Here is a 114,101-nt window from a genome sequence, read left to right as displayed (position 1 = left end):
GTCGTCGCCTCCTCCATGAGCGTCTATGGCGAGGGCCTCTACAAGGATGGCGAGGGGCGGCGCTTCGGCTTCGTGCGGCGCAAGGCGGAGCGGATCAAGGCCGGCGCCTGGGACCCACAGGGGCCCGAAGGCCAGCCCGTCACTCCCGTCGCCACCGACGAGGAAAAGCCGGTCGACCTCGCCTCGATCTATGCGCTCACCAAATATACCCAGGAAAAACAGGTGCTGATCTTCGGCGAGGCCTATGGCGTCGAAGCCGTGGCGTTGCGGCTGTTCAACGTCTTCGGCGCCGGCCAGGCGCTTTCCAATCCCTATACGGGCGTGCTCGCCAATTTCGCCTCGCGGCTTGCCAATGGCCAGCCGCCGATGATCTTCGAGGATGGCCGGCAGCGGCGCGACTTCGTCCATGTCCGCGATGTCGCCCGCGCCTTCCGCCTGGCGCTCGAACAGCCGCAGGCGCCCGGCCATGTCATCAATATCGGCAGCGGCCAGGCCTATACGATCGCCGAGGTCGCGATGCTGCTCGCCGAGGCGATGGGTGTGCCGGAGATCGCGCCCGATATCATGAACAAGGCCCGCTCCGGCGACATCCGCAACTGCTTCGCCGATATTTCCAAGGCGCATGACCTGCTCGGCTTCGAGCCGGAATTCAGGCTCGAAAACTCGCTCGGCCCCTTCGCAGAATGGGTGCGTCAGTCAGGCGCGATCGACCGCGGCCCGGAGATGAAGCGGCAGCTGGAAGAGCGGGGTCTGGTATCATGACGGCAGGCGGAGGCGTGGAGAGCCCGAAGCGCTTCGGCTTTGCCGAATGGTTTCGGCCGGGCGAATATGACCGCACCGAGGAGATCCTGCCGGCGATCCTGAAGAGTGGCGCCAGCTATCTGCGCACCCATCTCTCCTGGGCTGAATACTTGGCGCCGGGCGGCGAAGAATGGTTTGACTGGCTGATCCCGAAGGTCGGAAGTCAGATCGATCTTCTCCCCTGCATCCACTACACGCCCCCCTCGCTCTCGCGTACCGGGCGCTCTTCAGGCGCGCCGGTCGATCTCAAATCCTATGCCGATTTCGTCGACCATGTGCTGACGCGCTATGGCCGGCATTTCACCCATGTCGAGCTCTGGAACGAGCCCAACAATCTGCTCGACTGGGACTGGCGGGAGGATGGCGATTTCGCGCTGTTCTGCGAGATGGTCGGCGGCGCCGGCTATTGGGCGCAGCAGCGTGGCTTCAAGCCCGTGCTCGGCGGCCCCTGCCCCTTCGATCCCTTCTGGCTGAACCTGATGGGCGAACGCGGCGTGCTGAACGTCGTCGATGCCGTCGGCTTCCACGGCTTTCCCGGAACATGGGACAGCGAGGAAGGCACCTGGGGTGGCTGGGACATGCATATGGGCGAGATGCGCCGCATCCTCGACCGTTACAATCCCAAGGCCGAAATCTGGATCACCGAGACCGGCTACTCCACCTGGCGCAATGACGAAATGGAGCAGGCGCGCCGCTTCATGCGCGCGCTCTCGGTCCCCGCCGACCGCATGTACTGGTATTCCTGGCGAGACGTCCCGCCGAACGTGCCGGTGCAGGAGGGCCTCTGGTTCGATCCGCGCCATTATCACCTCGGCGCCGTCACCCATGACAACCAGCCAAAATTGCTCGCCCGCCTGTTGACCGAAGGCGGCACGGCGCGCCTCGCCGAGGTCGCCGATCTCGCCACGCCGCATGTGGCCAGCCATGCGCGCCCGGTGGTGATCACCGGCGGCAGCGGCTTCATCGGCTCCAACCTTGCCGACAGCCTGCTGAAGGATGGCGAGGATGTGGTGATCCTCGACAATCTCGCCCGCTCCGGCGTCGATCAGAACCTTGCCTGGCTGCGCGAGCGGCATGGCGACCGGGTTCACCCGATGCTCGCCGACGTGCGCGACCTGCGCGGCATCGAGGCGGCCTTCGCCGATGCCAAGGCGGTCTTTCATCTCGCCGCCCAGACAGCGGTGACGACCAGCCTCGTCCATCCGCTCGATGATTTCGAGGCCAACGCCCGCGGCACGATCAATGTGCTCGAGGCTGTCCGCAAGGCCGGCCGCAAGGCGCCGGTCATCTTCGCCAGCACCAACAAGGTCTATGGCGCGCTCGACGACGTCACCATGGTGCCGCTCGACGACCGCTACATGCCGGCCGATGAAGCGATCCGCAGCCATGGCATCGGCGAGGACCGGCCGCTCGATTTCTGCACGCCCTATGGCTGCTCGAAGGGCGTCGCCGACCAGTATGTGCTCGACTATGCCAAGTCCTTCGACCTGCCGACGGCGGTGCTGCGGATGAGCTGCATCTATGGCCCGCGCCAGTTCGGCACGGAAGACCAGGGTTGGGTGGCGCATTTCCTCATTCGCGCGCTCTCCGGCGCCCCGGTTTCGGTCTATGGCGATGGCAGGCAGGTGCGCGACATCCTCCATGTCGATGATGCCGTGGCCGCCTATCGCGGCCTGCTCGGCGCCATCGACCGGCTGAAGGGCTCCGCCTTCAACTTGGGCGGCGGCCCACGCAATGCGGTGAGCGTCATCGGGGTGCTGCGCGAGATCGAGGCTCTGACCGGCCGGCCGATCGAGATCGAGTTCGGCGATTGGCGGGCCGGCGACCAGTTCTTCTTCGTCGCCGATACGCGAAAGCTGGAACACGCAATCGACTGGCGGGCGCGCGTGCGCTGGCGGGCGGGCCTTCAGCATCTGGCGGAGTGGCTGGCCGAACACCGCTTTTCCGGCCGAGGCCCTAGCGCCGAGAAGCGCCGGGTGACCGCATGAGCGGGCGGCGCGTGCTGATGACGGTCGATGCGGTGGGCGGGGTCTGGCGCTATGCGATGGATCTGGCCGCGGGCCTCGCCGGTTCGGGCATGCAGATCGTCTTCGCCGGCTTCGGCCCGCGCCCGGGTGAAGCCGAACGACGGGAGGCCGAGGCGCTTGGTCCGCTCCACTGGTTCGATGCGCCGCTCGACTGGATGGCGACGTCAGAGGACGAGCTTGCCGCCGTTCCGGGCTTGATCGACAGTCTTGCCCGCCGTGCAGGCGTTGATCTCCTGCATCTCAACCTTCCCTCCCAGGCGGCGGGGCTGAGCACTGACCGGCCGGTCGTCGTCGTGTCCCATTCCTGCGTCGTTACGTGGTTTGGCGCGGTACGCGGCACGCCGGTCCCGGCCGACTGGGAATGGCAGCGCGGGCTGACAGCGGACGGGCTGGCGCGGGCCGATGCGGTAGTGGCGCCGACCCACAGCCATGCCGCCATGGTGGAGGCCGCCTATGGCATGCAAGTCCCCGTGACGGTGATCGAGAATGCCAGCCGACTCAATGCCGAAACGCCGGAGAAAGAACCCTTCTTCTTCGCCGCCGGCCGCTGGTGGGATGCGGGCAAGAATGGCGCGGTGCTCGACGCCGCATCGCCGTCCATGCCCTGGCCGCTGGTTCTGGCGGGCCCCTCCCTCGGTCCGAATGGCGAGCGCCTGGCCTTCACCCACGCCGATCATCGCGGCGCGCTCTCCCATGCCGAGACCATGGGCCTGATGCGCCGCGCGGCCGTCGTCATTTCACCCTCGCTCTACGAGCCCTTCGGCCTCGCGGCACTCGAAGCCGCCCGGCTCGGCGCCGCGCTGATCCTGTCCGATATCCCCACCTATCGCAAACTCTGGGACGACGCGGCGCTCTTTGCCGATCCGCGCGACCCCGCCGCGTTCGCGGCGCAGGCGAACCGGCTGGCCGGCGATCCCGCGCTCCGGCACACCATGGCGGAGGCCGCGGCGCATCGCGCCCGCCGCTTCACGCCCGCTGCCCAGACCAAGGCCGTTCTCGGCCTCTACGACCGGCTGTCTGCAGAGAGCCGCCCGGCGCGTGCCGCCCTTCCCGATGCAGCGGAGTGACCATGAAGTTCCTGTTCTACACCCATTCGCTGGTCTCCGACTGGAACCACGGCAATGCGCATTTCCTGCGCGGCGTGCTGCGCGACCTGGAGCGGCGCGGCCACGAGACGCTGGCGCTGGAGCCGCAGGGCGCCTGGAGCCGGGAGAACCTGGTTGCCGACCAGGGCCTGGTGACGATCGACCGTTTCCACGACACGTTCCCGATGCTCAGCTCGGTGGTCTACGGACCGGACTTCGACCATGAGGCAGCCCTCGATGGTGCGGATGTGGTCGTCGTGCATGAATGGACCGATCCGGCGCTCGTCGCCCGGCTCGGCCGCGCGCGCCAGGCCGGCGGCCGCTTCACCCTTCTCTTCCACGACACCCATCACCGCGCGGTTTCTTCCGAGAGCGACATTTCCGGCCTCGATCTCAGCGGTTATGACGGCGTGCTCGCCTTCGGCGAAACGCTGCGCCAGCGCTATCTGGCCGCCGGCTGGGGCCAGACGGTCTTTACCTGGCATGAGGCCGCCGACGACGCGCTGTTCCGCCCGATGCCCGAGGTGGAAAGAACCGGCGATCTGATCTGGATCGGCAATTGGGGCGATGACGAGCGCTCGGCCGAAATCCTCGACTTCCTCGTTCGGCCAGTCGCGGCGTTGCGGCTGGATGCCACGGTCCGGGGCGTGCGCTATCCCGATCATGCTCTGTGGGCGCTGGCGGAGGCGGGCATCGCCTATCATGGCTGGATTGCCAATGCCGACGCGCCCAAGGCTTTCGCCGCGCATCGGGTGACGATGCATATTCCGCGCCGTCCCTATGTCGAAAGCCTGCCCGGCATTCCGACGATCCGCGTCTTCGAGGCGCTCGCCTGCGGCATTCCGCTGATCAGCGCACCGTGGAGCGACAGCGAAGGGCTCTTCCGGCCGGGCGAAGATTTCTTGGTCGCCCGAAACGGCGAGGAGATGACGGCGCGGCTGCGCGATGTGCTGAACGACAAGGCTCTCGCCACGTCCCTCACGCGCGCCGGCCTCGCGACCATCCAGGCCCGCCACACCTGCCGCCACCGGGTGGACGAGCTCTTTTCGATCCTCGCCCAGCACGGCACGCTTTCCGTGCGCCAGGCTCTGGCCGAAGCGACCGCTAATCCCCGCGCGCTGACGAGAGGCCGCCGAATGAAGATCGCCTTTTACGGATCGAGCCTCGTCTCCGCCTATTGGAACGGCGCCGCCACCTATTATCGCGGCCTGCTGCGGGCGCTTGCCGCCCGTGGCTATGACATCACCTTCTACGAGCCGGACGTCTATGACCGGCAGAAGAACCGGGACATCGACCCTCCGGACTGGTGCCGCGTCGTGGTCTATGAGGGGACGATCGAGGCACTGAAACGCGTGGCGGCGGAGGCGGCCAAAGCCGATATCGTCGTCAAGGCAAGCGGCGTCGGCTTCGAGGATGATCTCCTGCTGCAATCGGTTCTCGATGCCGCCCCACCGCAGGCGTTGAAGATTTTCTGGGATGTCGATGCGCCGGCGACGCTCGCCGAACTCAGGGCCGCGCCCGACCATCCGCTGCGCAAGGCGCTCGGCACGCTGGACCTCGTGCTGACCTATGGCGGCGGCGATCCGGTGATCAAAGCCTACCGGGCGCTTGGCGCGCGCGACTGCATTCCGGTCTATAATGCGCTCGACCCGCAGACCCACCATCCCGTGCCGGCCGATCCGCGTTTTGCCGCCGACCTCGGCTTTCTCGGCAATCGCCTGCCGGATCGTGAGGCCCGGGTGGAAAGCTTCTTCCTGGCGCCGGCCGCGCGCCTGCCGGAGAGCCGCTTCCTGCTCGGCGGGTCCGGCTGGCAGGACAAGGCGATGAGCACCAATGTCCGCCTGCTCGGCCATGTCTCCACTCGCGAGCACAATGCCTTCAACGTTAGCCCCAAGGCAGTGCTCAACATCTCGCGCGAGAGCATGGCGGAAACCGGTTTTTCGCCGGCCACCCGCGTCTTCGAGGCGGCCGGCGCCGGTGCCTGCCTGATCACCGACTACTGGGAGGGGATAGACCTCTTCCTGAAGCCCGGCAGCGAGGTGCTGGTGGCACGCGATGGACGCGACGTGGCGGAGATCATGGCGACGCTCGAGCCTGACAATGCCCGGCGCATCGGCGAGGCAGCTCTGTCCCATGTCCTTGCCGAACACACCTATGATCACCGGGCGGAGGCGGTGGACCGGCTGTTCCGCGCCCATGCGACCGGCCTGGAGGCCGCCGAATGACCCGCCCGCTCGATATCGTCGTCCTTGGCCTGTCGCTCTCCTCCTCCTGGGGCAACGGCCATGCCACCACCTTCCGCGCGCTGCTGCGCGGGCTCGCCGCCGAAGGCCATTCGGTGCTCTTCCTCGAGCGCGACGTGCCCTGGTATGCCGCGCACCGCGATCTCGCCGATCCGGATTTCTGCACGCTCGACTTCTATGACGACGTTCCGACGCTGATCGGCCGCTACCGCGAGCGGTTGGCACGCGCCGATGCGGTCATCATCGGCTCCTATGTGCCGGAGGGCATCGCCGTCATCGAGGCGGTAGCAGCGCTTCGGCCGAAACGACTTGCCTTCTACGACATTGATACGCCGGTGACGCTGGCGCGGCTGGAGCGTGGCGAGGAGGAGTATCTCGCCCGCCGACAGATCCCGCTGTTCGACGCCTATTTCTCCTTTTCCGGCGGCGCGGTGCTGACCCGGCTCGAGCGCGACTTCCACGCCCGCAAGGCCCTGGCGCTTTACTGCGCCGTCGATCCCGACCGCTACGGCCCGACCGGCGAAGCGCCGATCTATGATCTCGGCTATCTCGGCACCTACAGCCCCGACCGGCAGCCGACGTTGGAACGGCTGCTGATCGAGCCGGCGCGGCGCCTGCCGCAACTCCGCTTCGTGGTCGCCGGGCCCCAATATCCGGCCGAGATCGATTGGCCCGCCAATGTCGAGCGGATCGAGCATCTGCCGCCCGCGGACCATGCCCGCTTCTATGGCCGCCAGCGCTTCACGCTCAATGTCACCCGCGCCGACATGATCGCCGCCGGCTGGTCGCCGAGCGTGCGGCTGTTCGAGGCGGCCGCCTGCGGCACGCCGATCATCAGCGACCGCTGGCAGGGTCTCGATGCGCTGCTGCCGGACGGCGAAGCGCTCTTGATCGCCGACGACACCGACGCCGTCGTGGCAGCGCTGACCGGCCTGGAGGAGAGCCGGCGACAGGCGATCGCGCAGGCCGCACGGGCGCGTGTGCTGGCCGACCATACCGGACAAGCGCGGGCGCGCGGCCTCGTGGCCGATCTTCGTGCCCTTGCGCCGCGCACGGCGGCGCCGCGCCAGGACCCGATCCCGGCCTGACGGCCAAACAGAGCTTCAGTGAGGAGTGACACAATGGTGCAGAGACCGTCGAACAATGAGGGAGCGAGGAGAAAAGGCGCCAGACGCACCGTGCTGGTGGCCGGAGGGGCGGGCTTCGTTGGCTCTCATCTCTGCGATGCGCTTCTGGGAGCAGGCGACCGCGTCCTCTGCCTCGACAGCTTTCTCACCGGGTCATCGCGTAACATCCAGCCGCTGATGAACCATCCGCAATTCCGGCTGATCGAGGCGGATATCTGCGCGCTTCCCGGTCTCGGCGAGCCGGTCGATCAGATCTACAATCTTGCCTGCGCCGCCTCGCCGCCGCAGTACCAGGCCGATCCCATCCACACGATGATGACCTGCGTGACCGGGACCGGCAATCTTCTAAGCCTGGCGGAGCGCGAAGGCGCATCCTTCCTGCAGGCCTCCACCAGCGAGGTTTATGGCGATCCGGCCGAGCATCCGCAGCGGGAGGACTATCGCGGCAATGTCAGCTGCACCGGTCCCCGCGCCTGCTATGACGAGGGCAAGCGCGCGGCCGAGGCGCTCTGCTTCGACCTCTTGCGCGCCGGCCGTGTCGATGTGCGCGTCGCCCGCATCTTCAACACCTATGGGCCGCGCATGCAGCCGAATGACGGGCGCATTGTCTCGAACCTGATCGTCCAGGCGCTCTCCGGCCAGGCGATGACCATCTATGGCAGCGGCGAGCAGACACGCTCCTTCTGCTTCGTCAGCGACCTGGTCGCCGGGCTGATGGCACTGATGAACGCCGATCCCAATCCCGGCCAGCCGGTCAACCTCGGCAATCCCGGCGAGTTCACCATCAACGAGCTGGCCGCCATGGTGGTGGCGCTGGTGCCCTCTGCGGGCGATCTCGTCTATCGCCCCCTGCCGGCCGACGACCCGCAGCGCCGCCGCCCGGATATCGCCCGCGCGGAAGCCCTGCTCGGCTGGACGCCGCGGGTGCCGCTTGCCGAAGGGCTGGCGGCGACGGTGGACTGGTTCCGCGCCGCGCTGGACGTCGAGGCGCCCCGGCCGATCGCCACTCCCCGTCCGCGGCTGCGCCATCAGGCCGCCGCCGCGCTCGGCGCCTGAGCACGGGCGCGCGATCGCTTCGGCGGGGTCTCCTGCAAGCGGATGCAACTCAGGACGAGGGTGCCATCCCGCAACGGGTAGCGCTCTCTTCTTTTTTGGAGCGGGACGTTCGGCGGGCAAAGCAATCAGTGGCGCGAGGTGTTTCTGCCCTGCTGCGTCAGCGTCGTCAGGATCGCCGTCATGTCCTCCTCCGCGCCATTGAGCAGGAAAGGCTTTGGCCCGTCCGGCGCCGTCTTGCCGATGACGGCGAAGAGAAAGGGCACCTGCGCGAGATCGAGGCGTTCGGAGAGATCATAGATCTGCTCGATCTCCTCGGCGACGTCGAGGACAACGCCGGCAGCGAGCCGGGCCTCCTCGATGCGGACCTTATCGGCAGGGATCGGGCCGACGAGCGTGATGTTCCGCTCGGCCCAGGCCTGACGGGCGGCATCGGATAGGATGCTCTTTGCGCCGACGACGATGATCTTCAAATCTGGCACTGCGTCTTCCTTCGGAGTGCCGTCGCGTTCAGCCCCCTCGCGGCCGCCGCCATCAAGGTCGGGCCGTCGTCTGCCGCTTGGAACGGCGGCCGCGCTGCCGCAGTTCGTCAGTCCGGCCTTCGGTCGAACCCTTCGCCGGCGCGTTTAATCCGCCAGCCTTCATAAAGCAATGCGTCAGAAGCAGACCCAGCGCGTTTCGCGCACGCCCCTGTCTCGTCTCTTATCCGCCTAACATCGCGCTTCGGTTCCGGTTCCCGGACAAGGACTGCTCTTCCGGCGCGTCTGCAGCGTCCCCTCGATCCCGGCCTGGGCAAGGCATTTCATCCCGCCCAGACAAGGGGCAACAAGCCGAAGCCGAACATGGATCCACGCGCGGTATGAAAATGAATTTCATCATCGCAGGAATTTCAGCATTGCCTGTTGACGAGAATGAAAAGTTGGACCAGTCTCAAGAAAATAAATTACGAAAAACGGGAACGTCAGCAATCATGAAAGTTGGGATCATCGGGCTCGGTTTCCGGCTCGGCTATCTGGGCTATGTCTTCAAGACCATCGACCCGTCCTTCGACATCGTCGGCTATGTGGACCCCGAACCGGCCGGCCTTCCGGGCCTTACCGAGCAGGGTATATCGGCAGGCACAGCTTACGCAACGCCGGAAGCCATGATCGCCGCCGAAAAGCTCGATCTCTTGATGATCGGCTCGCCCAACCACTTCCATCTCGACCATATCCGCATCGGCCTCGAGGCCGGGCTGAAGGTGTTCTGCGAAAAACCCGTGGTGACGACGATCGCCGACAGCATCGCGCTTGCCCAGCTGATGGCCCGCTTTGGCCAGGAGCGGCTGATGGTCGGTCTCGTGCTGCGCTATTCGCCGCTCTACAAGGACCTGGTCGCCGAAAAGGCCAAGGGAACGCTCGGCAACGTCGTCTCGATCGAGGCCTCCGAGCATATCTACCCCTATCACGGCGCCTTCTTCATGCGCGACTGGCGGCGCTACGAGAAGTTCTCCGGCAGCTTCATGCTGGAGAAGTGCTGCCACGATCTCGATCTCTACAACGGCATCGTCGGCGCGCGGCCCGAGCGGGTCTCGAGCTTCGGTGGTCGGCGTACCTTCATTCCCGCCAATGATCCGCGGCTCGACGGCGTCAACGACATGACCATGTTCCACTCCAAGCCATCCGGCTGGATGGGCAGCGACAAGGTCTTCGACAGCGATGCCGACATCATCGATTATCAGGTCGCCATCGTCGAATATGCCAACGGCGTCGGCATGACCTTCCACACCAATCTCAACGTGCCCGACCAGTTCCGCCGCTTCGCCATCATCGGCACGCGCGGCACGGCCGAGGGCGATTTCGTCCGCGGCTATATGGACGTGACCGAGGTGCTCTCCGGCGAGAAGGTGGTGGAGGCGCGCTATGCCGCCACCGAGCTCTCCCAGCATTACGGCGCCGACGAGCAGATGGCCGCCGATATCATGGCGCATGTGCGCGACGGCATCCATTTGCCCGTCTCGACGCTCAATGCGCTGGAAGCCGGCATCCTGGCGCTTGCCATGGACGAGGCGCGGATCAAGAAGACCATCGTTGACCTGCGCCCCGTCTGGGACCGTTTCGACGAGGCGCTCCTGGCCAAGGCGGCCTGACGCCATGGGCGGGATGAGCGTTCAACGCAGCGCCGTTCTCTTCGCCTGGATCCTGCTGACGCCCGCGCTTCTCTATGTCGCGGTCATCGTCGCCTATCCGCTGGTCGACACCTTTATCCTGTCCTTCACCGACGCCTCGCTGAAGCGGACGACGAACTGGGTCGGCTGGGCGAACTATTCGAAGATCTTCAACGCTACCTTCGCCGAAGTCATCATCCGCACCTTCGTGTGGACCTTCTTCTCCGTGTCGATCAAGATGATCATCGGCACCTTCGGCGCCTCGATGCTGAATGCCGCAGTCCCAGGCCGCGCGCTCTTCCGCGTGCTGACCATGCCGCCCTGGATCGTGCCGATGGCGATCGGCATCTTCATGTGGGGCTGGATGTATAATGGCCAGTTCGGCATGATCTCCGGCATGCTGCAGCGCGTCGGCCTGGCGGATAGCCCGGTCGCCTTCCTGGCGCAGGGCTCGACCGCCTTCTGGGCCACCATCGTCACCGATGTCTGGATCGGCGTGCCGATGGTGACGCTCTATATGCTCGCCGCCATGCAGGCGATCCCGCAGGATCTCTACGAGGCCGCCTGGGTGGATGGCGCCGGCCGCTTCTATCGCTTCCGCCGCATCACCCTGCCGCTGATCGTGCCCTCGATGATCACCATGTCGATGCTGTCGCTGATCGCGACCTTCAATTCCTTCGACATCATCTGGATTCTTACCCGCGGCGGGCCGTCGGGCGAGACGACGACGATGATCATCGACACCTACAAGACGGCCATCGGCTCCAACAAATATGGCGAGGGCGCCGCCCGCGCGGTCTTCATCTGCATTTTCCTGTCGATCTTCTGCGTCTGCTACTTCCGCATCATCAGCCGCCTGTCTGCCGGAGTCGAAAAGCGATGAAAGAGCCGCCGCTCCTGATCAACCGCTATGCCTGGTACGAGCTCGTCGGCATCTATCTCGGCATCGCCGTCTTCCTGACCTTCGTGCTCGCCCCCTTTGTCGAAGGCTTCCTCGTCTCGCTGAAGCCGCTCAGCCAGCTCTTTTCCTCTCCCTACCGCTTCATCCCCGAGAACGGCTCCTTCGAAGCCTACCGCACCATGTGGGTGAGCGTTCCTGGCTTTGCCCGCTATATCTTCAATTCCTTCTTCATCTCGACCATCGTCACCGCCGTGGTCCTCGTGCTCGTCGTGCCGGCGGCCTATGCCTTTGCGCGGTTCGAGTTCAAGGGCGCCGGTCCGCTGCTGGGCGCCTTCCTCGCGGTCAACATGTTCTCCGGCGCCGTGCTGCTCATCCCCCTCTTCCGGCTGATGCGCACCATGGGCGTGCTCAACACCTATTTCGCCATGATCGTCCCCGGGGTGGCCTTCCTCATCCCCTCGGCCATCTGGCTCCTGCGCACTTATATGATGCGCATCCCCCGCGAGCTGGACGAGGCGGCCTTCGTCGACGGTGCCAGCCATTTCTATACGCTGCGCCGCGTCATCCTGCCGATCGCCATGCCCGGCATCACGGTGGTCGCCATCACCACCTTCATCGGCTCCTATGCGCAGCAGTTCATCTTTGCGCTCACCTTCAATTCCAAGTCCGAATATGCGCCGCTGCCCGTCGGGTTGTTTGCCTATTTCGGTCGCCAGGAAGTCGTCTGGAACGAGCTCATGGCCGCAAGCTTCGTCGGCATCGCGCCGGCCATGATCGTGATCTTCTTCCTGCAACGCTATCTCGTCAGCGGGCTCACCGCCGGCGCGGTGAAACAATAAGAATGCAACCCCAGAGGACGGGAGTTAGAGATGACCATCGCTTACAAAACCGGAGTTTTCGCCCTTGCCCTGCTCGGCTCGACCGTGCTCGGCGGGATGGCTGCCCAGGCCGCTGACCAGGAGATCAGCTGGATCTATTGCGGCGACAAGATCGACCCGATCCATGAAAAATACATCAAGGAATGGGAAGGCAAGAATGCCGGCTGGAAGGTCACGCCGGAAGTGGTCGGCTGGGAGCAGTGCCAGGACAAGGCCACCACGCTCGCTGCCGCCGGCACCCCGGTCGGCATGGCCTATGTCGGTTCGCGCACGCTGAAGGAATTCGCCGAGAACGACCTGATCGTCCCCGTTCCGATGACGGATGAGGAAAAGAAGAGCTACTACCCGAACATCGTTGACACGGTGACCTTCGACGACACGCAGTGGGGCGTGCCGATCGCATTCTCGACCAAGGCGCTCTACTGGAACAAGGACCTGTTCAAGCAGGCCGGTCTCGACCCGGAAACCCCGCCGAAGACCTGGGCGGAAGAGATCGCCTTCGCCAAGCAGATCAAGGAAAAGACCGGCACTCCCGGCTATGGCCTGCCCGCCAAGACCTTCGACAACACCATGCACCAGTTCATGCACTGGGTGTATACCAACAACGGCAAGGTGATCGACGGCGACAAGATCGTCATGGACAGCCCGGAAGTGCTGGCAGCGCTGCAGGCCTACAAGGACATCACCCCCTATTCGGTCGAAGGCGCCACGGCCTACGAACAGAACGAAATCCGCGCCATCTTCCTCGACGGCAAGGTCGGCATGATCCAGGCCGGCTCGGGCGCCGCCGCGCGGCTCAAGGAAACCAAGATCAACTGGGGCGTCGCAGCCCTGCCGCTCGGCCCCTCGGCCAAGGGCGAAGGCACGCTGCTCATCACCGACAGCCTGGCGATCTTCAAGGGCACGGGTGTGGAAGACAAGGCGATCGAATTCGCCAAATACATCACCTCGCCCGAGCCGCAGGGCGAATATGAGCTGCAGGGCGGCGCAGGCCTTACCCCTCTTCGCCCCTCGCCCAAGGTCGATGAATTCGTGAAGGCCGATCCGTCCTGGAAGCCCTTCATCGACGGCATCGCCTTCGGTGGTCCGGAGCCGCTCTTCAAGGACTACAAGGGCTTCCAGAACGTCATGATCGAGATGGTCCAGTCGGTCGTCACCGGCAAGGCCGAGCCGGAGGCCGCGCTGAAGACGGCGGCCGGCGAACTCGAACAGTACAAGTAAGATCGTCGGGCAGCCGCAGACAATGCGGCTGCCCCTCCTCCCCTTGGTAACGAATGCGGCCGCCCGCGCGGAGACGGAATTGGGACAGCTCTCTCTCAAACAGGTTCGGAAGTCCTATGGCGACTTCGAAGTGCTCAAGGGCGTCGAGCTCTCGGTCGGCAATGGCGAATTCGTCGTCTTCGTCGGTCCGTCGGGCTGCGGCAAGTCCACACTTCTGCGCATGATCGCCGGGCTTGATTCCACCACCGGCGGCGACATCGTCATCGACGGCCTCCGGGTCAACGACCTGCCGCCGGTCAAGCGCGGCATTGCCATGGTCTTCCAGTCCTACGCGCTCTACCCCCATATGAGCGTCTTCGAGAACATCGCCTTTCCGCTACGCGTGGAAAAGATGGAGGAGGAGAAGCTCAAGGCCAAGGTGGAGCACGCCGCCCGTATCCTGCATCTGGAGAGCCGCCTGCAGCAGAAGCCGGGCATGCTCTCCGGCGGCCAGCGCCAGCGCGTCGCGATCGGCCGCGCCATCGTGCGCGAGCCGAAGATCTTCCTCTTCGACGAGCCGCTCTCGAACCTCGACGCCGCGCTGCGCGCCGATATGCGCATCGAGCTCGCCAAGCTGCACCGGCAGCTGAAAGCCACGATGATCTATGTGACGCATGATCAGGTCGAGGCCATGACCATGGCCGATCGCATCGTCGTGCTCAATGCCGGCACGATCGCGCAGGTCGGTCCGCCGCTCGAGCTCTATCACAAACCCGCCAATCTCTTCGTCGCCGGCTTCATCGGCAATCCGAAGATGAACTTCCTGCCGGTCACCTGCGAAGGGGTGAGCGAGGTCGGCGTCACCGTGTCCTACAAGGGCCGGTCGATCACCGTTCCCGTCGACCCCGAAGGCGCCGAACCCGGCGCCACGCTGACGCTCGGCATCCGGCCCGAACATATCCAGACCGGGTCCGGCGATCTCGACCTGACGCTGGTGCCGACCGTCATCGAACGGCTCGGCGCCCAGACCGTTGCCTATGCCTCGATCGAGGGCAAGGGCGAGGATTTCTGCGCCATGCTGCCTGGCGTCTCGCCGGTGCGGATCGAGCAGTCACTGCCGATCGGCATCCATGCCGCCGATTGCCATCTGTTCACGGCCAGTGGGGCAGCCCTCGAGCGCCGCGTGGCGCTGACCGAGATCGACATGAACCTCCTGAGCCCGACCGCAGCCTGAGCCGCGAGGGCGCCCTCAGGCCGCCACATCCTCGGCCAGCCGATAGCCGACGCCGGTCTCGGTGAGGATGTAGCGCGGCTGATCGGGCGATTTCTCGATTTTCTGGCGCAGCTGGCGCACATAGACACGCAGATATTGCACGTCGCTCAGCTCGTTCCAGACATGTTCGAGGATGTAGCGATGCGTCAGCACCTTGCCGGCATGCTGCACCAGGATCTGCAGGATTTCATATTCCTTAGGCGAGAGCTTCACCTCCCGCCCCTCGACCTTGACGATCCTCTTGACGAGATCGACCGAGAGATCGCCGGTCTGGAAGAGCGGGCGCGTGCCCTGCGCCTGCAGCCGGTGGCGCAGCGCCACCCGCAGGCGCGCCAGAAGCTCGTTCATGCCGAAGGGCTTGGTCACATAGTCATCGGCCCCGAGCTCCAGAGCGCGCACGATCCCCGCCTCGTCCGTGCGGCTGGAGAGGATGACGATCGGCACGTCCAGCCCCTCGGCCCGCCAGCGTTCGAGAAGCGTGTGGCCGGGCAGGTCCGGCAGGCCGAGGTCGAGGATGATCAGGTCGGGCCTGTCGGCCTTGACCATCTCCTGCGCCAGCTTCGCGTTCATCGCCTCGCTGACGGCATAATCCTGCGTGGCAAGGCCGACGCGGAGCAGCTTGCGGATCGGCGGCTCGTCCTCGACGATCAGGACATGAATGGCGCTGGTGCTCATGGCGCATCTCCAAGCGGCGGCAGAGCCGCGGAAAGCGGCATGCGGATGGTGAAGACTGCGCCCCGGCCGCCCGGTCGGTTCGCAGCCTGGATCGTGCCGCCCATGGCTTCGATGAAGCCGCGGCAGATGGCAAGACCGAGGCCGGTGCCGGCCTGCACCGTATCGGCCTTGCGCACGCGGTAGAAGCTGTCGAAGATCTTTTCGAGATCCTCGGACGGGATGCCCGGCCCCTGATCGGCGACCGAAAGCAGCACCGCCTGCCCCTCGCTCCGGGCGCGGATCTCGATCTCGCTTCCGACCGGGGCATATTTGGCGGCGTTGTCGATCAGGTTGAACAGCACCTGCTCGAACAGCACCGGATCGAGCCGCACCATCGGCAGGCTCTCCGGCATGTCGAGGCTCAGGCGATGGCCGCTCGTGATGCGTCCCGCCCGTTTCAGCGCCGTGCCGACCAGGTCGCCGAGGTAATGCAGCGCGTAGTTCGGTTCCATCGCCCCGGCCCCGATGCGCGTCATGTCGAGCAGGTTGGCGATGAAGCGGGAGAGCCGCTCGGATTCGTCGACGATGGTGGTCAGCAGCTCGGCGCGGGCTTCCTCGGGGATTTCGCCGCCGAGATCGCGCAGCGTGCCCGCCGAACCCATAATGGCGGCAAGCGGCGTCTTCAGGTCATGCGAGATGGAGGTGAGCAGCGCCGTGCGAAGTCGGTCGGTCTCCGCAGCAAGCCGTGCCCGATCGACGTCCGAGACCAGCTCCACCCGCTCGATCGCAAGCGCCGCCTGGTCGGCCAGTGCATCGAACAGCCGCTGCTGGTCCGGGGTCAACAGCGGTCCCTGCCGGTCATTGTCGAGGCCGATGACGCCGACGGCACCGCGCGCCGTGCGCAGCGGCAGATAGAGCCGCTTGGCGCCGGGCAGCGTATCGGCGGCGCGGCCGGCGGGGCGATTGTGCTCCCAGGCCCATTTTGCCGCGGCAATATCGGCATCGACCAGCGTATCATCCGGCGGATAGCCGGCCTTGACGGCGATCGTGCCGTCCTCCGGCAGGAGGATGACGACGCGCAACTTGAGCATGGAGGCGATCTGGAAGGCGGTTGCCCAGAGCACATCGTCGAGCGTGCCGGTGCCGGCGAGCTTCTTGGAGAAGGAATAGAGATCCTTGGTGGTGCGCGCCCGCTGACGGGCCGCCACGGCCTGACGCTGGACGGCGGCCGTCAGGTTGGAGGCGATCAGCGCAACGCCCAGAAACGAGACCAGCGCCACGACGCTCTCCGGATCGCGGACGGTGAAGGTGAAGCGCGGCTCGAGGAAGAAGAAGTTGAAGGACAAAGCGCCGGTGAAGGAGGAGAACAGCGCCGGCCCCAGCCCGCCGCGCACCGCCGAGACGAGCACGGCCATCAGGAAGACCAGCGCCAGGTTCTGCACGTCGAGCGCCCGGTCGAGGATCGACCCGGCACCGATCGCCAGCGCCACCCAGGCGATCGTTTCCGCATAGGGCCTCAGGCGGCGCGGCTCGGCGGCAGCGGCCACCTTGACGCCGCGCTGCGGCGGCTCGCCTTCCCGACCCTCGCCGGAAACGACATGGACGGCGATATTGCCGGCCTCGCGCACGAGATCGGCGGTGACCGACCCCTGCCAAAGCTGGCGCCAGCGCGGCCTGCCCGTCCGCCCGACCACGAGATGGGTAACATTGTTTTCCGCGGCATAGGCGAGGATGTCCCGCGCCGGGTGGAGGCCGGGCAAAACCGCCGTCTCGGCCCCCAGCTGCTCGGCCAGCCGCATGGTTGCCGCGAGCCGGTCCTTCTCCTCCTCCGAAACCGCTGAGGAGCGCGGCGTTTCCAGATGCAGCACGGTCCAGGGCGCGCGCAGCCGGTCGGCCTGGCGGCGGGCATAGCGCACGAGCCCCGCGCCGTTGCGCCCATGGTCGAGGCAGACCAGCACCCGCTCCCCCGCCGCCCAGGGGCCGGAAATGGCATGGGCCTGCATGTGGTGAAGCAGCTGCTCGTCCACCCGCTGCGCCGTGCGGCGCAGCGCCAGTTCGCGCAGGGCGGTGAGATTGCCGGGCGAGAAATAGTTCTCCACCGCCCGGCGCGCCGTCGCCTCGCGATAGACCTTGCCGGCATTCAGCCGCTGGATCAGATCGGCCGGGGTGATGTCGATGATCTCGACCTCGTCCGCCTCGTCGATCACACGATCGGGCACGGTCTCGCGCACCTGGATGCGGGTGATCTGTGCGACGATGTCGTTGAGGCTCTCGACATGCTGGATATTGAGCGTCGAATAGACGTCGATGCCGCGGGCAAGCAGCTCTTCCACATCCATGTAGCGCTTGGGATGCCGGCTGCCGGTGGCATTGGTATGGGCGAGCTCGTCGACCAGCACCAGCGCCGGATGCCGGGCGAGAATGGCATCGAGATCCATCTCGCCGAGCACCTGGCCGCGATAGTCGATCTGCCGGCGGGGAACGATCTCGAAACCCTCGATGAGGGCCTCCGTCTCGGCCCGCCCATGGGTTTCGACCACGCCGATGACCACGTCAACGCCCTCGGCGCGGCGCGCGCGCCCGGACATCAGCATCTCATAGGTTTTGCCTACGCCCGGCGCTGCGCCGAGAAAGATCTTCAGCCGGCCGCGCTCCTCCCGCCGCGCCGCGGCAAGCAGCGCGTCCGGCGAAGGTCGAGCGAGGCTGTCGCGAAGGTCTTCAGCCATGGGAGCGTGCCATCGGATCCGGATCGGGCCGCAGGAGCCTGCGGCCTCGCCTATTTAGGAGCTTTGTGCATCGAGTGCCATGTTGAGCCGGAGAACATTCACCACCGGCTCGCCGAGCACGCCGAGCTCGCGCGGCTCCACATGCGCATCGACCAGACCACGCACCGCGGCCTCGTCGAGATTGCGCGCCTTGGCGATGCGCGGCACCTGCAGATAGGCGGCCTCAGGGGAGACATGCGGATCGAGCCCGCTGCCAGATGCGGTAACAAGATCGACCGGAATGGTGGCGGCGGTCGGATCGGCCGCTTTTTCCGCGGCGAGATCGGTCTTCACCCGCTCGATCAGCTTGCTGCTGGTCGGCCCCAGGTTCGAGCCAGAGGAGGCCGAGGCATCATAGCCGGTGCCGGCCGCGGAGGGGCGGCCGTGGAAATAGCGGTCGCTCGTAAACGCCTGGCCGATGAGGCTCGAGCCGATCACCCTGCCGTCCTTCTCGATCAGGCTGCCATTCGCCTGATGCGGGAAGAGGGCCTGGGCGGCGCCTGTCATGGCGGCGGGGTAGAGAAGGCCGGTCAGGACGGTCATGGCGACGATCATGACGAAAGCGGGACGAAGCTGCTTGAGCATGGATGTCTTCCTTTAAGCGAGGCCGAGGGCGGTGATGACGATGTCAATCGCCTTGATGCCGATGAAGGGCACGACGATGCCGCCGAGGCCGTAAATCATGAGATTGCGCGAGAGCAGCGCACCGGCGCCGACCGCGCGATACTTGACACCCTTGAGCGAGAGGGGGATCAGCGCGACGATGATCAGCGCATTGAAGATGATGGCCGAGAGGATCGCGCTCTGCGGCGTCGCCAAGCCCATGATGTTGAGCACGGCGAGCTGCGGATAGAAGGTCAGGAACATGGCCGGGATGATCGCGAAATATTTGGCGATGTCGTTGGCGATCGAGAAGGTGGTGAGCGCGCCGCGGGTCATCAACAGCTGCTTGCCGATTTCGACGATCTCGATGAGCTTGGTCGGGTCGCTGTCGAGATCCACCATGTTGCCGGCCTCGCGGGCCGCCACGGTGCCGGTGTTCATCGCCACGCCGACATCGGCCTGGGCAAGCGCCGGCGCATCATTGGTGCCGTCGCCGCACATGGCGACCAGCTTGCCCTTGGCCTGTTCCTCGCGGATCAGCGCCAGCTTGTTCTCCGGCGTCGCCTGGGCGAGGAAGTCGTCGACGCCGGCTTCCGCGGCGATGGCTGCAGCCGTCATCGGGTTGTCGCCTGTGATCATCACGGTGCGGATGCCCATGCGGCGCAGCTCGGCGAAGCGCTCGCGGATGCCGCCCTTGACGATATCCTTGAGCTGGACGATGCCAAGCAGCCGCCCGTCGCGCGCCACGGCAAGCGGCGTGCCGCCGGTTTTGGCGATCTCATCGGCGATCGCCTGCAGCTCGCGTGCCGTTTCCGTCTGCGTCTCGGCTGCCACGGCGGCGTTGCCGGCAACCGGCAGGCTGCCGCCGCCGATATAGGCAAGAACCGCCTCGACCGCACCCTTGCGGATCTCGGTGCCTTCCAGATCGACGCCGCTCATGCGGGTCTGGGCCGTGAAGGGCACGAAACTGGCGTTGAGCCCGGCCATGTCGCGACCGCGCAGCGCATATTTTTCCTTGGCCAGCACGACGATCGAGCGGCCTTCCGGCGTTTCGTCGGCGAGCGAGGCAAGCTGGGCGGCATCGGCGAGATCCTGCTCGGAGACGCCGCGCACCGGCCGGAAGGCGGTCGCCTGGCGGTTGCCGAGCGTGATGGTCCCGGTCTTGTCGAGCAGCAGCGTATCGACGTCGCCCGCCGCTTCGACAGCGCGGCCGGACATGGCGAGCACGTTGAAGCGGACGAGACGGTCCATGCCGGCAATGCCGATCGCCGAGAGCAGCGCGCCGATGGTGGTCGGGATCAGCGTCACGAAGAGCGCGACGAGGATGATGATCGGGATCGAGCCGCCGGCATAAGCGGCAAAGCTCGGAATGGTAGCGGTGGCCAGCACGAAGATCAGCGTCATGCCGGCCAACAGGATGTTGAGCGCGATCTCGTTCGGCGTCTTCTGGCGCTCCGCACCTTCGACCAGCGAGATCATGCGGTCGATGAAGGTGGATCCGGCCGCAGCGGTGATACGCACGCGGATCCAGTCGGAGAGCACCTGCGTGCCGCCGGTGACAGCCGAACGATCACCGCCCGATTCCCGGATGACCGGCGCGGATTCTCCGGTGATCGCCGCTTCGTTGACCGAGGCGACACCCTCGATCACCTCGCCATCGGAGGGGATGATGTCGCCTGCCTCGACGAGGACGACATCGCCCACCTTGAGGCTGGTGCCCGGCACCTGCCGATAGGCGCTGCGGTCGTCGCCGGAGAGCAGCTTGGCGCTCGTTTCCGTGCGGGCCTTGCGCAGCGAGTCCGCCTGCGCCTTGCCACGCCCTTCCGCCACCGCTTCGGCGAAATTGGCGAAGAGCACGGTGAACCAGAGCCAAAGATTGATCTGGAAGGAGAAGCCGAGATCGGCACCGCCCGTCGCCAAATCGCGCAGAAAGAGGACCGTGGTCAGCACCGAGACGGTGGCGACGACGAACATTACGGGATTTTTCGAAAGCGTGCGCGGGTCGAGCTTGCGAAAGGCGGCGGACAGCGCCGGCAGAAGAATGCGGCGGTCGAGGATCTTGGTGGTTTTTGCTTGGCTCATGAGAGGTTCCAGCCTGTGAGCGGCGACCGGTAGCGGTCAGCCATTGAAGATGTCTGCGAGGCCCACGAGGGCGGAGACGCCAAGCAGCGCGGCCAGCAGCAGGGTGGAGGCCCGCCACCAGGGCGGCGGGCTGTCCGGTGATCTCTGCAGCCGGCGCTGGGGCCGGCGGGGAAAGAGAGACATCATGATGATGCGCGCCCCCTAGAAGCTCTGTCCGGCGATCATCGCCAGATGTTCCGCCACGGGGCCGAGCGCCAGCGAGGGCAGGAAGGTCAGGCCGCCGACGATGACGATGGTGCCGACGAGCAGGCCGACGAAGAGGGGGCCATCGGTCGGGAAGGTGCCGGCCGAGGCGGGCACGGTCTTCTTGGCGACCAGCGAGCCGGCGATGGCGAGCGCTGGAATGATGACGAGGAAGCGCCCCATCAACATGGCGATACCGAGCGTGACATTGTACCAGGGCGTATTGGCCGAGAGCCCGCCGAAGGCCGAGCCGTTATTGGCGGCTGCGGAGGTATAGGCATAGAGGATCTCCGAGAAGCCATGCGGACCCGCCGTGCCGATGGAGGCGACCGCCGAAGGCAGCACAGCCGCCACCGCCGTGAAGAGCAGCATGGCGAGCGGCAGGCAGAGAATGGCGAGCACGGCCATCTTCATCTCCTTCGCCTCGATCTTCTTGCCGAGATATTCCGGCGTGCGGCCGACCATCAGGCCCGCCACGAAAATGGCGATGACGATGAAGAGCACGATGCCGTAGAACCCCGCCCCGACACCGCCGACGATAACCTCGCCGAGCTGCATGTTGATGAGCGGGATCAGGCCGCCCAGCGCGGTGAAGGACCCATGCATCGCATTGACCGCGCCGCAGGAGGCGGCCGTGGTGATGACCGAGAACAGGGCGGAAAGCGCGATGCCGAAGCGCACCTCCTTGCCCTCCATATTGCCGCCAGTCAGGCCGAGGCCGTTGATCAGCGGATTGCCCGCCGCTTCCGCCCAATAGACGACGCCGACGCCGATGAGGAAGAGCACGCCCATGGCGGAGAGGATCGCCCAGCCCTGCCGCTCATTGCCGACCATGCGGCCGAAGACATGCGTGAAGGCAGCACCGATCGAAAAGATCGACAGCATCTGCAGCATGTTGGAGATCGCATCCGGATTTTCGAACGGATGGGCGGAATTGGCGTTGAAGAAGCCGCCGCCATTGGTGCCGAGCATCTTGATCGCGAGCTGGGAGGCGACGGGCCCGATGGCGATCGTCTGCTGCGCCCCTTCGAGCGTCGTGGCGGCGACCGCCGGCCCGAAGGTCTGCGGCACGCCGAGCGCCACATAGACAAGCGTCAGCAGGATGCAGAGCGGCAGCAGGATGTAGAGGGTCGCCCGGGTCATATCGACCCAGAAATTGCCGATCGCCTTCATCGACGCCCGCGAGAAGGCGCGGATGAGCGCGATGGCGATCGCCATGCCGGTGGCGGCGGAGACGAAGTTCTGCACCGCGAGACCCGCCATCTGCGAGAGGTAGGACATGGTGCTCTCGCCGCCATAGCTCTGCCAATTGGTATTGGTGACGAAGCTGACGGCGGTGTTGAAGGCAAGCTCGGGCCCGACGGCCGGCAGGCCTGCCGGGTTGAGCGGCAGCACATCCTGCAGGCGGAGCAGGGCGTAGAGCAGCAGCACGCCCATGAGGTTGAAGAGGAGCAGCGAGACGGCGTAGGCCGTCCAGTGCTGCTCCTCCCGCTCATGCGTACCGGACAGCGCATAGAGGCCGCGCTCGATCGGCGAAAGAAGCGGCGAGAGCAGCGTGCGCTCGCCGGAAAAGACCCGCGTCATATAGGCGCCGAGCGGTTTGACGAGCAGCAAGAGCAGCCCGCAGAAAAGAAGGATCTGAAGCCATCCAGAGACGGTCATGGGAGCATACTTTCAGGCAGCCCGGACCCGCGCGTCAGAAGCGTTCGGGACGGAGAAGGGCGTAGGTGAGATAGACGGCGAGGAAGAGGGTGACGCCGCCGCTGAGCAGGTAATCGAACAGCATGGCAGCGCCTCACAGCCCGTCGCAGGCGCGGGTATAGGCGAGGCACAGGCCAAAAAAGCCGATGGCCACGGCAAGCAGAACGAGATCGAACATCGGTCCGGACTCCAGTGGGGATCACGACAGCGGACGGTGCAGCGCTCGAGGCGCGACACCGGTCTGTCATTGCAAGCAGAGGCCATGATCAGCCTCCGCCCTTTCATATGCGGCCGGAGCGCATAGGGATTCGAGACGGGGCGGGAGGCGAAGATATAGGAATCTTATAGGAATTTTGGAAAGCGGCGCGCGGCGAACATGTCATCGAGATCCTTGATCAACGATGCTGACGAGGATCGATCGAAGCCTATTCGATCGATTCGCTTTTGAACGTCTCCACCAGACGATGCCGCCAGACCATAAGACTCCCGGTCAACAACCAGAAGACAATGGCAAGCCAAAAGCATGTGGGCCGAGCATAGGTGAAGAAGTACGCCGCCTCTTTCGGTAGATCCGGCGTGAGGAGCGAATCCTTGTCGATATCGAGCCAGAAGGCGAAAAAGCCGGATCCGAGCGAACCGGTCGCTGTCGCCGTCAGGTTGGCCAGACCGATCTGTTGCAGTTCGCTTTCAGTGACGACGAAGCACTTGAAGCGTCGTCGGGAATAGATCGGCTCCAAGGTCGCGCCGGGCACGCCCTCTTGGCGCGCAACACCGGCGCTGAGATCGGCCGCACTGGTCTCCTTGAGCTTGTCGAGAAGCCCGTCGGACATGGATCTCGTTGGCCGCAGTCAGATAGCCGTCGATCTTCTCCGCGAAATGCGCCTTGATATCGTCGTCGTCGAGCGCGACGCAGCGCGCACCCTCGCGAAAGACCTTGCTCCAGGGGGAACCTGCCTCATGCGTTTTCTCTCGCAACTGCCAGCCTGTGAAGCGCTTGTAGGCGGCCCATACGCGGTCGAGAACGAGGCGCGTTATCTCGTCATCCTCCCGGATCTGCGGCGCATACGTTTCGAGCGTCTCCAGATCGAGATCATAAGCGCGGCGATTGATCCCGCTCGAGCCGAACTCCTTGAACTCGTGGTAGATCGACGGAATGACAGGTCCATGCTGCCATGCCTCGATTGGCTCATCAAAAAGCTTGTCGCCGACAAGAGCGAGGTTCCATCCATAGGCGATATAGACGAGCTTGATCAGCTTGAGCGGAGACACGCGGACGCCTTCACGCTCAGCACGCTCTAGGAAATAGTTGGCGATGTGCTGTGGCGTGTAGGCCATGTCCCATCAGCCCTCTGGCCGTCTCCCATTGCATTGATCGAAACTGACATCATCGACCACTAAAATAGGAGAGTTTCGTCCATCGGGGAAGGGTAATTCTCTGAGATTTCGTGTTACGTCTCGACCGTGCCTGACCTGAAGCCAGAGCCATTCGGCTCTAGGTCAATTCATAACGCGCCAAGATCTCCGCGATCTTCCTGTCCTGCTCGGCGTCGGGCAGAAGGGCGGGTTGGCGGCTGGCGCCGACGGAGGGGTCCGTGAGGTAGAGGGCGCGCTTGACGAGCGCCGGGGGAAAGCCAAGGCCGTAGAGATCGGTGCGGAAGCGGGTGAAGATCGCCTGCTGGCGCTCGGCCTCCGCCAGGTCGCCGGCATTATAGGCGTCGAGGATGCCGGCGAGAACCTGCGGCATGGCATTGCCGAGGCCGGAAATGCAGCCGGCAGCCCCGTTCTGCAGCGACCAGAGCACCAAATGGTCCGGGCCGGAATAGACCTCGAAGCCGGGCACCCGGGCGGAGATCGCCAGATAGGCCTCCAGCGTTTCCTTGGCGCCGCCGGAATCCTTGATCCCCGCAATATTGCCATGCGCGGAGAGGCGCTCGGCGGTCTCGGGTTCGATATGGTTCTGGGTGCGGGCCGGGATGTCGTAGAGATAGACCGGCGTCGAGACGGCATCGGCCACGGTCGAGAAATGCCGGACCAGGCCTTCCTGCGTGCAGGCAATGAAGAAGGGCGTGATGACGGCGATGGCGGTGACGCCGATCCGGTCGAATTCACGGGCGAGCTTCAAGGTCTCGAAGGTGGCGGGCATGCCGGCATTGACGATGACATCGACGCGGCCGCCGACCTCGTCCACCACTTCCTCGGTCAACCTCACCTTTTCATCATAGGTCAGCGCCGAGAAATCGCCATTGGTGCCGGCGCACATGATGTTGTTGCCGGCCTCCACCTGTCGGCGCACCTGCGCGCGCGTCGCGGCGAAATTGATCGTCTCGTCCTCGTTGAAGCAGGTGACGAGCGCCACGAAGGCCTTCTTGGACATCATAACTCCTGTTGGTTTTGGCCGGCCTGGTGCGGGCTCAGGCGCGCCGGGCGGCGCGGTGCGCGGCCTGGACATCCGGATCGGGATTGAGGCCGGCGGCGAGCAAGGCGCGGGTATAGGCCTCACGCGGTGCGTCGAACACCTCCCGCACTGTGCCGAGCTCCACCACCCTGCCGTTCTGCATGACCATCACATGGTCGGCGAAGTCGCGCACCACCGGCAGGTCGTGAGCGATGAAGATAAAGGCGATGCCCATATCCTTGCGCAGCCGGTCGAGGAGCGCGATCACCTGCGCCTGGACCGAGACATCCAGCGCCGAGACCGCCTCGTCGCAGATGATCAGCTGCGGCTCGAGCGCGAGCGCCCTTGCAATGGCGATGCGCTGGCGCTGGCCGCCGGAAAACTGATGCGGATAGCGGCCCATATGCTCCGGGCCAAGGCCGACCTGCACGAGAAGCTCGGCGACGCGCGCCCGCCACTTCGCCTTCGGCAGGATATCGGGATGAATGACCCAGGCCTCCGAGATCAGCTGGTAGACGGTCATGCGCGGATTGAGCGACTGGGTCGGGTCCTGGAAGACCATCTGCAGGTCGCGCCGCAGCCGGTAGAGCTCGGCCGGCGGCATGGTGAACAGATCCCTGCCCTTCCAGAGCGCGGTGCCGCCGGAGGGTTCGTCGAGGCGCAGCAGGATGCGGGCGAGCGTCGACTTGCCGGAGCCGCTTTCGCCGACCACAGCCAGCGTCTCGCCCGGCATCAGGTCGAAGGAGACGCCCTTCAGCGCCTCGAAGGCGCCGTAATGCTTGCGCGCCTCACGCACGGAGAGCACGGGCTCAGCGGGCGGCAGAGGGGTGTGCATCTCGCCCTTGCCGGGTGCGGCGGCGATCAGCTTGCGCGTATAGGGATGCTGCGGGTTTCGATAGACCTCGCGCACCGAGCCGGTCTCCACCAGCCGGCCCTTTTCCATCACCACGACCCGGTCGGCGATTTCGGCGACGACTCCGAGATCATGGGTGATGATCAGCACGGCCATGCCTGTTTCCTGTTGCAGCTCTTCGAGCAGCGCCAGCACCTCGGCCTGGACGGTGACATCGAGCGCGGTCGTCGGCTCGTCGGCGATCAAGAGATCCGGGCGGAGCGCCAGCGCCATGGCGATCATCACCCGCTGGCGCTGGCCGCCGGAAAACTCATGCGGATATTTTTCGAGCGCGCGCTCGGGCTCGGGAAGGCCGACGCGGGTGACAAGCCGCAGCGCCTCGGCTCTCGCCTTCTCGCCATCGGTGCCATGCGTGGTCAGCGCCTCGCGGATCTGCCAGCCGACGGTATAGACCGGGTTCAGGTGGCTCAGCGGATCCTGGAAGATCATGGCGATGCGCCGGCCATTGACCGCGCGGCGCTTCTCGGCCGGCATGGTCAGCAGGTCCACGCCATCAAGCAGGATCTGGCCGGCCGAGATGCGTCCGGGCGGCATGTCGATCAGGTTCATGATCGCCGAGGAGGAGACCGACTTGCCGGACCCGCTTTCGCCGAGGATCGCCAGCGTTTCGCCACGGTCGAGATGATAGGAAATGTCGCGCACCGCATGCACCACGCCGGCGGCGGTGTGGAACTCGACGGAAAGATTGCGGACTTCGAGCAGGTGGTCAGCCATGTTTGCGGCCCCTCATTTCCAGACGCCAGCGCTGCACCGGATCAAGCGCGATGCGCATCCAGTTGGACAGGAGGTTGAGCGACATGGTGGTCAGGATGATCGCGAGCCCCGGCCAGAAGGACAGCCACCAGGCGTTCTGCAGATATTGCCGGCCCTGGGCAATCATCAGCCCCCAGGTGATTTCCGGCGGCTGGATGCCGATGCCGAGGAAGGAGAGCGCGCTCTCGGCCAGCATGACATAGGCGAAATCGAGCGTCGCCAGCGTGGTCAGCGTCGGGATGACGACTGGCAGGATATGGCGGAAGAGAATGCGCCTCGACGAGGCACCCATGACGCGGGCCGCCTGCACGAACATGCGCTCGCGAATTTCCAGCACCTCGGCGCGCGTGGTGCGCAGATAGACCGGGATGCGGGTGATCGCCAGCACGACCATGAGGTTCAGGATCGAGGCGCCGAGCATGTAGAGCACGAGAACGGCGATGAGCAGCGAGGGGAAGGACATGATGACGTCGGCGAGACGCATGATGACCTGGTTGACGCGCGGCGAGGAGAAGCCGGCGATCAGCCCGAGCAGCGTGCCGGTGATGGCCGAGAGCGCGACGGCACCGGCGGCGACCATCATCGTGTTCTGCGTGGCAACGACGATGCGGGCAAGCAGCGGCCGGCCGAGCGCATCCGCGCCCATCCACCAGACGATGCCGCGCGACCAGTCGAAGGGGGCGGCATTGCGCCCTCGCAGATTCTGCTTGGTGGCGAGATCGCCCATCCAGTGCGGGCCGATGATGGCGAGCACGAGGATGAGGAGGAGGAAGATCGCCGCGCAGAGCGCAAACTTGTCGGCCCAGAGCATGCGAGCAAAGCGGACGGGGGCCGAGGGTTCGGCCGCGGGGACTGTCTCGAGCGTATGGATCGTCATGGCGGCCCTCAATGACGGATGCGCGGATCAAGCAACGCGTAAGCGAGGTCGATCAGGAGGTTCATGAGGAAGATGGCGAGCGCGGTGACGAGGATCGCCGCCAGCACCACGTTGAAGTCACGCTGCAGGATGCTGTCGATCATCAGCTTGCCGACGCCCGGAAAGCCGAAGATGGTCTCCACCACCACCGCGCCGTTGAGCAGGCTCGCGGCCTGGTCGCCGATGACGGTGATGATCGGCAGCATGGCGTTGCGCAGCGCGTGGATGAAGATGATCGGTCCGGATTTGACGCCCTTGGCCCGCGCGGTCTTCACATAGGCTGAAGAGAGGGCCCCGATCATCGCACCGCGAACGATCTGGACGATGATGCCGAAGGGGCGGACGAAGAGCACGCCGATCGGCAGGATCCAGTGAGAGAGCGAGCCGGTGCCGGAGGTCGGCAGCCAGGCAAGGTTGATCGAGAAGATCACGATGGCGACGATCGCCAGCCAGAAATCCGGCACCGAGGCGCCGATGAGCGAGACGACCGAGGACAACCGGTCGAAGAAGCCGCCTGCCCGGAAGGCGGCGAGCGAGCCGACCAGGATTGCGGCGCCGGTGACCAGCGTCATGGTGATGAGCGCGAGCCAGAGCGTCCAGACGAAGGCTTCGAGCACCACATCGAGCGCGGGGCGTGCCTTGCGCAGCGACTCGCCGAAATCGCCCGTCATCACGTCGGCGACATAGCGGCCGAACTGGACGAGCAGCGGATCGTTGAGGCCATGCAGTTCTCGGAACTGCTGCTTGAGCTCGGCCGAGGCTTCGACGGGCAGGAAGAGGGCCGCGGGGTCGCCGGTGAGGCGCGACAGGAAGAAGACGAGCACGACCAGGCCGACAAGCGAGATCAGACTGGCAATGGCGCGCTTTCGAATGAAGCTGGACATGGCATCCTCGATGAGGGCAACGGCGCCGTCATGCCGCCGAAAAGGGTGTGCGGACGGACGCCGGAAGCGCCCGTCCGCCGCATCTTACTTGATCTTGATATCCGACAGCTGCAGCGTCGAATTGGTCGCGATCGTCGGCGTGAACTCCAGCCGCTCCGAGACGCGGGCAAAGCCGACCATATGGAAGAGCAGCACATCAGCCACCACATCGTCATGGAGATAGGCGATCAGCTCCGACCAGAGCTTGGCGCGCTCGTCGCCGACGGCTGCCGAGGCTCGCTTGATCAGATCGTCGACCTTCGGATCGGAAAAGCCCGACTGGGTGCCTTCTGAGGCATACTTGAAGAACATGGAGAAGGACGGGTCGCCCTTGGAATTGTCGTGCGAGGCGGCGACGAGGATCGGGCCGCGGCCTTCCTTGAAGGGCTTGGAATAATAGCCCTCATGCTCCGCCACTTCGACGAACTTCAGGTCGATCTTGAAGCCGACATCCTGCAGCTGGCCCTGGATCGCTTCCATGATCTCGGTGACGTTCGGGAAATTGGCCGAACGGGCGATGATGGTGATCGGCGTCTCGACCGGAACGCCGGCCGCCTTCGCCTCTTCGAGCAGCTTCTTGGCGCCTTCCGGATCATACGGGAACTGCTTGACGTCCGGGTTCCAGCCGAGCGTCGTCGGCGGCACGATGGCCGTGGCCGGCACGGCGCTTTCCGGAACCAGCGTGCCGAGGAAGGCCTGGCGGTCGATCGCCATGTTCAGCGCGCGGCGAACCCTGACGTCTGTCAGCGGCGGAATATTGTGGTCGATGCGCAGATAGACGGTCTCGCTATCGAGATAGGAGAGGTCGGTGGCCGGATTGGTGGCTTCGGTCTGCGAGATCGAGGGCGCAATGTCGGCTTCGCCGGCCTGGACCATGGCGGCGCGGACGGAGGGATCGGCGCGGAAGAGATAGGTGGCCTCCGTCACGTCCGGCTTGGTGCCCCAGTAATCGTCACGCGCGGTGAGCACGATCTGCTGGCCGGGCGTCCAGTTGCTGAGCTTGTAGGGGCCGGTGCCGACCGGCTCGCGGATGAATTCGAGCGGCGTTTCTTCCGGTACGATGGTGACGAGCGACATCAGCAGCGGCAGGATCGGCTGGACCGGATCGGCAGTGAAGTCGATCGTATGGTCGTCGACGATCTTCGCCTCGATCTTGATGCCACCGAAATAGCGGCGGGATTCGCAGGCATTCTTGTCGCTCAGGATCCGGTCGAAGCTGTGCTTGACATCCTTGGCGTCGAAAGCGGTGCCGTCGGAGAACTTGACGTTCTGGCGCAGGTGAAAACGCCAGGAGCCATCGGCATTCTGCTCCCACTTCTCAGCCAGACGCGGGGTGACGCCCTTGTCGCCACGCACATCGAGCTCGGTCAGCGTCTCGCTGACATTCTCCATGATGATGCGCCCGATATTGGAGCGCGTCGCCATGCAGGGCTCGAGCAGATCCGCTTCTTCGGCCAGCACGATCTTGATCGGACCCGGAGCGGCATAGGCCGGCGCGACGGCGACCGGATTGATGGCGGTGCTGAGAAGCAGCGCTCCCAGAACGAATGATCTCTTCACGATATTTCCTCCCTATCGATCCTTGAACCGGCCCTGCGGCGGGACAGGCGGCCAGCGCGGCCTGCAAACCCACCCACAAAGGCCCCGGCTTCCTCTTGCCAGTGTCGACCTACCATCAACCGTCAGGCCAAGTTTGTCAATTAGTTTTCTGATGTAAAGGCTCACGCAGAAAATTTCTCAATCCATAACATTGTTTTTAAATGCTAATTTCGATCCTAGCCTTCACTAGGTCTCAAACTCAAACATCAACAAACTTGACAACTCCTCAAAATCGGTGGCTTTTGGGCGTGAGGAGACACGGATGACCCCTGACGATATTGCCCGCGCCATGACCGGCGCCCTGATCGAAACGGCCGCGGAGCGCGCAGAGGCGCTGCTGCCTTCGCCGATGATCCAGAACCATGCCGCCTTCCTGGCCCAGCTTGACGATGGCGCGCTCCTCTGCGCCTGGTTCGGCGGGACGCTGGAAGGCAAGTCCGACATCTCGATCTTCGCCTCCGTGCTGCTGCCCGGCGCTACGGCCTGGGGCCCACCGCAGCGGCTGAGCGACGATCCCGCCCATTCCGAACAGAATCCGGTGCTCTTTGCAGCCCCGGATGGCCGCCTCCTGCTGTTCCACACCTCGCAACCCTCCGGAAACCAGGACGAATGCCGGATTCGCATGGTCGAGGTTTTACGAGACGAGGCCGAGCCCACGACGCTGACGGCTCCCGGCGGTCGCTATCTCGACCTGCCGCGCGGCTGCTTCGTGCGTGCGGCCCCGATCATCCGTGACGACGGCGCCTGGCTGCTGCCGATCTTCCGCTGCGTCCAGCGCCCGGGCCAGAAATGGAACGGCAGCCACGATACCGCGGCCGTCGCAATCTCCACCGATCAGGGCGAGAGCTGGCGACTCGATGCGCTCAAGGACTCGATCGGCTGCGTGCATATGAGCCCAGTCTCTCTCGGCGGCGACCACCTCGCCGCCTTCTTCCGCCGCCGCCAGGCCGATTTCGTCTACCGCACGGAAAGCCTTGATGGCGGGCGCACATGGTCGGTTCCGGCAGCGACCGACGTACCCAACAACAATTCCTCGATCGCCGTGATCCGGCTCAGCGATGGACGGCTGGCGATGATCTGCAATCCGGTCAATGCCGAGATGTCCAGCGCGCGCCGCGCCTCGCTCTATGATGAGCTCGGCGAGGCCGATGCGCGGCCGGATGCCGACCCGACCGGCGGCTGCGTGCCGATCTGGGGCGTACCACGGGCGCCGGTCTCGCTCTGCCTCTCCGACGATGGCGGCCGCAGCTTCCCCTCACGCCTCATCGTCGAGGATGGCCCCGGTACCTGCCTCTCCAACGACTCCACCGATGGGCGGAACCTCGAAATGTCCTATCCCTGGCTGCTGGAGGCGCCGGACGGCGCGCTGCAGCTCGCCTACACCTATCATCGACGCGCGATCAAACATGTCCGCCTGGCGCCCGGCTGGGACAAGGCGGCGGCACGGAGCACCTTATGAGCAGCATCATCGGCATCACCATGGGCGACCCCTGCGGCGTTGGCCCGGAAATCTCCGTTCGCGCGCTCCTCGACATGGGTGCGGCCGAGCGCGACAACACCCGCATCTACGGCAACCTCGCCACGCTGGAGGCGGCGCGCGATGCGCTCGGCCTCGATCTCGACCTTTCGCGCTACGTCGTGGACCTGCCGATTGAGGGCGCGCCCTTGCCCTGGGGGCAGCTGAGCCCGGTTGCCGGCGACGCCGCCTTCCGCTTCATCGAGAAGGCGGTGCGCGATGCCGAAGCCGGCGCGATCGGCTGCATCGTCACCGCGCCGATCAACAAGGAGGCGCTGAACCTCGCCGGGCATCATTATGACGGCCATACCGGCATGCTGCGCAGCCTGACCGGCTCGAAAGCCGCCTATATGCTCCTCGCCTCGGAGAAGCTGAAGGTCATCCATGTCTCGACCCATGTCTCGCTGAAGGAGGCGATCCAGCGGGCGACGACCGAGCGGGTGCTGGCCACGATCCGCGCCGGGGACGCGCATTTGAAGCGTATCGGCTATGCCGCGCCTCGCATCGCGGTCGCGGGCATCAACCCGCATTGCGGCGAGAACGGCCTGTTCGGCACCGAAGATGACGATCAAATCGCCCCCGCCGTGGCCGCCGCCCGGGCCGAGGGGATCGACGCGCAGGGCCCGATCTCCGCCGATACGGTCTTCCACCGTGCCTATACCGGCGCCTTCGACCTGATCGTCGCGCAGTATCACGACCAGGGCCATATCCCGATCAAGCTGGTGGCCTTCGACACGGCGGTCAACGTCTCCGTCGACCTGCCGATCGACCGCACCTCCGTCGATCACGGCACGGCTTTCGATATTGCCGGCAAGGGCATCGCCAATCACGGCAACATGCTGGAGGCGATCGCCTATGCCCGCAAGCTGGTCGCCGGCAAGGTGGCCAAGGGAGAGGCCGCATGACGATCGCGCTCCACCCCACTTTGCCGCAGACGCTTGCCCCGATCACCCTCCACCAGCCCCGCCGCCTGATCGTCGGCGCCGGCACGGTGCGTGAGGTCGGATCCTGGGCGGAGGACGCCACCTCGATCCTGGTGATCGCCACTCCGATCACCGCCGGGTTTGCCGAGCGGCTGCAGCTGAAAGGCCGGATGACGGTCTTCGACGCCATTCCCGGCGAGCCGGATGTGGCCACCCTGGACGCCGCCCTGGCCGCAGCCCGCGCCGCACGACCGGACTTGATCGTCGGCCTTGGCGGTGGCTCGGTGCTCGACGTGGCCAAGCTGGTCGCTGCCCTCTGGGACAGCGGCCAAACGCTCTCCACCGTTGCCGGCCCCAACAAGGTCTCCGGCCGGCGCACGCGGCTTGCACAGGTGGCGACCACCGCCGGCACCGGCTCGGAGGCCGGCATCCGCGCGCTGATCACCGATACGGAAAAGGGTGCGAAGGTCGCGGTCGAGAGCCCGCATCTGATCGCCGATCTCGCCGTGCTCGATCCGGAGCTGACCTACAGCGTGCCGCCGGCCGTGACGGCCGCGACCGGCGTTGATGCCATGGCCCATTGCGTCGAGGCCTTCACCAACCGACGCGCCCATCCGATGATCGACGGCTTCGCCCGCATGGGCATCCGTCTCGTCGGCCGCTATCTTGCGCGTGCGGTGCGAGACGGGACGGACCGCGAGGCGCGCGAGGGGCTGATGCTCGCCTCCTATTATGGCGGCATCTGCTTGGGCCCGGTCAACACGGCAGCCGGCCATGCGCTCGCCTACCCGCTCGGCACGCGGCTCAAGCTGCCGCACGGCCTCGCCAATGCGATCATCTTTCCGCATGTGCTCGCCTTCAACCAGCCTGTCGTGCCGGAAAAGACCGCAGAGGTGGCCGAGGCGCTGGGGCTCGGTACCGGCCTTGCCCAGGACGCCCTGCTTTCGGCCGCGCATGGCTTCTGCCGCGGCCTCGGAATCGAAATGGCGCTGAGCGCCCATGGCGCCACGGCGCAGGACCTGCCGGGTTTTGCCAGCGAGGCCCATGCCATCCGGCGTCTGATGGACAACAACCCGGTGGAGATGAGCGAAGCCGACGTCCTGGCGATCTACACGGCGGCAAACTGAAACAAGCGGAATGACCGGCTCGTCAAAAAGTCGGTCCGAGGGGCGCTGCCGGTTGAGCGAGGACCGGCGGCGCCCCTTGTCGTTCCGCCATTCCTCTTGATGACCTCGAAAACTATTGCGTCGGAAACAGCCGCTCGCGCGAGCCGACCAGATGGGCGCGCATCAGCTCCTCGGCCTTCGATCCATCGCCGGATCCGATCGCGCCGGCGATCGCCTCATGTTCGGCAAAGACCCGGGCGAGACCTTCGGCATCGCGCTTGACCGAGGCGCCGTGGAATTTCATGCCGACGGCAATGTGATCCTTGAGCGCTTCCATGGCGGTGGAGAAATAAGAATTACGGGCAGCCCGCGCGATCGCCAGGTGGAACTGGAAATCGGCATCCGCCCGGTGCGACTGTCGGTTCGTCGCATCGCGCATCAGCTCCAGCGCCCGGCGAATATCGACCAGGCTCTCCTGCGTGTGCCGCGCCGCGGCGGCACTGGCGGCGGCCGGCTCGAGCGTCAAGCGGAACTCGTAGCAGTTCAGAAGATCGGCGACATTTTCGAGCTGGCCGAAGCCGAGCGGCTCCTTGAGCCCGAGCGCACGGACGAAGCTGCCTGCGCCGCGGCGGGAATAGATCAGCCCCTGATCGCGCAGGCGCCGCAGCGCTTCGCGGATGATCGGCCGCGACACTTCGAACTCGGCGGCGAGATCATGCTCGGTCGGCAGCCGCTCGTCCGGCTGGTAGGCGCCGGATTTGATGGCGCGGTGCATGCGCTCGAAGACGAGGTCGCTCAGGCTCTTGCGCGCGGTTCCGCTCTCCAGTCCCATGGTCTCAGACGATCCCCTCTTTGAGCGCCGCCGCGATCCGCGACAGCGTGTCCGGCCCGCCGAAACCGCCGGACTTGGCGATGATGCGATGCGGACCGGCCTCGGCAATGCCGAGCCCCGGCAGGCATTCGCCGATCAGGCGGAAACGCGCAATGCCCATCGCCTCCAAAACCGCCTCCGCCGTTGCCCCACCGGAGAGAAGAACCGTCTCCGCATGCTCAGTCAACCGCGGATGCACGCTCGTCGCCAGATGTTCGGACACCTTTACGGAGGAGATTGTCGTCTCGCCGGCCACTGCCTGCACCAGGACAAGCTCGTCCGTTGCCCTTGACTGCGCGTTGAGAACGCCATTCGGGGCCGGCAGGTGCTGAAGCGCATGGTTCTGCGTCAGCTGCTCGATCTGGGCGAGCGTGATCGGATCGCGCGAGCCGATGACAAAGAGGCCGCGGCCCGGCGGCACGGGGACAGGCCGGGCCGGACGTCCATCCGTCATGTGCAGCGCCAGCGCTTCGCCCAGGCCGCGCGCGCCGATCAGCAGATCGACGCCCGCCGCGAACCCGGCCTCCAGCGCCTCGGAAAGATCAGCCGCACTCTCGGTTTCCGGGATCAGCGCGCGTTGGGCGTGGGTGCCGAGCACTGCGGCGATCGGCAGCGGCTCGGCGACCCCGAATCCTCGAACCGCACCCTCCCGTACGATGCGGCCGAACTCGGGAATGGCAGGCGCGACCAGGGCCTTGGTGAAGGGCGTCGCCTCCAGCTCCTCGGCGATCCACCCCTTCAGACGGGAATCAACCTTCTTGAACAGGGTGACATCGGATGGCAGCCGGGCAATCAGTGTCTCGGTCGCCGCCTTGGCCGCCGCTCCGCCGATCTCGCGCGAGCGGAGGTTGATCGACAGCACATCCGGGCGGGCCGCCAGCGCCTCGTCGAGCGCAGCCGGCGAGAGAACCACTTCCGTCACCAGCCCCCGCCCGGCAAAGGGCGCGGCCGCGTCCAGCGTGCCTGTCAGATCGTCGGCGAGAATGACCAGCAAATGCCCTGCCCCAAAGAAGTTGTCATGTGTATTTCAACAGGATCCATTGTTTTGTCAATGTTTTTTCGACGATCCTGACAGATTGTCCTTCACCGAGCGATGGTTGAGCGGCCCTTTCACACAAGACAGGTGATTTCGCCACCGAAGGGCGCCATACCAAAATTCCTACGGTCCTCGTCATCTTCTTCTTCCCCTCCGGCATCCGCGTGCCATCTTGCCGAGAAGCGCCGCGGTGGCGCTGCCACGAGAAGCGCTGGAGCTCAGATGACGTCTGCTGCCGAACCCCTCCTCATCCGCCAGGCGCGCCTCGCCGGCGCCTCCGGATTTTCTCTTCAAGATCTGCGGCTGAGGAACGGGCGGATCGAGACGCTGGCCGAGGGCGGCTCTCTCGCTGCGGTGCCGGGCGAGCAGGTGATCGAGGCGGATCATGGCCTGGTCCTGCCGGCCTTCGTCGATCTGCACACCCATCTCGACAAGGGCCATATCACCCCGCGCCGAGCCAATCCGGACGGCACTTTCAAGGGCGCCTTCGAAGCGGTGGCCGCCGATCGGGCCGCCCACTGGACGGCCGAGGATGTCGAGGCGCGCATGGAGTTTTCGCTCCGCGCCGCTTATGCGCATGGGACGGCGGCGATCCGCACCCATCTCGATTCCGCGCCGCCGCAGCATGCGATCACCTGGCCGGTCTTCGCCAAGGTCAGGGAGCGTTGGGCCGGGCGGATCGCGCTGCAGGCCGTGGCGCTTTGCGGCCCCGATCTCGCGCTGGACAAGGCTCTGGTCGACGAAATCGCCCGTACGGCAAAGGCTCACGGCGGCTTGCTCGGTGGCGCCATCTCGCTCTTCGACCGCGCGGAAGAGGCGATCGGCAATCTGGTCGAAGCCGCCGGCCGGCACGGGCTCGATCTCGACCTGCATATCGACGAGAGCGGCGACCCCACCTCGCGCAGCCTCACCCTTCTTGCCCGGCGGGTCCTCGACAGTGGCTTCGACGGCCGGGTCGTCGCCGGCCATTGCTGCTCGCTCGCCATGCGTCCGGAGGCGGAGGTGGAGGAGACGCTGGCCTTGGTGGCCGAGGCGGGCATTGCCGTCGTCTCCCTGCCGCTCTGCAATCTCTTCCTGCAGGACCGGGTCGCGAACCGGACCCCGCGTTGGCGCGGCGTGACGCTGCTCCATGAGTTGAAGGCCGCGGGAATCACGGTCGCGCTCGCCTCTGACAACACCCGCGACCCCTTCTACGCCTATGGCGATCTCGACATGATGGAGGTCCTGCGCGAGAGCGTGCGCATCGGCCATCTCGACTATCCGCGAGAAAGGCTGTCCGACTGGTTTGCCGCCGTCTCCGCCGTGCCGGCCGCCATCGCCGGCTTCGAGCATCGAGGCCACATCGAGGCCGGAGCATCCGCGGATCTCCTCGTCCTGAGGGCACGTGATGCCGGCGAGCTTTTCGCGCGACCGCAGGCAGACCGGACGATCATCCGCGCTGGCGCGATCATCCACCCGGTGCTGCCCGATTACCGCGAGCTGGATTCGGTCCTCGGCACCGCTCCCTAGTTTCGCCGGCACAATGACTGCCAGCTAGAGCGAGCTCTCCAGGCGGTAGCGGGTGCCCGGATGCAGGAGGCGGACGGCGGTCGCGGCTTTTTCAGCAGACCAGGTGCGCCGACGCACAAGCAGGCAGGGATCGGCACGCCCGATCGCTAGAAGCCGGCATTCCCAAGGCTGCGGCGCCACCGCCTCGATGGATTGCTCGCTGCGGGACAGGGGCGCGACGGCGGTCAGGTAGGCATTCGGCGTCTGGGCAGTGAAATCCTGGGAGAGATAGTCCGGCGCGACCTTCGGATTGACGAACCGGTCCTCCAGCTGGATCGGCACCTCGTCCTCATGGTGAACGACGATCGAATGGAAGACCGGCAGGCCCAGCGTGATTTCGAGCGCATCGGCCAGATCCGGACCGCAGATCTCCTGCTGCGCCAGCACCAGTTCCGCCCGATGCACCCCGCCGCGGGCGCGGATATCCTCAGCGATGTTGCGCACACCCATGGTGCCGACTCGGTGGCGCTGCGGGGCGACGAAGGAGCCACGCCCCTGGATGCGCAGGATCAGGCCCTCGCTGGCAAGCTCGCGCAAGGCGCGATGCGCCGTCATGCGACTGACGCCGAAACGCGCGACGATCTCGTTCTCGGACGGAACGCGCGTCTGCGGCGGCCATTCGCCGCTGTCGATCCGGGCGCGGATCTCGGCCTTGACCCGCTCGTACAGCGCACCTGCCTCCTGCATCGCCTGCTCCTTTGCCTTTGCGAGTGTGACAGGGCCACTCATGGACGAGGCAGCTTGCCCGACGGTGAGATCCGTGACAAGTTCCCTAGACAAGTAAGCGGCATGAGAGGGGATGATCATGGCCTTGTTCTGCGAAACCGCGCTGCTCTCGGACGGATGGCATTCCGGTGTGCGGATCGAGATCGGCCCGCAGGGCACCATCACCGCGCTCTCCAGCCAGAATGCGCCAGAGCCGGGCGATACGCTGGCCAAGGGCCCGGTTCTGCCGACGCTGGCCAATTGCCACTCCCACGCCTTCCAGCGTGCCATGGCCGGGCTGGCGGAGATCGCCGGATCAACGGAGGACAGTTTCTGGACCTGGCGCGTGATGATGTATCGCCTGGCGGGACTGCTGACGCCGGACGACATGCAGGCCGTGGCCGCCAAGTTGTACAGTGAACTTCTCAAAGGCGGTTTCGGTCGGGTGACCGAGTTCCACTATGTCCACCACCAGGCGGACGGCGCTGTCTATGCCACGCACGGCGAAACCTCGCTGCGCATCCTTAAAGCAGCGGAGGTGACCGGGATCGGGCTCACCCACCTGCCGGTCTTCTATGCCCAGAGTGGCTTCGGCGGTGCGGAACCCCATGCAGGCCAGCGGCCCTTCCTCCATACTGTCGACGGCTTCCTGACGCTGCTCGACAGCCTTAGGACGCCCTTCGCGGAGGCGGGCGCGACGCTCGGCGCGGCCATTCACTCGTTGCGCGCCGCCACGCCGGAGCAGATGCAGGCTCTGCTTGAGGCGGGGCTCGGCAGCGGTCCGATCCACATCCATGTCGGCGAGCAGGAAAAAGAGGTGGAGGATTGCCTGGCCTGGAGCGGGCGCCGCCCCGTCGAATGGATGCTGGACGAGCTGCCGGTTGATCATCGCTGGTGCGCAATCCATGCGACCCATATGACCGAAACGGAGACAAGCCGGCTTGCCGCATCCGGCGCGGTGGCCGGTCTCTGCCCGGCCACCGAGGCCAATCTCGGCGACGGCATCTTTCCGGCCACCCAATTGCTTTCCGAAGGCGGACGCATCGCGATCGGCACGGATAGCCATGTCGCGACCAGTGTCGCGGAAGAGCTGCGGCTGCTGGAATATGGCCAACGGTTGCGGGATCGCCGGCGCAACCGACTGGTCGCCGGGGCCGGCTCTTCCGCCGGACGAACCATGATCGAGGCCGCGCTCAAAGGCGGCGCGCAGGCGGCGGGCCAGACCTCCGCCGGCCTTGCAGTTGGCGCGCCCGCCGATCTCCTGGTGCTCGACGGCGGTTCCCCCTATCTTGCGGAGGCACGGGGCGACCAGATTATCGACCGCTGGATCTTCGCGCTCGGTGCTGAGGCGGTGCGCGATGTCATGATCGCCGGCTGCTGGCGGATCGAGGATCGCCGCCATACGCAAGATGAGGCGATCGACCGCGCCTTTGCCGCGGTACTTCGCAAGATCGGCTAGGGACGCTGCGGCCCTCTGCTATGCCTGGTCGGGCGTGCCGAGCATGGTGGGATAATCGGAAACCAAGAGCCGCCACGGCGCCTCGTCTTCCTCGATGCCCGAGAAGCGGGTGACCTCGGGATCCTCGAAAATATTGTCGGCCGTATCGTCATTGACGGTCGAGACCTCGGCGACGAAGACATCGGCCTCCTCCGCCCAGAAGGCGTGCCAGTCGCCCGGCATCAGCGTCACGCTCTCGCCGGGGGACAGTCGCAGCCGCTCGCCCGGCGCCAGCGTCCGCTCGATCCCGTCGCAGAAGACGGTGGTGCCCTTCTGTCGGTCGCAGGCGTCGCTGGTGCCGCCGAAGAGCTCGACCACCAGCACGCCGCCGCCGCGGTTGATGATGTCCTCGCTCTTGACGATATGGGTGTGGTTCGGGGTCAGCTGATCCTTTCGCGAGATCATCGCCTTTTCGGCATAGACCATGCCGCCGCCGCGCTTCAAATCCTCCAGGCGCCCATTGCGGGTGGTGAAGAGCAGGAGCCCGGTCTTCAGAAAATCGCCCTTGCCGAAATCGGTCATGTCCCAGCCGAGCCCGGCGCGCAGGATCGCCGAGATCTCGCCCTTGCGCGCTTTCATCTCTTCCGGGCTCCAGCGCGAGAAGGGCGGCAGAATATAGCCGTGCGAGAGCATGAAGGCCTCGGCCTCGCGCAGGATGCGGTTGATGTCGGATCGGAGCAATCTGGTCGTCATGATCGATCTTTCTATGTCAGCGAACGCCGATGCCGGCGGTCAGGCCGCCATCGATGCGGTGATCGCTGCCGGTGATGAAGCCTGCCTTGTCGGAGGCCAGGAAGGCGATGAGGGCGGCGACCTCCTCCGGCTCGCCGATGCGGCCAATCGGATGGGCGGCGCCGAAGCGGGCAAACACGTCGTCGACATCCGCCTCCGGCCCGGAAAGCGTGCGCGCCGCGAGCTCCAGGATCGGCGTGCGCACCGAGCCGGGGCTGACCGAGACGACGCGGATCCGGTCCTTCGCGAAATCGAGCGCCATGGCGCGGGTCAGCGCGTGGATCGCGCCTTTGGAGGCGACATAGGCGGCGACGCCGCTCTGGCAGGCATGGCCCTGGACGCTGGAAAGGTTGACGATGACGCCGCCGCCGCGCTTGCGCATTTCGGGAACGCCGGCCTTCGCGGTCAGGTGGATCGAGCCGACATTGACGGCGAGGCAGCGCATGAAGGTTTCGAAGGAGGTCTCGACCGCATCGCCATAGGGATGGATCGCCGCCGCATTGACGAGGATATCGATACCCCCCTGAAGCGCAGAGGCCTGATCGATCGCCGCCTGAACCGCGTCGGGATCGGAGACATCGGTTTCGAGGACGAGGAGCCCCTGGTCTCGCCCCTCCTCCGCCAGCGCGGCATTGGCCGCTCGGTCGATGCCGAGCGCCACGACTTGAGCGCCATCTCTGGCGAGCGCCAGGCTGGAGGCGCGGCCAATGCCGGTCGTCCCCGTGACGACTGCCACTTTTCCGGAAAACTCACTCACCGGCGCCGCCTCCTCTTTCATCGTCTGTTGCCGCGCCAGCATCCGGAATGAACACCAGGCCCGCGCTCAAATGTCGGTCCATGTGATAGGCGAACCCGATCCGGTCACGCGCGGTCAGCGCATCGAGGATCGCGCGGTGCTCGCGGTAGACGCTTTCGAGCGTCGAGCGCTTGGATTTGCCTGCCATCATCAGCCGCTGGATCACCGGCTGCAGCATGCCATAGGTCTCGGTCAGCGTCCGGTTTCCCGCAGCTGTGACCAGCATCATGTGGAAGCGGAAGTCGAGCGCCGAGGCCTCCTCGGGGCTTGTCGCCGAACGGATGGCCGCATTCACCTCCTCGATCGCCGCGACGGTCGCAGGCGAGAGGTTTGTCACCAGGAGATCGTAGAGATTCATCTCCGTCAGTCGGCGATAGCCCTGAATGTCCTGGAAGGCATCGGCGGAGACATCCATGGCGAAGGCGAAGAGATCGCGCATGGCGGTCTGATGCTGGTCGGTCAGCACGGCGCCGAGCTTCTGGCGCGATTCGGCGATGCCATAGGCCTTCAACGTCCGGAAGGCTTCGCGCACCGTGTTGCGGCTGGAGCCGAACATTTCGGCAAGCTCGACTTCGCCGGGCAGCACGTCGCCCACCTTCAAGCCGCGTGCGCGGATCAGGCTGCGGATCTGGCCGACCATGTCATCGACCGCAGACACACCCCTTTCCTGCTCAGCCGTTCCTGCCACCAGTCTTCCTCCATCCCTAGAGACCGTAATATGTTGGCCTTAATTTTGCAAATTGAAATCTTGCTTGCCAAATCGCTTCGTTTTTGCCCCTATTGTCCAACATAAGAGGGAGGAGCATGGGATGTTGGAAAGCTGGCGCTGGTTCGGGCCGAAGGATCCGGTGACGCTGTCGCATGCACGCCAAGCCGGCGCGCAGGGCATTGTCTCCGCGCTTCACCACATCTATGACGGCCGCAGCTGGACCGACGAGGATGTGCTCTCCCACAAACGGTTGATCGAGGAGGCCGGCATGGTGTGGTCGGTCTGCGAGAGCATTCCGGTCAATTCGGCAATCAAGCTGCGCAGCGGCGCATGGCGGTCCTATATCGACAGCTGGAAGGATAGCCTCGCCGCCATCGGCCGCGCTGGCATCCCCGTCGTCTGCTATAATTTCATGCCCGTGGTCGACTGGACGCGCACGAACCTCCGATTTCCGACTGCGACCGGTGGTCTGGCGCTGCGCTTCGACATGGCGGATTTCGCCGCCTACGATCTCTTCGTGCTGAAGCGCGCCCATGCCGAGGCGGACTATCCGCCGGCCCTGGTGGAAACCGCGCGGGCCCGTCTTGCCGCGATGTCGGAAAGCGAAATCGCCACGCTGGAGGTCAATATCATCGCCGGCCTGCCCGGCAAGGAAGACAGCCATACGCGGGAAGGGATCCGCGCGGAGATCGCCAGCTTCGACGGCGTGACCCCGGAGGATATGCGCGCCAATCTGGTCGCCTTCCTGCAGGAGGTCGTGCCGGTTGCGGCCGATTGCGGCGTGAGGCTCGCGATCCATCCGGATGATCCGCCGTTCTCGCTCTTCGGCCTGCCGCGCGTCGTCTCGCGCGACGCCGATGTCGCGCATCTCCTCTCCACCGTCGATCACCCCTCAAACGGCATCACGCTCTGTGCCGGCTCCTATGGCTCGCGCGCCGACAATGACGTGGTGGCGATGGCGAGGCGCTTTGCCGAGCGCATCCATTTCGTGCATCTGCGCAATGTGAAGACGGAAGCCGATGGTTCGTTCATCGAGTCCGACCATCTCGCCGGCGACGTCAACATGGTCTCGCTGGTCTCGGTGCTGCGGCGCGAGGAGGAGCGGCGCAGACGGGCGGGACGGGCGGACAGCACCATCCCCTTCCGGCCCGATCATGGCCATCTGCTGATCGACGACCAGATCAAGACGGTGAATCCCGGCTATTCCTGCATCGGTCGGCTGAAGGGTCTCGCCGAACTGCGCGGCGTGATCGCCGCCGTCGACCAGCTGGACCAGACGCTCGCGGCCTGAGACAGTGATGCGAGAACGCAGGCGACCGTCAGGCTCCGCCGATCACCCGGCGGAGCAGAGGCACCACCTTGCTCTTCTTGACCGCATCCTTGATCCGGCCTGTTCCTTGAAGATTGCCAGGCCCAGGCGGAGCATTTCGCGCTCCCAAGCGCGTGAAGATGAAAGGATGCCGAAAGTGCAATCGGCTCCCAAGACGGAGAAGTGCGGAATGGGGTACTGCTCTGGTGGCGCTTCATAGAATAGAATTTTAGTAGATTAAATTGACTCTCATTCAGCTTGGCGCGACACTGCATGCTCGATCGACCAGACGTGGAGACCGATATGCCGATGAGCTTCAGCCTCTTCACTTTCGACTTCTTCGGCGCTTGGCGTCGCGCGAGACATGAAACGCTGCAGGACACTGCTGCTGTGAAGACCGAATGGGCCGATACCCGCCAGGATCCATCGGGGGATGGACAGCGGGCCGTGGACGAGGCCAAGTTCTGGGGCATCGAAAGCGTCCCGGTCGCCTGATCCTCGGATCGATTGTGACGGACCGCCGGTCATGTCGTCTCTTCATCGCCCGACCTCCAAAGCTTGGGCTAAGGCGGATCTCGTCTCAACAAAGCTGACTGGTCAGACATGTTCTTGCCGGCGGAAACTGACCTTCGAATGAGTGCGCCTGCCATGACCCCTCGCCCCCTCGCTTCTGATCGCGCCCTGACGATCGCCATTGTCGGGGGCGGGTTCACCGGTGCTGCGGTGGCAGTGCATCTGGCGGCCGGCCAGCCTTTGCCGGGCGGCACGCGTGTGGTGGTGGTCGAGCCGCGCGCAGTGATCGGCCAGGGCCTCGCCTATAGCACCGAAGATCCGGCGCACCGCGTCAACGTGCCGGCCGGCAAGATGACCCTCTTCCCCGATAAACCGGCTGACTTCGAGACCTACCTCGCGACCGCCGGCACCGCTGCGCAGGATGCCGCCCTGATGGGTCGAGACGGCCAGCCCTATCCGCACCGCGCCACCTTCGGCGCCTATGTCGCGAGCCATGTTGCCCCTCTGCTCGCCGCCGGGCGGATCGAACATTGGCGGACAGAACTCGATCAGCTGACGCCTGAGCCGCGCGGATATAGGCTGAAGGGCGCGGATGGCGATGTCTTGCGGGCGGATCTCGTCGTGCTCGCCGTCAGCCATCCCGCGCCGTCGCTGCCGCGGGCGCTTCTCGCGGTGCGCGACGACCCCAAGCTGATCGCGGACGTCACGAAGCCCGGAGCGCTGGCGCCGGTTGAACCCCACGATCGCGTGCTGATCCTCGGCAACGGGCTGACCTCGGCCGATGTGATCGCCACGCTGGCGCGCCAAGGTCATGAGGGGCCGATCACCACTCTCTCGCGGCGCGGCCTTCGCTCCCGCGGCCATGCGGCGCTCGGCCAGGAGCTGTTCGGCGATTTCGTTACGCCGCCGGCCGGCACGGCGCGTGCGCTGCTGCGGCGCATCCGCCGGGCAATCGCCGAGGCCGCCGCTGAAGGGCGGAGCTGGCACGCCGTGATCGATGCCGTGCGCGCCCAGGGCCAGGCGGTCTGGGCGGATCTTCCGCTCGGCGAGCAGCGGCGGATCGTGCGCCATCTTCGCCCCTTCTGGGATGTCCACCGCTTCCGCATTGCTCCCCAGGTCGAGGATACGGTCCTGGCCGCACTCTCGGCTGGGCGGCTGCAGGTCGTTGCGGGCTCGGTGTCTGCCGTCGCGCGGGCGCCGCACGGATTCCTCGTCACGCTGCGCGAGCGCCACGTCCGCGAGGCGCGTGCCATCGAGGTCGACGCGATCGTGGTGACGACGGGCCCGGCGCATGGCAGCATCCTCGACAGCCAGGAACTGCTGCGCGGCCTGGCCGAGGACGGCCTGCTTCGCCCCTGCCCGACCGGACTCGGCATCCTCTGCGACCGGAACGCCCATCCGCTGGCAAGCGATGGCGGGCCGGTCGACGACCTCTTCATCGCCGGTCCGCTGGCGCGCGGCACCTTCGGCGAGCTAATGGGCCTTCCGCAGGTGACGGAGCACGCGGTCTTCATCGCCGGACAGCTGCGCGACCGTGTTGCGCGACGCGCGCTCGGCGCGAGTGCCGCATAAGCCGCTCAGGCAGAGGCAAATACGCGCATGGTTCTTCCCGGTCTTCGGCTATCATTGGAATATCATTCCTTATAGATCTGATAGAGTTTCAGCATGGTCGGGGCTGTTTCAGTCAGCGGCTCCTCCGCTTCATCAGGACTTTACTCATGGCCCTCGACACGCCACTCGACTTCCTCTGGTTCATTCCGTCGTCCGGAGATGGCGCCTATCTTGGTTCGGATGATCTCAGCCGGCAGCCCGATCCCGCCTATTTCCGCGAGATCGCCAAGGCGGCCGACCGCCTCGGCTATTCCGGCGTTCTGATCCCGACCGGCGTCGCCTGTGAAGAGAGCTTCATCCTGGCAGCCGATCTTGCCGCCCATACCGAGCGGTTGAAATTCCTGGTGGCGATCCGCCCCGGCGTTGCGTCTCCGGCTTATTACGCCCGCCTTGCCTCGACGCTCGACCGCGTGTCCAATGGTCGCCTCCTCTTGAACATCGTCGTCGGCGGCAGCGCCCAGGAGCTCGCCGGCGACGGCATCTTCCTGCCGCATGACGAACGCTACGACCATGCGAGCGAATTCTTCGAGGTCTTCAACGCCCTGATCGAGACCGGCAAGGCCAATCTCGACGGCCGCTATATCAAGGCAATCGATGCGAGACTCGGCCTGCCGCCGGTGCAGGAGCCGCGCCCGCCGCTCTATTTCGGCGGCTCGTCCGATGCGGCCATCGCCTTTTCGGGCGGGCTGACCGACAAATACCTGACCTGGGGCGAGCCCCCGGCGCAGGTGGCCGAAAAGATCGCCGCCGTCCGCAAGGCGGCCGAGGCGCATGGCAAGGCGGTGACCTTCGGAATCCGGCTGCATTTCATCGTACGTGAAACCGACGAGGAAGCCTGGGCTGCCGCCGACCGGCTGATCGCGAAGCTCTCCGACGAGACGATCGCCGCCGCGCAGCAGGTGTTTGCCCGCAGTTCCGACTCCGTCGGTCAGGCGCGCATGGTAGCCCTGCATCAGGGCCGGCGCGACAAGCTGGAAGTCTCGCCGAACCTCTGGGCCGGCATCGGCCTCGTTCGCTCCGGTGCGGGCACGGCACTGGTCGGCTCGCCGAAGACCGTGGCCGCGCGGCTGCGCGAATATCAGGATCTCGGCATCGACACGGTCATCGCCTCCGGCTATCCGCATCTCGAGGAGGCCTATCGCGTCTCGGAACTGCTTTTCCCGGAGCTGGGTCTCCCCGGGCCGCATGGCCAGATCCGCTCCTCCTTCGGCGAGCATCAGCTGTTCGGCGGCGGCGGTCACGGCGGCAACGTCAAGACCGCTTCCGCCTCCTGACCGGCCGGCTGGTGGAATGAATTTGACATTTGATACCCACCCGCGGCGATCTCGAGGATCAAATGTCAAATTCGTAAATTCCACTCGAAACATAAACTTAGCTAGTGGTCTTTGTGATTTTGACATTTGCTCTCAAGGGCTCAGCAAGCGGTAGCAAATGTCAAAATCAGACCACCAGAGCCCGTCCGGTGGGCACCCGTTCACCGGACAGGATCGAGCCCCTGTTCGATCGCATGAGCTGCGACGAGGCGACCGCGCCGCGTCCGTCCCTGCTTTCCATCCCTCCCTCCGACCTGAGGTGTGAACCCGATGAACATCCAGACCGCGCCCCTGATCCCGCTGCATGCCGAGGACCCCGAGGCTCGACCCGATGCCGATCCCCAGGCGCTGAAAGCCGCGCTGCGGAGGCTGGCCGGCGGGGTCAGCGTCATCACGACCGGCACCGGCGACGCCCGCACCGGCGCGACCGTCACCTCGGCCACCGCACTCTCCATGCATCCGCCGCGCATGCTCGTCTCCCTGAACAGGAGCTCCTCGACCTGGCCGGTCCTGGAGGCGCACGGCTTCTTTGGCGTCAACATCATCGGTCCGGAGCACCAGACGATCGCCAATCAGTTTGCGGGCGTTGGCGGGCTGAAGGGCGTCGATCGCTATCAGGGCGGCGCCTGGCAGAGCCTCCTGACCGGCGCGTTGCTGCTCGAGGATGCGGTGGCGGCCATCGACTGCGAAGTCGAAGAGGCAATTGAGCGGCACAGCCACGTGCTCGTCATCGGCCGGGTCGTCGGGGTCCGCACCGGCGAGGGCGTCTCGCTTGCCTATGTCGACGGGGCTTATCACCGGCTTGGCTGATCCCTCAATCGCGCCTTCCTGAGCCAGCTCACAATCATCCTTCAAAGCCCGTGGCTGGTCTAGCCTTCGGGCTTTACTCTTTGGATTGTGTGGACATGCAGGATTGACGCACAGGGCGCCAGCTCAGCGGAGTACTATATATAATTAGTAGATAATAATTGCGCGGGAGACCGGAAACGACGACGGGATTTTCGCAGCTGCGAGGAAGATCAGGCGTTCATCCTTCGTCATGCGCGCTCCAATACGGCATCTTCGAATGGTCTTCTGGACCGAACCACCACAGGAAAAAACTATGACACACACAGGCGGAAATACACCCTCCCTCCTTCGTCGCGCGCTCCTCGGCGCCACGCTCGCGGTCGCGCTGTCACCCTTTGCGGCACCGCAGGCGAGCATCGCGGCCGACAAGGAGATCAAGGTCGGCATCATCAGCGGCGAGGATGAAGATGTCTGGCGCGCCGTACAGGAAGAAGGCGCCAAGCGCGGGCTGAAGATCGAAACCGTCGTCTTCAACGACTACACCCAGCCGAATGAAGCGCTGGAGCGCGGCGAGATCGACGCCAATGCCTTCCAGCACAAGCCCTATCTCGACAACCAGATCAAGCAGCACGGCTACAAGATCGTCCCCGTCGGCTATACGGGCGTCTGGCCGATCGGCCTCTATTCGAAGACCGCCAAGTCGGTCGCCGAGCTGAAGGACGGCGCGACCATCGGCGTGCCGAACGATCCATCGAACGAGGGCCGCGCGCTTCGGGTTCTGCAGAATGAAGGCCTGATCAAGCTCAAGGACGGCACGGGCATTCTCGCCACCATCGCCGACATCGTCGAGAACCCGAAGTCGATCGAGATCAAGGAACTCGATGCCGGCATCGTCGGCCGCTCGATCGACGATCTCGACGCCGCCGTCGTCAACACCGACTGGGCGCTGAAGGCAGGCCTCACCCCGGCCGAACGGATCGCCCAGGAGCCGATCGCCGACAATCCCTATCGGAACTTCATTGCCGTCAAGGAAGGGTCGGAGAAGGAAGAATGGGTCAAGGCCCTCGTTGCCTCCTACCAGAACGAGACGGTCAAGGCCGTGTTCGACAAGGTCTACAAGGGCACGGGCCTCGCCGCCTACTGAGCCTTCATCCCTCTCAGCTCTGCGAGGCGGCCGGTTCTCCTGCCGCCTCGTTCCTGTTTCCGGAGTTCTCCATGACCACGCTTTCTTCCCGGCCGGGCAACGGCCAGACCGGGCCGGCCGATGATCTCGTGATCGCGCTTCACGATGTCCACCGCCGATTCCACGCCGTCCAGGCCCTGGACGGCATTTCTCTCGAGGTCCGCAAGGGCGAGATCCTCGGCATTATCGGCCGCAGCGGCGCCGGCAAGTCGACGCTGATCCGCTGCTTGAACGGCCTCGAGCGACCCGACCGCGGCTCGATCCGCATCGAAGGCACCGAGATCGCAGGTCTCACCGAACGCGCCCTGCAGCCGCTGCGCCGCCGGATCGGCATGATCTTTCAGCATTTCAATCTGCTCTCCGCCAAGACGGTGGAGGAGAACGTCGCCCTGCCGCTGAAGATCGCCGGCCTGGCACGCGAAGAGCGCCGGGCGCGGGCCCGCGCGCTTCTCGATCTGGTCGGCCTCGCCGACAAGGCGAGCGCCTATCCGGCGGCCCTTTCCGGCGGCCAGAAGCAGCGCGTCGGCATTGCCCGGGCGCTCGCCGCTGAGCCGGCCCTGCTGCTGTCCGATGAAGCAACCTCCGCGCTCGATCCCGAGACGACCCGCTCGATCCTCGCTCTGCTGCGCGACATCAACCGCAAACTCGGGCTCACCATCGTGCTGATCACCCATGAGATGGACGTGGTGCGCGCCGTGGCCGACCGGGTGGCGGTGATCGATGCCGGCCGCATCGTGGAGGAAGGCCCTGTCTGGCGCGTCTTCTCCGATCCGCAGGCGCAGATCACGCGCAGCCTGCTGCAGGGCAGCCGCCCTCAGCTCCCGGAAACGCTCGCCGCCCGTCTCGGCGAGCCGGCTTCGGGCAGCACGGCGATCCTCAGCCTCGACGCCGCAGGGCAAGCGGTGGTCGACGGCGTTCAGGCAACGCTGGCCCGTTTATCCCCCGAGGGTGTGCGCATTCTCCATGGCGGCATCGAGCAGATCCAGTCGCAACCGGTCGCCCGCCTCTTTCTCGGCCTGCCCGGCGAGCAGGCACTCGTCGATCGCGTCCTTTCTGACTTGAGCGCGCAGGGTGCGCGCCTGGAGGTTCTCGGCCATGTCGCCAATCCTGTTTAACCTGCTGTTGAAATCGCTCTGGGAAACGGTGCTGATGACGCTCGCCTCCGGCGCCATCTCCTTCGTGGCCGGCCTGCCCTTGGGCCTCGCTCTGGTCGCGACCGCCAAGGGCGGCATTGCCGAAAATCTGTGGTTCAACCGCACCCTCGGGGCGGTGGTGAACGGGTTCCGCTCCGTCCCCTTCATCATCCTGCTCGTCGCCCTCATCCCGCTGACGCGGCTGATCGTCGGCACGGCGCTCGGCACCTGGGCAGCGATCGTGCCGCTCGCCATTGCCGCGACGCCCTACTACGCCCGGATCGCCGAAGTCTCGCTGCGCGAGATCGATCGCGGCCTGATCGACGCCGTGCGCGCCATGGGCGGCAATCGCTGGACCATCCTGCGCGAGGTCCTGGTGCCGGAAGCGCTGCCCGGTCTCGTCGCCGGCTTCACCGTGACGCTGGTGACGCTGATCGGCGCCTCCGCCATGGCCGGCGCGATCGGGGCCGGCGGCCTTGGCGACCTGGCGATCCGCTACGGCTATCAGCGCTTCGAAACCGCGGTCATGGTGGCGGTGGTCGTTGTCCTCATTGTGCTGGTCAGCCTGATTCAATGGGGTGGCGACTGGCTGGTGGCCCGCCTCGAACGGCGGTGACGCGCTGAGCCAAGCGGCCGCCCGTCAGGGTGGCGGCCGCGCATGGCCGCGCGTCTTGCGCGCGGCTGGAAACCCATTCCGCGCTGCCGGAGCAAATTAGAATGAACCGGTCGAAACAGCTGCGGTCCGTGCGGTGCTGTCTCTCTATAAATTGCATCGACAATTTAAGCTGCGGTCCTCTGCTGAACCCCTGAGGAGCCCCACAATGACTGCCCTGACCCGCCGCCGCTTTGCCCAATTCGCCGCCGGCACCGGCCTCGCCGTGATGCTGAGCGCGGGAAGCGCCTTCAGCGCCGATGTGACCATCAATATTGGCTACCAGCCGATCGTCGAGCCCTCTCGCGTGCCGCAGGCCGACGGCACCTATGAGACGGCGACGAAGGCGGCGATCAACTGGCAGAAGTTCGACAGCGGCGCCGATGTCATCGCCGCCATCGCCTCCGGCTCGCTGGATATCGGCTATGTCGGCTCCTCGCCGCTGGCGGCCGCAGCCAGCCGGCAGCTGCCGATCGAGACGATCGCCCTCGTCGGGCTGATCAGCGAGGCTGAAGCGCTTGCCGTCCGCAACATCTCCAAGCCGGAAGAGCTGGCTGGCAAGAAGATCGCCACGCCCTTCGTCTCCACCGCCCATTACAGTCTGCTGACCGCGCTCAAGCACTGGAACATCGATCCGAAATCCGTCGAGATCCTGAACCTGCGCCCGCCGGAAATCGCCGCCGCCTGGTCGCGCGGTGATATCGACGGCGCCTATGTCTGGGATCCGGTCCTCTCGCAGATCAAGACGAGCGGCAAGGTTCTCGCCACCTCCGCCGATGTCGCCAAATGGGGCGGCCCGACCTTCGATGCGTGGATCGTCAGCAAGAGCTTTGCCGAGGCGCATCCCGATCTCGTCGCCACCTTCGTCAAGGTGACCGGCAATGCGACAGCCGACTACCGGGCCAATCCGGACAAATGGGGTGCCGGCTCGCCGCAGGCGGAGAAGATCGCCAAGCTGACCGGCGCCAAGCCCGAAGAAGTGCCGGCGCTGCTGAAGGGCTATGAATTCCCGACGCTCGAGGAGCAGGCCGGCGAGGCGCTGCTCGGCGGCGGCACGGTCAAGGCTGTGGCCGCCACCTCGGCCTTCCTCAAGGAGCAGGGCAAGATCCCGAGCGTTCTCGACGATTACAGCGGCTATGTCTCGCCGCGTTGGGTCAAGGACGCCGCCAAGCTTTCCTTCTGATGCGAAAACCCGCGGCGCCGGCTGAACGTCGGCCGGCGCCGCTCTGCCCATTCAAGGAGCGCGCCTCCCATGACCAATCGCCTGCTCTTCGACGCCGTCAGTCTCGCCTATTCGGCGAAGGGGCGTGCCGATCATCTTGTGCTCGACCGGATCACCCTCTCGGTCACGAGCGGCGAGTTCGTGGTGATCATCGGCCGGTCCGGGTCGGGCAAGACGAGCCTTCTCAACCTCGCAGCCGGCTTCCAGCGCCCGACATCCGGATCCGTGCTGGTCGACGGCGCGGTGGTGACGGGGCCTGGCGCAGACCGCGCGGTGGTCTTCCAAGACGATGCGCTCTATCCCTGGCTGACCGCCCGCGACAACATCGCCTTTCCGCTGGCGCTGAAGGGCAGCGGCGCCAAAGAGCGGCGGCAGGTCGCCGATGATCTCCTCGCCCGCGTCGGGCTGAAGGATGCGGGCGACCGGCGGATCTGGGAGCTCTCCGGGGGAATGCGCCAGCGCGTCGGCATCGCCAGGGCGCTGGCGGCCGACCCGCGTTTTTTGCTGCTCGACGAGCCGCTTGGCGCGCTGGATGCGCTGACCCGGGCACGACTGCAGCTCTTCGTCCTCGACATCTGGAAGGCGAGCCGCGCCGGCGCGCTGCTGATCACCCACTCGATCGACGAGGCCCTGCTGCTCGCCACGCGCATCGTCGTGCTGCAGCCCAATCCCGGCCGCATCGGCACCATTCTCGAGACGCGCTTCGCCGCCGAGATCCTGGACGGCGCCGATCCGCGCCAGCTGCGCCAATCCGCCCGCTTCCGCAGCCTGCATGACGAACTGACCGGCCTGATCCATGCCGACCAGGACGAGGATGTTGCGGCATGAGCGCCCTTGCAGACCACGCCAGCGACCAGCAGACGGACGCGACGACGGGCTCATCCTCCATCATCGGGCCCACTGTCATTGAGCCGGCACCCTCCGAGTCCTCCGCAACAGAGCGCCGCACTGGCCGGAGCGGCATTCCGACGACGATCATCTCGCTCCTCACCGTGCTGGCGCTGTTTCTGGCCTGGTGGGCGGCGTCCGCCTATGGCTCCGTCTCGCCGGTCTTCCTGCCCTCCCCCATCGTGGTGGCGAGCTCCTTCTGGTCGCTGATCACCACCGGCTTCGTCGATTCGACGCTTTTCCAACATCTCGGCGCCAGCCTCGGTCGGGTACTCGGCGCGCTGGCCGTCTCGCTGGTGATCGGTGTGCCCGCCGGCCTGCTCATCGCCACCAGCCGGGTCGGGCGCGGCGTGCTCGATCCGATCGTCGAATTCCTTCGCCCGCTGCCGCCGCTCGCCTATCTGCCGCTGATCATCATCTGGGTGGGGATCGGGGAAGCCTCCAAGATCACGGTCATCGCCCTTTCCATGCTGCCGCCGATCATTCTGTCGACCAGCGCCGGCGTCAGGGCCGTGCCGAAGGACTTCGTCAATGCCGCCCGCTCCTTCGGTGCCAGGCCGCATCAGGTGCTGCTGCGCGTGCGCGTTCCCGCGGCGCTGCCGAGTATCCTGACCGGCGTGCGGATCGCGCTCGGCACGGGCTGGTCGACCCTGGTTGCCGCCGAGCTGGTCGCCGCCACCCGCGGCCTCGGCTTCATGATCCAGTCGGCCGCGCAATTTCTCGTCACCGATGTCGTGATCGCCGGCATCGCGGTCATCGCCATCGTCGCCTTCGCGCTCGAATGGCTGGCCCGCTGGATCGAACGCCGCTTCGTTCCCTGGGCCAATCCCTCCCGCGACCGATGATCCCGCACCGGCGCGTGCGGTAGGGCCGCAGTATCGTTCAGGCAAGTCCGAAACGCCCGGTTGGAAAGGTTTGAGTCATGTCCGAAGGTGCTTTGGTCGATACGCTGATCCTCCCCGGCCTGAACGGCTCGCCGCCCGGCCACTGGCAGGCGCATTGGGCGGCGGAGCAGCCCGGGGCGCGCATGCTGATCCAGGAGGATTGGGCCTGTCCCCGGCTTGAAGACTGGCTCGCCCGCCTCGAGGATGCGCTGAGTGGGCTCGACGCGGTCTGGCTGGTGGCCCATAGCCTCGGCGCGATCCTCGCCGCCAATCTGGCCGATCGTCTCTCGGCCGCCAAGGTGAAGGGGGCGCTGCTTGTGGCGCCGTCCGATCTCGACCATGTCGAGGCGCTCCATCCCTGTATCGTGCGGTTCGGGACCATGCCGACCCGCCGCCTGCCCTTTCCAAGCGTCGTCGTCGCCAGCCGCAACGACCCCTATATGCCCTTCGACGCGGCACGGCATTATGCGCAGCTGTGGGGCAGCGATCTCGCCGATCTCGGCCATGTCGGCCATATCAACATCGCCAGCGGCTTTGGCCGCTGGTCGCAGGGCCAGGCCCTCCTCGATCGCCTGCGCGCGTCATTCCGCCCGCCGCGGCCCGCCATCTCGGTGCCGCTCGGCGTCATCCAGAGCCAATCCTCTCCGCGCTCCCGCCTGGGCTCCTGACAGACCTTCAGCAACAGACATCGCATCGGGCCCGCTCGACCAGAGACTGACGGTCTTGCCGGCCAAGCCAAGGCGTTGACGCAGGACTGAGCCAGCGCCGCTCGGTCACGCGAGTTTGCGAGCCTCGATACTGCCGGCGTGGGAAGATGGAAGGCGGTCGCCCTGGTCGAAGAGCTTGCGCCGAAGCGTGCCCTCCGCATAGGCCGTCTTGTAGGCGCCGCGGCTCTGCAGCTCCGGCACGACGATGTCGATGAAATCGACATAGCTTTCCGGCACGACGGTGCGGGTCAGGTTGAAGCCGTCGATATCGCCTTCGTCGACCCATCGGATCAGCTGCTCGGCGACCTCCGCCCCGTCGCCGACGATCAGCGGATAGCGGCCGCCGATCGCCAGCTCCTTCAGAAGCTGGCGCTTGGTCCAGCCCTTCTGGCGGGCGAGCTGCGTCACCGACTGGATCGCATTGCCGGGGGAATAGTCGATCGGCTCGTCGAGCTCGAAGCGCGAGAGATCAAGGCCGCTTCCGGCAGAGAAGTGGGCGAGCCCCGCTTCGGGGCTGGCGTGATCGAGATAGTCGGCAAGCTTCTCCTGCGCCTCCGCCGCCGTGCGGCCGGGAACAACCGTGATGCCGACGAAGATCTTGATATCGTGCGGTCGGCGCCCGGCTGCCACCGCCTCCTCCCGCAGCGCCTTGGCGGTGCGCGCGGCCGCGGCCGGGTCGGTGGCGCCGATGAAGATGCATTCGGCATGGCGGGCGGCAAACTGGCGGCCGCGCCCGGAGGTGCCGGCCTGGAACAGTACAGGCGTGCGCTGCGGGGACGGCTCGGCCAGATGATAGCCTTCGCAGCGGTAATAGGGTCCCTCATGGTGGATGGGGCGAACGCGCGCCGGCTCGGCGAAGACGCGCCGCGCCTTGTCGCGCACCACGGCATCCTCCGCCCAGCTCGCCTCCCAGAGCTTGTAGAGCACGTCGAGATAATCGTCCGCGCGGTCATAGCGGTTGTCATGCTCGCCGAGGCCGGTCTGGCCGAGCGCGCGGGCCGCGCTGTCGAGATAGCCGGTGACGATATTCCAGCCGATGCGGCCCTCTGTCAGATGGTCGAGCGTCGACATGCGCCGCGCGAAACTGTAGGGGGCCTCGACACTGGTGTTGACGGTGACGCCGAAGCCGAGATTCTGCGTCGCCGCCGCCATGGCGGAGATGAGCAGGATCGGATCATTGACCGGGAGCTGCACGGATTCCTTCAGCGTCAGGTCCACCGAGCCCTGATAGATGTCGTAGACGCCGATGATATCGGCCAGGAACAGCCCGTCGAACAGGCCGCGCTCCAGCGTCCGGGCCAGATCCGTCCAGTAGGAAAGCCGGGTATAATCCTGCGACCGGTCGCGCGGATGCGTCCAGAGGCCGTGGTTGATATGGCCGACGCAGTTCATGCTGAAGGCGTTGAGGAGGATTTGTTTTCTTGAGGACATGCGGGACTTCACTGTTGCAGGACGGGACCGCGGCTCAGAGTGCGCCGTGGCGCGGCGGAAGCCGGCCGTTCAGATAGTATTGGCCGATCGCCTGATATTTCCAGCGGACCGGATCGTGGAGCGTATGGGTCCGGACATTGCGCCAGTGCCGGTCGTAATTGTCGCCCGCCATCGTCGAGGATGTCCCTGAGAGCTCGAAAAGCTTGTTAGCCGCAAGCAGCCCGGCCTTGGTCGATAGGATCTTCGCCTCGGCAACGGCGATCGACGCGGCGGCCACGCTGTCTTCGTCAGGCTTCGCCATTGCCGCATCGACAGCCAGTCCCGCACGGCGCAGCAGCGCCTGCGCGGCCCGCAGCTTGACCCGCACCTGGCCGATCTCGCTCAGCGTCAGCGGATCCTCCGCGGCGGTCTCGACCTTGGCATCGATCCAGGGTCGGGCGCGGCTTCGCACGAAGGCGAGAAGATCACGGTAAGCGCCCTCGCCGATCCCGAGGTCGATCGCCGCATGGATGATCTGCGCCAGCGGACCGATGGTCGTCGGCGTCTCGAAGGACGCCTGGAAGGGGACGATCCATTGCTCCTCGACCGGCACCGCCTCGAACCGCACGGTGCCGCTGCCGGTGACCCGCTGGCCGAACCCGTCCCAATCGTCGAGAACCGTCACGCCCGGCGCGGTGCGCGGGATGAAGACCAGGTGAGTCTTCGCCTCCGCCCCCTCGCCCGCCACCGCGAGCGTCGGGATCCAATGGGCGAAGATCGCGCCGGTGCAATAGGATTTCGTGCCGTCGACCCGGAATCCGGTCTCATCGCGGATCAGCCGGGTGCGTCGCTTGAAGTCGCGAACGCCTGTCTCGGCGAGAGCATTGCCGGTGCGTTCGCCGGCCAGCACGCGGTCGTAGAAGAACCGCTTCTGCGCCTCGCTGCCGCCGACCCGCAGCACTTCGAGCGAGTAGTAGTGGTTCTGCGGAATCTGCGAGATCGATCCGTCGCTGGCGGCAATAAGTGCCGTGACCCGGGCGAGCGTTGCGGAGGAGACGCCCGCTCCGCCATAGGCCTTGGGCACGCTGATGCCCCAGAGACCCGTTGACACAAAACGGTCGAGCTCCTCCCAGGGCAGGCGGCGATCCCGGTCACGCTCCGATGCGCTTGTCCGCAGTTCGCCGGCAAAGGATTCTGCCACGGCGATCGCCTCCTCGTCCGAGGTGATCAGATGCGGCCGCGTCTTCGGGGCGGCTGCGGGTGCCGGATGGTCGCGGTCAGCCATGGTCAGTTCCACTGGTGGCGCGCCGGCAGCACGCCGTTGAGTTCGTAATTGCCGATCAGATGATGTTTCCATCGCACCGGATCGTGCAGCGTGTGTACCCGCGCATTGCGCCAATGTCGGTCAAGATTGTGGATAGCGCGCGTGGCGGCGGATCCGGCGATGTCGAACAGGGTCTCGCTGGCCTCGAGCGCGATCTCGGTGGTCAGGATCTTGGCTTCGGCGACGGCGACGGAGGCGCGGGCGCTGGCCTCGGCGGTAACCGGCGCTCCGGCCAGCACGTCCAGCAGCCGGCCAGCCTCGTAGAGGATCTCTTGAGCGGCATGCAGACTGGTAGCAAGCGCCCCAACGCTGTGGTGGATGGTCGGATCGTCGACCGCCTGCTCCAGGCCGGAATCGACCCAGGGGCGGGCGCGGGTACGGACGAAGTCGAGCGCATCGGCAAAGGCCGCCTGGGCGATACCGGCATCGATTGCCGCCTGGATCAGCTGGGAGATCGGCCCGGCGAGACCCGGCTGGTCCTTGAAGGCATGCACGGGCAGGACGAGCAGGGGATCGATCGGCACCCGATCGAAGCGCACCGTGCCGCTCGCCGTCGTGCGCTGGCCGAAGGCGCTCCAATCGTCGACCACGGTCACGCCCGGCGCATCGCCGCGCGCCCAGACCTGGAGCGCACGACCCTCGGCGTCCACCGCGCGGGTCGGGATGTAATGCGCGAAGATCGACCCCGTGGAATAGAAGCGCTCGCCCGAGAGCACCAGCCCATCCGACGTCTCCTCCAGCCGGGTGGTGGCGATGGTGACGAGCTTGGTCTTCCGCTCGGGGCCGGCATTGCCGATGCGGTAGCCTGCCAGCACATCCGCATAGATTCGCGCCTTCTGCGCCTCGGTGCCGATATCGGCCACCAGTGCCAGCACGCCGAAATGGTTCTGCGGGATCTGCCCGAGTGAGGGATCGGCGGCGCAGAGGATCTCGAAGACCCTGGCCAGCGTCTCATAGCCCGCACCGGTGCCGCCATAGGCTTTCGGGACGGTGATGGCGCCGAGCCCGCTCTCGGTATAGGCCTCAATCTCATCCCATGGCAGGCGCCGCTCGCGATCGCGCAATGAGGCCTCGACACGGAAACGCTCGGCGAGGCCATGGGCGATGTCGAGCGCCTCCTGATCGTCGCGGATGCGGTGAACGGGCCGCGGCGGCGCGGGGCGGCGGGGTGCGCCGGCCTCGGCTGCGGGCAGATCTTCGACGGGGCGGCTGCGGGACATGCTCACCTTGAATGCCTCGCTCTGACTGCGGTCGTACCGGACATCAGCGGGCCCGCAGGTGGCGAACCACCGCATCGCCGGCAAACTGGACGAGGCAGACGGTGGCGATCAGCACGACGAGCACCGCCAGCATCACGGTCGTGTCGAAGCGCTGATAGCCGTAGCGGATCGCCATGTCGCCGAGTCCTCCGGCCCCCACCGCGCCCGCCATCGCCGAGGCGCCGATCATCGAGACGAGGGTGATGGTGAAACCGCCGACGAGGCCCGGAAGCGCCTCGGGCAGCAGCACATGGCGAATGATGTGCCAGCGGCGGCAGCCGATCGCCTGCGCCGCCTCGATCAACCCCGGCTGGACCTCGCGCAGGCTAACCTCGGCAATCCGCGCCAGGAAGGGCGTGGCGCTGATCGACAGCGGCACGATGGCCGCCCAGACCCCGATCGTGGTGCCGGTCACCAGCCGGGTGAAGGGCAGGAGCGCGACCAGGAGCACGATGAAGGGGGCGGCACGAAAACCGTTGATGATCGCACCGAGAATTCGGTGGCTCCGCGGAGCCGCGATAAGCCCGCCCGGCGCGGAGAGCACCAGAAAAATGGCGAGCGGCAGCCCGACGAGGAGTGCGATCAGGGCGGACACGCCGACCATGGTCAGCGTGTCGAGAAAGGCCTGCCAGAGGCGATCAACCATCTGCGGGGACATAACCGAGTATCCTTGCGGCATGCGCCAGATCCTGGCGGGCGATCAGCGCCGGCAACTTGTCATGGGCCGGAGCGGAGAGGATGAGGCGGCCGCTCAAATGGCCGTCGATCCGATCGAGCTGGCTCTGGACGATCAGGGTGCCTTGGCCGAGCAGAGCGACGAGGCGCCCGAGGTCGGGCTGGCGGTCACCGCGGCCGGTGTAGCGGACTTCGACCAGCGCGCGGGCGTCGCCGCCATGCCATTGCTCGACAAGCCGCGCCGCCAGATCCTCCGGCAGACCGCGGTCGAGAGGCGCGAGGAGGGCGCGCGTCGCGGCATGGCCCGGATGGCCGAAGACCTCCCAGACGTAGCCCGTCTCGGCGATCCGCCCGGCATCGAGAACGAGGACATGGTCGCAGATCTCGCGGATGACGCTCATCTCATGGGTGATCAGCACGATGGTGAGGCCGAGACGGCGGTTGATATCCTTGAGCAGCGACAGAATGGAGACGGTGGTTTCCGGATCGAGCGCCGACGTCGCCTCGTCGCAGAGCAGGATTTCCGGCCGGCTGACGAGAGCGCGGGCAATGCCGACCCGCTGCTTCTGGCCGCCCGAGAGGCGGGAGGGATAGGTGGTCTCCTTGCCTTCCAGCCCCACGAGCTTCAGCACCTCGGCGACGCGGGTCGCGATTTCGGCTGCAGGAACGCCGGCAACCACCAGCGGCAGAGCCACATTGCCGAAGACGGTCTTGGCCGAGAGCAGGTTGAAATGCTGGAAGATCATGCCGACGCGACGGCGCAGCGCCACGAGCTCGCCCTCGCCATAGGCGGCAATGTCCTCGTCATCGACCAGGACGCGGCCGGAGCTCGGCTGTTCGAGACGGTTGATCATCCTGAGCAGGGTCGACTTGCCGGCGCCGGACCGGCCGATAATGCCGAAGATCGCCCCCGCGGGAATGGAAACGTCGATCTCCGCCAGGGCCTCGACGGCACCGGCGGAGGAGCGATAGACCTTGGCGACGCCCTCGAAGCGGACGGAGCCGGCAGGCCGGGGGGCGGACGCGGCAAGGCTACCCGGGCTCGCTTGAACAGCCTCGTCTCTCGCCACATGCGGCAACGCTCGCTCCCGAAGGAGGGTCGCTGCCTGATGCGCCGTGCCGTCGTCGAGGACGGTCACGCTCACTGGTCCCAGGCGATCGTGTAGAGCTTCGGATTGTGCGCGAAGCCCGTATCGATCGCGTCGCGCACCACCTTGGAGGTCTGGTAGAGCTCGACGACCTTCTTCAGCGCCGGATTGTCGGCCTTGTCCGTCTTGGCGGCGAAGACGATGGCGAAGCGCTTGTCGTCGACGCCCGAATAGATGAGGGCCGAACCGGGATCGAAAGTCTTGGCGGCGATGATGAAGTGCGGATAGCCGAGTGCCAGATCGACATCGGCGGTGACGCGCGCCAGCTGCGGACCTTCCACCTCGCGGAAGGTGACGTTCTTCGGATTGTCGACGATGTCGTCGAGCGTGCCGAGGAAGCCGACGCCCTCCTTGAGCTTGATCAGTCCGCCCTTCTCGAGAAGCAGCAGACCGCGGCCCTGATTGACGGGATCGCTGGCGATTGCCACGGTGGCGCCATCCGGCACGCTGGCGAAGTCCTTATGCTTCAGTGAATAGATGCCGATATTGGCAAGCGTGCCGACCCCGATCGGCGTGATGTCGTAGCCCTTCTGCTTGATCGCATTGGTGAGGAAGGGCACGTGCTGGAAGTAGTTGAGATCGAGGTCGCCCGCCTGCAGCGCTTCGTTGGGCGTCGTCCAGTCGCTGAATTCGATCACTTGAAGATCGATGCCCGCCGCCTTGGCCTCCGGCACCAGCGCTTCGACGGAATCGCCATAAACGCCGGGAACGACGCCGATCTTGACCGTTTCGGCCAGCGCTGGCCCGGCGACGGCGATCAGCAGTGCGGAAAGAATGGCAGTCAGCTTCATGGGTACCCCTCACATTCAGTTGTTCTCTAAATTAATAGAGTTTGTCCGTTATAAGAGGTTGGTTTGTTCCTTCCGCTGCCCAAAGGGGGAAAATCTTTCTCCCAGCTCGCTGCTTTTGGCAGGAGGCAGTGCGAAGAGGCATGGCGCCGATGCCTCGGCACGGGGAGCGGGAGACTTCGGGATGCCCCTTCAGCCCATCTGCTGGTGCTCACCATCGGGAACGAAGCCGAGGACGAAGTCGACCACCTTCTGCGACGACATCTCGCAGGGTTTGAGGGCGGCGCCGGCTGCCTGCAGATGATAGAGGTTGAAACTGACGATATCCGAGCCGTCGCGCGCCTCGCCATAAAGCCAAACGCGCTTCCCGTCGGTGGAGCGCCGGACGGTAACGCCCCAGCGCGCGCCCTCGAACCGCCCTTCGCTAGATCCCTCCGGCAAACGAGCGAGCGCTTCCGCAAAGCCGGGCGCGTTTGCGTCGGCGGAGGAGAACGTAGCCGGCGCAGGGGCAATGCCGTCGCCATGCGAAGATCCGGGTATCGGCCCGGAGTTAGGCTCGTCGGCTGCCATCCTCACGCTTCCCCCAACTCCTGCTGCATACCGTCCAAAGGTTTCCTCGAACGGCAAAGGCAATCACGGTCCGCCTACTAAAGCACACTTTGTACGGAACCGTCCCGAGCGTCAGGCGTTGAGCGTCCTCTAACGAAGAAAAGGAGGAAATACCAATGGATCACAGCAATCACGTCCGCCTCACCGAGACCGAATTGACCCCTGCCGTACTCGAAGGCGCCACCGTTTATGGTGCCGACGACCACAAGGTCGGAACGGTCGATCACGTCCATGGCGCTGGCGCTGGCAGCCGGGCGATCATCGATGTCGGCGGCTTCCTCGGCATCGGCGCAAAGCCGGTCGCCGTGCCGCTCGGCGACCTGGATTTCATGCGCGACGAATCCGGCGACGTCCATGCCGTCACCTCCTGGACCAAGGACCAGCTCAAGGCCATGCCCGAGCATAAGCACTGAGACTGGCGTCTTTCAAGCGCGGGCCGGCCTGAGCGCCGTCCCGCCATCGCCCAGTTGGCCCCGTCGCGGATGTCCGAGACGGGGCCTGTTTTTGCGGACGCCGCACGGCCTTATCGCCCAGGGGGTTCCTCCCGGCTTTCGGAAAGCTCGATCCAGACCGGCGCATGATCGCTCGGATGATCCCAGCCACGCACGTCGCGATCCACCCCCGCCGCCTTCAGGCCCGGCACGAGATCGGGGCTCAAGAGCAGATGATCGATCCGCAAACCGGCATCGCGGCCATAGGCGTTGCGGAGATATTTCCAGAAGCTGTAGATCCGCTCGTCGGGGTGGAGATGGCGCAGCGCATCCGTCCATCCATCCTCAAGAAGCGCGGCGAAGGCTGCCCTTACCTCCGGCCGGAACAGAGCATCGTCGCGCCAGCGCTCCGGATTGTAGACATCGAGATCGGCCGGCATCACATTGAAGTCACCGACCAGAACCACCGGCACCTCAAGGTCCAGAAGCTCGCGCCCATAGGTCCGTAGCCGCTTGAACCAGCGCAGCTTGGCCTGGAATTTGGCCCCCGGCGTGGGATTGCCATTCGGCAGATAGAGGCAGCCCACCAGGACGCCGCGGACGACCGCCTCGATATAGCGGCTGTCCTGATCGGCGGGATCGCCGGGCAGGCCGCGGCGCGTTTCGAGCGGTACCGCGTCGCGCGCGAGGATCGCGACCCCATTCCAGGAGGCCTGGCCCTGCCAGATCGCCCCATAGCCGGCTTTTTCCAGAGCCTGGCGCGGAAATTTCCCTTGCGGCGCCTTCAGCTCCTGCAGGCAGACGATGTCGGGCGCTGTCTGCTTCAGCCAGCGGATGAGATGGTCGAGCCGGCCATTGACGCCATTGACGTTGAAGGTCGCGATCCTCACGCGTCCGCTGCCTTGCCGATCGCCTGCAGCCAGACGGTCACGGCGACGGCGCCCGCATCGGGATGACCAAGCGCCCTTTCGCCGAGATAGCTGGCGCGACCGAGGCGAGGTGTCATGCTCTTCGTCGCCTCGGCGCCCGCCAACCCAGCCTGCACGGCCGTGTTCCATGCATCACTGCCGGGTGTGCCTCGTGCAAGCGCGTCGCGGAAGGCTTGCGCGGCCGGCTCCAGGGCATCGATCATGGTTCGGTCCCCGGGCTTCGCGCCGCCGAGGTCCGAAATCGCCTCCACGGCCGCCGCGAAGGCATCCGCCAAGGCCGCATTCGTCGGCGGATCCTCTTCCGCGAGCGCTCGGGCCGCGCGCATCAGGCCGGTGGCGTAGAAGGGTCCGGAGCTGCCGCCGATCGCCCGGCGCAGCGTCGTGGCCAAGGCGGCGAGACCGGTGCAAACAGTGGGGAACGCCTCTTCCCGCAGAGCGAGAATGGCGTCGCCGGCCCGCACCATGCTAGCGCCGAGATCGCCGTCGCCGGTGACGCTGTCGAGCGTGGTCAGCTCCGGCTCAGCGGCGATCAGCGCATGGGCCACCGCCCTCGCCACGCGGTGCAGCTCGGCGCCGGAAGGGCTGACCGGCCCGCCAGCCGGCGCGGCATTGGCGGTTGGGCTCAAGCTCGATAGTGGCGCCTGGTTCAAGGCTCCGCCTCGTGGCCAGGCAAGCGCCTCCGTCGGCGCGTCGAGCAAGGCAAGGCGCGCGGCATCGACGGCAAGCACCGAAAGCGAGAAACCGGGCATATCGAGCGCCGAGAGGAATGTGCCGCTCCAGGCCCGCTCGACGGTGACGCCGGCCGCCTTCAGCCAGGCGAGTGCTGCGCGCGTGACGATGGCGAGTTCCATGGGTGGGGTTGCGCCGAGACCGTTGACGAGCAGCGCCACCCGTGCACCGCGGGCGAAGCGCCCATCCGCGGCCATCGTCTCGAGGATCGTCGCCACCAGCGCATCGGCCGGCGCGATCGCCTGGCGGCGCACGCCCTGTTCGCCATGGATGCCGAGGCCCACCTCGATCTCCGTGTCTCCCAGCACGAAGCCGGGATGGCCGACGGCCGGCAGGGTGCAGGATCCGAGCGAAATGCCCATCGAGGCGACAGCCGCCGCGCCCGCGCGGGCGAGTTCTGCCACTTCGCCGAGCGGCAGTCCTCTCGCGGCGGCAGCGCCGGCAAGCTTATGCACCAGGACCGTGCCGGCAATGCCGCGGCGGCGCTCGGCAGGGACCGTATCCTTCAGCGCCACATCATCTGCCACGACGACGATCTCGACGGGAATGCCTTCGGCCCGCGCCAACTCGGCTGCCAAGCCAAAATTCAGGCGGTCGCCGGTATAGTTCTTGACGATCAGAAGTGCACCGGCCGGACCGGCGGCGGCACGCAGGGCGGCGAGAACCGCATCGGTGCTGGGCGAGGTGAACACATCGCCGGCGATCGCCGCGCTCAGCATGCCGGCACCGACATAGCCGGCATGGGCCGGCTCATGGCCGCTTCCGCCGCCCGACAGAATGGCGACCGGCCGCTCGGCGACGTCGGGGAGGCCGGCGCGCACCACCACCATCTCATTCGCCAAAAGCACGGCGCCCGGGTTCAGTGCCACGACGCCCTCCAGCATCTCGCGCACAACATGCGCCGGGTCATTGATCAGCTTCTTCATCAGTCCCTCCTCGTCTGGCAAAACCTCTTGGAGTCGAGCGGCGCCATGCACCCATCATGAACGGCACGCAAGGCCAGCGCCAGAGCAAGGACGCCGGCCCGGGCATCGACTTAAGGCTCAAACATGTCGGCTAGCGCCGAGGAAACAAGTGCCTCACTTTCGAGGCAATGGCTTCCTAGACGAGGCTGCCCCGGCGACGGGGTCACTCACCCGCCTCCCGCCCGGGAAGGCTCTACGGCCATCATGGGAGCGGGTGGAAATCGAACCAATCCTGCCTGGCCCGTCTCGACGGCCATGCACAGACATCAAGGAACCGCCGATGCGCGCTTTGCTGATTGCCCTTCCCCTCCTCCTGACCGCGACGGTTGCCGCGAAGGCGTCCTCTGATGAGGCCTGGGCCGAGCTCAACCGGACGGTCACTGCGCGCTGTGCGAAGGCGAGCCAGCTGAAGAGCCCCCAGCTCTCCGACCCGGTCCAGTTCGACGATACGCTCGGCAAGGTGGCCGTGCTCGTGCGAGGGGTCTTTCCGCAGAAAGCCATGAAGGGCGCGCGCGGCAGCATGCTCTGTATCTATGACAAGGCGAGCGGCAAGGTGTGGATCGACGAGGCGCCGGGCTGGAGCGTGTCTACCAAGTAGCCGGAGCAGGGCGGCGCGGCCTTGAAGGTCGAGCTCGGAAAGAATGGCACCGGCCGCGAGTGAAGCCGGTGCCGGGTCGCCTAGCGAGCAATTGGCGCGTAGCTGCCCTTGCTCCAGCGGTTGATGTCGTAGCTGGCGTTCTTCAGGTCGCCCTTCTCGTCGAAGACGATGCTGCCGACAACGGTGTCGACGGGCTGGCCGTTCTTCAGCGCCTTGGCGACCTCGGTCGGATCATCGGAGCCTGCACGCTCGACGCCCTGGGCAATCGCCTGAACCACCGCGTAGGAGAACAGGGTGAAGCCCTCTGGCTTGAACCCGCCGGCCGTGATCGCATCGACGGCCGCCTTGGCCTCGGGCTTTGCCTGAGGATCGGACGGGAAGACGAAGAGCGTGCCTTCGCCCGCCGGACCGGCCACCTGCCAGAACTCCGGCGAGGAGATCGAATCCGGCATGATCAGCTGGAACTTGAAGCCCTGCTCGGCGGCCTGGCGCAGGATCAGGCCGGCTTCCGGGTGATAGCCGCCGAAATAGACGACATCGACCTTGGCATTCTTCAGCTTGGTGACGAGGGCATTATAGTCCTTCTCGCCCGGATTGATGCCTTCGGCCAGCACTTCCTTCAAGCCGTTCTCATTGAGGGAGGCGCGCACCACGTCGGCGACGCCCTGGCCATAGGCGGACTTGTCGTTGATCACGGCAACATTCTTGCCGGCATAGGTCTTGGCGATCCACGGGCCGATGAAGGCGCCCTGCGCATCGTCGCGCGTATAGAGGCGCATGATGTTCGGCCATTCCTTGGCGGCTGCCTCGTCGGTCAGCACCGGATTGGAAGAGGCGGGCGACATCATCAGCGTCGCATTTTCCGCATAGACGGCCGAGGCCGGAATGCTCGAACCCGAGCAGGCGTGGCCATCGACGAACTGGATCCCTGCGGCCGCAATGCGGTTTGCGACCGAGACCGCCTGCTTGGGATCGCACTGGTCGTCCTCGAACTGCAGGGCGATCTGCCGGCCCATGACCCCGCCCTTGGCATTGATTGCCGCGGCCGCCGCCTGGGCGCCCTGCTTGAACTGGTCGCCGATGGTGGCGAGAGGGCCGGTGAGCGGGCCGGCCACGGCAATGGTCAGATCATCCGCACGCGCCGCCGCACCGCCAAGGAGCAGCGCAAGCGCCGTACCCAACATTAGAACCTGTCTCATCCTATCCTCCCGCGGGCCTCCTTTGTGGAAGCTCCGTCATTGTTTGATTACGAAGACTCTGGGTGTCTCAGATTCGCGCCGCTCCGATAAGCGCTTTTTCTGGCTCCTCCATCGGGAGATCGGGCTTCTGCTGTTTGGCGGAGGTCACCGAGCGATCAGGTCGTGGGCGCTTGCGTGGCGATCAGGGTGCGCAAGGTCGCAATATCGTCGCCGAGTGGCCGGTCATCGGCATAGAGGTCGACGTGGCTGCGCACGAGATCGCGGAGGATGCGGGTGCCGGGCGCCGGCGCTTCCGTCGGCGCCAGCAGATCCTGGGCCTGGGTCGCGGCCATCAGCTCGATCGCCAGAACATGTTCGGCATTGTCGAGGATCGAGAGGAGCTTGGTCGCGGCCGCGGTCGGATGGGCGAGAAAATCCTCCTGCAGGGCGGAGGTGAGGCCGCCATCGAGCGCCGCGGGCGCGGCGAGGCGCCGGTTCTCATTGACCAGCGCAGCTGCCGTATATTGGGCGATCATGAAGCCGGACTGGCTGCCGGCCTCGCTTGCCAGAAAGGGTGGAAGCCCGCTGATAAGCGGGTTGACGAGCCGGTCGGTGCGCCGCTCGCTGATCGCCGCAAGCTGGGCGAGCGCGATCGCAAGACCATCAGCGGCTTGGCCGAGCGCCGGCGCAACCGCATGAGCCTGCGACCAGACCTGTGGTTGCTCGGGCGTGCCGGCGAGGGCAGGGTTGTCGGTCACCGATGCGAGCTCCTGGTCGACGATCCGACCGGCGGCCTCGAAACAGTCCCATGCGGCGCCATGGGCATGGGGCACGGCCCGCAGGCTGAGCGCATCCTGCGTGCGGCGGCCGAGCGCGGCGGCGATCCGTTGACTGCCGGCAAGGCGGATGCGCAGGCGCGCACCGACCTTCTCGATACCGGGCGATGGCCTGAGGCTGAGGGCGGCCTGATCAAAGGCTGCCATCTGGGCGCCGGCCGCCTCCAGGGTCAGCGCCGCGATCGCGTCCGCCCAGTCGAGCAGCCTCTCCGCCCGCGCGAGCGCGACCGAGGAGAGGCCGGTGGCGCAGGCCGTGCCGTTGACCAGGCTCAGGCCCTCCTTGGCGACGAGGACCAGCGGCTCAAGCCCGATCGACGCGAGCGCCGCCCGTCCGGAAACCCGCTCCCCGCCGATGGTCGCCTTCCCCTCGCCGATCAGCACCAGCGCCGTATGGGCATTGTGGGTCAGATAGCCGGCCGAGCCTTTGGACGGCACATCGGGGATGCAATCCTCGGCGAGCAGGGCCAAGAGATGGCGAACGACCTCCGGCCGCACGCCGGAAGAGCCATGGGCGAAATTGGCGATCTGCGCTGCAAGAATGCCGCGAACCTCGCGCCGCTCGAGAAGCGGTCCGACGCCACAAGCATGGCTGAGCACGATGTTGCGCGACAGGGCGCTCTGGGCCTTTCGATCGACCACCGTATCGGAGAGGGCGCCGACGCCGGTGGTGATTCCATAGGCGCGGATGCCGCGTTCCACCAAAGCCTCGACGATCCGACGCGCTGTCTCCACCCGGCCCCAGGCGGGCGACGAGAGAGCGAGATCCTCGCCGGCGGCGACGGCGGCAATGTCGCGCCAGCCGAGCGGATGCTCGATCGTGCGGGTCACGAGGCTGCCCCGAAGTGGCCGATGAACTGGCGGAAAGCCGGCGAGGCGCCCTGCCCGAACATCTCATCCGGTTCGCCGCTGCTCTCGATGACGCCGCCCCGCATGAAGACGACGCGATTGGAGACCGTGCGGGCGAAGCTCATTTCATGGGTGACGACGAGCATCGTCATCCCCTCCTCGGCGAGCGCCCGCATGACGCGAAGCACCTCGCCGACCAGTTCCGGGTCGAGCGCCGAGGTCGGCTCGTCGAAGAGCATGACCTTGGGCTTCATCGCCAGTGCTCTCGCGATCGCAGCACGCTGCTGCTGGCCGCCGGAGAGATGGGCGGGATAGGCGTGGCGCTTGTCGGCGATCCCGACCTTCTCGAGCAAGGCCTCGGCCTCCTCGATCGCCTCGCGCTTGGCCCGCTTGAGCACCTGGACCGGCCCTTCGATGACATTTTGCAGGATGGTCATATGCGACCAGAGATTGAAGCTCTGGAACACCATCCCGAGCTCGGTGCGGATCCGGTCGACCTGCTTGCGGCTGGCCGGCCGGGTGCGGCCCTTGCTGTGCAGCATGCGGATCGGTTCGCCATCAACGACGATCTCGCCGTCGCTCGGGACCTCCAGCAAATTGATGCAGCGCAAGAAGGTGGACTTTCCCGAACCCGAGGCGCCGAGCAGCGAGATCACGTCGCCATCGCGAGCCTCGAGCGAAATGCCGCGCAGCACCTCGTGGGTCCCGAAACTCTTGCGGATATTGCGGACCGACAATCGGGTGACATCCGGCATGCCGGTCTCCATTCAGGCTTTCACCGCTGCGGGAACGGCACGGCGGTGGCGGGTCAGGGAATATTCGAGCAGGCCCATCGCCTGCAGGATCAGGAAATTCAGAACGAGATAGATGAGGGCTGCGCAGAGGAACACTTCCATCGTGCGGTAGGTCTGCGAGATCAGCCTCTGCGCCACGCCCGTCACCTCCCAGACCGTCACAAGGCTGGCCAGAGCCGTGGATTTCATCATCAGCACGATCTCGGTGGAGTAAGCGGGCAGCGCATGGCGGAAGGCGATCGGCGCGATGATCCGCCTGACGAGCAGGAAGCCCGACATGCCGACAGAGCGTGCGGCCTCGATCTCCTTCGGCGAAACGGCGCGAATGCCGCCGCGGAAGATTTCCGCCGTATAGCCGGCCGTGCACAGGGCCAGCGACAGGACGGCGCAGACGAGCGGCTCGCGCAGGAAGGGCCAGAGGAACGAGGTACGGATGACGCCGAACTGGCCGAGCCCGTAGAAGACGAGAAACATCTGAATCAGCAATGGCGAGCCGCGAAAGACGAAGATGTAGGCCCGCGCGATGCCGGAGAGCAGCCAATTGCCGCTGACCCGCATCGCAACGATCACAAGGGACAGCAGGCCACCGCACAGGACCGACAGCGAAAACAGGAGGAGCGAAGTCGGCACCGCTTTGAGAAGCGTTACCAGCGTCGAGGAGAGGAAGGCTAAGTCCATGGCCTCAAGCCTTCCCAAGCGCGGCGGAGGGCATGCTCCGGTCGGCCCGCCGCTCAGCGGCAGAAAAGATGCGATCGGAGAGGCTGGTCAGCACGAGATAGAGTGCTCCGCCGACAATGTAAAAGAGGAAATACTGGCGCGTCGAGCCGGCGGCGACCTGGCTCGCCCGCATCAGCTCGATGAGACCGGTGACCGAGACCAGTGCCGAATCCTTCAGGCTCAACTGCCAGACATTGCCGAGCCCCGGAAGGGCCAACCGCAGGACCTGTGGGACGATGATGCGGCGCAGACGGAGCCCCCCGTTCATGCCGATCGCCAGCGCCGCCTCGAGCTCGCCCTTCGGAATCGCCAGATAGGCGCCGCGGAAGACCTCGGCCTGATAGGCGCCGGAGATGATGCCGACTGCCAGGACGCCTGCCGCAAAGGAAGGCAGGCTCATGAACCCCTCATAGCCGAACAGGCGGCCGAGCGAGGTCAGCCCGGAGGCGCCACCAAAATAGATGAGGTAGATGATCAAGAGCTCCGGCACGCCGCGAAAGACGGTCGTATAAAGCTGGCCGAAGACGCGCAGCAGCCGATGTTCGGAGAGACGCAACGCCGCAACCGCCGAACCGAGCACGGCGCCGAGCAGCAGTGCCGCTGCCGTGACGGCGAGCGTCATCAGCGCCGCGATCAGCAGCCATGCGCCCCAGCCGTTGGCGCCAAATCCGAGAAGGTGCAAATCCGCCATGCGTGGATCCTTGACGACGTGCTCCGATGGAAGGCGCTGCCGTCACCTGCGATCGAGACAGGTGACGGCAACCGCCACCCTGCTTATTGCGGGCTGACGTCGACCTTGAACCACTTCAGCGACAGGGTCTTCACCGTGCCGTCGTCCAGCGCCGACTTGATGGCGGCGCTCAGCTTGTCGCGAAGCTCGGGATCGGCCTTGCGGACGCCGAGGCCTTCGCCTTCGCCCCAGATGGAGCCGACGATTTCGGGGCCGGTGAAGGCGAGCGCACCATCGGCGGACGCGAAGGCATTGTTGAAATAGACGGCGTCATCGAAGCCGAGATCGATACGGCCATTCTGCAGGTCGAGATCGCGATCGGCGCCGGTCTTGTATTCGCGGATTTCGGCGATCGAGCCGAAATTGTCATAGACGAACTTGGCATAGACGGTCGCTGCCTGGATGCCGATCGTCTTGCCCTTGAAGGCCTCCTTGAGGGCCTCGATCTCGGAGACGCCGGTCTGGCCGGGGGTCATGCTGATCACCTTGCCGGTACCGGCGGCATTGGCCAGCGAACTGTCCTTGGCGGTCGCGAAGGCGGCCGGGGTCGCGGCATAGGGGATGGTGAAGTCGATGATCTGCTTGCGCTCCTCCGTGATCGACAGTGCGTCCATGATCACGTCGAACTTGCCGGCGTTCAGCGCCGGGATCATGCCGTCCCAGTCGGAGGCGACCAGGGTGCATTCGATCTTGGCACGTTCGCAAAGCACCTTCGCCAGCTCCGGCTCGAAGCCGCCGAGCGACCCATCGGCATTGGTGAGGTTCCAGGGCGCATAGGCGCCCTCGAGAGTGATGGTCGCCGTCTTCCAGTCCTTGGCCACGGCTGGAGAGGACAGGGCTGCGGCAATGGTCGCGCAGACCAGGATCATGCGGTTGAGTTTCATGCGCTTTCCCTCTGAGGTTTGATGGACCCGTTATGCTGCGCCGATCTTCGCCGGCCTAAAACAGCATCTTGCTGCTCAAGTTGTATAGGGTACCATATGGCAAAATTTATGTTATGCAAGAGAGCAAGCCTTCTTTTTTAGCGACGGAATGGCATGACGAAGGAATAGGCAATGAGACGCAGCGGCGAGTTGAAGAAGGCCTTGGGTGCCACCGACGCAGCCTCGCTCTATGCGGGCGTCAAGCAGGTGATCCTCGACAAGATCCAGAGCGGCGAATGGCCGCCGAAACATCGCGTCCCCTCGGAAAACCAGCTGGTTCAGGAGCTGGGGGTGAGCAAGATGACGGCCAATCGCGCGCTACGCGAGCTTGCCAGCGAGGGAGAGCTGATCCGTATCCAAGGTGTCGGTTCCTTCGTGGCGGAACGCAAGGGCGCCTCGGCCTTGTTCGAGGTCCGCAACATCGCCGAAGAGATCGCCGAGCGCGGCCATAGTCACCAGGCAACGGTCATCGCCCTGGCGCAAATCACCGCTTCGCCCGAGATTGCCGATGCACTCGGCCTCGACATCGGGTCACCCGTCTTTCACTCGCTGATCGTCCATCTGGAAAATGGCGTGCCGGTTCAGATCGAGGACCGCCACGTGCATCCGGCCGTCGCGCCCGATTACCTTGGCCAGGATTTTTCGATCACCACGCCGAACGCCTATCTCCAGGCGATCGCCCCGCTCAGTGGCTCGGAACATGTCGTCGAGGCGGCGCTGCCGCAGCCCTGGGAATGCAAGCTGCTTTTGATTCAGAAGACCGAGCCGTGCCTCTCGATCCGACGCCGCACCTGGTCTGCGTCCCATATCGTCTCCACCGCGCGCCTTCTCTATCCCGGCAATCGCTACCGCCTGGAAAGCCGAGTTGGGTCGTTCTGACGCTCAAGTCCACGAAAGCGAAGCGACCCTCCTCTGACCGGGAGGGTCATTGAGGGGGTTCGCCTGTATAGGGAAGCAAGCCCTCCTCTCTGCGCCTTGCGCCGCTCGGTGATGTCTCGATACGGCGGCTGTCCTTTGCTCAGGCCGGGCTCGAGGCCGTCTGGGCTCTCCGCCGTCCGAAACTGCGCAGCGCGACATAGAAGACCGGCGTCAGGAAGAGCCCGAGGATGGTGACACCGAGCATGCCGGAGAACACGGCCGTGCCGAGCGACTGGCGCATTTCTGCGCCTGGCCCGGTCGCGATCATCAGAGGCACGACACCCAGGATAAAGGCGAAAGCGGTCATCAGGATCGGGCGGAGGCGCAGACGGCTTGCCTCGATGGCGGCCGCGACGGGATCCATGCCCTCATCCTGCGCCTGCCGCGCAAATTCGACGATCAGAATCGCATTCTTGGCCGCAAGCCCGATCAGCACGATCAGCCCGATTTGCGTCAGGATATTGTTGTCCTGCCCGCGCAGATGAACCCCGACCAGGGCCGCCAGCACCGCCATCGGCACGATCAGGATGATCGCGAGCGGCAGCACCCAACTCTCATACTGCGCCGAAAGAGCGAGAAAGACGAAGATGACCGACAGGCCGAAGATGAAGATGGCGGTGTTGCCGGTGTTGCGCTCCTGGAAGGCGAGATCCGTCCATTCGAACGAGGTGCCGGGCGGCAGGATCTTGGCGGCGAGCGCCTCCATCTTGTCGAGTGCCGTGCCAGTGGAAATGCCGGGCGCCGGATTGCCCTGCAGCGGCACGGAGACGAACATGTTGTAGCGCTGCACAAGCGCAGGCCCGGTGGCATCGCGGATTTCGACCAGCGTGCCGAGCGGCACGAGCGCCCCGGTCGCCGAGCGCACCTTGAGGTTCAAGATATCTTCGCGCTCCAACCGGAACTGCTGGTCGGCCTGCGCGCGCACCTGATAGACGCGGCCGAAGGCGTTGAAGTCGTTGACATAGGACGTGCCGAGATTGATCGACAGCGTCTCGAAGATGTTGGGGATCGGCACGCTGAGCGCACGCGCCTTGTCCCGGTCGATCGCCAGGAAATATTGCGGGCTCGAGGCGGAGAAGGTGGTGAAGACACCGGTCAGCCCCTCCGTCTGGTTCGCAGCACCCATCATTTCATAGGCAAGGCCGAGCACGCGCCGCATGTCGGCACTTTCCCGGTCGACGATCTGCATCTTGAAGCCGCCGGAATTGCCGATGCCGCGGATCGAGGGCGGCGGCACGGCGATGATGAACGCTTCCTGGATTGCCTGCATGGCCCCGTAGAGTTGGCCGATGATCTGCCCGGCGCTCTGCCCATGCTCCAGACGCTCCTCGAAGCTCTGGAAGGGCGTGAAGATGACGCCGGAGTTCGAGGAATTGGTAAAGGTCGCGCCGTTGAAGCCGGCAAAGGACACCGCATCCTTCACACCCGGCACCGTCCGCAAGATTTCGGTGGCCTTGCGAACGACCGCGTCGGTGCGCGCGAGCGAAGCGCCTTCCGGCAATTGAACGACGACGATCGCATAGCCCTGATCCATGGTCGGCACGAAGCCGCGCGGCACGATCTGCGCCATATACCAGGTGCCAGCCAGCAGCCCGAAGAAGACCAGGAGCGTGGCGCCCAGCGCCACCCTCGTCGAGACCAGACCCCGCACGATGCGGGAATAGGCATGCGTCATCCGGTCGAAGCCGCGGTTGAAGCCATTCGCCAGGCCGCTAAACAGCCGCGACACCGGATTGCGGCGCTCCCCATGCGCATGGTGTGGCCGCAAAATGAGGGCGGCAAGCGCCGGCGAAAGCGTCAGCGAGTTCAGCGCCGAGATCGCCGTAGCAATGGAGATGGTGACGGCGAACTGGAGATAGAACTGCCCGGAAATCCCCGGAATGAAGGCAGTCGGGACGAAGACCGCGATGAGCACCAGCGAGATGGCGATGACGGCAGTCCCCACCTCGTCCATCGTCACATGCGCGGCCTCCTTGGGCGTCATGCCTTTGGAAAGATTGCGCTCGACATTCTCCACCACCACGATCGCATCATCGACGACGATGCCGATCGCCAGCACCAGGCCGAAGAGGGTCAGCATGTTGAGCGAGAAGCCGAAGGCGAGAAGGAAGGCGAAACAGCCGATCAGCGAAACGGGGATGGCGACGATCGGGATCAGCGCGGAGCGCCAGGACTGGAGGAAGACCAGAACGACGATGGCGACCAGGATCGCCGCCTCGAGAATGGTCTTGTAGACCTCGTTGATCGATTCGGAGATGAACTCGGTCGGATTGTAGACGATCGTATATTCGAGACCGGGCGGGAAATCCTTCTTCAAGGTTTCCATCGTTGCCTTGATCTCCTCGGCCGCCTCCAGCGCGTTGGTGCCGGGACGGGAGAAAATGCCCATGGCCACGGCGGCCTTGCCGTTCAGATAGCTGTTCGTCACATAGTCCCGCGCGCCGAGCTCGATGCGCGCGACATCCTGCAGCTGCACCAGCCGGCCGCTCGGAGTCGACTTGACGATGACATAGCGGAACTGGCGCGCATCGCTGAAGCGGCCCTCGGTGGTCACCGTGTACTGGAAGGCATTGGTGCCGGAGGTCGGCGGCCCGCCAATGGCACCGCCGGAAACCTGCACGTTCTGATCGCGCAGCGACTGGACGACATCGCCCGAGGTCATGCCATAGGAGGCAAGCTTGTTCGGATCGAGCCAGATGCGCAGCGCATATTCGCGTTCGCCGAACAGGATGACATCGCCGACGCCTTCGAGGCGGACGAGGAGATCGCGGGCACGCGTCCGCGCATAGTTCGAGACATAGAGCTGGTCGTAGCGGTCGTTGGGCGAGATCAGATGCACGACCATCATCAGGTCGGGCGAGCTCTTGGCGGTCGTCACGCCGATCCGCCGGACCTCCTCCGGCAGGCGCGGCTCGGCGATCGACACGCGGTTCTGGACGAGGACCTGCGCCTTATCGAGATCGGTGCCGAGCTTGAAGGTGACGGTCAGCGCCATGGAGCCGTCGGCGGTCGAATAGGAGGACATGTAGAGCATGTCCTCGACGCCGTTGATCTCCTGCTCGAGCGGCGTCGAAACGGTGTTGGCGATCGTCTCCGCATCGGCGCCCGGATAGGCGGTGCGGATGACGATGGTCGGCGGCGCGATCTCCGGATATTGGGCGACCGGCAGCTGCAGATAGGCGATGCCCCCGACGATCAACAGCAGGATCGAGAGAACGGAGGCGAAGATCGGCCTGTCGACGAAGAAATGCGCGAACCTCATGGCGCGGTCTCCGTCAAAGCCGCTTCCGGCGGCAGGACGACGAGCTTCGGATCGACGATCACGCCGGGCCGCAGGCGCGGCAGGCCGTTGATGACGAGCGTCTCGTCACCTGTCAGCCCGTCGCGGATCACGCGGTAGCCATAGAGCCTCGGCCCCAGCCGCACGGGCTTGGTGGAGAAGCTACCATCCTCGGCCACCACATAGACCACCCGCTGGTTCTGGTCCGAGCCGATCGCATCATCCGGCACCAGGATGCCCTTATAGGTGTTGGACGCCGTCACCTCGACCCGGCCGAACAGCCCGGGCTGGAGAATGAATTCCGGATTGGCGAAGCGGGCCCGCACCCGCATGGTGCCCGTTTCCCGGTCGATACGGTTTTCTGCGAAGTCCAGCTTGCCGGTGAAGGGTTTTTCGCTGGAATCGGCGATGGTCACCGTGACCGTCAGCGAACCGCCGCCCTCCTGCAGATTGCTGCCGCGCTCGCGGGCGACCCGGGCGAAGTTCAAGAGCCGTCGCTCGTCGACATCGAAATAGAAGTCGATCGGGTCGAGCGAGACGATCGTCGTCAGCGCCGTCTGGTCGGCCTGGACCAGATTGCCGACCGAGATCAGCCGTCGGTCGATGCGGCCGTCGAGCGGCGCGCGGATCGTCGTATAGTCCATGTCGAGCTTGGCGCGGGCGAGGCTGGCCTCGGCGCCGCGCAGCGTCGCTTCGCTCGACTGCAGGTCGCGGCGGCGATCGTCGAGGGTCGAGACGGCGATCGTACCCTTCTGGACGAGCGTTTCCGTGCGCGCGAATTCCGACTGGGCGAAGGTCAGGCTGGACTTTGCCACTTCGAGCGACGAGCTGGCGACATCGAGCGCGGTCTGGAACGGCCTCTGGTCGATGACGAACAGCGGATCGCCCTTCTTGACGAGCGCGCCGTCCTTGAAATTCACCTGATCCAGATAGCCGCCGACGCGCGACCTCAGGGTCACTTCATCGACCGCCTCGAACCGCCCGATGAAGACGTCGCTGTCGACCACGTCGCGCACCACGGGCTTGGCCACGGTCACTGCTGCCTTGGGCTGGTCCTGCGCGAAGGATTGGCCGAAGGGGCCAAGCCCCACGAACAGGAAAACCAACAGCGCAAGACCTCGGTGACGCGCCATTGGCTTGAGCCCGTTACGCGTGACGGGCGCCGCCGCGGTCGAAGACCGGCCTGGTCGATCGTGATCGTCCAGGGCGGAAGCAGACGATCGGGCTTTGGTGATCAGGATCATGGTCTTCCTCTTCGCATTTCGCCTCAAGGATCAGCAGAGTGAACAAAATCGAGAGTCCTGACACCGCCATCGAGTCCCCTCCTACCGCGTTCGCCGGCGAACGAAGGTAGACCGGACGCGAGCCACGAGCGTACGCGCAACTTCCATAGTCCAGAATGGAGCCTGCACTTCCGCTTTGCTCGATCAACCAGCCGAACGAAGCTCTTTGTCATAAACTCGAAATAATGGTCGCCCCTTACCAAAGAGAGATCATGTTCTTTCGGACTTGGCAAGACTCGGCGGCGGCGTTCGCTTGACCGGTGTGCGGCTCGGTCGATCCGCATGCAGCGGGTGCGGAGGATGTTTCTTGAAGCCAAGGGCTAAAGCCTGAGCGCATCGACAAGCGCTGCAACGTCAGAATCCTGATTGTAAGCGCTACGCGAAAATAAGATCGAATATTGTCGATGTGAAAACGACCATTTCTGCACACTGAGCAGGAAGAAGAAGAAGGCCGCCTCCTGCGGCACTCAAAACGCCGCGTCAGTTGGCTCGCCCCGTTTCCAGTCGAAGTCCTGGAGCAGACGCAATCCTTGTCGGAAGTCTCAGCCTTCGAACTGGCCAGCACGCGGGCGCCGGGGGCCAAAACGGCAGTGGCCCTGTCAGCGTCGGACCGCGGCGTCTTCCTCGGAGACGGCTTGAATGATGCGCCCTATTCGGAGCAACGGATCTCGGAGATCGATGGGCAGCGGCTGGTGTTGCAAGCTGAGCTCAATTCGAAGCGCGAAAGCCTTTCCGCCCTCTCCCGCCGGATCGCCGACGAGCGGCTGAGGGTTGGCACCTCCGCCACCTTCCGGTTCGAGCGAGCCGTGAGGTCTTCATCGGGGCCAGCAGGCACTGCCCATCGAGATTGATCTGGCTGTCGAACGAGATGTGATTGCTACCGTGTCGGGCGTGCATGTCGTCGCCCATGCAGCCAACTGCAGGGCGGTCGGTCTCGCCCCCCAGACGATCTACACAGCGAGCGAATGGCGCGTCGCGCTGCCCTCTCGATAGGCGTCGAACTGCGCCGCGACCAGCCGTGCCATGCGTCGGGGATCGCCGGTCAGGCGGAACCGGCCGTCTGCTGCCTCGAGGCCGCCGTCGGACTGCGCCAAAAGGGACGCCAGCGCGAGGACCGGTTCGGCGATGGCCCCGAAACGGCGGCGGAGATCGGCGGGCGAGAATGAGAAATCGCACATCAGCCGTTCGATCACATAAGCGCGCAGTCGATCCTCGGCCGAAAGAGCGACACCCTTGGCGGTTCCGAGCCGCCCTTCCGCGATCCGACGCGCATAGTCGCCCTGCGTCGTGACATTCTGGGCGTAGCCGAGGGCGAAGCGGCTGACGGAGGAGGCGCCGAGGCCGATCAGCGTCCGGCAGGCATCATCCGTATAGCCCTGGAAATTGCGCCCGAGCCGCCCCTCGCGGGCAGCTCGGGCCAGGCTATCGCATGGCAGGGCGAAGTGATCGATGCCGACCGGCTGATAGCCGGCCGCAGCGATCATCGCTTCCGCCTCTCTCACGAGGGCCAGCCGAGCCTCCGGCCCCGGCAGGCTCGCCGCGTCGATCATCGTCTGGTGCTTCTTGAACCAGGGCACATGGGCATAGCCGAACAGCGCGATCCGCTCAGGCGCCAGAGTCAGGGCCCGGCGGATCGTATCGCGCAGACTCGCCTCCGTCTGGAGGGGCAGGCCGTAAACCAGATCGAAATTGACGGAGGGCACGCCCCGTGCGCGCAAGCCTTCGACCACCGCAGCGGTCGTCTCGAAGCTCTGCGGACGATTGATCGCCGCCTGGACGCGGGGATCGAAATCCTGGATGCCGATGCTGGCGCGCCGCAGTCCGAGCTCGCTCAGGGCATCGAGACGCGCCGCATCGATGGTCGAGGGCTCGATCTCGACGCCGAGACGACACTCCGGCGCGCACGTCACATGATCGGCGATCGCCCTCTGCAGCGCGCGCATATGCTCCGGCTTGAGGATGGTCGGCGAGCCGCCGCCCCAGTGAATGTCTCCGACCATCCCGCGCCCGCCGAGCCGCGCGCCGACCAGGCGGATCTCCGCAATCAGCGAGCGCAGATAGGCCTCGACCGGCTCATAGCGCAACGTCTGGCGGGTATGGCAGGCGCAGAACCAGCACAGCCGCTCGCAATAGGGAATGTGGAGGTAGAGCGACAGGCGCTCACCCGGCACGATCCCCTCCAGCCAGCCGAGGACGGTCTCATCCGTGACGCCGGCGTGGAACTGCGGGGCGGTCGGGTAGCTCGTATAGCGCGGCACCGTGGTGGGGAGCGAAGCGGGGGCGGGCTGTGCAGGCATGGCGGATCTCACAGGGTGATGGTGCGCAGCCCCGCCCCGTCCAGGGGCCGGTGGCTCGACAGGACGACGATGCGGCTGCTCAGCCGTGCCAGCAGCCGCGCCAGGATGCGCTGCGCCTGATCACGGTCGAGATGCTCGGTGGGCTCGTCGAGAAGCAGGATCGGCCGGTCCGAAAGCCAGGCGCGGGCGAGATTGAGCCGCTGGGCCTCGCCGAGCGACAGCGTCTCCTGCGTGATCCAGCCGTCGAGACCCTGAGCAGCAAAACGATCGGTCAGCTCGACCGCCGCCAGCGCTTCGGCGATCTCGGCATCGCTGCGGCCGGGGGCGAAGCAATTGGCGCGCAGCGTGTCGGCGAGGATGGCGGCGTCATGCAGGCAGAGGACGCTCATCCGGCGACGCGCAGCCGTGTCGATCAGGACGTCGCCGTCCGCCTCGAATGTCTCCTCCCCCAGCCAACCGGCAATCTGCTTGAGAAGGCTCGTCTTGCCGCAGCCGCTGGCGCCGCGCAGCACCAGAGGGCTCCCGGCCTGCAGGCGCAGGCTGATGGACTGGCCGAGCCGGCGGCCGTCAGGCGCGACGCGCGGCAAATTCTGGATACGAAGAGCCGTCAGCACCACGGTGCTCGGCCCCTCCTCATCGAGGATCGGTGCGGCGGCACCTGTCTCGGCCAGACGTGCCGCAGCGTGAGCGCCGCGCAGCCGGGCGAGAAGGTTTCGGCCCAGCCCCTGCACCACCTCTGCAAAGGCGAGCCAGGAGAAGGCGAGGAAGAGCGGCGGCAGCAGCGCATCACCGCGCGCGCCGGCCAGCCAGGCGACGCCAAGCACCGCCACCGCCATCAGCGGGCCGAAGAGCGCCAGCCCCAGGTCAAACGTCGCCTGGGCGCGCCGAATCTCCCGCACGGCCAGTCGCGCCTTCTCCAGCTCGAAGAAGCCCGCGTCGAGTTCAGCGGCGAAGCGACCTTCCGCCTTGAGCGGCACCAGCGCAGCTAGGCTCGCGCCGAGCCTGTCCGCCGCGGCACGACCTGCGCTCTCCGCCCCACGCCAGAGTGGATCGGCACGGCGCAGCAGCCGTTGCGCCGAAAGGGCGAGGATCGTGGCGGCCGGCAGCAGGAACATGAGGGCAATCGGTGCGATGAAGGCGGTGGCGCCTGTCAGTGTTGCTCCGCCGAAACCTGTGGCAAGGAGCGGCAGCCCGGCGCGTAGCCGGGCGGAGTCGACATCCTCGACATCGTCGAGATAGTCGGCCAGTGCCTGCGGCTGGCCGAGCTGCCAGCCGGTGCGGCGCAGCGCCGGGCGGGCGGCGAGTCCGGTGAAGAGGCGCGCGCGCCGCTGGCACTGGTCGTCGAGCGCCGCCCGATGGCCGGAGAGCCGCTCGCCGAACCTGGTGGCGACGCGACCGATGGCGAGGAGCCGGACCAGCGCACCGGGGATGTGGAAATTGAAGGTGAGCGCGGCACTGGTCAGCCCTGCCAGCGCGACGGCGCCAAGGAACCAGGCTGACAGGCCGCCCAGAAGAAGGCCGCAAAGAAGAGCTGAAAGCGCGAAGGCGAGCGCCGTCCGCCAATGGTGAGACGGGAGAAAGGCAGAGCCGAGGGAAGCCCGGTCTGCGGGTAAGGGGTGAAGGGCCCGTACCTCCTTGTGCATGGTGGGGGTCCTCATGCGGCCTGATCCTTCTCTGCTGTGCCGGCAAGCGACACGCGTCGAGCCGCCTCGGCGATCAAGACGGGATCGTGAGTGGCGACCAGGATGAGGCGGCGCCGCGCCATATGCTTGATCGCCGTCCGCACGAGAGCGGCCGTGGCCGGATCGAGCTTGGCGGTCGGCTCGTCGGCCAGCACCGGGCCCTGGCCGAGCAGCGCCCGGGCGATCGAGAGCCGCAGCCGCTGGCCGCCCGACAGATTGGCACCGCCTTGCTCCAGGTGGTCCGGCATGGAGGGATCGCCGGCCAGACCGAGGCGGACGAGGACATCCTCGAGGCGGGCGGGATCGATGTTTTTCTCCGGCCAGGCGATCGCCGTCGCCAGCGTTCCTGCCGGCACCAGGCAATCCATGCCGATCCAGCGCGTCTGCCCATGACCTCCACCGAAAGTCTGGTCGCCGCTGTCCTCCTCGATTCCCGCTAGGCGGCGTAGCAGCGTCGTCTTGCCGGCGCCGCTTGGGCCCGTCAGGACCACCAGTCCGCGCTCCGGCAGAGAGGCTTTCAGCAGCGCCGCATTGAGCGGCAGCGTGATCTCCGCGGCTGGCGGATCGAGCAGCCGGTCAAGCGCAAGCGCCGCCGCCTCGCCTTCGACCTTGGCATGATACTGCTCGGCAAAGCGGCGGAAGGGCGCGAAATAATCGGGCGCGATCATCAGGATGAACAGGCTCTGCCACAAAGCGAGGTCTGCAAAGCCTGGCAGGGCCAGCAGCTTGAGATGGCCGAGCCCGAGCAGGACCGCGAGCATCGCGATCGACAGCGAGGCGAAGAAATCGATGATCGCCGCATTGAGAAAGGCGATCTTCAGCACGTCCATGGTGCGGCCGGCGAAGTCTTCGAGACGGGACTGCAGCTTGAGCGATTCGGGCAACAGCGCGTGATGGGCCAGGATGGTCGGGAGCGTGCGGATGCGGTCAGCAAACTGGCCGGCCAGATGGCCGAAGGCAGCCTCCTGGGCCGTGGCCCGCGAGCGGATCAAGCCGCCGATCAGCGCGAAGAAGACGATCATGACCGGCGTCAGGCCCAGCATCAGCAGCGCGGCTTGCCAGGATACGAGCAGCAATGTGGCGGCGGCGACGAACGGGCCGAGACCCATCATCCGCCGCGCCGCCTGATGGGTGAGAACCAGCGCCGCGATCGCGTCGGGGTGGCGCTGAAGGGCGACGACGAGGCTGCCGGTGTCGATCGCCTGCGCCCTGCGCGCCGGCAGGGCGGCGATGGTCGTCTGCGCGGCACGAGCGACAGCCTGGGAGATGGCAGCCTCGCCCTCCGCGGCGGCGAGATCCGACCGCAAACCGGCAAGGACCGAAAGGACAAGGCCGAGCAGCGCAGCGGCGAGAGCGGGGACGTCAGCCGTGCCATCGATGATCGCCGCTCCGGCCACCTTGGCGCTGAAACCGAGGAAGGCGAGCCGGCCGAGAAGGCGCGCGCTTTGCCAGAGAAGAAGGCGGCGAAGGTGGAGCGCAGCCACGCGGCGCCCGAGGGCGAGCATGCCTGTGGCATCGGGAACAGCCGAACGGCGGCGCGGGAAAAGGCGTGTGCGTCTCATGCCCGTCGTTCTGCCATGGAGGAGACGAGGTCGGGTTGATCCAGATCAACAGGCCGGGACGAAAAGCGCGCTATGGCTCATCCAGACTTCGGAAAGGTTGACCCATGTTCGATCCCCTCCTCATAGAGCTCTCGCGCCTGCAATTCGCCTTGACGGCGCTCTATCACTTCCTCTTCGTGCCGCTCACCCTCGGCCTCTCCATCCTCATCGCCATGATGGAAACCGTCTTCGTCATGACGCGGCGCGCCATCTGGCGCGACATGACGAAATTCTGGGGCGTGCTCTTCGGCATCAACTTCGCGCTCGGCGTCGCCACCGGCATCACCATGGAATTCCAGTTCGGCATGAACTGGGCCTATTATTCCCACTATGTCGGCGATGTCTTCGGCGCTCCGCTTGCGATCGAAGGGCTGATGGCCTTCTTCCTCGAGGCGACCTTCGTCGGCCTGTTCTTCTTCGGCTGGGAGAAGCTGACCGCGCGCGCCCATCTGATCGTCACCTGGCTGATGGCGCTCGGCACCAACTTCTCCGCCCTCTGGATCCTGATTGCCAATGGCTGGATGCAGAACCCGGTCGGCGCCGCCTTCAATCCCGACACGATGCGCATGGAGGTGACCGACTTCGTCGCCGTGCTCCTGAACCCCGTTGCCCAGGCCAAGTTCGTCCACACCGTTTCGGCCGGCTATGTCTGCGGCGCGGCCTTCGTGCTGGCAGTCTCGTCCTATTATCTGCTCCGTGGCCGTCATGTGGCGCTGGCGCGGCGCTCCTTCGTCATCGCCGCCGCCTTCGGGCTCGCCTCGGCCCTCTCGGTCATCGTGCTCGGCGACGAGAGCGGCTATGCGATCACCGATAACCAGAAGATGAAGCTCGCCGCCATGGAGGCGATGTGGGAGACGGAGCCGGCACCGGCTGCCTTTACGCTGTTCGGCCTGCCGGACATGGCCGCCCGGCAGACGCTGTTCGGAATCCATATTCCCTATGTGATGGGCCTGATCGGCACCCGTTCGCTGGATAAGGAAATTCCCGGCATCACCGAGCTGGTGGCCAAGGCGGAGAGCCGCATCCGCAACGGGCTTATCGCCTATGACGCGCTGGAGACGCTGAAGACCGACCGCAGCAATGCGGAAGCGCGCGCCCGGTTCGCCACCGCTTCGAAGGATTTGGGCTATGCGCTGCTCCTCAAGCAGTTCATCGACGATCCGCGCCAGGCGAGCGACGCGCAGGTCAGGGACGCCGCCTGGTCGACCGTGCCGCATGTCCCCTCGATCTTCTTCACCTTCCGCCTGATGGTGCTCTCCGCCTTCGTGCTGCTTGTCGTCTTCGCCGTCTCGCTCTGGCATACGATCCGCGAACGACAGGCGCCGCGCTGGCTCCTGCGGCTTGCGCTCCTTGCGCTGCCATTGCCCTGGCTTGCTGCCGAGCTCGGCTGGTTCGTCGCCGAGTTCGGGCGTCAGCCCTGGATCATCGAAGGCGTGCTCCCGACCTTTCTCGCGACTTCGGCGCTGGGCGTCTCCGATCTCCTGATCACCATCGCGCTCTTCACGCTCGTCTATGGCGCGCTGGCGGTGGTCGAGGTGCGCCTGATGCTGGCCGCCATCCGCAAGGGCCCTGCGATCGGCGACGCCTTCGCCGCCCGCCTGCAGCCTTCACCCCATAGCCCCGGCCAGTTCCAGCCGGCCGAATGATCAGCTTCAAGGACCAGGATCATGTTCGATTTTCTCTTCGATTATGCGGTGCTCAGAGTCATCTGGTGGCTCCTGCTCGGGGTGCTGCTCGCCGGTTTCGCCATGACCGACGGCTTCGATCTCGGCGTCGGCGCCCTGCTGCCCTTCGTCGCGAGGACCGATGCCGAGCGCCGCGTGGCGATCAACACGGTCGGCCCGGTCTGGGAGGGCAACCAGGTCTGGTTCATCCTCGGCGGCGGGGCGATCTTCGCCGCCTGGCCGGCCCTTTATGCGCTGAGCTTCTCCGGCTTCTATCTCGCCATGTTCCTGGTGCTTCTGGCGCTCATCCTGCGGCCGGTCGGCTTCAAATACCGGTCGAAGAAGGCGGATCCCGCCTGGCGGCAGGGCTGGGATATCGCCCTCTTCATCGGCGGGCTCGTGCCCTCGCTGATCTTCGGCGTGGCGATCGGCAATGCGCTGCAAGGCGTGCCCTTCCACTTCACGAGCGACCTCCGGCCGATCTATGAGGGCAACCTCTTCGGCCTCTTGAACCCGCTCGCGCTCTATTGCGGCCTCGTCTCGCTCTTCATGCTGGCCATGCATGGAGCGGCCTGGCTCGCCTTCAAGGCGGACGGCATCGTCGCCACGCGCTCCGCACGTCTCGGCGCCGTCGCCGCGACGCTGACTGCGCTCCTTTTCCTAGGCGGCGGGTTCCTCGTCCGCCTCGGGCTCCTCGGCGGCTACCGGGTCACCTCGCCGATCGCCTGGGCCGATCCATCCAATCCGCTCTACAAGGCGGTGGCGCTCGATCCTGCCGCCTGGCATGCCAATTTCGCCGCGGTGCCGCTGCTCTGGCTCATTCCCGCACTCGGCATCGCGGGAGCGCTCGCCGCCGCCCTCGGTTTCACCGCCAGGAGAGCCGGGCTTACGCTGCTCGCCAGCCTCTTGTCGGTCGGCATGATCGTCGCCACCGTCGGGATCTCCATGTTCCCGATCCTGCTGCCGTCGAGTACCAACCCCGATCACTCGCTGACGGTGTTCGACGCCTCGTCCAGCCTCTCGACGCTGCGCACCATGCTGTTTGCCACCCTCGTCTTCATGCCGCTCGTGCTCGCCTATACCGCCTGGGTCTATCACGTGCTCTGGGGCAAGGTGACGGTCGAGAGCATCGATGCCGGCACGACGTCCTATTGAGCCGATCCCTCACCCCTCGTCTTCGAAGGAGACAACCATGTGGTATTTTTCCTGGATCCTTGGCCTCGGACTGGCCGCCACCATCGGCGTGTTGAACGCGCTCTGGTACGAATTGCGCGTGCTGCGCGATGCGCCCGGCGAGGAAAGCGCGTCGTTCGAGAGCCCATGAGGATGGCGCGCCATGTCCGGTCTCGAGCATTCCAAAGGGCAGCGTAGCGGCGCGGCATCGACCCCATCAGGAGAACGAGCGTCGATCCATCACGCGCGGATCGACCTTTCCCGCATCCACCGCGAAATGCTGTCGCTTTGCGCGGATCTGGAACAGGTGGCGGATGATCTTCCGGACAATGTCGATCGCCTGGAATGCCTGGCGCTTGCCGGCAGCCTGCTGCCGGTCATGCGGGGCGGGCAGCGTTTCGAGGAGGAGACAATCTATCCGGCGATCATGCGCGCCGGGGAGGAGCAGATGATCCGTCGGCTGAAGACCGAGCATCTGGAAGACGACAGCAGCGCCCAGGAGCTGACACAGGTGCTGCTGGCGATCGGCCAGGGGCACCCGATCTATAATCCGGAAGCCGTCGGCTATATGCTGCGCGCCTTCTTCGGCACGATGCGCCGCCACATCGCCTTCGAGCGCGATCACCTGATCCTGCAGTCTGGCGGCGAGATCAATCCCCTGCTCGGCGCGCCAGACGCGGCAGATCATCGATGATGACGTGGCGGCTGTTTTCCAGCTGGATCAGCCCGTCGGTGCGCAGTTTGGTCAATTGCCGGCTAACGGTTTCGATGGTGAGACCCAGAAAATCGGCGATCTCGCCGCGGGTGAGCGGCAGGTCGAAGGCGGCGCTGCGCCGGTCGGGATCGGCGGCAGGGTCGATGTGGCGGGCGATCATCATCAGAAAGCTCGCCACCTTCTCCGCCGCGGTCTTGCGGCCGAGCATCACCATCCAGTCGCGCGCCTGGTCGAGCTCCTTCAGCGCCTGCTGGAACAGGCGATGTTCCAGTTCCGGCTGATCGGCGATCATGCGCTCCATCACCCCGCGCGGGAAGGAGCAGAGATGAACCGGCGTCGCCGCCTGGGCGGTGATAACGCTTTCACGCGCGAAGGGTCGGCCGACGAAATCGGGCGCGAATTGTAGGCCGACGATCTGCTGCCGCCCGTCCGAAAGCGTCTTGGTCAGTTTGACGACGCCGGAGAGCAGGTTCGCGTAGTGGTCGACGATCTCGGCGTCGCCGACGATCTCCGCACCCGCCTCGGCCCGCTGCTTGCTGGAGGTTTTCGACAGGGCCAGAAGCTCCGGCGCGCTCAGTGCGCCGCAGACCCCGCGATGGCGCGCCTCGCAGGCGGCGCAAAGCGCCGGCACGTCGCTGTTGTGAATGTCCTTGCGCATCCCGACGCCTGCACCCCCGACCCCTTTCGCGCACGACCTGAACGAAACCCATCGCGCACCTGGTAAGCCTAATGGATCACTGCCTGAAAATCCATCGCGAGAAGGCGGGACGCGGATGCCGGAATCTTCGAGGCGGCACGTCGGTCTGGCATCCGCGCCCCGCCGAACGGGCAGCTCCGGACGACCGCCAGGCCAGAATTATCCTGCCAAGGCTGGACGGATTGGTTCGAAGACGCTTACCCTTTGATCGGAATGGATGAAGCAGCATGGGATGGGAGTATCTATGCGGATAACCAAGCTTGAAACGGTGCGCATAGAGGAGCGGGCCAATCTCATCTGGGTCCTGGTTCATACCGACGAAGGGATCACGGGTCTGGGCGAGACCTTCTATGGGGCGAAGACGGTCGAGGCGCATGTGCACGACTACATCGCGCCGCGGGTCATCGGCCGGGATCCGCTGCAGATCGATCTTCTGGCGCAGGACCTCGTCGGCTATCTTGGCTTTCGCTCCTCCGGTGCCGAGGTGCGCGGCAATTCCGCCTTCGACATCGCGCTCTGGGACATTTTCGGCAAGGTGACGAACCAGCCGATCGCCCAGTTGCTCGGCGGTTTCAGCCGCTCGGAGATCCGCACCTACAACACCTGCGCCGGCACGGAATATATCAAGAAGAACACCGGCCAGACGACCGCCAATTACGGGCTGACCGGCGGCACGGCCTATGACGATCTGAACGGGTTTCTGCACAGGGCCGACGAGCTGGCGGTCTCTTTGCTGGAAGACGGCATCACGGCCATGAAGATCTGGCCGTTCGATGCGGCGGCCGAGCGGAGCCGCGGCCAGTACATTTCCATGCCGGACCTGAAGCTGGCCCTTCAGCCCTTCGAGAAGATCCGCAAGGCGGTGGGCGACAAGATGGATGTCATGGTCGAGTTTCACTCGATGTGGCAGCTCTTGCCGGCGCTGCAGATCGCCAAGGCGCTGACGCCCTATCAGACCTTCTGGCATGAAGATCCGATCAAGATGGACAGTCTTTCGAGCCTCAAGCGCTATGCGGCGGCCTCGCCGGCGCCGATCTCGGCGTCTGAGACGCTCGGGTCGCGCTGGGGTTTCCGCGATCTTCTGGAAACGGGCGTGGCGGGCGTGATGATGCTCGACATTTCCTGGTGCGGCGGCCTTTCGGAGGCCCGCAAGATCGCCTCCATGGCCGAGGCTTGGCACCTGCCGGTGGCGCCGCATGATTGCACGGGCCCGGTGGTGCTGTGTGCGTCGACGCATCTGTCGCTCAACGCGCCGAACGCGCTCGTCCAGGAGAGCGTGCGCGCCTTCTACAAGACCTGGTATCGCGATCTGGTGACGGCACTTCCGGAGGTGAAGAACGGCATGATCACCGTTCCGCCCGGGCCGGGCCTCGGCATGGACCTGAACCCCGAGCTCGACCGCATCTTCACCGTCGCGCGGCGCAGCTCGGATGCCTCCGACATCTAGGCCAGAAGAGGTGCAATCCCTTCGAAGGCTCCCGGCCGCCTGAAGCGACCGGGAGGATTTTTCGGGACGGGGCGAATGGCCGCCCCGCCTCGAAATCTTCAAGCAGCTTACTTGCGGAGTTCGCTGAGCTTGGCCAGCACGCCGTCCACGACATCGGCACCGATCTCGGCCTTGTGCTTCTCATAGACCACCAGCGATTTTTCGCGGATGCGCGCCTGCTCTTCCGGGCTCAGCACATTGGCCTCGATGCCGGCCGCCTTGATCTTTTCGAGCGACTTGGCATTCAGCTCGCGAATGACCTTGCGCTCGACGTCGCGACCGACGATGGCGCATTCCCTCAAAGCGGCCTGCTCCTCCGGCGAATAGGTGTCGAAGATCGCCTTGGAGAACAGGAAGAGGAAGGGCGTATAGGCGTGCTTGGTCTCGGTCACATATTTCTGGACCTCGTAGAACTTCGAGGTGTCGATCGTGACATAGGGGTTCTCCTGCGCGTCGATCGCCTTGGTCTCCAGGCCGGAGAAGATTTCGCCGAAGGCCATCGGCGTGGCGTTGGCGCCGAGGTTCTGGAAGGTATCGAGGAAGATGTTGTTCTGCATGACGCGGACCTTGAGGCCGCTGACATCCTCCCACTTGGTCACGGGGCGCACGGAATTCGTCAGGTTCCGAAAGCCGTTCTCCCAATAAGCGAGGTTGATGAGGCCGGCATCGGCCAGCTTCGCATTCAGCATCTCGCCGAACTCGCCATCCATGACGGCGTCAGCCTCCTTGTCGGTCGCGAACAGGAAGGGCAGGTCGAAGACGCCAAGCGCCGGCACCAGGCCGACCAGCGGCGAGGAGGACGAGATGACGCCTTCCTGGACGCCGGAGCGCAGTGCCTGGGTGGCCTGGAGATCGCCGCCCAGCGCACCGCCCCAGAAGGCGGTGATCTTCATCTGTCCGTTCGACTTCTGCTGCAGGCACTCGTCGACGGCCTTCAGACCGTTGCCGACCGGGTGGTCCTGGTTGATGCCGTTGGAAACACGGATGTTGCGCGCCTTGAACTCGGCGAAGGCAGGCGCGGCGGAGCCCAATGCCATGGCAAGGGCAGTTGCGGTCAGAAGCAGCTTTCTCATTGATTATCCTCCCGGGATTGTTGGTGAGATCGGTGTTCGAAACGAGGGTTGAAAAACGGTGGTCGGCTAGTGCAGGAAGCGCATCGGCACGAGAACGATGTCGGGGAAAAGGACCAAGAGCAGCAGCACCAGCGTTTCGGCGACGAGGAAGGGCCAGACCCCGACCGTGACCTTTCCGAGCGGAATGCGTCCGACGCCGCTGACGACGTTCAGCACCACGCCGACCGGCGGGGTGATGAGGCCGATGGCATTGTTCATGATGAAGAGGACGCCGAAATAGGCGGGGTCGATCCCGGCCTGCTTGATGATCGGCATCAGCACCGGTGTCAGGATGAGGATCGTGGGGGTGAGGTCGAGCGCGGTTCCGACGATCAGCACCAGAACCATGATGGCGAACATCAGGAGGCGCGGTCGATCGATCAGCGGCTCGATATAGCCGGCGACTTCCGCCGGAATGTTCGCCGCCGTGATCAGCCAGGCCGAGACGAGCGCGGAGGCCACCAGGAACATGATGATCGAGGTGGTCTTGGCCGCGCGCAGGAGGACGTGGCGCAGGTCGCTCGGCTTCAGCTCCCGGTAGATCACCATGCCGACGAACAGGGCATAGGCGGCGGCCACGACTGCCGCTTCCGTCGGCGTCATGATGCCGGCCTTGATGCCGCCGAGAATGATGACGGGCATGCCGAGCGCCCAGAGGGCCCGGCCGGTGATGCGCAGACGTTCCGCATTCGACGGCTTCGGCAAGGGCATGACCTTGTCCTTGCGCACGGTAATGGCCCAGGCGATGCAGAGCGACAGGCCCATCAGGAGCCCCGGAACGATGCCGGCCATGAAGAGCTGCGTGATCGAGACATTGGCCGCGACACCGAAGACGATGAAGGCCATGGAGGGCGGCACGACCGGCGCGATGATGCCGCCGGCAGCAATCAATCCGCCTGAGCGCGGAATGTCGTAGCCGGCCTTCGCCATCATCGGGATGAGGATGGAGGCAAGGGCCGCGGTGTCGGCGGCGGCCGAGCCGGACACGCTCGCCATGATGATGGCGGCAAGGACGGTGACGAAGCCGAGACCGCCGCGGATATGGCCGACGCAGGCGATGGCGAAATCGATGATGCGGCGCGACAGGCCGCCGGTGTTCATCAGTTCGCCTGCCAGGATGAAGAAGGGGATGGCGAGCAGGGTGAAGGTATCGGCCCCCGCGATCATGTTCTGCGCAATGATCTGCGTGTTGAACATGTCCATGTACCACATGAGCACGACGCCGCAGAACATGAGCGAGAAGGCGACGGGAACCCCGATCGCCATGGCGCCGAGAAGCGAGCCGATGAAGACGAGAAGGGTCATTAGCCGCGCTCCGCCAGTTGCTCGACGGTCAGGTTCTCACCGGCAAAGGCCGCGACCTCGGCATCGGTCGCGCGGCCGGCCGAGAAGCGGATGACACGCTCCAGTGCGATGATGCACATGAAGGAGCCGGTGAAGAGGCCGATGCCATAGACCCAGATCATCGACAGGCCGGTCACCGGGGCGTGCATGCTCGCATTGATCTCGAACTGCTTCCAGGTGCCCCAGAAGAAGATGGCCGAGCAGAGGGCGATGATGAGGTTGGAGAGGATCATGCAGAGCACGCGACCGCGGCGCCCGAACCACATGACCAGCGTCTCGATGCCGAGATGGGCGTTCTCGCGGAAGGTGACGACGGCGCCGACGAAGGTCACCCAGACGAAGCAGTAGCGCGACAGCTCTTCCGAGACGTTCAGCCCCGAATTGAAGACGTAGCGCAGCACCACATTGGCAAAGACCATGACCGTCATGATCGCCAGCATGACGATGAGAAAGACTTCCAATGCCTTGTAGAAGAGGTCGATCGCCCTCTGCATGCCTTCCCTCCCAAAACTCCCAACGAAACCCGCGCCGCGCCCTCTTGTCCTCGGCGCCGGATCCAACCCAATCACCCCTGAAGGCCCGTTCAGACCGGACCCGCCGATGCCGGGACCGGCACGCCGCACGCGGCGACGGCTAGCGCCCGATCAACAAAGGGACGGACAGCGGACCGTCGAGAGGCGCCCGGGCCTTGTCGCCCGACAGACAATCACCCGCACGTCGTGCCGATCCCGATCGCATCGATGGCCTCCCTACGTCCTCCAGCGGTCCGGCCAACGCCGGCTCCTCTCCGCCTGTCAGGATGTCTGACAACCCTGTTGCTGCAAGCTTTAGTTGGAAGCGGACCGTCTGTCCAGCCGATCCGGCCTGCGCGCGACGATCTGCGATTGTGAGGGCTGGGGTGCCCAGGCGGCTTGACCGGGTCAGAAGGTCTCGATCGTCAGGCCGAGGCGGCTCGCGGCGCCGGTCAGATGCGCCTCCATGGCTCGCCGTGCTGCCAGTGGATCGCGCGAGGCGATGGCGTCGCGGATCGCGACATGCTCGGCAATCGTCACCTCGACGATCTCCTCGAGCAAAGCCGTTTCACGCGCGGCATTGATCGCGAGGCTGATGCGCTCGGCGATGAAGCCGATGAAGAGCAGGAAATAATCGTTCTGCGTCGCCGTCGCGACAGCCCTGTGGAAGACGAGATCGGCGGCGATCCCCTGGTCGGTCCATTTCTCCGCGCCGGTCATGCCGGCCAGCGCTTCGTCGAGGCGGGCGAGATCCGCTTCCGTCGCATGAAGGGCGGCCAGCCCCGCCGCTTCGATCTCCAGCGGACGACGCAGCTGGAACAGGCTGCGGAAGCTTGCCCGGTCGGAGAGATCGTCCTGTTCGATGCGGATCGACTGGCGGCGTTCGATCTCGGTGGCGAAGGCGCCGACGCCCTGGCGCGTCTCGACAAGCCCTTCATTGCGCAACTGCGCGATGGCTTCGCGCACCACGGAGCGACTGACGCCGAAGGTCTTGGCGAGCAGATGTTCCGCCGGCAGGCGCCCTCCCGGCGCGATCCGGCCTTCACTGATCTCGCGGCCGATCTCGAGCGCGATGCGCGCCGGCAGATGTTCGCTCCGCTTGATGTGGTTGAACCCCGTCACGACCAAGATGCTGCCTCCCGTTCCGCCCGTCTTTCAGCCTAGCTTATTTTAATCACGTTCAGTTGGCAGCCGGGGTTCATCATCATCTCGGGGTCGATCGCCTGTTTGAGCGCGGTGAGGAGTTTGCGCCGCGCCTCGGGCAGCCGCGCCTCGAAATCGTCGCGCTTCAGCCGGCCTATCCCGTGCTCGGCGCTCATGCTGCCCTGGTAGCGGTCCAGTACAGCATTCACGATCCCTTTCGCCTCATAGATCACCGCCTCCCTCTGCGCCGGCGAAAGCGCGGCGGGCGGCAGCACGTTCAGATGGACATTGCCATCGCCGACATGGCCATAGGAGACGCAGACGCATTCGGGAAACCGCTCCGTGACCGCGCGCTCGGCATCGGCGATGAAGGCCGGCAGACGGGAAAGCGGGACCGAGACATCGGTTCGCAGATGGGCCCCGCGCTTTGCCTGACCTTCGTTCATGCCTTCGCGGATCAGCCAGAGATTGCGCGCCTGCGCCTGCGAGGCGGCGATCGTCCCGTCGATGACGAGCCCCTCCTCCATCACGCCCTCGAGGAAGCGCTCCATCAGGGCGTCGATATCGACCAAGCCCGAGCCGGAGATCTCCAGGAGAACATAGGCGGCATGCGTCTCTTCGATCGGGACCGGCAAAGCGGGCATGGCTTCCCGCGCCAGGGTAAAGGCGAGCGGCGGCATGAACTCGAAGGCGCTCATCAGGTCGCAACAATCCCGCCGCGCCCGCCGGAAGAGGCGGATGGCATCATCGAGCGACGAGACGGCCAGCAGCGCCGTGGCGACCTGATCCGGATAGGGCGTCAGCTTGACGGAGACCGCGGTGACGATGCCGAGCGTGCCCTCCGCGCCGATGAAGATCTGCTTGAGATCGATGCCACGATTGTCCTTCCGCAGCGTCGACAAACCGTCGAAGATCGTGCCGTCCGGCAGCACCACTTCGAGACCAAGCACGAGATCGCGCGTCATGCCATAGCGCAGCACATTGATGCCGCCGGCATTGGTCGAGACATTGCCGCCGATGCGGCAGGTGCCCTGCGCGCCGAGCGACAGCGGAAAGAACATGCCCTGTTCGGCGACCGCGTCCTTCAGCACTGAAAGAATGCATCCGGCCTCGACGACGGCGGAGAAATCGTCGGGATCGACGGAGCGGATCGCGGTCATGCGCTCGAGGCTCAGCACCACCTGGTGATCCGCATCGTCGGGAATGCCGCCAAGCACGAGGCCGGTGTTTCCGCCCTGCGGCACGATGGCAAGCCCGAGCGCCCGGCAGAGCCGGACGACAGCAGCAACCTCCTCCGTGCCCCGCGGCCGGACGACAGCAACGGCGCGCGTCGAGACGTCGCCGTGCCAGTCGCGGCAATAGGGCAGCATGGCCTCGGGCAAGACGATCACCATGTCCTCGCCAAGAGCCTCGACCAATGCGCGGCGCCAGGCCCCGACCTCGACTTCCCTCGTCTCACTCACGCGCTGTCGCCCTGTCCGAAGGCACCGCCACCCTCCATCCCGCAGCCCCGGTGCAACGGCCGCGCGCGGCAACGAACACTGTCAACGCGTTCGCTTGTTCTTTTCACCGGACACTTATAGGGTTATCAGACAACCGTACAGGGCAAAGTTTGGGAGGCCCTGGCCGAGAGGAGCCCGTGCTCATCGAAGACTGGGGGAGGACAACGCATGCATATCTTGGTGATTGGCGCTGCCGGCATGGTGGGTCGGAAGCTGTTGGCGCGGCTCGTCGATGACGGTGGGCTCGGCGACAGGCCGATCGAGAGGCTGACGCTCGTCGACGTGGTGATGCCGACGGCGCCTGAAGGATTTTCCGGAGCGGTTTCCGCGCTGGAGGCCGATCTCTCGGCTCCGGGGCAGGCCGAAACGCTGGTCGCCACACGGCCGGACGTCATCTTCCATCTCGCCGCCATCGTCTCGGGCGAAGCGGAGCTCGATTTCGAGAAGGGATATCGCATCAATCTCGACGGCACGCGCGTCTTGTTCGACGCGATCCAACGGGCCAATGCCGAGGATGGCTACAGGCCGCGCCTCGTCTTCACCTCGTCGATCGCCGTCTTCGGCGCGCCGCTACCCTTCCCAATCGAAGACGACTATCACACGACGCCTTTGACCAGCTACGGCACCCAGAAGGCGATCTGCGAGCTGCTTCTCGCCGACTACAGCCGCCGTGGCTTCTTCGATGGGATCGGCATCCGGCTGCCCACGGTCTGCATCCGCCCGGGCGTGCCCAACAAGGCCGCCTCGGGCTTCTTCTCCAACATCCTGCGCGAACCGCTGGTCGGCAAGGAAGCCATCCTGCCGGTTTCGGAGGAGGTACGGCACTGGCACGCCTCCCCCCGCTCGGCGGTGGGCTTCCTCATCCACGGGGCGACGATCGATCTCGAGCGCGTCGGGCCCCGGCGCAACCTGTCCATGCCGGGCCTGAGCGCGACGGTGGGCGAGCAGATCGAGGCGCTGCGCCGCGTTGCGGGAGACAAGGCCGTCCGACTGATCCGCCGCGAGCCGGACCCGATGATCATGAAGATGGTGGCCGGCTGGGCGCCCGGGTTCACGGCGACGCGCGCGACCGCCCTGGGCTTTAAGGCCGAAACCTCCTTCGACGAGATCATCCGGGTCCATATCGAGGATGAACTCGGAGGGCGCCTGTGACCCGCGCCCGCTCGATCGCCTTGCTCGGCACCGGCCTGATGGGCGCGCCGATGGCCCGGCGCCTGCTGCAGGCCGGCCACGCCGTGACCGTGTGGAATCGCGACCCGGCCAAGGCAGAACCGCTGCAGGCCGCGGGCGCACGGCTGGCGCCAACGGCCACGGAGGCGGTCCGCGAGGCGGAGGTGGTCTTCACCATGCTCACCAATGGCGACGCCGTCGAAGACGTCCTGTTCCACCAGGGCTGCGTCAAGGCCATGCAAAGCGGCGCCATCCTGGTCGACACGAGCTCGATCGCCCCTCCCATGGCCCGAGATCATGCGCGGCGGCTCGCACTCGAGGGGCTGTCGCATCTCGATGCACCCGTCTCAGGCGGGGTCGTCGGAGCCGAAGCGGGCACGCTCGCCATCATGGCCGGCGGCGAAGCGGCCGTGCTCGATGGCGTTCGCGACATTCTTGCCGCGCTCGGCCGCGTGACCCATGTCGGCCCGAGCGGGGCCGGCCAGGTCTGCAAGCTCGCAAACCAGCAGATCGTCGCCGTCACGATCGGTGCCCTTGCCGAAGCGATGATCCTCGTCGAAGCAGGCGGCGCCTCGCGGCAGGCCTTCCGCGAGGCGATCCGCGGCGGTTTCGCGGAAAGCCGCATCCTCGAACTGCACGGCGCCCGCATGGTGAGCCGCGACTTCGCACCCGGTGGCACGGCACGCAACCAGTTGAAGGATCTCGATGCGGTAGCAGCGATGGCCGGCGCGCTCTCCCTGACGCTCCCCTTGACGGAGCAGGTGCGGCAGGCATTTTCCGATTTCGTGCGCGAAAGCGGCGGCGAACAGGACCATAGCGGCCTGCTCCTGCATCTCGAGCACAAGAACCCCCGTCGCTAAGGGCATCCCATGGGCACCGACCAGACACCGACCCGCCGCCTGCGTTCGCAGGACTGGTTCGACAATCCGGACCATATCGACATGACGGCGCTCTATCTTGAGCGCTTCATGAATTACGGCGTCACGCCGGAGGAATTGCGGGCGGGCAGGCCGATCATCGGCATCGCCCAGAGCGGCAGCGACCTCACGCCCTGCAACCGCGTGCATGTCGAGCTCGTCAAGCGGGTGCGCGACGGCATTCGCGATGCGGGCGGCATCCCGATCGAGTTTCCCACCCACCCGATCTTCGAGAACTGCAAGCGCCCGACGGCCGCGCTCGACCGCAACCTCGCCTATCTCGGCCTCGTCGAGATCCTCTATGGCTACCCGCTCGACGGCGTCGTGCTGACCACCGGCTGCGACAAGACCACGCCCTCCGCCCTGATGGCCGCCTCGACGGTCGACATTCCGGCGATCGTGCTTTCTGGCGGGCCGATGCTGGACGGTTGGCATGAAGGCGACCTCGCCGGGTCGGGCACGGTGATCTGGCGCATGCGCCGCAAGCTCGCCGCCGGCGAGATCGATCGCGACGAGTTCCTGCAGGCAGCCCTCGATTCGGCTCCCTCCATCGGCCATTGCAACACCATGGGCACGGCCTCGACCATGAACGCGCTGGCGGAAGCGCTCGGCATGTCGCTGACCGGCTGCGGCGCGATCCCCGCCGCCTATCGCGAACGCGGGCAGATGGCCTACCGTACCGGCCGGCGCGCCGTGGAACTGGTGAACGAGGACATCAAGCCGTCCGACATCCTCACCCGCGCGGCCTTTCTGAATGCGATCCGCGTCAATTCCGCAATCGGCGGCTCCACCAACGCGCAGCCGCATCTCTCGGCCATGGCGAAACATGCCGGCGTCGAGCTCGCGCCTGAAGACTGGCAGGTCCACGGCTTCGATGTTCCGCTGCTCGCCAATATCCAGCCGGCTGGCGCCTATCTCGGCGAGCGATACCACCGGGCGGGCGGCACACCGGCCATCATGTGGGAGCTCCTGCAGGCCGGCAAGCTCGATGGCGACTGCCGCACCGTGACCGGCAAGAGCGTCCGCGACAATCTTGTCGGGCGCGAAGCCACCGACCGCGATGTGATCTTCCCCTATGACCGGCCGATGAAGGAGAAGGCGGGCTTCTTGGTGCTGAAGGGTAACCTGTTCGACTTCGCGATCATGAAAACCAGCGTCATCTCGCAAGGCTTCCGAGAGCGTTACCTGATGGAGCCGGGCCATGAAGGCGTGTTCATCGGCAAGGCGGTCGTCTTCGACGGATCGGAAGATTACCACAGACGGATCAACGATCCGGAACTCGCCATCGACGAGGACACCATCCTCGTCATCCGCGGTGCGGGCCCGCTCGGCTGGCCTGGATCGGCCGAGGTGGTCAACATGCAGCCGCCGGATCATCTGCTGAAGCGCGGCATTACCAGCCTGCCGACGATCGGCGACGGCCGCCAGTCAGGCACCGCCGACAGCCCATCCATTCTCAACGCCTCGCCGGAAAGTGCCGCCGGCGGCGGGCTCGCCTGGCTTCGAACCGGTGATCGGATCCGCATCGATTTCAACCAGGGCCTCTGCGACATGCTGGTCCCCGACGACGAGATCGAACGCCGCAAGGCCGACGGCCTGCCACCGATCCCCGCCGACGCAACCCCATGGCAACGCCTCTACCGCAAGTCCGTGACCCAACTGTCCGACGGCGCCACCCTCGATGGCACCACCGACTTCCGCCAGATCGCCAAGACCATGCCCCGGCACAATCACTGAAGGCTGGGCGCCGGTGTGCGGGGCGATGTGGGTGTGCAGCCGCTTTCCATCCATTGTTTAAAAAGGCGCTCCCCCCTCCGCGACCGGCTGGCGACGGTCCATCGGCATGGTGCAGAGAAGGCGGTTCGGCTTGCTGGATTTGCAGCACAGCGCGTGCAAAACAGCCTAACTGACCCTGCGCTTCGCGCCCGATCCCTCGCCGCGCGTCAACGCAGAAGACCCTGCCGGCCTTCCGGACGGGGCCTTGCCCATGCGAAGGCGTATCGCGGTTTGTTGCGAAATTGGACGTATACAGCCTAGAGCGATCCGCAGCAGGCGCCGGCGGGGCGATGCCAAAGAGCAAGCTCCACGCGCGTCACCGGCTGCAGATCGGTCGTTACAAGGCCGCTTCTTTCGTCATTCCGCAGCCATTGCGGGTGGCGCGTGGTCGTGGCTGTCGTGGTCGGTCTGAACGGCAGGCTCTGCCGCGTTCTTGCTGACCTTCTCTTTGCCAAAGAACAGGGCGTAGCCGGCGGGCAGGACCAGGATGGTCAGGACCGTGGCGACCAGGATGCCGCCCATCATGGCATAGGCGAGCGGACCCCAGAACACCCCGCGCGAGATCGGGATCAGGGCGAGAACGGCCGTCATGGCCGTCAGCATGATCGGCCGGAAACGCCGCACGGCGGCGCCGATGATCGCTTCCTGCCGATCCATGCCGGCCTTGATGTCCTGGTCGATCTGATCCACCAGGATGATCGAGTTGCGCATGATGATGCCGAGCAGGGCGATGACGCCGAGGATCGCGACGAAGCCGAACGGGGCGCCGCTGATCAAGAGCGCGGATGCCGCCCCGATGATCCCCAGCGGACCGGTCGCGAGCACCAGCATGGCCTTTCCGAAATGCTGAAGCTGGATCATCAGCAGCACGATGATCACGGCCAGCATGATCGGCGCCTTGGCGGCGATCGAGTTCTGGCTTTCGGCCGCATCCTCCGCACCGCCTTGGATCTCGACCCTGTAGCCGGCCGGCAGACTGTCGCGCAGCGGCTTCATGTCGGCATACAAGGCCGTGGCCACATCGTTCGCCTGCACGCCATCCGGCAAAGTGGCGCGCACGGTGATCGTCGGCAGACGATCGCGCCGCCACTCGATCCCCTGTTCCATGACGGGGACCACCTTGGCGATCTGCGAGATCGGCACCGAACCGCCGGCGTCCGTCGGAACGTAGACGGAGTTGACGGCCGAGAGCAGCGAGCGCTCCGTGCCTGGCTCCCGTGCCACGATCGAGATGGTCTCCTCCCCTTCACGGAATTCGCCGAGCGGAGCCCCCGTCATCGCGGTCTGCAGCATCTGGCGAACGCGCTGGGAGGTGACCCCGAGGGCACGGGCACGGTCCTGATCGATGACGAGCGTCATCGCCGGCACCGGCTCGAGCCAGTCGTCGTGAATCGCGCCCAGCATGGGATCGGCCTGGAAGCGGGTTTTCACCGCGTCGGCGATCTCGCGCACCTTGGCCCGGTCCGGACCCGTGACGCGCATCTGAACCGGCCAGCCGGTCGGCGGCCCAAGGAAGAGGCGATCGACCTTGCCGCGCACCATCGGGAAATCGCGCGCCAGAATGTCGCGAAGAGCCACGATCAGCCGCTCCCGAGCCGGCTCGTCATTGGCCATGACGAGGAGCTGGGCATAGTTGGGGTTGCGGAGCTGCTGGTCGAGCGGCAGGAAGAAGCGCGGTGCCCCCTCGCCGATATAGGTCGCGATGAAGCGCTTGTCCGGGTTGTCGATGATCCGGGCTTCGAGCGCCTTGGCCTGAGCCTCGACTTGCTTGATGTTCGTGCCCTCCGGCAGCCAGAGATCGACGAGGATCTCGGGACGCGAGGATTGCGGGAAGAAGTTCTGCGGGATGAACTGGAACGCCCAGAGGCTGGTGGCGAAGGTCATCAGCGTTGCGGCAAGCACGATCAGCCGGTGGCGCACGGCCCAGGCAACGGTCGCGCGCAGGCGACGATAGAACCGCGTGTCGAAGACATCGTGGTGCGCGCCGGCATGCTGGCGCTGCTTGAGGATCATGTATCCGAGCCAGGGGGTGAAATAGACCGCCACGAACCAGGACACCACCAGCGCGATCCCGACGACATAGAAGAGCGAGCGCACATATTCACCCGCCGTCGAGGCGGCAAAGCCGACCGGGATGAACCCCGCGGTGGTGATCAGGGTGCCGGTGAGCATGGGAAAGGCGGTGGAGGAATAGGCAAAGCTTGCCGCCTCGATCTTGACGAGCCCCTCCTCCAGCTTGCGCTCCATCAGTTCCACGACGATCATCGCATCATCGACCAGGAGGCCGAGGGCGATGATGAGGGCGCCGAGCGAAATGCGCTGCAGGTCGATCCCGAGCTCGTACATGATGGCGAAGGTGGCGGCGAGGACGAGCGGGATCGCAATGGCGATGACCAGGCCGGAGCGCCAGCCGATCGACAGGAACGAGACGATGAGGACGATGACGAGAGCCTCGCCGAGCGCCCGCATGAACTCGCCGACTGCTTCCGTCACGACATCGGGCTGGTTGGAGATCTGATCGACGGCGACACCGTAGGGCAGGCTCTCCTCGAAGCTCTTGTAGGTCGCCTCGACCTGCGCTCCGACATCGGTCACCTTGAAGCCCTTGGCCATGACGACGCCGATCTGGACGCTGTCATGCCCGTTGAAGCGGTATTTCCGCTGGTAGGGATCTTCGAGCCCCTGGCTGACCGTCGCGATGTCCGAGAGGCGGAAGACCTGGGTGCCGGACCGGATCCGCAGCTGCCGGATATCGTCGAGCGTGCCGAACTGGCCGTCCACGGAGATGCGCACGGAGAGCAGACCCGTCTGCACGGAGCCTGCGGGATCGATGGCATTCTGGCCCTTGAGGGCGTTTTGAAGGTCGAGCACCGTCAGCCCGCGCTCGGCAAGCGCCTTCGAGGAGACGTCGACGAAGATCTTCTCGGGCTGGTCACCAATAATGACTGCCTTCTCGACGCCCGGCGCCCTCAGCAGCATGTCGCGCGCCTGGATCGCGAATTTTTTCAGTTCGGGATAGGTATAGCCGTCGCCGCTGATCGAATGCAGCGTGATGAAGGTATCGCCGAATTCGTCGTTGAAATAGGGTCCGAGCAGGCCCTCCGGCAGCTCGCTGCTGATGTCGCCGACTTTCTTTCGCACCTGGTAGAAGGCATCGGCCACCTCGGCCGCGTTGGTATCGCCCTTGACCTGCAGGGTGATGATCGCGCTGCCGGCCCGCGTATAGGATTTGACCCAATCGATATGCGGCGTTTCCTGCAGCTTGCGTTCGATCTTGTTGACGACCTGGTCTTCCATGTCGGTGATCGAGGCACTTGGCCAGAGCGCTTGAACGACCATGACGCGGAAGGTGAAGTCGGGATCTTCCTTTTGCCCCATGCGCATCAGGCCGAGCACGCCGGTGATCAGGATGAGGCCGAACAGGAAGCGGGCCATGCTCGGATGGCCGATTGCCCAGCGAGACAGATTGAACGGCTGACGTTCGGTGGGGGATTGATGGGCTGACATGGTTCCCTCCAGCCGCTCAGCGCAGGATGTCGTTGGTTTCGGCACGTGCCGACTGCTGCTCCGGAAGCTTGACCTTCAAGCTCTCGGCCATGAACTGGGTGCCGGCGGAAACGACGAGATCGCCGGCGGCCAGGCCCCTGGAAATGCGCACGCCATCATCGGTGAAGCCGGCGACGTCCACATCGCGGGCATGCACGGTGGGCTCGCTGGTCCGGTCGACGATCCAGACGATCGGCTTGCCCTTCTGTTCGGCAAGGGCGGTGAGCGGGATCGACACGACCGGTTCCGCATCCGCCGCGGCGTCGACCGTCGCCGTCATGCCGAGACGGATCCGCGGATCATCCGGCAGGCTGATACGGACGGAGAAGGTGCGGGACTGCGCGTCGGCACTGCCGGCGACCTCGCGAACCTTGCCATCCTTCGACAGCGCGCGGTCGGACCAGAAGCTGGCCTTGACGGCCTTGCCCGGGCTGAATTGCGCGATGTCGCCCTCGGGTACGGCGATCAGCACCTCCTTCTCACCATCGACGGCCACGGTCGCCACGAGCGCGCCTGCGGCAACAACGCTGCCAATATCGGCGCTAACCGTCGTGACGATGCCCGGGCGCGTCGCCGTGAGTTCCGTGTAGCCCACCTGGTTCCTCGCCTGATCGAGCGTTGCCACGGCGGCATCACGCGTCGAAACGGCCTGCTCATAGGTGAGCGTCGCCTGTTCGAGCTGCGACTGCGAGGTGACGTTGTTGGAGAAGAGCTGGCGGGCCCGGTTCAGCGCGAGATCGGCGGTTTTTACCCCTTGCTCCGCCGCCGCGAGATCGGCCTCCGCCGTCTTCACGGCGAGCCTCAAGTCCGTCGGATCGATGCGGGCAAGCACATCGCCGGGCTTGACCTTGTCACCGACATCCACCAGTCGCTCGGTGATCTTGCCCGCGACGCGGAAGCCGAGGTTCATCTCGGTGCGCGGCCTGACCGATCCGGAGTAGGTGAGCGTCCTGGCGCCGCTTGCGGCGCCGATCTCGACCACCTTGACCGGCCGGATGACCTCCTTGACCTCCGCCTCCTCCTTGGAGCAGCTGGACAGGGCAAGGCCGATGGCACCCAGCAGACCGAGGCGCAGCATGACCGCATGAAGGCTTGCACCAGTGAAAAAAACCATGCTTCGCACTCCTGATAGGGTCAAAATTTCGGCGCCAGCGCCCATTACTTCTTCAGCGCCCTGATGGCGTAATCGATGAGATCGTCCGGACTTGCCCGGTTCGTTTTTGCCAGGCATTGAGCGACCATCTGCGGATGGCAGAGATTGACCGTCGCCGCACCGAAGCAGCGCGAGGCCGTCACCGGATCCTGGTCTGCGAATTCGCCTGCCGCGATCCCTTCGCTGATGATCTCGGCCATCAGATCGTGGATCGCGTCGATATGTTTCTCGATCACATGCCAGTCGCGCTCGATGGCGACGACGATCATCTCGTGGACCTTCGTCTCGTCGAGCATGGTGTCGAGGATGGTCTGGTAGTTGCCGAGGAGATAGAGGCGCAGTCGCTCCGACGCGCTGGCCTTCATGTGCCGGATGTCCAACGCCTGCTGATAGCTGGCTGCCAGCATCCGGCCACACAGCGCCTGGTGGATCTCCACCTTCGAGGCGAAGAACCGGTAGATATTGGCCGGAGACATGCCGAGATCGCGCGCGATGTCGGCAACCGTCGTCTTGGAATAGCCGTAGTGACGGAAGAGCCGCTGGGCCGCATCGAGGATGCGCGTCATGTTTTCCTGGCGCGCAGCATCGAGAGGAAGCTCGGTCGACATGAACTGCATGGTGTCCTGCTGATGGCTTACGAGTGACGAATTTCTATTTTCGTCACTCGTAAGCCATCAGCAGGATGGAGTCAATCTTTGCACGTGAACATCGCTGTTCACGCCCCGCGACTGTGCATGACGATATCCTGCCCCCTCACCCGCCGGCTCTCGGACGAAGCGACGGCCCTGGTCTGGTCGAGGAGGAGACCACCCTCTCGTCGACCTTCTCGATCCGGTATGTCGCCATGGCCCGACCAATCACGGTAGCGTCACTCGCGACGTAGAGGTCTCGGATCGAGCAGGCGTTCTGGGCCATGCGTCCGCCTCTTCCTGGGAACAGAATGCGACCTTCAGACTTCGCTCGATGAGCATCGTCAAGCGTGGCCGCCGCTTGATCCAGAGGGCCCGTGCTGTCGTACCCCTTCACGATCGCGCGCCGAGAGCGCTGCAGACGGCGGGACGGCGTGCGGTCAGACAGAGTCGGAGAGATTTGCGAACATGGCGCAGGTGACGGTGTTTTTCGATGGCAGCTGCCCGCTCTGCCGCCGTGAGATCGCGGTCATGCGGCGGCTCGACCGTCGGAGGGCGATCGATTTCGTCGATGTGGCCGATGGGGAGGCGGGGTGTCCGATCGATCGGGCCGAGCTCCTCGCGCGCTTCCATGCCCTCGAGAACGGAAGGCTGCTCTCCGGCGCCCGCGCTTTTGCCGCCATGTGGCGCGCGATCCCCGTTCTACGCCCGCTCGGCGTGATCGCCGACCGTCCCCTCCTGCGACCCCTGTTCAAAGCCGCCTATCGCGTCTTCCTCAGGCTCCGCCCGCGCCTACAGAGGCTTGTCGGATGAGCGGGTCCGACCGCGCGCGCAAGGTGCCGAGCACGCGGCTGAGCCGGCTTGCCGCACTCGGCCAGATCGCCGGAGGCATTGCCGTTGGCATGGCGGCGGAAGGGGCGAGCCGGCTTGCCAGGGGTGAGCGGCCGCATCTGCGGGATCTGATCCTGACGCCGGCCAACGCCAGGAAAACCGTGGACCAGCTTTCGCGCATGCGAGGGGCCGCGATGAAGCTCGGTCAGATGATCTCGCTCGAGCCGGACGAGCTGCTGCCGCCTGAGATCCAGACGATCTTCGCGCAGCTCCGCAACAGCGCGGATGGTATGCCCGCGCATCAGCTTGTTGACAGTCTCGCGCGCGGCTGGGGGCAGGATTGGCGCCAGCGGTTCCGAAGCTTCGACATGACGCCGATGGCCGCAGCGTCCATCGGCCAGGTGCATCGCGCAGTGCTCACCGACGGCCGTGAGCTGGCCGTCAAAATCCAGTTTCCAGGCATTGCCGCCAGCATCGATTCCGACATCGACAATGTCGCCACGCTTCTGAGGATGACGTCCCTCGTCCCGCCGCAGCTCGACATCGCCCCGCATCTGAGCGAGGCCAAGCGACAGCTGCACGAGGAGGCAGACTACCGGCGCGAGGCAGAGCAGATGCGCGCATTCGCCACCCTGCTCGAAAACGACGCGCGCTTCATCATCCCCACCCCGATCGACGATCTCCTGACGCCGAGTATTCTGCCGATGAGTTTCGCCGAGGGCCGGCCGCTCGACACGCTCGTCTCGGCCTCGCAGGAACAGCGCGACCGCGCGATGACGGCGCTTGCCGATCTGACGCTGCGGGAACTCTTCGTCTTCGGTCGCATGCAGACCGATCCCAACTTCGCCAATTATCTGTGGCGGCCGGACGACGGTCGGATCGCGCTGCTGGACTTCGGCGCAGTACGCCCGGTTGCGCCTGAGAGCGCCGAGGCCTATCGAGGGCTTCTCCGGGCTGCCATGAGGGGCGAGGTCCGCGCGGTTCGCGATGCGCTGCGCCGTCTGGGCTTCCTCTCCGAGACGCAGGACCGCATCTACGACGCCCTGCTCACGCGCGTCATTGCCACGGCGCTCAACCAGTTCCTCCATACGCCCGATGGCCTCGTCGATTTCGGCGATCGAGGGGCGCTCGCCGATGTCCGCGAGCGCGCGATGGCGCTCTTTGCGGATCGAACGGTTCTGAGCCTCCCCCTGCCTGATCTCCTGTTCCTGCAACGCAAGATCGGCGGCCTTGCCCTTCTCGCCGTCAAGCTCCAGGCCCGTCTGCCGCTGCTTGCCATGATGCGCGCCTATGCGTGACGCGCTCATGGTCACGGTATGGAAGACAAAGCGGCGCAGAGCGCACTCATGATCCCTGCCCCTCCCGGCAGGAGATCGAATCCATTGACCACCAAACCGGATCGCACCATCTAGACGGCATGGCGATGAAGACCGACATCGAGCTGATCAGGACGTGGACATTGTCGGCGGCAGCCACACTGGGATCGTCGGTGCGGGCGAAAGGTCTTCTTCAGGAGATCCAGGCGCGACTCCCAGCCATCTCCAAGAAAGCAATATCGCTCGAAGGGGTCGATCTGATCCTGGCGATGCCGGCCGATCAAAAAGCGAGTTTCAACGCCGCTGCGTCGGTTGTTTCGAGGACGATCGATGAAGCACCGGCCCTGCCTGTCATTCCGCGTGAGATCCAGGACATTCTGGGCATGAAGGTGAGCGAGCGTCATCGCTGGCTCGCCGATGGCCGCCTTCCCAGCGCCGGAACGCGGACCGTGAGGCTGGCCGGACGCGCTCGGCAGATCACCTTCCATGTCTTCGACCCGAAGGTGGTTGAAGACCTTCTCGATCGTGGCGCTGTCGATCAATGGCGCGTCGAGGATGCCGAGGCCCGAGCGGAAAAAAGAGCAAAGGCTGCGTATCAGACGAAGCTGACACGGCTGTCGAAGAAGAAAAAGCGCGCCAAGACGCCCGAGGACGGCGCCACCGATCCCGGCGCGGCACTCAAGGGCTGGGAGATTTTCGACCTCGATGGGCTGCTCCGTTGATCAGCCGGAGGCTGGTCACGACAGGATGAGTTTCAGCGGCCCATAGTGTCGAATTCGAAGAAATGCCCGGATCAGAGTTTCGCGCCGACAGACAGAACAGGTTCCGCGGCGGGATCGAGAAGCTTGACCGAGCGCCGTTCGATCAACTCGCATTCGAACTTGACCTTGAAGGGTCGCGGCCGGGTGCGGGGCGTGGCGAGAAGTTCGGCGAGGTGCTCGACCGCATAGCGGCCCATCTCGGCATGCGGCAGCTGCAGCGTGGTCAGCGGCGGCACCATGTCGGCCGTATAGGATTCGTTGTCGAAGCCGATGATCGACATGTCGTCGGGAATCGTGAGGCCGAGTTCGGCTGCGGCCGAGTAGACGCCCATGGCGGTGCGGTCGCAGAAACAGCAGATCGCGGTCGGAGGCTCCGGCAGCAGCATCATCTGGCGAAAGGCATCATAGCCGCCCTTGATCGTCCAGCCACCCTTGAAGATGATCGATGGATCGATCGCAATGTCATGCATCATCAGCGCGCGGCGGTAGCCCTTCAGCCGTTCGCGCGACGCCTCGATCGTGTCCTCGCCGCCAATATAGCCGATCCGCCGGTGGCCAGCCTTGATCAGCGATAGCGCTGCCGTCTGCCCGGCGACCAGATCGCCCGGCACGACGCTCGAAACCGTGCGGTCGGCGCTGTAGCAATTGAGCAGCACGGTCGGAAGGGTATTCAGTCGCGGCGGCAGATGGATCTGCTGGGTGATGAGCCGCGCATAGATGACGCCAGCGACCGGCATGGCCGTCAAATAGTCGAGCGCCGCCTGTTCCGTGTCGCTGTCGCCAGCCGTCGGCATGACCGAGACCATGAGGCCGAGCTCGTTGGCAGCCTCGGTCACGCCATCGATGAGCCCGGCGACATGCGGCGAGCTCGTCACGTCGTTGATGAGCATGGCGATCATCGGCCGGCGCTCGGTCCGGCGATGAACGGTGGTGTAGCCGATCTCCGCCGCCTTGACGAGAACGGCCTCCCGCGTCGCTGGCGAAATACGGGTGCCGGGCGCATTGTTGAGGACGAGCGAGACCGTGGCCTGCGAGACGCCGCAAGCCACTGCAATGTCTGACATGGTGGGCTTCTTCGTCACCGCTTCATCCTTCGTGCTCAGCGTCGCATATCACGAAGGTTCCGCCTCCGCCAAGTTGACCGCTTGATAACTTCACCAGATTAGTTATAACGCTAAAAATATAACTAAACACTTTGGGAGGAGTGGATGGCGGAAGTGACCCTGGAGGGGGTGTCGAAGCGATTCGGCGCCGTTCAAGTCATTCACGATGTTTCGCTGACCATTGCGGATGGCGAGTTCGTGGTCTTCGTCGGCCCGTCGGGCTGCGGCAAATCGACCCTTCTGCGCATCATTGCTGGCTTCGAGGATGCGAGCGGCGGCGACGTGCGCATTGGCGGCCGCTCTGTCCGTAACGAGGCGGCCCGCGACCGCGGCGTGGCGATGGTCTTCCAGAACTACGCGCTCTATCCCCATATGACGGCCCGCCAGAACATGGCTTTCGGTCTGAAGAACATCGGCACGCCGAAGGCCGAGATCGAAGCGCGCATCGCCAAGGCGGCGGCCATCCTGCAGCTGGAGCCCTATCTGGAGAGAAGGCCGAATGCGCTGTCCGGCGGCCAGCGCCAGCGGGTGGCGATCGGCCGAGCGATTATGCGCGAGCCCGATGTCTTCCTGTTCGACGAGCCGCTCTCCAATCTCGACGCGGCGCTGCGCGTGTCCATGCGCACCGAGATCGCCCGTCTGCATCACCGCCTCGGCGCGACCATGATCTATGTCACGCATGACCAGACGGAAGCCATGACCATGGCCGACCGCATCGTCGTGCTGCGGGCCGGCCGCATCGAACAGGTGGGAACGCCGATCGATCTCTATGATCGCCCGGCCAACGCCTTCATCGCCGGCTTCCTTGGCGCGCCGCGGATCAACCTCATTCCCGCCACCGTGAAGGCGGTCTCGGGCCAACGGCTTATCCTCGAGGGGCCAGGCGGTTTCACGCTCGAGGCGGAGGCCCGGCCGGGATCGGCAGAACTCGGCGCCGTCGTCACCCTTGGCTTGCGGCCCGAAAACCTCACGCCGGCCGAGCATGGCGAGATCGTCGGCACCATCGATGTGGTGGAGCAACTGGGCGCCATGCAACTCGTCTACGCGACGCTGGCCAATGGCACGAGCATTGTTGCCGAGCAGCGTGGCGGTTTCGCGCCGGCGATCGGCGCGACAGCCCGTTTCGCGGTCGGGACCGGCATCCGCCACGTCTTCGACGCCAAGGAGCAGGCGATCACTGCGCAGGCTGCGCCCGTTTCGACCCCGAAAACCATGCTGGCTGAAGGGCCGGAGATGTCAGGGGGTGATGTCCATGGCCGCGCTTGATACCCCTGCACGACGGAAGGAAGCGCTCTCCGCAGCCTTGTTCCTCGCACCCTTTCTCGCCGCCTATGCCATCCTCCTTGTCTATCCCTTCTTCAAGGGGCTTTGGATGAGCCTGCATGATTGGGAACTCGCCGGCACCTTCCGCGAATTCGTCGGGCTCCTGAACTATGAGGATCTCTGGGCCGACCCGATCTTCTGGAAGGCGGTCGGCAATACGTTGCAATTCGTAGCGATGACGGTGCCGAGCATGACGCTGCTCGCTTTGCTCCTGGCGCTTGCCGTGCATGGCGGCGGGCGGCTCAAAAGTGTCATGCGCTCGATCTTCTTCATGTCGAGCGTCTTCTCCGTCTCGGTCGTGACCCTCATCTGGTCGATGGTGCTCAATGCGGACAACGGGCTGCTCGTGCCCCTGTTTCGCTGGTTCGGCGCCGAGCCGATCAACTTCCTCGGCAGTGGCTCGCTCGCCATGCCCTCCTTGACGGTCACCACGCTCTGGTGGGGCGTCGGGCTGCCGATGGCACTGTTTCTCGCGGCCCTGAGCCAGATTCCGCCCGAGCTCTACGAAGCCGCCGAGCTCGACCATGCCGGCCGCCTGGCCACGCTGTTCCGCATCACCCTGCCGTCGATCCGCAACACGGTCCTTCTGGTTCTCGTGCTGCAGATCGTCGGCCAGTTCCAGATCTTCGGGCAGGCGCATCTGATGACCCAGGGTGGCCCGGCCAACCGCACGAAGATGCTGGTGCAATATATCTACGAGACCAGTTTCCGCGACTGGCAGGTCGGCTTTGCCTCGGCCATGGCCTTCGGCCTCTTCCTGCTGATGCTCGGCTTCGCCATGGCGCAGCTCTGGCTCGGCCGGCGGGAGGATGCATGATGGCTGCCGAGATCACGCTCCCTCCCGCCCGGCCGACGGGCGGCCTGCGCCGCACCGGCGATTGGATCATCCTGATCCTGACGGTTGCCTTCGCCCTCCTCTGGCTACTGCCGATCCTCTGGGTCGTTACCATGTCGCTGAAGCCGAATGCCGAGCTGATGCGGTCCACCGCCGGCTTCATTCCGCTGCCCTTCACGCTCGACAACTATGTCAACCTCTTGAAGATGGAGACCGTGCCACGTTGGCTGATGCACAGCTTCATCGTCGCCGTCTCGATGACGACGCTGGTGCTGATCGTGTCCTCCATGGCGGGCTATGCCTTTGCCAGGCTGCGCTTTCCCTTCAAGAAGACCCTGTTTCTCATCGTCATGGCCGGGCTGATGGTGCCGGAACAGTCGATCTTCATCCCGCTTCACACGATGTTTTCCGGCTGGGGCCTGCACAACAGCCATGTCGCGCTCGTCATGCCGCGCGTGGCGGTGCCGATCGGCGTCTTCCTGATGATGCAGTTCTTCCGCTCGATCCCCAAGGAGCTGGAAGAGGCCGCCGAGATCGACCATGCCTCGCGCCTCACCGTGTTCCTGAAGATCATGCTGCCGCTTTCCATTCCGGCGTTGACCACGCTTGGGCTCTTCACCTTCATCTTCGCCTGGAACGACTTTCTCTGGCCGCTCGTCTCGGCCACCCGGGCCGACATGTACACGGTGACGGTGGGCCTTGCTTCGATCCAGAGCAATTTCGCCTTTTCCGAAGGTCTCGGGTCGGTGATGGCCTCGGCAGTCTTCGCCAGCCTGCCGATCATGCTTCTGTTCCTGATCTTCCAGCGCTTCATCGTGGCCGGCGTCGCCATGAACGCCGGCAAATAAAAATCTCGCCGGCGGGAGGCTGGCCAGACGGTCCTGCATCAACAAGGAGGAAACGATGCGAAACCTGAAAACCCTGCGGACGATGGCGCTTGCCACGCTGTTCGCCACCACGGCCTTTGCCGGCGCCGCCCAGGCGGTCGAGCTCTCGCTCCTGCGCTTCTTCGGCGAGTGCAACACCGACTATGGCTCGGTGACCGACATTTCCAAAGCCAATGGCGAATGCGGCATCATCACCGTGCTCACCAACAAGTTCAACGCCGAGAACACGCTGGGCGCCAAGGTGGTGACGCAGACGGTGGAATGGGGCGCCTATTACGACCAGCTGACGGCCACATACTCGACCGGCAATATTCCCGACATTGCCGTCATGCATGCCTCGGTCCTGCCGAACTTCGCCAATCGCGACCTGCTGACCCCGCTTTCGGAACCGATGAAGACGCTCGGCATCGACACGCAAGACTTCGTGCCGGCGGCGCTGAAGAACGCGACGGCGAATAACGAGATCTACGCTCTCCCCTTCGACCTTCACGCCCTGCTCTTCCATGTGAACATGGACCTGATGAAACAGGCGGGCATGGTCAAGCCGGACGGCTCGCCGGTGCTCCCGACCTCGGCCGAGGAGCTGATCGCGCAGGGCAAGAAGTTCAAGGAAGCGACCGGCAAGAACTTCATCGCGTCGGAATCCCAGAGCGCCGAAGGCATGATGGTTCGCTTCTTCGACACGCTTCTCTGGCAGCAGGGCGTCGATGTCCTCTCGGCCGATGGCAAGACGGCCAGCATCAATACGCCGGAAGGTCTCAACGCCGCCAAGCTGATCTCCTCGATCTATTCCGAGGGCCTCGCCAATCCGGCGCTTGACTATCCGGGTTCGGAACAGGCCTTTCTTAACGGGGAAGCCGGCATCCTGATCAACGGCACCTGGGGCGTCGACAATTATGACAGCCAGGCCAAGAGCGGCAAGGCGACGCTGAAGAACTACCGCGTCGCCAATGTGCCGCAGCTCTTCGCCAATCCGAAGGTCTGGGCGGATAGCCATATGTGGGTCATCCCCAAGGATGAGAGCCGCAGCGAAGAGGAGACCAAGGCGGCGGAAGCCTTCCTCAAGTTCCTCAACGACAACAATTACGAATGGTCGCGCACCGGCCACCTCTCGGTTCGCCAGTCGGTTCTCGACTCCGACGCCTTCAAGGCGCTGCCCCACCGCAATGAATTTTCAGGCACCGCGGCCAATGCCACAGCCCTTCCGCAGGTTCAGAACCAGCGGGCGGTCTATAATGCCATGATTACCGACCTGAACGCCATGTGGCTGACGGGCACGGAACCGCAGGCTGCGCTCGAGGCCATGCAGGCCGGCGTCGACCGCGTTCTGCGCCGGAACCGCTAGCCGCGCTGCGCCGGGCGCCTGAGACCTCTCCCCTCAGGTCGCCCGGCGATCCTCCCCGTCCAATTCAATCTCTAAGAAAAGGCGCTCGCGCCTCGGGTATCGCCATGACCTCGTCTTCCCCGCTTTCCGCTCCGCCGCCGGCCGCAGCACGCCGCAGCCTCTCGCTCGACGGCCTCTGGGACTTCCGCCATGACAGCGACGGGATCTGGCGCAAGGCGAGAGTTCCGGCCCCCTGGCAGGCCTGTTTCGACGATCTGGCCGTCAGTTTCGGACGGGCGACCTATCGCCGAACCTTTGCCGTGCCCGCCGATTGGTCGGGCTCGGAGATCGCGCTCCACTTCGGCGCCGTCGGCGACCGCTGCGAGGTGCGCCTGAACGGCACCGAGATCGGCCGGCATGAGGGCGGCTACCTGCCCTTCGCCCTTGTTCTTCCCGAGGCTCTTCTCCAAGTGGAGAACGAACTCGAAGTCATCGCCGAACTTCCCGATGCCCACCGTCAGGGCGATGCCGCGGACTTTGCCGAAATCCCGCATGGCAAGCAGAGCTGGTACGGCCCGCAGGCCGGCATCTGGCAATCGGTGAGGCTGGAGGCCCGCCCGGCTCTGCATATTGAAAACCTCCGCCTCGACCCCTTTTGGCCGGAGGGTCGCCTGGCGATCTCCGCCTCGCTGTCGAGGAGCGTCGACGCTGCGCTTCGGCTGACCATCTCCGACCCTGCTGGCCGCATCGTCGCCGAGAAGAGTCTGACGGCCGATGCCGGCCGTCTGTCGCACGAGTTGACGCTTGCCGATCCCGCAGCCTGGTCGCCGGACGCGCCGGATCTCTATCTGGCTCGACTCGCGCTTCTGTCGGATGAAAAGGCGACCGACGACGCCATCTCCACCTTCGGTTTCCGCCGGTTCGAAGCGCGGGACGGGGCTTTGTGGCTCAATGGCGAACCGCTCTATCTGCGCGGCGCGCTCGACCAGGACTATTATCCGGACGGGTTCGGCACCCCGCCCTCGCTCGCCATGCTGGAGGACCAGCTGCGCAAGGCGAAGGCGCTCGGTCTTAATTGCCTGCGCTGCCATATCAAGGTGCCGGATCCGCGCTATTATGAGGTCGCAGACCGGCTCGGCATGCTCATTTGGACCGAGATCCCCAATGTCGAGACCTTCTCGCCCGCGTCCGCCGCGCGTCTCAGAGAGACGATGGAAGGCATCCTCGCCCGCGACCGCAATCACCCCTCGATCGTCATCTGGACGCTGATCAACGAGGACTGGGGCACGCGGCTGCGGGAATCGGCGGAGCAGCGGCGCTGGATTTCCGAGATGGTCGACTGGCTGCGCGCGGAAGATCCGCTGCGGCTCACCGTCGACAACTCGGCCTGCTTCCCGAACTATCACATCAAGACCGATATCAACGACTATCACTTCTATCGCACGGCCACCGACCGGCGCCAGGAATGGGACCTGCTCTGCCAGGAATTCGCCGCCAATGCCGACTGGACCTTCTCGACCGATGCCGAAGCGGTGCGCACCGGCACGGAGCCCCTGATCCTCTCCGAATTCGGCGTCTGGGGACTGCCCGATCCGGCGCTGCTGCGCGACCCGGACGGGCGCGACCCCTGGTGGGCGAGCTTTGGTGCCACCTGGGCGGACGGAACCGCCCTGCCGCAAGGGATTGAGGCGCGCTATCGCGAGCTCGGCCTCTTCCAGGTCTTCGGCCCCTTCTCGGCCTTCATCGAGCAGGTGCAGTGGCACCAGCACATGAATCTCAAATATGAGATCGAAGTCATCCGCCGCCACCCGCAGATCAGCGGCTATGTGGTGACGGAGCTCACCGACGTGCACTGGGAAGGCAACGGGCTGATGGACATGGCGCGCAATCCGCGCGTCTTTGCCGAAGCGCTATCCGAGGTGAACAGCGATGTGGTGATCGCGCCGGGCACCGCGTCCTTCGCCCTTGCCTCGGGCGAGACCGCGCATTTCGATCTCGCCCTCTCATCCGGCGGCGCCCGCGTGCCGGCCGGCAGCCGGCTGGAATGGTCGCTCGCCGATCAGGCCGGAAGCCTGGACATTCCGGAGATCCCGCCGATGCAGGTCCATGCCGTTCCGCTTGACGTGACGCTTGGCAGGATCGGGGAAACGGCGCGCTCGGCGGCACAGTTCCGCCTCCTGGCACCGAATGGACAAGAGATCGCCCGCAATGTGGAGACCCTGTCCCTCTATGCCGACCGCCAGACCGAGACCCTTCCCGGCTTTGCCGCGGACCTCGACCCCATCGAGGACCGGCTCGCATCGCTCGGCTATCGCCGAGCCTCTGCAGACACGGCGCCGGTCTTCGTCACCGACCAACTCACGCCGGCGCTGATCGACGCCATTCACGACGGTCTTCATGTTCTCCAGATCGTCGACAAGGCGCCGGGACGGCTGCGCGATGACACGCCCCCACGCGACGGGCCGACGTCGATCGAGATCGACGCAGGCGGTGGTGGGCTGATTTCCGGACCCTATTTTTCCTTCCCCGGCTACGCGCTGGTCGATCGTCACAAATCGCTCTGGCGGGGAGACTGGGTCGGGAATTTCTCCTGGCTCAGGCGCGACGGCGTCTTCGCCAGCCTTCCGGGCGGCCCGCTGCTCGACCTCTCCTTCGGCAATGTCGTGCCTCTGCAGGTGATGACCGGCTTCCGGCCCTGGGAGTTCCACGGCCGGGTCCATGCCGGCGTGGTGATCGGCTGGATCCACAAACCGGCCGCCTTCCTGATCGAGAAGCGTCTCGGCCGCGGCAAACTGGTCGCCACGACCTTCCGCGTGCTCGGCCCGCACACCGAGACCGACCCAGTTGCGACCGCCTTGATCGACGGCCTCATGACACTCACGGCGCGCCCCTGACGCACGAACTGAGGAGGGACGGGAGATGATAACGATAAGCCATTGGCCGTGCCGGACGATTGGCAACCCTCATCGCCTTCCGAACGCAGCCTCGACGGCGCCACCGCAGGCGACTGGTCTTTTAACTCCGCGGTGCAGAATGGAACGCCAGAATTCAGCTGGGAAACCCACAAAATGTGGGTTCCAGACCGTCGGGAGCATGGGTAGTTGGGTGTCAAGGCCGATCGGTTGAAGTCGATAGGAGAAAGATGCAGAAGGGGAAGGATCTTGCGACCTAGGACGGGATCTTGACCTTCCTCACTCCCTCCCGCTTCTACGGCAGAACGCAGAGAGCCCCGCCGGGGGGACCGGACGGGGCTTTGATGTTTGGGAGTTTGGCTTGTTTGGTTGCGGGGGCAGGATTTGAACCTGCG

General features: G+C 65.4%; 98 protein-coding genes and 1 pseudogene (1 of these 99 running past the window's edge). 48 read left to right on the top strand and 51 right to left on the bottom strand.

The window, feature by feature from the left end:
• The 7 genes and pseudogenes from ACLE20_RS14010 to ACLE20_RS13980 all read left to right on the top strand — a co-directional run.
• Window positions 1-762: the 3' portion of an NAD-dependent epimerase/dehydratase family protein gene (locus ACLE20_RS14010; protein ID WP_410940924.1), read on the top strand. 345 nt of this gene lie to the left of the window's left edge; only the last 762 of its 1,107 coding nucleotides appear in the window; its start codon lies beyond the left edge, outside the window; its stop codon occupies window positions 760-762.
• On the top strand, window positions 759-2,789 hold the full coding sequence (locus tag ACLE20_RS14005) for an NAD-dependent epimerase/dehydratase family protein (RefSeq protein ID WP_410940923.1): 2,031 nt from the start codon (window positions 759-761) through the stop codon (window positions 2,787-2,789). Before ACLE20_RS14010 ends, ACLE20_RS14005 begins: the two co-directional genes overlap by 4 nt.
• Window positions 2,786-3,895, top strand: a complete 1,110-nt coding sequence (locus ACLE20_RS14000) for a glycosyltransferase family 4 protein (RefSeq protein ID WP_410940922.1) — start codon at window positions 2,786-2,788, stop codon at window positions 3,893-3,895. The genes ACLE20_RS14005 and ACLE20_RS14000 overlap by 4 nt, the downstream gene beginning before the upstream one ends.
• Window positions 3,896-3,897: 2 nt before the next feature.
• Window positions 3,898-4,992, top strand: a pseudogene (locus ACLE20_RS13995) (glycosyltransferase); the annotation flags it as partial.
• A 57-nt stretch (window positions 4,993-5,049) separates the two neighbouring features.
• Entirely contained in the window at window positions 5,050-6,138 is a 1,089-nt protein-coding gene (locus ACLE20_RS13990) for a glycosyltransferase (protein WP_410940990.1), read from the top strand.
• Window positions 6,135-7,244: a glycosyltransferase gene (locus ACLE20_RS13985; protein WP_410940921.1), complete on the top strand. Its 1,110-nt coding sequence runs from the start codon at window positions 6,135-6,137 to the stop codon at window positions 7,242-7,244. Before ACLE20_RS13990 ends, ACLE20_RS13985 begins: the two co-directional genes overlap by 4 nt.
• A 33-nt stretch (window positions 7,245-7,277) precedes the next feature.
• Window positions 7,278-8,339 carry a UDP-glucuronic acid decarboxylase family protein gene (locus tag ACLE20_RS13980; protein ID WP_410940920.1) on the top strand — a complete coding sequence of 354 codons (1,062 nt, stop codon included), beginning with the start codon at window positions 7,278-7,280 and terminating at the stop codon, window positions 8,337-8,339.
• A 125-nt stretch (window positions 8,340-8,464) separates the two neighbouring features.
• Here ACLE20_RS13980 and ACLE20_RS13975 read toward each other — a convergent pair whose 3' ends face one another.
• Entirely contained in the window at window positions 8,465-8,818 is a 354-nt protein-coding gene (locus ACLE20_RS13975; RefSeq protein ID WP_410940919.1) for a hypothetical protein, read from the bottom strand.
• A gap of 488 nt (window positions 8,819-9,306) precedes the next feature.
• Between ACLE20_RS13975 and ACLE20_RS13970 the strand changes: the two genes are divergently transcribed.
• The 5 genes from ACLE20_RS13970 to ACLE20_RS13950 all read left to right on the top strand — a co-directional run bounded on the left by ACLE20_RS13970 (window position 9,307) and on the right by ACLE20_RS13950 (window position 14,695).
• The gene (locus tag ACLE20_RS13970) at window positions 9,307-10,464 is read left to right on the top strand and encodes a Gfo/Idh/MocA family protein (protein WP_410940918.1); all 1,158 of its coding nucleotides are present in this window, start codon (window positions 9,307-9,309) and stop codon (window positions 10,462-10,464) included.
• Window positions 10,465-10,477: 13 nt separating this feature from the next.
• Entirely contained in the window at window positions 10,478-11,365 is an 888-nt protein-coding gene (locus tag ACLE20_RS13965; protein ID WP_410940989.1) for a carbohydrate ABC transporter permease, read from the top strand.
• On the top strand, window positions 11,362-12,222 hold the full coding sequence (locus ACLE20_RS13960; RefSeq protein ID WP_410940917.1) for a carbohydrate ABC transporter permease: 861 nt from the start codon (window positions 11,362-11,364) through the stop codon (window positions 12,220-12,222). The genes ACLE20_RS13965 and ACLE20_RS13960 overlap by 4 nt, the downstream gene beginning before the upstream one ends.
• 30 nt (window positions 12,223-12,252) lie before the next feature.
• A complete protein-coding gene (locus ACLE20_RS13955) occupies window positions 12,253-13,482 on the top strand; it encodes an ABC transporter substrate-binding protein (RefSeq protein ID WP_410940916.1) in 1,230 nt (409 codons plus the stop codon).
• A gap of 79 nt (window positions 13,483-13,561) precedes the next feature.
• Complete coding sequence (locus ACLE20_RS13950) at window positions 13,562-14,695, top strand: ABC transporter ATP-binding protein (protein ID WP_410940915.1); 1,134 nt, start codon at window positions 13,562-13,564, stop codon at window positions 14,693-14,695.
• 15 nt (window positions 14,696-14,710) lie between these two features.
• Here ACLE20_RS13950 and ACLE20_RS13945 read toward each other — a convergent pair whose 3' ends face one another.
• The 14 genes from ACLE20_RS13945 to ACLE20_RS13880 all read right to left on the bottom strand — a co-directional run bounded on the left by ACLE20_RS13945 (window position 14,711) and on the right by ACLE20_RS13880 (window position 30,242).
• Complete coding sequence (locus ACLE20_RS13945) at window positions 14,711-15,409, bottom strand: response regulator transcription factor (protein ID WP_410940914.1); 699 nt, start codon at window positions 15,407-15,409, stop codon at window positions 14,711-14,713.
• Window positions 15,406-18,114: a DUF4118 domain-containing protein gene (locus tag ACLE20_RS13940; RefSeq protein ID WP_410940913.1), complete on the bottom strand. Its 2,709-nt coding sequence runs from the start codon at window positions 18,112-18,114 to the stop codon at window positions 15,406-15,408. Before ACLE20_RS13940 ends, ACLE20_RS13945 begins: the two co-directional genes overlap by 4 nt.
• A 54-nt stretch (window positions 18,115-18,168) precedes the next feature.
• Window positions 18,169-18,738, bottom strand: coding sequence for a potassium-transporting ATPase subunit KdpC (kdpC, locus tag ACLE20_RS13935; protein WP_410940912.1), 570 nt, complete (start codon window positions 18,736-18,738; stop codon window positions 18,169-18,171).
• A gap of 12 nt (window positions 18,739-18,750) precedes the next feature.
• On the bottom strand, window positions 18,751-20,838 hold the full coding sequence (gene kdpB, locus ACLE20_RS13930; RefSeq protein ID WP_410940911.1) for a potassium-transporting ATPase subunit KdpB: 2,088 nt from the start codon (window positions 20,836-20,838) through the stop codon (window positions 18,751-18,753).
• 36 nt (window positions 20,839-20,874) lie between these two features.
• Entirely contained in the window at window positions 20,875-21,024 is a 150-nt protein-coding gene (locus ACLE20_RS13925) for a hypothetical protein (protein ID WP_410940910.1), read from the bottom strand.
• Between the two features lie 15 nt (window positions 21,025-21,039).
• Window positions 21,040-22,743, bottom strand: a complete 1,704-nt coding sequence (gene kdpA / locus ACLE20_RS13920) for a potassium-transporting ATPase subunit KdpA (RefSeq protein WP_410940909.1) — start codon at window positions 22,741-22,743, stop codon at window positions 21,040-21,042.
• Window positions 22,744-22,777: 34 nt separating this feature from the next.
• Window positions 22,778-22,867 carry a K(+)-transporting ATPase subunit F gene (kdpF, locus tag ACLE20_RS13915; protein WP_323103044.1) on the bottom strand — a complete coding sequence of 30 codons (90 nt, stop codon included), beginning with the start codon at window positions 22,865-22,867 and terminating at the stop codon, window positions 22,778-22,780.
• A 340-nt stretch (window positions 22,868-23,207) separates the two neighbouring features.
• Entirely contained in the window at window positions 23,208-23,519 is a 312-nt protein-coding gene (locus ACLE20_RS13910) for a hypothetical protein (RefSeq protein ID WP_410940908.1), read from the bottom strand.
• Window positions 23,470-24,117 (bottom strand): Panacea domain-containing protein, encoded by a 648-nt coding sequence (locus tag ACLE20_RS13905; protein WP_410940907.1) that lies wholly within the window; start codon window positions 24,115-24,117, stop codon window positions 23,470-23,472. Before ACLE20_RS13905 ends, ACLE20_RS13910 begins: the two co-directional genes overlap by 50 nt.
• 157 nt (window positions 24,118-24,274) lie before the next feature.
• The gene (locus tag ACLE20_RS13900) at window positions 24,275-25,156 is read right to left on the bottom strand and encodes a dihydrodipicolinate synthase family protein (RefSeq protein WP_410940988.1); all 882 of its coding nucleotides are present in this window, start codon (window positions 25,154-25,156) and stop codon (window positions 24,275-24,277) included.
• Window positions 25,157-25,193: 37 nt separating this feature from the next.
• Entirely contained in the window at window positions 25,194-26,804 is a 1,611-nt protein-coding gene (locus ACLE20_RS13895; RefSeq protein WP_410940906.1) for an ABC transporter ATP-binding protein, read from the bottom strand.
• Window positions 26,797-27,720: an ABC transporter permease gene (locus ACLE20_RS13890; RefSeq protein WP_410940905.1), complete on the bottom strand. Its 924-nt coding sequence runs from the start codon at window positions 27,718-27,720 to the stop codon at window positions 26,797-26,799. Before ACLE20_RS13890 ends, ACLE20_RS13895 begins: the two co-directional genes overlap by 8 nt.
• 8 nt (window positions 27,721-27,728) lie before the next feature.
• On the bottom strand, window positions 27,729-28,643 hold the full coding sequence (locus ACLE20_RS13885; protein ID WP_410940904.1) for an ABC transporter permease: 915 nt from the start codon (window positions 28,641-28,643) through the stop codon (window positions 27,729-27,731).
• A gap of 84 nt (window positions 28,644-28,727) precedes the next feature.
• Window positions 28,728-30,242 carry an ABC transporter substrate-binding protein gene (locus ACLE20_RS13880; protein ID WP_410940903.1) on the bottom strand — a complete coding sequence of 505 codons (1,515 nt, stop codon included), beginning with the start codon at window positions 30,240-30,242 and terminating at the stop codon, window positions 28,728-28,730.
• 301 nt (window positions 30,243-30,543) lie between these two features.
• Here ACLE20_RS13880 and ACLE20_RS13875 point away from each other — a divergent pair, with 301 nt between their 5' ends.
• The 3 genes from ACLE20_RS13875 to ACLE20_RS13865 are packed head-to-tail and all read left to right on the top strand — an operon-like array spanning window position 30,544 to window position 33,847.
• Window positions 30,544-31,740 (top strand): sialidase family protein, encoded by a 1,197-nt coding sequence (locus ACLE20_RS13875; RefSeq protein WP_410940902.1) that lies wholly within the window; start codon window positions 30,544-30,546, stop codon window positions 31,738-31,740.
• Window positions 31,737-32,702 (top strand): 4-hydroxythreonine-4-phosphate dehydrogenase PdxA, encoded by a 966-nt coding sequence (pdxA, locus tag ACLE20_RS13870; protein ID WP_410940901.1) that lies wholly within the window; start codon window positions 31,737-31,739, stop codon window positions 32,700-32,702. Before ACLE20_RS13875 ends, pdxA begins: the two co-directional genes overlap by 4 nt.
• On the top strand, window positions 32,699-33,847 hold the full coding sequence (locus tag ACLE20_RS13865) for an iron-containing alcohol dehydrogenase (RefSeq protein WP_410940900.1): 1,149 nt from the start codon (window positions 32,699-32,701) through the stop codon (window positions 33,845-33,847). Before pdxA ends, ACLE20_RS13865 begins: the two co-directional genes overlap by 4 nt.
• A 112-nt stretch (window positions 33,848-33,959) precedes the next feature.
• Here ACLE20_RS13865 and ACLE20_RS13860 read toward each other — a convergent pair whose 3' ends face one another.
• Both ACLE20_RS13860 and ACLE20_RS13855 read right to left on the bottom strand, forming a co-directional pair.
• A complete protein-coding gene (locus tag ACLE20_RS13860; protein ID WP_410940899.1) occupies window positions 33,960-34,658 on the bottom strand; it encodes a FadR/GntR family transcriptional regulator in 699 nt (232 codons plus the stop codon).
• Window positions 34,659-34,662: 4 nt separating this feature from the next.
• A complete protein-coding gene (locus ACLE20_RS13855; RefSeq protein ID WP_410940898.1) occupies window positions 34,663-35,691 on the bottom strand; it encodes a four-carbon acid sugar kinase family protein in 1,029 nt (342 codons plus the stop codon).
• Window positions 35,692-35,955: 264 nt separating this feature from the next.
• Between ACLE20_RS13855 and ACLE20_RS13850 the strand changes: the two genes are divergently transcribed.
• The gene (locus ACLE20_RS13850) at window positions 35,956-37,242 is read left to right on the top strand and encodes a cytosine deaminase (RefSeq protein WP_410940897.1); all 1,287 of its coding nucleotides are present in this window, start codon (window positions 35,956-35,958) and stop codon (window positions 37,240-37,242) included.
• 24 nt (window positions 37,243-37,266) lie between these two features.
• On the opposite strand, the gene hutC (ACLE20_RS13845) is transcribed toward ACLE20_RS13850, so the two are convergent.
• Window positions 37,267-37,968, bottom strand: coding sequence for a histidine utilization repressor (hutC, locus tag ACLE20_RS13845; RefSeq protein WP_410940896.1), 702 nt, complete (start codon window positions 37,966-37,968; stop codon window positions 37,267-37,269).
• A 112-nt stretch (window positions 37,969-38,080) separates the two neighbouring features.
• Here hutC (ACLE20_RS13845) and hutF point away from each other — a divergent pair, with 112 nt between their 5' ends.
• Window positions 38,081-39,445: a formimidoylglutamate deiminase gene (gene hutF / locus ACLE20_RS13840; RefSeq protein ID WP_410940895.1), complete on the top strand. Its 1,365-nt coding sequence runs from the start codon at window positions 38,081-38,083 to the stop codon at window positions 39,443-39,445.
• Between the two features lie 18 nt (window positions 39,446-39,463).
• Here hutF and ACLE20_RS13835 read toward each other — a convergent pair whose 3' ends face one another.
• From ACLE20_RS13835 to ACLE20_RS13825, 3 genes are read right to left on the bottom strand one after another with little or no spacing between them, the layout of a single operon-like run.
• Window positions 39,464-40,165, bottom strand: coding sequence for a D-lyxose/D-mannose family sugar isomerase (locus ACLE20_RS13835; RefSeq protein ID WP_410940987.1), 702 nt, complete (start codon window positions 40,163-40,165; stop codon window positions 39,464-39,466).
• Between the two features lie 28 nt (window positions 40,166-40,193).
• On the bottom strand, window positions 40,194-40,973 hold the full coding sequence (locus tag ACLE20_RS13830) for an SDR family NAD(P)-dependent oxidoreductase (RefSeq protein ID WP_410940894.1): 780 nt from the start codon (window positions 40,971-40,973) through the stop codon (window positions 40,194-40,196).
• Entirely contained in the window at window positions 40,966-41,670 is a 705-nt protein-coding gene (locus ACLE20_RS13825) for a FadR/GntR family transcriptional regulator (RefSeq protein WP_410940893.1), read from the bottom strand. The genes ACLE20_RS13830 and ACLE20_RS13825 overlap by 8 nt, the downstream gene beginning before the upstream one ends.
• 151 nt (window positions 41,671-41,821) lie before the next feature.
• On the opposite strand from ACLE20_RS13825, the gene uxuA reads away from it, so the two are divergent.
• The 12 genes from uxuA to ACLE20_RS13765 all read left to right on the top strand — a co-directional run bounded on the left by uxuA (window position 41,822) and on the right by ACLE20_RS13765 (window position 53,886).
• Window positions 41,822-43,012 carry a mannonate dehydratase gene (gene uxuA, locus ACLE20_RS13820; protein WP_410940892.1) on the top strand — a complete coding sequence of 397 codons (1,191 nt, stop codon included), beginning with the start codon at window positions 41,822-41,824 and terminating at the stop codon, window positions 43,010-43,012.
• A gap of 291 nt (window positions 43,013-43,303) precedes the next feature.
• Complete coding sequence (locus ACLE20_RS13815; RefSeq protein WP_410940891.1) at window positions 43,304-43,525, top strand: hypothetical protein; 222 nt, start codon at window positions 43,304-43,306, stop codon at window positions 43,523-43,525.
• A 153-nt stretch (window positions 43,526-43,678) separates the two neighbouring features.
• Window positions 43,679-45,115 carry an FAD/NAD(P)-binding protein gene (locus tag ACLE20_RS13810; protein WP_410940890.1) on the top strand — a complete coding sequence of 479 codons (1,437 nt, stop codon included), beginning with the start codon at window positions 43,679-43,681 and terminating at the stop codon, window positions 45,113-45,115.
• A gap of 146 nt (window positions 45,116-45,261) precedes the next feature.
• Window positions 45,262-46,428: an FMNH2-dependent alkanesulfonate monooxygenase gene (gene ssuD, locus ACLE20_RS13805; protein WP_410940889.1), complete on the top strand. Its 1,167-nt coding sequence runs from the start codon at window positions 45,262-45,264 to the stop codon at window positions 46,426-46,428.
• 309 nt (window positions 46,429-46,737) lie between these two features.
• On the top strand, window positions 46,738-47,277 hold the full coding sequence (locus ACLE20_RS13800) for a flavin reductase family protein (RefSeq protein ID WP_410940888.1): 540 nt from the start codon (window positions 46,738-46,740) through the stop codon (window positions 47,275-47,277).
• Window positions 47,278-47,569: 292 nt separating this feature from the next.
• Complete coding sequence (locus ACLE20_RS13795; RefSeq protein WP_410940887.1) at window positions 47,570-48,400, top strand: MetQ/NlpA family lipoprotein; 831 nt, start codon at window positions 47,570-47,572, stop codon at window positions 48,398-48,400.
• A 71-nt stretch (window positions 48,401-48,471) separates the two neighbouring features.
• Window positions 48,472-49,554: a methionine ABC transporter ATP-binding protein gene (locus tag ACLE20_RS13790; RefSeq protein ID WP_410940886.1), complete on the top strand. Its 1,083-nt coding sequence runs from the start codon at window positions 48,472-48,474 to the stop codon at window positions 49,552-49,554.
• Complete coding sequence (locus ACLE20_RS13785; RefSeq protein ID WP_410940885.1) at window positions 49,535-50,188, top strand: methionine ABC transporter permease; 654 nt, start codon at window positions 49,535-49,537, stop codon at window positions 50,186-50,188. Before ACLE20_RS13790 ends, ACLE20_RS13785 begins: the two co-directional genes overlap by 20 nt.
• Before the next feature lie 205 nt (window positions 50,189-50,393).
• Window positions 50,394-51,407, top strand: coding sequence for a taurine ABC transporter substrate-binding protein (tauA, locus tag ACLE20_RS13780; RefSeq protein WP_410940884.1), 1,014 nt, complete (start codon window positions 50,394-50,396; stop codon window positions 51,405-51,407).
• A 69-nt stretch (window positions 51,408-51,476) separates the two neighbouring features.
• On the top strand, window positions 51,477-52,274 hold the full coding sequence (locus ACLE20_RS13775; RefSeq protein WP_410940883.1) for a taurine ABC transporter ATP-binding protein: 798 nt from the start codon (window positions 51,477-51,479) through the stop codon (window positions 52,272-52,274).
• Window positions 52,271-53,179, top strand: coding sequence for an ABC transporter permease subunit (locus tag ACLE20_RS13770; RefSeq protein ID WP_410940882.1), 909 nt, complete (start codon window positions 52,271-52,273; stop codon window positions 53,177-53,179). The genes ACLE20_RS13775 and ACLE20_RS13770 overlap by 4 nt, the downstream gene beginning before the upstream one ends.
• A 92-nt stretch (window positions 53,180-53,271) precedes the next feature.
• Window positions 53,272-53,886 (top strand): RBBP9/YdeN family alpha/beta hydrolase, encoded by a 615-nt coding sequence (locus tag ACLE20_RS13765; RefSeq protein WP_410940986.1) that lies wholly within the window; start codon window positions 53,272-53,274, stop codon window positions 53,884-53,886.
• A gap of 105 nt (window positions 53,887-53,991) precedes the next feature.
• Here ACLE20_RS13765 and ACLE20_RS13760 read toward each other — a convergent pair whose 3' ends face one another.
• The 7 genes from ACLE20_RS13760 to ACLE20_RS13730 all read right to left on the bottom strand — a co-directional run bounded on the left by ACLE20_RS13760 (window position 53,992) and on the right by ACLE20_RS13730 (window position 61,099).
• Window positions 53,992-55,356 (bottom strand): LLM class flavin-dependent oxidoreductase, encoded by a 1,365-nt coding sequence (locus ACLE20_RS13760; RefSeq protein WP_410940881.1) that lies wholly within the window; start codon window positions 55,354-55,356, stop codon window positions 53,992-53,994.
• Window positions 55,357-55,390: 34 nt separating this feature from the next.
• Window positions 55,391-56,620 carry an SfnB family sulfur acquisition oxidoreductase gene (locus ACLE20_RS13755; protein ID WP_410940880.1) on the bottom strand — a complete coding sequence of 410 codons (1,230 nt, stop codon included), beginning with the start codon at window positions 56,618-56,620 and terminating at the stop codon, window positions 55,391-55,393.
• A gap of 2 nt (window positions 56,621-56,622) precedes the next feature.
• Entirely contained in the window at window positions 56,623-57,879 is a 1,257-nt protein-coding gene (locus tag ACLE20_RS13750) for an SfnB family sulfur acquisition oxidoreductase (protein ID WP_410940985.1), read from the bottom strand.
• A gap of 43 nt (window positions 57,880-57,922) precedes the next feature.
• Window positions 57,923-58,576: a methionine ABC transporter permease gene (locus ACLE20_RS13745; protein WP_410940879.1), complete on the bottom strand. Its 654-nt coding sequence runs from the start codon at window positions 58,574-58,576 to the stop codon at window positions 57,923-57,925.
• Window positions 58,557-59,672 (bottom strand): methionine ABC transporter ATP-binding protein, encoded by a 1,116-nt coding sequence (locus tag ACLE20_RS13740; RefSeq protein WP_410940984.1) that lies wholly within the window; start codon window positions 59,670-59,672, stop codon window positions 58,557-58,559. The genes ACLE20_RS13745 and ACLE20_RS13740 overlap by 20 nt, the downstream gene beginning before the upstream one ends.
• Before the next feature lie 62 nt (window positions 59,673-59,734).
• The gene (locus tag ACLE20_RS13735; protein WP_410940878.1) at window positions 59,735-60,532 is read right to left on the bottom strand and encodes a MetQ/NlpA family ABC transporter substrate-binding protein; all 798 of its coding nucleotides are present in this window, start codon (window positions 60,530-60,532) and stop codon (window positions 59,735-59,737) included.
• 189 nt (window positions 60,533-60,721) lie between these two features.
• Entirely contained in the window at window positions 60,722-61,099 is a 378-nt protein-coding gene (locus ACLE20_RS13730) for a hypothetical protein (protein ID WP_410940877.1), read from the bottom strand.
• A 155-nt stretch (window positions 61,100-61,254) separates the two neighbouring features.
• Between ACLE20_RS13730 and ACLE20_RS13725 the strand changes: the two genes are divergently transcribed.
• The gene (locus ACLE20_RS13725) at window positions 61,255-61,551 is read left to right on the top strand and encodes a PRC-barrel domain-containing protein (protein WP_410940876.1); all 297 of its coding nucleotides are present in this window, start codon (window positions 61,255-61,257) and stop codon (window positions 61,549-61,551) included.
• Between the two features lie 110 nt (window positions 61,552-61,661).
• On the opposite strand, the gene xth is transcribed toward ACLE20_RS13725, so the two are convergent.
• Both xth and ACLE20_RS13715 read right to left on the bottom strand, forming a co-directional pair.
• The gene (xth, locus tag ACLE20_RS13720; RefSeq protein ID WP_410940875.1) at window positions 61,662-62,459 is read right to left on the bottom strand and encodes an exodeoxyribonuclease III; all 798 of its coding nucleotides are present in this window, start codon (window positions 62,457-62,459) and stop codon (window positions 61,662-61,664) included.
• Entirely contained in the window at window positions 62,456-64,153 is a 1,698-nt protein-coding gene (locus ACLE20_RS13715) for a dihydroxyacetone kinase family protein (protein WP_410940874.1), read from the bottom strand. Before ACLE20_RS13715 ends, xth begins: the two co-directional genes overlap by 4 nt.
• A 319-nt stretch (window positions 64,154-64,472) precedes the next feature.
• Between ACLE20_RS13715 and ACLE20_RS13710 the strand changes: the two genes are divergently transcribed.
• The gene (locus ACLE20_RS13710; protein WP_410940873.1) at window positions 64,473-64,790 is read left to right on the top strand and encodes a hypothetical protein; all 318 of its coding nucleotides are present in this window, start codon (window positions 64,473-64,475) and stop codon (window positions 64,788-64,790) included.
• An 80-nt stretch (window positions 64,791-64,870) separates the two neighbouring features.
• Here ACLE20_RS13710 and ACLE20_RS13705 read toward each other — a convergent pair whose 3' ends face one another.
• The 6 genes from ACLE20_RS13705 to ACLE20_RS13680 all read right to left on the bottom strand — a co-directional run bounded on the left by ACLE20_RS13705 (window position 64,871) and on the right by ACLE20_RS13680 (window position 70,775).
• A complete protein-coding gene (locus ACLE20_RS13705) occupies window positions 64,871-65,989 on the bottom strand; it encodes a branched-chain amino acid ABC transporter substrate-binding protein (RefSeq protein ID WP_410940872.1) in 1,119 nt (372 codons plus the stop codon).
• Window positions 65,990-66,144: 155 nt separating this feature from the next.
• Window positions 66,145-67,632 carry an HAL/PAL/TAL family ammonia-lyase gene (gene hutH, locus ACLE20_RS13700; RefSeq protein ID WP_410940871.1) on the bottom strand — a complete coding sequence of 496 codons (1,488 nt, stop codon included), beginning with the start codon at window positions 67,630-67,632 and terminating at the stop codon, window positions 66,145-66,147.
• Window positions 67,629-68,405, bottom strand: coding sequence for an ABC transporter ATP-binding protein (locus tag ACLE20_RS13695; RefSeq protein ID WP_410940870.1), 777 nt, complete (start codon window positions 68,403-68,405; stop codon window positions 67,629-67,631). The genes hutH and ACLE20_RS13695 overlap by 4 nt, the downstream gene beginning before the upstream one ends.
• A 12-nt stretch (window positions 68,406-68,417) precedes the next feature.
• Window positions 68,418-69,122, bottom strand: coding sequence for an ABC transporter permease (locus ACLE20_RS13690; protein ID WP_410940869.1), 705 nt, complete (start codon window positions 69,120-69,122; stop codon window positions 68,418-68,420).
• Window positions 69,123-69,126: 4 nt separating this feature from the next.
• Window positions 69,127-69,852, bottom strand: coding sequence for an ABC transporter permease (locus ACLE20_RS13685; protein WP_410940868.1), 726 nt, complete (start codon window positions 69,850-69,852; stop codon window positions 69,127-69,129).
• Between the two features lie 83 nt (window positions 69,853-69,935).
• Window positions 69,936-70,775 (bottom strand): transporter substrate-binding domain-containing protein, encoded by an 840-nt coding sequence (locus ACLE20_RS13680; RefSeq protein WP_410940867.1) that lies wholly within the window; start codon window positions 70,773-70,775, stop codon window positions 69,936-69,938.
• Between the two features lie 171 nt (window positions 70,776-70,946).
• Between ACLE20_RS13680 and hutC (ACLE20_RS13675) the strand changes: the two genes are divergently transcribed.
• The gene (gene hutC, locus ACLE20_RS13675; protein WP_410940866.1) at window positions 70,947-71,693 is read left to right on the top strand and encodes a histidine utilization repressor; all 747 of its coding nucleotides are present in this window, start codon (window positions 70,947-70,949) and stop codon (window positions 71,691-71,693) included.
• A 139-nt stretch (window positions 71,694-71,832) separates the two neighbouring features.
• On the opposite strand, the gene ACLE20_RS13670 is transcribed toward hutC (ACLE20_RS13675), so the two are convergent.
• The 5 genes from ACLE20_RS13670 to ACLE20_RS13650 all read right to left on the bottom strand — a co-directional run bounded on the left by ACLE20_RS13670 (window position 71,833) and on the right by ACLE20_RS13650 (window position 81,836).
• Entirely contained in the window at window positions 71,833-74,994 is a 3,162-nt protein-coding gene (locus ACLE20_RS13670) for an efflux RND transporter permease subunit (protein ID WP_410940865.1), read from the bottom strand.
• Complete coding sequence (locus tag ACLE20_RS13665; RefSeq protein WP_410940864.1) at window positions 74,991-76,145, bottom strand: efflux RND transporter periplasmic adaptor subunit; 1,155 nt, start codon at window positions 76,143-76,145, stop codon at window positions 74,991-74,993. The genes ACLE20_RS13670 and ACLE20_RS13665 overlap by 4 nt, the downstream gene beginning before the upstream one ends.
• A gap of 1,100 nt (window positions 76,146-77,245) precedes the next feature.
• Entirely contained in the window at window positions 77,246-78,592 is a 1,347-nt protein-coding gene (hemN, locus tag ACLE20_RS13660; RefSeq protein ID WP_410940863.1) for an oxygen-independent coproporphyrinogen III oxidase, read from the bottom strand.
• An 8-nt stretch (window positions 78,593-78,600) separates the two neighbouring features.
• Window positions 78,601-80,250, bottom strand: coding sequence for an ATP-binding cassette domain-containing protein (locus ACLE20_RS13655; RefSeq protein ID WP_410940862.1), 1,650 nt, complete (start codon window positions 80,248-80,250; stop codon window positions 78,601-78,603).
• Entirely contained in the window at window positions 80,247-81,836 is a 1,590-nt protein-coding gene (locus ACLE20_RS13650; protein ID WP_410940861.1) for an ATP-binding cassette domain-containing protein, read from the bottom strand. The genes ACLE20_RS13655 and ACLE20_RS13650 overlap by 4 nt, the downstream gene beginning before the upstream one ends.
• 104 nt (window positions 81,837-81,940) lie before the next feature.
• Between ACLE20_RS13650 and ACLE20_RS13645 the strand changes: the two genes are divergently transcribed.
• From ACLE20_RS13645 to ACLE20_RS13630, 4 genes are read left to right on the top strand one after another with little or no spacing between them, the layout of a single operon-like run.
• Window positions 81,941-83,521, top strand: a complete 1,581-nt coding sequence (locus ACLE20_RS13645) for a cytochrome ubiquinol oxidase subunit I (protein WP_410940860.1) — start codon at window positions 81,941-81,943, stop codon at window positions 83,519-83,521.
• Between the two features lie 21 nt (window positions 83,522-83,542).
• Window positions 83,543-84,694, top strand: a complete 1,152-nt coding sequence (gene cydB / locus ACLE20_RS13640; RefSeq protein ID WP_410940859.1) for a cytochrome d ubiquinol oxidase subunit II — start codon at window positions 83,543-83,545, stop codon at window positions 84,692-84,694.
• A gap of 37 nt (window positions 84,695-84,731) precedes the next feature.
• Window positions 84,732-84,863, top strand: coding sequence for a cytochrome bd-I oxidase subunit CydX (gene cydX, locus ACLE20_RS13635; protein WP_410940858.1), 132 nt, complete (start codon window positions 84,732-84,734; stop codon window positions 84,861-84,863).
• Between the two features lie 12 nt (window positions 84,864-84,875).
• Complete coding sequence (locus ACLE20_RS13630) at window positions 84,876-85,406, top strand: hemerythrin domain-containing protein (protein ID WP_410940857.1); 531 nt, start codon at window positions 84,876-84,878, stop codon at window positions 85,404-85,406.
• Here the strand turns inward: ACLE20_RS13630 and ACLE20_RS13625 are convergent.
• Window positions 85,363-86,085, bottom strand: a complete 723-nt coding sequence (locus ACLE20_RS13625) for a Crp/Fnr family transcriptional regulator (protein ID WP_410940856.1) — start codon at window positions 86,083-86,085, stop codon at window positions 85,363-85,365. The two genes, ACLE20_RS13630 and ACLE20_RS13625, sit on opposite strands and share 44 nt — an antisense overlap.
• A gap of 283 nt (window positions 86,086-86,368) precedes the next feature.
• Here ACLE20_RS13625 and ACLE20_RS13620 point away from each other — a divergent pair, with 283 nt between their 5' ends.
• On the top strand, window positions 86,369-87,571 hold the full coding sequence (locus ACLE20_RS13620; protein WP_410940855.1) for a mandelate racemase/muconate lactonizing enzyme family protein: 1,203 nt from the start codon (window positions 86,369-86,371) through the stop codon (window positions 87,569-87,571).
• A 107-nt stretch (window positions 87,572-87,678) separates the two neighbouring features.
• On the opposite strand, the gene ACLE20_RS13615 is transcribed toward ACLE20_RS13620, so the two are convergent.
• The 5 genes from ACLE20_RS13615 to ACLE20_RS13595 all read right to left on the bottom strand — a co-directional run bounded on the left by ACLE20_RS13615 (window position 87,679) and on the right by ACLE20_RS13595 (window position 93,115).
• Entirely contained in the window at window positions 87,679-88,683 is a 1,005-nt protein-coding gene (locus tag ACLE20_RS13615) for a TRAP transporter substrate-binding protein (protein WP_410940854.1), read from the bottom strand.
• A gap of 66 nt (window positions 88,684-88,749) precedes the next feature.
• On the bottom strand, window positions 88,750-90,027 hold the full coding sequence (locus tag ACLE20_RS13610) for a TRAP transporter large permease (protein ID WP_410940853.1): 1,278 nt from the start codon (window positions 90,025-90,027) through the stop codon (window positions 88,750-88,752).
• Entirely contained in the window at window positions 90,027-90,560 is a 534-nt protein-coding gene (locus ACLE20_RS13605) for a TRAP transporter small permease (RefSeq protein WP_410940852.1), read from the bottom strand. The genes ACLE20_RS13610 and ACLE20_RS13605 overlap by 1 nt, the downstream gene beginning before the upstream one ends.
• A gap of 426 nt (window positions 90,561-90,986) precedes the next feature.
• Window positions 90,987-91,706 carry a FadR/GntR family transcriptional regulator gene (locus ACLE20_RS13600; protein WP_410940851.1) on the bottom strand — a complete coding sequence of 240 codons (720 nt, stop codon included), beginning with the start codon at window positions 91,704-91,706 and terminating at the stop codon, window positions 90,987-90,989.
• Window positions 91,707-91,738: 32 nt separating this feature from the next.
• Complete coding sequence (locus ACLE20_RS13595; RefSeq protein ID WP_410940983.1) at window positions 91,739-93,115, bottom strand: FAD-binding oxidoreductase; 1,377 nt, start codon at window positions 93,113-93,115, stop codon at window positions 91,739-91,741.
• Window positions 93,116-93,391: 276 nt separating this feature from the next.
• Between ACLE20_RS13595 and denD the strand changes: the two genes are divergently transcribed.
• From denD to ACLE20_RS13580, 3 genes are read left to right on the top strand one after another with little or no spacing between them, the layout of a single operon-like run.
• Window positions 93,392-94,375, top strand: coding sequence for a D-erythronate dehydrogenase (gene denD, locus ACLE20_RS13590; RefSeq protein WP_410940850.1), 984 nt, complete (start codon window positions 93,392-93,394; stop codon window positions 94,373-94,375).
• Window positions 94,372-95,253, top strand: coding sequence for an NAD(P)-dependent oxidoreductase (locus ACLE20_RS13585; RefSeq protein ID WP_410940849.1), 882 nt, complete (start codon window positions 94,372-94,374; stop codon window positions 95,251-95,253). Before denD ends, ACLE20_RS13585 begins: the two co-directional genes overlap by 4 nt.
• A gap of 9 nt (window positions 95,254-95,262) precedes the next feature.
• A complete protein-coding gene (locus ACLE20_RS13580; RefSeq protein ID WP_410940848.1) occupies window positions 95,263-97,047 on the top strand; it encodes an IlvD/Edd family dehydratase in 1,785 nt (594 codons plus the stop codon).
• A gap of 396 nt (window positions 97,048-97,443) precedes the next feature.
• On the opposite strand, the gene ACLE20_RS13575 is transcribed toward ACLE20_RS13580, so the two are convergent.
• The 3 genes from ACLE20_RS13575 to ACLE20_RS13565 are packed head-to-tail and all read right to left on the bottom strand — an operon-like array spanning window position 97,444 to window position 102,393.
• On the bottom strand, window positions 97,444-100,593 hold the full coding sequence (locus ACLE20_RS13575; RefSeq protein ID WP_410940847.1) for an efflux RND transporter permease subunit: 3,150 nt from the start codon (window positions 100,591-100,593) through the stop codon (window positions 97,444-97,446).
• A gap of 16 nt (window positions 100,594-100,609) precedes the next feature.
• The gene (locus ACLE20_RS13570) at window positions 100,610-101,746 is read right to left on the bottom strand and encodes an efflux RND transporter periplasmic adaptor subunit (RefSeq protein ID WP_410940846.1); all 1,137 of its coding nucleotides are present in this window, start codon (window positions 101,744-101,746) and stop codon (window positions 100,610-100,612) included.
• Between the two features lie 44 nt (window positions 101,747-101,790).
• The gene (locus ACLE20_RS13565; protein WP_410940845.1) at window positions 101,791-102,393 is read right to left on the bottom strand and encodes a TetR family transcriptional regulator; all 603 of its coding nucleotides are present in this window, start codon (window positions 102,391-102,393) and stop codon (window positions 101,791-101,793) included.
• Window positions 102,394-102,882: 489 nt separating this feature from the next.
• Between ACLE20_RS13565 and ACLE20_RS13560 the strand changes: the two genes are divergently transcribed.
• From ACLE20_RS13560 to ACLE20_RS13550, 3 genes are all read left to right on the top strand, one after another.
• Complete coding sequence (locus ACLE20_RS13560; protein ID WP_410940844.1) at window positions 102,883-103,227, top strand: thiol-disulfide oxidoreductase DCC family protein; 345 nt, start codon at window positions 102,883-102,885, stop codon at window positions 103,225-103,227.
• Entirely contained in the window at window positions 103,224-104,543 is a 1,320-nt protein-coding gene (locus ACLE20_RS13555) for an ABC1 kinase family protein (protein WP_410940843.1), read from the top strand. Before ACLE20_RS13560 ends, ACLE20_RS13555 begins: the two co-directional genes overlap by 4 nt.
• Before the next feature lie 125 nt (window positions 104,544-104,668).
• Complete coding sequence (locus ACLE20_RS13550; protein ID WP_410940842.1) at window positions 104,669-105,283, top strand: hypothetical protein; 615 nt, start codon at window positions 104,669-104,671, stop codon at window positions 105,281-105,283.
• A gap of 71 nt (window positions 105,284-105,354) precedes the next feature.
• On the opposite strand, the gene ACLE20_RS13545 is transcribed toward ACLE20_RS13550, so the two are convergent.
• Window positions 105,355-106,386: a LacI family DNA-binding transcriptional regulator gene (locus ACLE20_RS13545; protein ID WP_410940841.1), complete on the bottom strand. Its 1,032-nt coding sequence runs from the start codon at window positions 106,384-106,386 to the stop codon at window positions 105,355-105,357.
• 144 nt (window positions 106,387-106,530) lie between these two features.
• Between ACLE20_RS13545 and ACLE20_RS13540 the strand changes: the two genes are divergently transcribed.
• The 5 genes from ACLE20_RS13540 to ACLE20_RS13520 all read left to right on the top strand — a co-directional run bounded on the left by ACLE20_RS13540 (window position 106,531) and on the right by ACLE20_RS13520 (window position 113,688).
• Complete coding sequence (locus ACLE20_RS13540) at window positions 106,531-107,691, top strand: ABC transporter ATP-binding protein (RefSeq protein ID WP_410940840.1); 1,161 nt, start codon at window positions 106,531-106,533, stop codon at window positions 107,689-107,691.
• Window positions 107,678-108,565 carry a carbohydrate ABC transporter permease gene (locus tag ACLE20_RS13535; protein WP_410940839.1) on the top strand — a complete coding sequence of 296 codons (888 nt, stop codon included), beginning with the start codon at window positions 107,678-107,680 and terminating at the stop codon, window positions 108,563-108,565. Before ACLE20_RS13540 ends, ACLE20_RS13535 begins: the two co-directional genes overlap by 14 nt.
• Complete coding sequence (locus ACLE20_RS13530) at window positions 108,562-109,431, top strand: carbohydrate ABC transporter permease (RefSeq protein WP_410940838.1); 870 nt, start codon at window positions 108,562-108,564, stop codon at window positions 109,429-109,431. Before ACLE20_RS13535 ends, ACLE20_RS13530 begins: the two co-directional genes overlap by 4 nt.
• A gap of 55 nt (window positions 109,432-109,486) precedes the next feature.
• A complete protein-coding gene (locus ACLE20_RS13525) occupies window positions 109,487-110,815 on the top strand; it encodes an extracellular solute-binding protein (protein ID WP_410940837.1) in 1,329 nt (442 codons plus the stop codon).
• Between the two features lie 104 nt (window positions 110,816-110,919).
• Entirely contained in the window at window positions 110,920-113,688 is a 2,769-nt protein-coding gene (locus ACLE20_RS13520; RefSeq protein WP_410940836.1) for a glycoside hydrolase family 2 protein, read from the top strand.
• The last annotated feature ends 413 nt before the right edge of the window (window positions 113,689-114,101 follow it).

Source organism: Rhizobium sp. YIM 134829 (genome assembly GCF_046546455.1).
This window is presented reverse-complemented; position numbering and strand designations above follow the sequence as displayed.

What these genes read in the sequence shown, in the direction of transcription:
- ACLE20_RS13520 (WP_410940836.1), top strand. Translation starts at nt 110,920, where the DNA reads ATGACCTCGTCTTCCCCGCTTTCCGCTCCGCCGCCGGCCGCAGCACGC.
- ACLE20_RS13985 (WP_410940921.1), top strand. Translation starts at nt 6,135, where the DNA reads ATGACCCGCCCGCTCGATATCGTCGTCCTTGGCCTGTCGCTCTCCTCC.
- ACLE20_RS13890 (WP_410940905.1), bottom strand. Translation starts at nt 27,720, where the DNA reads ATGACGATCCATACGCTCGAGACAGTCCCCGCGGCCGAACCCTCGGCC.
- ACLE20_RS13895 (WP_410940906.1), bottom strand. Translation starts at nt 26,804, where the DNA reads ATGGCTGACCACCTGCTCGAAGTCCGCAATCTTTCCGTCGAGTTCCAC.
- ACLE20_RS13540 (WP_410940840.1), top strand. Translation starts at nt 106,531, where the DNA reads ATGGCGGAAGTGACCCTGGAGGGGGTGTCGAAGCGATTCGGCGCCGTT.
- ACLE20_RS13650 (WP_410940861.1), bottom strand. Translation starts at nt 81,836, where the DNA reads ATGAGACGCACACGCCTTTTCCCGCGCCGCCGTTCGGCTGTTCCCGAT.
- ACLE20_RS13580 (WP_410940848.1), top strand. Translation starts at nt 95,263, where the DNA reads ATGGGCACCGACCAGACACCGACCCGCCGCCTGCGTTCGCAGGACTGG.
- ACLE20_RS13800 (WP_410940888.1), top strand. Translation starts at nt 46,738, where the DNA reads ATGAACATCCAGACCGCGCCCCTGATCCCGCTGCATGCCGAGGACCCC.
- ACLE20_RS13605 (WP_410940852.1), bottom strand. Translation starts at nt 90,560, where the DNA reads ATGCAGAGGGCGATCGACCTCTTCTACAAGGCATTGGAAGTCTTTCTC.
- kdpA (WP_410940909.1), bottom strand. Translation starts at nt 22,743, where the DNA reads ATGACCGTCTCTGGATGGCTTCAGATCCTTCTTTTCTGCGGGCTGCTC.
- ACLE20_RS13530 (WP_410940838.1), top strand. Translation starts at nt 108,562, where the DNA reads ATGATGGCTGCCGAGATCACGCTCCCTCCCGCCCGGCCGACGGGCGGC.
- hutC (WP_410940896.1), bottom strand. Translation starts at nt 37,968, where the DNA reads ATGCAGGAGGCAGGTGCGCTGTACGAGCGGGTCAAGGCCGAGATCCGC.
- ACLE20_RS13885 (WP_410940904.1), bottom strand. Translation starts at nt 28,643, where the DNA reads ATGTCCAGCTTCATTCGAAAGCGCGCCATTGCCAGTCTGATCTCGCTT.
- kdpC (WP_410940912.1), bottom strand. Translation starts at nt 18,738, where the DNA reads ATGCTCAAGCAGCTTCGTCCCGCTTTCGTCATGATCGTCGCCATGACC.
- ACLE20_RS13955 (WP_410940916.1), top strand. Translation starts at nt 12,253, where the DNA reads ATGACCATCGCTTACAAAACCGGAGTTTTCGCCCTTGCCCTGCTCGGC.
- denD (WP_410940850.1), top strand. Translation starts at nt 93,392, where the DNA reads ATGCATATCTTGGTGATTGGCGCTGCCGGCATGGTGGGTCGGAAGCTG.
- hutC (WP_410940866.1), top strand. Translation starts at nt 70,947, where the DNA reads ATGAGACGCAGCGGCGAGTTGAAGAAGGCCTTGGGTGCCACCGACGCA.
- ACLE20_RS13560 (WP_410940844.1), top strand. Translation starts at nt 102,883, where the DNA reads ATGGCGCAGGTGACGGTGTTTTTCGATGGCAGCTGCCCGCTCTGCCGC.
- ACLE20_RS13690 (WP_410940869.1), bottom strand. Translation starts at nt 69,122, where the DNA reads ATGGACTTAGCCTTCCTCTCCTCGACGCTGGTAACGCTTCTCAAAGCG.
- ACLE20_RS13775 (WP_410940883.1), top strand. Translation starts at nt 51,477, where the DNA reads ATGACCAATCGCCTGCTCTTCGACGCCGTCAGTCTCGCCTATTCGGCG.
- ACLE20_RS13925 (WP_410940910.1), bottom strand. Translation starts at nt 21,024, where the DNA reads ATGATGTCTCTCTTTCCCCGCCGGCCCCAGCGCCGGCTGCAGAGATCA.
- ACLE20_RS13565 (WP_410940845.1), bottom strand. Translation starts at nt 102,393, where the DNA reads ATGTCGACCGAGCTTCCTCTCGATGCTGCGCGCCAGGAAAACATGACG.
- ACLE20_RS13755 (WP_410940880.1), bottom strand. Translation starts at nt 56,620, where the DNA reads ATGGCTGACCGCGACCATCCGGCACCCGCAGCCGCCCCGAAGACGCGG.
- ACLE20_RS14000 (WP_410940922.1), top strand. Translation starts at nt 2,786, where the DNA reads ATGAGCGGGCGGCGCGTGCTGATGACGGTCGATGCGGTGGGCGGGGTC.
- ACLE20_RS13865 (WP_410940900.1), top strand. Translation starts at nt 32,699, where the DNA reads ATGACGATCGCGCTCCACCCCACTTTGCCGCAGACGCTTGCCCCGATC.
- uxuA (WP_410940892.1), top strand. Translation starts at nt 41,822, where the DNA reads ATGTTGGAAAGCTGGCGCTGGTTCGGGCCGAAGGATCCGGTGACGCTG.
- hutF (WP_410940895.1), top strand. Translation starts at nt 38,081, where the DNA reads ATGATCATGGCCTTGTTCTGCGAAACCGCGCTGCTCTCGGACGGATGG.
- tauA (WP_410940884.1), top strand. Translation starts at nt 50,394, where the DNA reads ATGACTGCCCTGACCCGCCGCCGCTTTGCCCAATTCGCCGCCGGCACC.
- ACLE20_RS13545 (WP_410940841.1), bottom strand. Translation starts at nt 106,386, where the DNA reads ATGTCAGACATTGCAGTGGCTTGCGGCGTCTCGCAGGCCACGGTCTCG.
- ACLE20_RS13810 (WP_410940890.1), top strand. Translation starts at nt 43,679, where the DNA reads ATGACCCCTCGCCCCCTCGCTTCTGATCGCGCCCTGACGATCGCCATT.
- ACLE20_RS13750 (WP_410940985.1), bottom strand. Translation starts at nt 57,879, where the DNA reads ATGTCCCGCAGCCGCCCCGTCGAAGATCTGCCCGCAGCCGAGGCCGGC.
- ACLE20_RS13645 (WP_410940860.1), top strand. Translation starts at nt 81,941, where the DNA reads ATGTTCGATCCCCTCCTCATAGAGCTCTCGCGCCTGCAATTCGCCTTG.
- ACLE20_RS13900 (WP_410940988.1), bottom strand. Translation starts at nt 25,156, where the DNA reads ATGTCCAAGAAGGCCTTCGTGGCGCTCGTCACCTGCTTCAACGAGGAC.
- hemN (WP_410940863.1), bottom strand. Translation starts at nt 78,592, where the DNA reads ATGCCTGCACAGCCCGCCCCCGCTTCGCTCCCCACCACGGTGCCGCGC.
- ACLE20_RS13710 (WP_410940873.1), top strand. Translation starts at nt 64,473, where the DNA reads ATGCGCGCTTTGCTGATTGCCCTTCCCCTCCTCCTGACCGCGACGGTT.
- ACLE20_RS13990 (WP_410940990.1), top strand. Translation starts at nt 5,050, where the DNA reads ATGAAGATCGCCTTTTACGGATCGAGCCTCGTCTCCGCCTATTGGAAC.
- ACLE20_RS13610 (WP_410940853.1), bottom strand. Translation starts at nt 90,027, where the DNA reads ATGACCCTTCTCGTCTTCATCGGCTCGCTTCTCGGCGCCATGGCGATC.
- ACLE20_RS13535 (WP_410940839.1), top strand. Translation starts at nt 107,678, where the DNA reads ATGGCCGCGCTTGATACCCCTGCACGACGGAAGGAAGCGCTCTCCGCA.
- kdpF (WP_323103044.1), bottom strand. Translation starts at nt 22,867, where the DNA reads ATGCTGTTCGATTACCTGCTCAGCGGCGGCGTCACCCTCTTCCTCGCC.
- ACLE20_RS13575 (WP_410940847.1), bottom strand. Translation starts at nt 100,593, where the DNA reads ATGTCAGCCCATCAATCCCCCACCGAACGTCAGCCGTTCAATCTGTCT.
- ACLE20_RS13785 (WP_410940885.1), top strand. Translation starts at nt 49,535, where the DNA reads ATGTCGCCAATCCTGTTTAACCTGCTGTTGAAATCGCTCTGGGAAACG.
- ACLE20_RS13685 (WP_410940868.1), bottom strand. Translation starts at nt 69,852, where the DNA reads ATGGCGGATTTGCACCTTCTCGGATTTGGCGCCAACGGCTGGGGCGCA.
- ACLE20_RS13960 (WP_410940917.1), top strand. Translation starts at nt 11,362, where the DNA reads ATGAAAGAGCCGCCGCTCCTGATCAACCGCTATGCCTGGTACGAGCTC.
- ACLE20_RS13615 (WP_410940854.1), bottom strand. Translation starts at nt 88,683, where the DNA reads ATGAGAAAGCTGCTTCTGACCGCAACTGCCCTTGCCATGGCATTGGGC.
- ACLE20_RS13555 (WP_410940843.1), top strand. Translation starts at nt 103,224, where the DNA reads ATGAGCGGGTCCGACCGCGCGCGCAAGGTGCCGAGCACGCGGCTGAGC.
- kdpB (WP_410940911.1), bottom strand. Translation starts at nt 20,838, where the DNA reads ATGAGCCAAGCAAAAACCACCAAGATCCTCGACCGCCGCATTCTTCTG.
- ACLE20_RS13815 (WP_410940891.1), top strand. Translation starts at nt 43,304, where the DNA reads ATGCTCGATCGACCAGACGTGGAGACCGATATGCCGATGAGCTTCAGC.
- ACLE20_RS13570 (WP_410940846.1), bottom strand. Translation starts at nt 101,746, where the DNA reads ATGGTTTTTTTCACTGGTGCAAGCCTTCATGCGGTCATGCTGCGCCTC.
- ACLE20_RS13705 (WP_410940872.1), bottom strand. Translation starts at nt 65,989, where the DNA reads ATGAGACAGGTTCTAATGTTGGGTACGGCGCTTGCGCTGCTCCTTGGC.
- ACLE20_RS13620 (WP_410940855.1), top strand. Translation starts at nt 86,369, where the DNA reads ATGCGGATAACCAAGCTTGAAACGGTGCGCATAGAGGAGCGGGCCAAT.
- ACLE20_RS13525 (WP_410940837.1), top strand. Translation starts at nt 109,487, where the DNA reads ATGCGAAACCTGAAAACCCTGCGGACGATGGCGCTTGCCACGCTGTTC.
- ACLE20_RS13970 (WP_410940918.1), top strand. Translation starts at nt 9,307, where the DNA reads ATGAAAGTTGGGATCATCGGGCTCGGTTTCCGGCTCGGCTATCTGGGC.
- ACLE20_RS13945 (WP_410940914.1), bottom strand. Translation starts at nt 15,409, where the DNA reads ATGAGCACCAGCGCCATTCATGTCCTGATCGTCGAGGACGAGCCGCCG.
- ACLE20_RS13965 (WP_410940989.1), top strand. Translation starts at nt 10,478, where the DNA reads ATGAGCGTTCAACGCAGCGCCGTTCTCTTCGCCTGGATCCTGCTGACG.
- cydX (WP_410940858.1), top strand. Translation starts at nt 84,732, where the DNA reads ATGTGGTATTTTTCCTGGATCCTTGGCCTCGGACTGGCCGCCACCATC.
- ACLE20_RS13860 (WP_410940899.1), bottom strand. Translation starts at nt 34,658, where the DNA reads ATGGGACTGGAGAGCGGAACCGCGCGCAAGAGCCTGAGCGACCTCGTC.
- ACLE20_RS13795 (WP_410940887.1), top strand. Translation starts at nt 47,570, where the DNA reads ATGACACACACAGGCGGAAATACACCCTCCCTCCTTCGTCGCGCGCTC.
- ACLE20_RS13980 (WP_410940920.1), top strand. Translation starts at nt 7,278, where the DNA reads ATGGTGCAGAGACCGTCGAACAATGAGGGAGCGAGGAGAAAAGGCGCC.
- ACLE20_RS14005 (WP_410940923.1), top strand. Translation starts at nt 759, where the DNA reads ATGACGGCAGGCGGAGGCGTGGAGAGCCCGAAGCGCTTCGGCTTTGCC.
- ACLE20_RS13670 (WP_410940865.1), bottom strand. Translation starts at nt 74,994, where the DNA reads ATGAGGTTCGCGCATTTCTTCGTCGACAGGCCGATCTTCGCCTCCGTT.
- ACLE20_RS13595 (WP_410940983.1), bottom strand. Translation starts at nt 93,115, where the DNA reads ATGGTGATCGTCTTGCCCGAGGCCATGCTGCCCTATTGCCGCGACTGG.
- ACLE20_RS13745 (WP_410940879.1), bottom strand. Translation starts at nt 58,576, where the DNA reads ATGTCCCCGCAGATGGTTGATCGCCTCTGGCAGGCCTTTCTCGACACG.
- ACLE20_RS13940 (WP_410940913.1), bottom strand. Translation starts at nt 18,114, where the DNA reads ATGGCTGAAGACCTTCGCGACAGCCTCGCTCGACCTTCGCCGGACGCG.
- ACLE20_RS13905 (WP_410940907.1), bottom strand. Translation starts at nt 24,117, where the DNA reads ATGGCCTACACGCCACAGCACATCGCCAACTATTTCCTAGAGCGTGCT.
- ACLE20_RS13735 (WP_410940878.1), bottom strand. Translation starts at nt 60,532, where the DNA reads ATGAAGCTGACTGCCATTCTTTCCGCACTGCTGATCGCCGTCGCCGGG.
- ACLE20_RS13715 (WP_410940874.1), bottom strand. Translation starts at nt 64,153, where the DNA reads ATGAAGAAGCTGATCAATGACCCGGCGCATGTTGTGCGCGAGATGCTG.
- ACLE20_RS13770 (WP_410940882.1), top strand. Translation starts at nt 52,271, where the DNA reads ATGAGCGCCCTTGCAGACCACGCCAGCGACCAGCAGACGGACGCGACG.
- ACLE20_RS13655 (WP_410940862.1), bottom strand. Translation starts at nt 80,250, where the DNA reads ATGAGGACCCCCACCATGCACAAGGAGGTACGGGCCCTTCACCCCTTA.
- ACLE20_RS13630 (WP_410940857.1), top strand. Translation starts at nt 84,876, where the DNA reads ATGTCCGGTCTCGAGCATTCCAAAGGGCAGCGTAGCGGCGCGGCATCG.
- ACLE20_RS13730 (WP_410940877.1), bottom strand. Translation starts at nt 61,099, where the DNA reads ATGGCAGCCGACGAGCCTAACTCCGGGCCGATACCCGGATCTTCGCAT.
- ACLE20_RS13790 (WP_410940886.1), top strand. Translation starts at nt 48,472, where the DNA reads ATGACCACGCTTTCTTCCCGGCCGGGCAACGGCCAGACCGGGCCGGCC.
- pdxA (WP_410940901.1), top strand. Translation starts at nt 31,737, where the DNA reads ATGAGCAGCATCATCGGCATCACCATGGGCGACCCCTGCGGCGTTGGC.
- ssuD (WP_410940889.1), top strand. Translation starts at nt 45,262, where the DNA reads ATGGCCCTCGACACGCCACTCGACTTCCTCTGGTTCATTCCGTCGTCC.
- ACLE20_RS13550 (WP_410940842.1), top strand. Translation starts at nt 104,669, where the DNA reads ATGAAGACCGACATCGAGCTGATCAGGACGTGGACATTGTCGGCGGCA.
- ACLE20_RS13850 (WP_410940897.1), top strand. Translation starts at nt 35,956, where the DNA reads ATGACGTCTGCTGCCGAACCCCTCCTCATCCGCCAGGCGCGCCTCGCC.
- ACLE20_RS13875 (WP_410940902.1), top strand. Translation starts at nt 30,544, where the DNA reads ATGACCCCTGACGATATTGCCCGCGCCATGACCGGCGCCCTGATCGAA.
- ACLE20_RS13695 (WP_410940870.1), bottom strand. Translation starts at nt 68,405, where the DNA reads ATGCCGGATGTCACCCGATTGTCGGTCCGCAATATCCGCAAGAGTTTC.
- ACLE20_RS13760 (WP_410940881.1), bottom strand. Translation starts at nt 55,356, where the DNA reads ATGTCCTCAAGAAAACAAATCCTCCTCAACGCCTTCAGCATGAACTGC.
- ACLE20_RS13725 (WP_410940876.1), top strand. Translation starts at nt 61,255, where the DNA reads ATGGATCACAGCAATCACGTCCGCCTCACCGAGACCGAATTGACCCCT.
- ACLE20_RS13625 (WP_410940856.1), bottom strand. Translation starts at nt 86,085, where the DNA reads ATGCGCAAGGACATTCACAACAGCGACGTGCCGGCGCTTTGCGCCGCC.
- ACLE20_RS13680 (WP_410940867.1), bottom strand. Translation starts at nt 70,775, where the DNA reads ATGAAACTCAACCGCATGATCCTGGTCTGCGCGACCATTGCCGCAGCC.
- cydB (WP_410940859.1), top strand. Translation starts at nt 83,543, where the DNA reads ATGTTCGATTTTCTCTTCGATTATGCGGTGCTCAGAGTCATCTGGTGG.
- ACLE20_RS13665 (WP_410940864.1), bottom strand. Translation starts at nt 76,145, where the DNA reads ATGGCGCGTCACCGAGGTCTTGCGCTGTTGGTTTTCCTGTTCGTGGGG.